The sequence below is a fragment of the Burkholderia sp. PU8-34 genome (genome assembly GCF_053427725.1).
In genome coordinates this window covers 511,967-623,962 of record NZ_JBSAXC010000001.1, presented here as the reverse complement: position 1 = coordinate 623,962, position 111,996 = coordinate 511,967, and the positions used below count along the sequence as shown (strand labels likewise).

The following is a 111,996-nucleotide window of genomic DNA, read 5'->3' as shown; positions in this document are numbered from 1 at the left end:
CCGCCGTGCCATCGGCCCGCGCGCAAAGCAGCGTCACGCTGTACGGTGTCGTCGACGCCGGGATCCTTTACACGAGCAAGTCGGTCAACCCCGCGACCGGCCAGAACGCCGGCCACCAGTTTTCGATGATCACGGGGGGCATGACGCCGTCTCTGTTCGGGTTGAAGGGCGTCGAAGACCTCGGTGGCGGCATGAAGGCAATCTTCGCGCTCGAAAGCGGCATCGACGTCTCGAACGGCGGCTTTGCCGATTCGAACGGCAACCTGTTCGGCCGGCAGGCCTGGGTCGGCATCGACAGTCCGTACGGCACCATGAAAGCCGGCGTGCAGCTCTCGCCGTTCGTGTTGTCGCTGATCTCGACCGACGCGCGCGGCGTGTCGTATTTCGGCAGCGGCGTGCCGATCTACGTCGGCGGCGTGCTGGTCACCGGCATCTTCAACGCGAACGCGATTTCCTATACGAGCCCGACGATCGCAGGCTTCCAGGGCGCCGCGCTGCTGGCACTCGGCGGCACCGCCGGCGATTTCCAGGCCGGACGCCAGTATTCGGCAAGCCTGAGCTACACGTACGGCCCGCTGCTCGTCAGCGCGGCGATGTACAACGGCAACGCCGGCGGCACGGCCGCGTCGACGCCCGTGCCGAGCACGGTGCCGTTCTCGGGGCGCACGATCGGCGCGAGCTACGAGTATCGCGACCTGACCGTGAAAGCCGCGTTCGTCAACTTCAAGATCGCGGGCTCGTTCGACAACCGGGTGTACAGCGGCGGGCTCAGCTACCGGTTCACGCCGGCCGTGAATGCAGACGCCGGCGTCTGGTACACGAGCGACGGCAACGATACGCGCAACCATTCGGTCATGGCCGCCACGGGCGTGACCTACAGCCTGTCGAAGGCGACGCTGCTCTACGGGCAATTCGGTTACGTGAACAACCACGGGAAGATGAATACGGGGTTGTCGACGAACGGGGCGCTTTTTGGCGCCACCGGGTCGACGTTCGGCACCGCGGTCGGGATTCGCCACCTGTTCTGAGGTCAAGCATGGAGGAATCCGAAATGAAGATCGTAATCGGCTTCGGAACACGCCGCGTATTCGTGTTCGGCGGCACGAGCGGCATCAACCTCGGCATCGCGGCTGCGTTCGCGCGGAATGGAGCGTCCATCGGCGTCAAGCCGGCGATCGAGCGCGCGGGCGCGCACGCGGCCGGCCGGCGCTGACGCATGCGCGTGCCGGATACGGGCAATCCATATCCGACGACTACCCGGACGGGTGGGGTGGCGCGCCAGGCGGCCACCTAGACTGATTCCACGACGTACACAAACAGACAGGAGACAACGTGCATCCCCGATTCCTTCCGCTGTCGCACGGTCGACCGACCACGCGATGCGTTCCGATCGACCTTCCCCGCGACGCGCAGACCCGGCCGACGAGCCGGGCCTGAACGGGCCTTTCAACCAGCGAGAGAGTTCATGACCATCTCATCCGATTCCATTCACGACGTGCGGTCGAGTGCAGCGAGCGTCAGGTCCGCACGGCATCGCCTGATCAACATCGACAACGGCGGCACGCTGACCGACATCTGCGTGATGGACGGCGACAGGATCGTCCGCACGAAGACGCTGACGACGCCGCACGATCTGTCGCAGTGCCTGTTCGACGGGCTGCGCAAGGCGTCCGAAGCGGTCTACGGCAAGGAGGATCTGGAGGCACTGCTGCTGTCGACGGCCGCGATACGCTATTCGACGACGCAGGGCACGAACGCGCTCGTCGAGCGCAAGGGGCCGCGGCTCGGGCTCGTGGTGGGCGGCGCGCTGGCAGTCGAGCACGTGCGCGCTGCGGATGGCGCGGCCGGCTTGTTCGACGCCGTGATCGGCGACCGCGCGGTGACGTTGTCCGACGCATCGGCCGAGGCCGACGTCGTGCGCGCGATCGGCGAACTCGCGGCGTCGGGCGCGAACCGGATCGTCGTATCGATCGGCGGCCCGCGTCGCGCGGAAGTCGAGCAGCAACTGAAGCGCAAGCTGCTGCGCAGCTTCCCGCCGCATCTGCTCGGCGCGCTCCCGATCCTGTATGCGCACGAGGTTGCCGACGACGCGAACGACGTGCGCCGTACCTGGACCGCGCTGTTCAACGCGTTCCTGCATCCGGCGATGGAGCGCTTCCTGTACAGCGCCGAACAGAAGCTGCGCGACGCGCGCGCGCAGAGCCCGCTGCTGGTGTTTCGCAACGACGGCCATGCGGGCCGCGTCGCGAAGACGATCGCGCTGAAGACATACAGCTCCGGTCCACGCGGGGGGATGGAGGGCACGCGCGTACTCGCCGCTCATTACGGGCTGAAGCATCTGCTGTCGATGGACATCGGCGGCACGACGACCGACATCGGTGTCGTCGACAAGCGTGGCGTGCGCGCGGACCGCTACGGCAACGTCGAAGGCGTCGCGACGTCGTTCGCGCTGTGCGACGTGGTGAGCGCGGGCGTCGGCGGCAGCTCGATCATCCGTGCCGAAGACGGCCGGATCGCCGTCGGCCCGCAGAGCGTCGGCAGCGCGCCGGGGCCGGCCTGCTTCGGCCTCGGCGGCACGCAGGCGACGATCACCGACGCATTCGCGCTATCGGGGCTGCTCGATCCGGCGTCGTTCTTCGGCGGGAAATTGCAGCTCGACAAGGCGCGCGCGCGTCAGGCAATCAGCGCGCACGTCGCCGATCCGCTGAAGATGGGCGATCGCGAGGCGCTTTCCGCCATGGAAGCGGCATGGGTGAAGAAGGTCGCCGACAGCCTGACCGCGTACACGGCGATCCGCCCCGATACGACGCTGGCAGCGTTCGGCGGCGCGGGCGCGCTCGTCGCATGCCGCGTCGCGGACGCGATCGGCGTGAAGCAAGTGCTGATTCCGGGGCTCGCGGCCGTGTTCTCCGCGTACGGGATCGGCTTCTCCGACGTCGGTCACAGCTTCTCGGCGCCGCTTGCCGATGCGAGCGACAGCGCGCTCGCTGCGGTGATCGACACGTTGCGCACGCAGGCGTCGCGCGCGATGTTCGGCGAGGATGCGGCGATCGACGACTGCCGGCTGATCCTTGCGCTCCAGATTGCATCCGCTGACGGACACACGACCGAACATGCGCTGAACGGCGCGACGTTGCCAAAGGACCTGCCGCCGGGCGCAACGTTGTCCGTCTCGCTGACCGCGATCAAGCCGATGCCGAAGGCGACGCTCGACGGCAGCTTTGGTGAAGGCGGTCATCAGGTCGCGATCACGCGCGGCACGCGTCTCGTTGTCGTCGATGGCCGCGAGGCGGAGCTGCCGCTCTATTGCGTCGGCGATCAGCCGAAGGGTGTCGCCGTGCGCGCGTCTGGGCCGGCCGTGCTCGAGGAGGATTTCTTCACCGGGCGCATCGACGCCGGCTGGCACTTCGAAATCAATGCGGCGGGAGACATTCTGCTCTCCCGTGAAGAGGAGAACGAACAATGAAGGTCATGATTACCGAAACCCTGCGCATCGATCTCGATACCGAGCAGTGGGAATGCCGCCGTTGCGGTCATGCCCACGTCAGCGCACGCGACAACTACAAGCGCGGCCTGCTTGTCCACGACCGCGACCCGAGCGAGATCCACAAGCCGCTGCTCGATCCGGCACTGTACGCGCGCACGTATTCGCCGGATCCGGACTGGTGCCGCATTCTCGAATACTACTGCCCGAACTGCGGCGTGCTCGTCGAGGCCGAGTATCTGCCGCCTGGTCATCCGCCGCTGCACGACATCGAGCTCGACATCGACGCGCTGAAGGCGCAATGGAGCGATCGTCAGGAAATGACGGAGCCCGCGCAGGCCCCCGACCTGGCGCTCGAACGCGTGAAGCTGCAGCGCGCGCTGCATGCGGCCGCGCATCATCGGCATACGGTCGCTGGCGACGCCGGCAAGTCGTCCACTTGAGATACGGGGAGAAGCCAGCATGAAACGTGTATCCGTCGACATTGGCGGCACCTTCACGGATTGCTTCGTCGCCTGGGGCGACCGGTGCGTCGAAGGAAAATCGCTGACCACGCATCACAACCTCGCGGTCGGCTTCAACGATTCGCTCGCCGACGCGTGCCGGCAGATCGAGCTGACGCCGTCGAAGCTGCTGTCGGAAGTCGATTCGGTGCGCTACGCGACGACGCTCGGCACGAACGCGCTGATCGAGCGAAAGGGCCCGCGCGTCGGCCTGCTCGTGACGACCGGCTTCAAGCACACGGTGCCGTTGTCCCGCGCGCGCGGCTACGGCGAAGGCCTGTCCGAGCCGGAGCAGATGGACATTCCGAACGCGGCGCGGCCGGACCCGATCGTGTCGATTCCGCTGATCCGCGAGATTCGCGAGCGGGTCGACTACGCCGGACAGGTGTTCTGGACGCTCGACGAGGACGATGTGCGGCTGCGGATCCGCGAGCTGGTCGACGCCGGCGCGCAGGCGCTCGTCGTGATGTTCACGAACAGCGTCGTGAACCCGGTGCACGAACTGCGTGTGCGCGAGATCTTCCTGGAGGAATACCCGGCGCACATGCTCGGCGCGATTCCGATGCTGCTGTCGCACCAGGTGGTCGGCCGCAAGGGCGAGTACTCGCGCGCAACGTCGTCGATCATCGACGCGTATCTGCACCAGATCATGTATCACGGGCTCGGCACGCTCGAACTGAACCTGCGCCAGCAGGGCTATACGAAGCCGATGCTCGTGAGCCACAACTCGGGCGGGATGGCGCAGCTCAATTCGACCGACGCACTGCAGACCGTTCACTCGGGGCCGGTGTCGGGGATCGCGGCGAGCGAGTATCTGGCGGCGGCCGCCGAGCTCGGCAACGTCGTCGCGACCGACATGGGCGGGACGAGTTTCGACATCGGGATCGTCGTGCAGGGCGGGCAGAAGTTCTACGACTTCAATCCTGTGATCGACCGCTGGCTCGTCAGCGTGCCGATGGTGCATCTCGTCGCGCTCGGCGCGGGCGGCGGCTCGATCGCGCGCTACGAGCGGATGTACAAGACCGTCGAGATCGGCCCGCAGTCGGCCGGCTCCGATCCGGGTCCGGCCTGCTACGACCGCGGCGGCCAGCATCCCACCGTGACGGATGCGGACCTGCTGCTCGGTTATCTGGATCCGAAGAACTACGCGAACGGCCGCATTCCGCTGAATCCGCGACGTGCGAAGCAGGCCATGCAGGACGATCTGTGCGACGAACTCGATCTCGACGTGATCGAGACCGCAAAACTGATCAAGAAGCAGGTCGACGCGTCGATGGCAAACGGCATCGCGACCGAGCTGCGAACGCGCGGCTACGAGCCGAAGGATTTCACGGTGCTCGCGTATGGCGGCAATGGTCCGCTGCATGCGTGCGGGATCGCGTCGGCGCTCGGCATCACGAAGGTGCTGGCTCCGCCGTATTCGTCGACGTTCTCCGCGTGCGGCGCAGGGACGGTGAACCAGATGCACATCCACGAGATGAACACGTGGACCGTGCTGTTCAACCCGAACACGAAGTCGTTCTTCATGGATTTCGACACGTTCAACCAGGGCGTCGATGAACTGGAGCGGCGCGGGCGCGAGGATCTGGAGCGGCAGGGGATGGACCCGTCACGGATCCGGTATCGCCTCGAGCTGGACATGCGCTACGGCAACCAGCGCGTGCAGACGGCCGTCGTCACGCCGATTTCGCGCCTGAAGACGCAGCGCGACGTGCTGACGCTCATGGAGCTGTTCCACAAGAGCTACGGCGAGCGCTTCGGTGAAGGATCGCAGAGCCCGGAGACCGGCGTGCGGATCAACACGCTGCGCGTGTGCGCGTACGTCGAGCAGCCGTCGGTGAAGTTCGCGAAGCTCACGGTCAGCGACAACCCGCTGCCGCCGCCGGAACCGGTCGGCTACCGCGACTGCCATTTCGTCGGGCACGACGGCCCGCTTCGCACCGCGATCTACGACGACCTCGCGCGCGCGGAGCGCACGCAGATCGAAGGGCCGGCCGTCATCACGACGCGCGCGACGACGTTCCTCGTCGAACCGGGATGGATCTATCAGGCGACGGCCCAGGGCGGCGCGTGGTTCCTGCGCAAGTAAGGAGGGAGTGCGAGATGCAAAACGAAATCAATACCGAAGAACGGGCACTGCTCGACAAGTTCATCGCCGACAACACGCTGTTTCTCGGCCCCGATCCGGAGATCATGCGCAATCACAGCATCCTGCCGCGATCGAAAGAAGAGAACGAGGTGCTCGAGCGCGGCATCGATCCGCATCAGGTGCACCACGTGCGCGGGCTGATCAACTCGGCGCTGTCCGAAGCGTTCACGATGGTGAACCAGATGGGCGCCGCGCCGGGCGCGAAGTGGGGCGACCTCGTGACCGCGATCTATACCGCGCAGGGCGACCTGTCGATGATCGCGCCGCACGGGATCATCGCGTTTGCCGCATGCTGCTTCTATCCGATCCGCTTCATCATCAAGAACTGGACGAATGATCCGACGGTCGGCGTGAAGGACGGCGACGGCTTCATTCACAACGACGCGCGCTACGGCGGCATCCACAACACCGACCAGTCGATGATGATGCCGCTCTACTACAAGGGCGAGCTCGTTTGCTGGCTGTCGTCGACGATCCACGAGGGCGAGAACGGCTCGACCGAGCCGGGCGGGCTGCCCGCGAAGGCGGAAAGCAAATATGACGAAGGCATCAAGATGCCGCCGTTCAAGATCGTCGAGAACTTCGAGCTGAAACGCGATCTCGTCACGTTCCTGCAGAACTCGGTGCGCGACCCGCGCCTGCAGCTCGAGGACATGAAGGTCAAGCTGCATGCGGTGCTGCGGCTGCGCGAGCGGATCATCGCGCTTCTCGATCAGTACGGCCGCGATGCGTTGATCGGCACGCTGCGCACGCACCTCGAGGACGTCGAGACGGAAATGCGCCGCCGCATCCGCGAGCTGCCCGACGGCACGACCCGCGTGCTGCAGTTCATGGACTCCAGCCTGCGCGAGAACGCGCTGCAGAAGATCTCGTGCGCGATCACCGTGAAGGGCGACCGCATGATCATGGACTTCCGCGGCTCGGCGCCGCAGTTCCTGAACCGGTCGGTCAACACGAACATCGCGTCGTTCAAGGCCGCGCTCTGCACGGGCCTGTTGCAGAACATCTGGCCGGACCTGCCGCATACGATGGCCGTGCTGTCGCCGATCGAGATCATCACCGACCGCAACTCGATCCTCGATGCGGAAGGCGAGATGCCGCAGGCGATGAGCCTGATGCCGCTGTTCAAGGGATGCGTCGTGTGGACGATTCCGATGAACAAGCTCAGCTACAGCCTGCCGCATCGCTACTCGGCGGTGATCGCGTCGCAGTACGACCAGGCGGCGACGTTCATCTACGGCGGCCTCACGCAGCACGGCGACGTGACGGGCAACTTCTGCGCGGACATCAACGGCAACGGGCAGGGCGCGCGCAGTCATGCGGACGGCGAGCATTCGATTTCGCCCGTGTTCGGCTTCATGTGCGACACCGGCGAGCACGAGATCGCGGAAGAGGATACGCCGATCATCCGCCTCGGCGCACAGCGGCTCGCGAAGGACCGGATCGGCTGGGGCAAGTATCGCGGCGGGATGGGCTACGAGCAGATCGCGACCGCGCGCGGCTCGGGCCTGTGGGGTTTCATGACAGGCTGCGAGGGGTCGAAGTTTCCGTCCGCACAGGGACTGTTCGGCGGCTATTCATGCCCGAGCTATCAGCTGATGAAGATCAAGGGCATCAACATCTTCAAGGTGCTCGAGGACAATCCGAAGGCGGTCGACGCGTTCGACATCGTCGATCTGATGAACAAGCGGCCGATCCCCGGCGGGCAGTACAGCAGCCACGACATGGGCATGACGTTCGAGATTTGCAACGAAGGCGAGATCTACATGATCTGCCAGGGCTCGGGCGGCGGCTATGGCGACGTGCTCGAACGCGATCCGGAACTCGTGATGAAGGACCTGCGTGAAGACCTGATGTCGCCCGAGAACGCCCGCGACATCTACAAGGTGGTCTACGACGAGGAGACGCTCGTCGTCGACGTCGAGGCGACCGCCGATGCGCGCGCGGCCGAGCGGCTCGCCCGGATCGCGCGTGGCAGGCCGTTTGACGCGTTCTGCAACGAATGGGTCACGCCGGAGCCGCCCGCAAAGGTGCCGTACTTCGGAAGCTGGAACGACCGCACCGAAATCTATGCGACGACGCTGGGTCAACGCGTGAAGATGCCGGCCGACCAGATGCAGGGCGCGTACATGCTCGATCCGAAGGACGTGCGCATCGCGGAACTCGAGGCGCGGCTCGCTGAGAAGGAGGTGCAATCATGAGCCGGCTCGATGGGCACCGCGCGGCGGTCACCGGTGCGGCGCGCGGCCCTGCGATCGCGCAGCGGCTCGCCGCCGCAGGCGGGCACGGCGCGTCTTCTTGCGTGACCGGTGCCGACCTCGTGACCGACGGTGGCGGCGCCGCGTATCGAACAGGGAGGCGCCATGCCCCGGGTAACTGAAGCAAACCGTACGCGCCGGCTGCTCTGGCTCAATCACGCCAGCTACAGCGCGCCGTTGCTCGCCGGCGGCAACCCGCCATGGCTCGACAGTGCCGCGTGCGTCGCGTGGGCGCGCCAGGCGCACGGGCTGCTCGGATCGGACGTGCTCACGCTGCCGCTCGCCGACGTCGCAGCGGTCTGGGTCGCGCGCGATGCCAGCCTGAAAGCCGACATGGCTGCGAAAACGAAGCGTGCGCATCTGCCGCTGAAGGCGTGCCTGACGAGCGCGCCGCTGCGCGAACACGCAGCGGCGCTCGCGGCCGCGCTGCGTGCCGCGCTGCCCGACGCGATCTTCACGCTCGTGCTGCCGTCGCCGCGGGACTGGGCCGCTCATGCGCTCGCGCTGGCGGGCGGCTCGTCCGATACCGACGTTGACGAAGACGCAGCCGACGCGGCCGCGTCCTGCATCGCGGATTTTCTGCGGGTGTTCGCGACGGCCGGCGTCGACGCCGTACTGTTGCGCGAATCGCGCGCATGGGACGCGGGCGAGGTGGCGCTGTGGCTCGACCTCCATCAACCGGTGGCGAACGTCGCGCGGCACTACGGCTGGGACTGGGGCATGCAGTTGCCGGCGACGGTCGAGTTCGACGGCGAGCAGGCCCCCGACTTCGCGATTGCGCCATCGGCGTGCGGTCGGGGTCCGACCGGGCTCGTCGTGCCGGAGACTTTCTGGCAAGGTGACGATTTGCCGGCTCCGCAACCGAATACGTTTGACGTTGCGGACATTCCTGCGACCGCGCATCCGGAAGCCGTCCTCGCGCGGCTGGCTCTCTTACGTGAAAGGCAATGAAATGAAACGACCCCCACGCTCACGTCGTTCGCTGCGCCCCGCGGGCGCGGTCAGCCTTCTTGGGCCGGCCCTGCGGAGGCTGACATGGTGAACGAAGGCGAACTGTTGTGGGCGCCGGACGAAACGTTCGTGCGCGGCTCCAATCTCGCGCGCTACCTCGATTGGCTTGCGACCGATCGCGACCTGAAGTTCGCGGACTACGACGCACTGTGGCAATGGTCCGTCCGTGAGCCCGACGCGTTCTGGTCGTCCATCTGGGCGTGGTACGGCGTGCAGTACGACGGCTCGGCGCGGCGCGTGACCAATGGTGCGCCGATGCCGGATACGCGCTGGTTTCCCGACGCACGCGTGAATTATGCGGAGCACGTGCTGCAGCATGCGGCGCACGCGGACGCCGGGCGGCCGGCGTTCCATCACGCGAGCGAAACGCGGCCGCTGCAGTCGATGCCGCTCGTCGATCTCGCGAGCCAGGTGCGGCGTTTCGCGACGCGCCTGCGCGAACTCGGCGTGCAGCCGGGCGATCGCGTCGTTGCATATCTGCCGAACGTGCCCGCGTGCGCGGTTGCGATGCTCGCGGCGACCAGCATCGGCGCGGTATGGTCGTCGGCCGCGATCGACTTCGGCGTGCGCACGGTCGTCGATCGTTTCCGGCAGATTGCGCCGAAGGTGCTGATCGCCGCCGACGGCTATACGTTCGGCGGCAAGGTGTTCGATCGCACGAGCGAAGTGTTCCAGATCGCCCACGCGCTGCCGTCGCTGCAGACGCTTGTCTGGCTGCCGAACCTCGCCGACGGGCTGCCTGCCGACACGTCGTCGCTGGCGTGCGCCGTTCACGCATGGGACGCGCTGCTGTCCGGCCCCGACGTGCCGCCCGACGCGTTTCGCTTCGAGCGCGTGGGCGCCGATCATCCGCTGTGGATCGTGTTTTCGTCGGGGACGACCGGCTTGCCGAAGGCGATCGTGCACAGCCATGTCGGCGTGCTGATCGAGCATCTGAAGCTGATGCATCTGCACATGGATCTGCAGGCCGGCGACGTGATGTTCTTCTACAGCACGACCGGCTGGATGATGTGGAACCTGCTCGTCGCCACGCTGCTGACCGGCGCGTCGGCTGTGCTGTACGACGGCAGCCCGATGCACGGCGGCCCCGAATGTCTGTGGAAGCTGGCCGCCGACACGCGTGCGACCTGTTTCGGCGGCAGTCCGACGTTCGTGCAGATGATGGAAAAGGCCGGCATCGTGCCGGGCCGGCAATTCGACCTGTCGTCGCTCAGAAGCGTGCTGCTGTCAGGTGCGCCGAGCACGCCGGAGACGTTCGCATGGTTCTATCGCTGCGTGAAGCAGGATCTGTGGGTGACGTCGCAATCGGGGGGCACCGAGCTGTGCAGCGGGCTGGTCGGCGCGGTGCCGTCGTTGCCGGTGCATGCGGGCGAGATCCAGGCACGCATGCTCGGCATGGCGGTCGACGTGTGGAACGACGATGGCCGGCCGGTAGTCGACGAGGTCGGCGAGCTGGTCGTCACGCAGCCGGCGCCGTCGATGCCGATCTTCTTCTGGAACGACGCAGGCGGCGCACGCTATCGCGAATCGTATTTCGAATACTTTCCTGGCGTCTGGCGGCACGGCGACTTCATGCGGTTGACGCCGCATGGAGGCTGCTACATCTACGGCCGCTCGGATTCGACGTTGAACCGGTACGGCGTGCGGATCGGCTCGGCCGAAATCTATCGCGTCGTCGAGGAAATCGACGCGATCGCCGACAGCCTGGTCGTGTGCTGCGAGCTGCGCGACGGCGGCTTCTTCATGCCGCTGTTCCTGCGCCTGCGAGACGGCGCGACGCTCGACGACGCGTTGCGCGTACAGGTCGCCGAGCGGCTGCGCACACTGTGCAGTCCGCGCCATGTGCCGGATGTGATGGTTGCGATGGAGCAGATCCCGTATACGCTCACCGGCAAGAAAATGGAGGTGCCCGTGCGCAAGATCCTGATGGGGCGCCCGGTCGAGCAGGCGGCGAGCCGCGACGCGATGGCCAACCCGGCGGCGCTCGATGCGTATGTCGCCTTTGCCGGCACGGTGCAGCGATGATGCCCGCGCAACTGATGCCGCAGACGCCCGCGGTGCCGGACAGCGAGCCGGCGCTGCATGAAGCGTCCGCGTGCCTGCGGCCGTTCTGCTGCAACCCGTTCGCCGCGTTTTCTGCGTTTTCCCGCGTCGGTGGATGGACGCCGCCGCTGCCGGAGGCGAACGTGACGGAGGGCGTGGCCGGTGATGCTTGAAGCGGCCGTGCGATTGAGGCACGATGTGCGATTCGCTCCATTCTTCGAACGATCGTGACCGTCACTCCGAATCCGGCTCGACGCGGGCTGCGTCGTTACGGCGTGGACCTGCGCGAGCACAAGTTCTTTCCGCCGGCCGCGCGCCGCGGCGCCATCGTCAGGCACACGCTGCTCGATAGCGTGACGCGGCTCGGCGTGCCGCACATCGTGATCCTGCAGGCGCCGCTCGGCAGCGGCAAATCCACGCTGTTGCAACAGATCATGGAGACCGGTCGCGCGAAGCGCTGGGCGATGGCGTGGTTCACGTTCGACGAAAGCGACAACGATCCACGCCGTTTCGAGGCGTATTTCATCGCGCTGATCGCGCAGATGGTCGCCGATGCCGGCGTGATCGCGGCCGAGCGGTCGCAAGTGACGAGCGACAACATGCTCGACTGGGTGTTCGGGCAGCTCGCGCACATCCCGGGGCCGATCGGCTTCTGTCTCGACGATTTCCAGTGGATCCACGAGCCCGCGATTCTGCATTTCTTCCGTGACCTGTTCCATGCGCTGCCGGGGCGATGCCGCGTCTACATCGGATCGCGCAACTTGCCCGACGTCGGCGTGAGCGCGCTGCAGGTTGCCGAAGAAGCGCTCGTGCTGCGGATGGAGGACCTGCGCTTCTCGTCGGCCGAATCGGCCGCGTTTCTCGCAGACGCCGACGATGCGATCGACGCGGAAACGGCGGCGTTCGTCCAGGCGCGTACCGAGGGCTGGCCCGCCGGGCTGCAGCTGTTCAAGCTCGCCCTTGCGCGCGACGAAATCCGGCATTCGCTCGACGAGATGCGCGACTGCACGCCGCTCGAGCTCGTCCGGTATCTTTCGGAGAATACGCTGTCACTGCAGCCGCCCGAGGTGCAGACGTTTCTGCTGAAGACATCGCAGTTGCGGCGCCTGAACGGATCGTTGTGCGACGAAGTGACGGGGTTCGCCGATGCGAACCGGCTATTGGAACGGCTCGAACGAGGCGGGCTGTTTCTGGAAGCGCTCGACGGCAGTCCGGGGTGGTATCGGTATCACAGCCTGTTCGCGCGATTCTTGTCCGAGCGATTCGGCCGCGAAGACGCGGAGCACGTACTGGATGTGCATCGGCGGGCCGCGCTCTGGTACGAGCGCCACGGCGTACCGGAAGAGGCGATGTTTCATGCGGTCGAGGCACGCGAATATGCGCTCGCGATCGCGACGCTCGACGACTGGTCGTCGCGGCTCGTCGCAGGTGCCGAGCTCGCGACGGTTGCGTACTGGTTCGATCGCCTGCCGCTGCAGGAGGTGCTCGGCCGTCGGAGCGTCGCGGTGAAGATCGCGTGGGCGCTTGTGTTCCTGCGCCGTGGCGGGCCGACGCACCCGCTGCTGTCGTATCTGGCCGATACGCGTGACGGGCATGGCGCCGACGTCGTGCTCGCGATGGCGGCGCTGTTCAACAACGATCTCCGTGGCGCCGCACGGCTTGCGGATGTGCCTGCGCTGCATCGGCCGGCCCGCGACATCTTCGACGCATTCCAGCTCGGCGCCGCGGCCAATCTGCTCGCGTTCAGCGCGATGGCCGAGGGGGACGACGAAAGGGCTCATCGGCTGCTCGTGCTCGCGAGCAGTCACAACGAACATGCGCAGGCGGCATTCAGTCAGGGATATACGCTCGCGCTGCGCTGCATCCTGCAGGTGATCGACGCGCAGCCGCGGCTCGCGACCGACGCGCCACGCCCAGCGCCGGGCGCGCAGCCCTATGCGGCGCGGCCATACGTGAACCGCGGCATGGCGGCCGCCGCGCTGGCCGCGTCGCGTATCTGGGCATGCTACGAAGCCGATCAGCTTGATACGGCGGAGCGGCTCGCGGCGCAGTTCGAAGCGGATATCGCGCTCGCGGCGGTGCCGGAGTTCATCGCGTTGTCGATGGTGTCGATCGCACGCGTTCACGTTGCGCGCGGACGAATGATTCAGGCACGCGATACGCTCGATGCGCTCGAACGGCTGAGCTTCCAGAGCCGGTGGACCGGCGTGCGCGAGATGATCGCATGGGAGCGGCTCTATCTGGCGGGCCGCAGCGGCGAGACGGCGCGCATCGGTGCGCTGCTGAAGCATGTGTCGGGTGATGCGGTACCCCTGGATTCGACCTGGATTCCGGTGACCGAAATGTTGAGCGGACCGTTGCTCGGACGCATTCGGCTCGCGCTACTGCAGCATCGGCTGGATCGGGCGTCCGAGCTGCTGAAGGCGGCAATGAGCGTCGCAGCGGCGCGGCCGTTGCTGTCGATCAAGCTGCACGTTCTGCACGCACTGGTACAGCATCGGCAAGGGCAAACCAGGCTGGCGCTGCGTACGCTTCAACAGGCACGCGACGCCGCACGGGCGGGCGGTTGTACGCGGGCGTTGCTCGACGAAGGGGCGGAGCTGGCCGCGATGCTCGACCCGTTGCCCGCCAGCGGCGAGGGTCGCCCGGTGGCGCATCCGGCGCCGAGCATGCCGAATCCGGCATGGTCGAACATGCTGTCGCAAAGGGAGCACGAGATTCTGCAACTGCTTTGCAGCGGCGCATCGAATCGCGAGATTTCGGAAAGGCTGTTTCTTTCCGAGAATACGGTGAAGTTTCACCTGAAGAATCTCTACCTGAAGCTGGACGTCAAGAACCGCGCCCAGGCGATTCTCAAGGCGCGGTCGAACCCGCGGTGACGCAGGCATACGCCAGTATTTTTGGCGGAATCACCCAAATGATGCGCAACGTATTCTTGTCAATATCGAGATAATAATTCAGGATTGCTGTGCAACAATTCCGTCGGTTTACGAGGAATGGTTGATATGGATACGCTTCACAACATGCGCGTATTTGCCCGGGTGGTCGACGCCGGCGGTTTTTCCGCGGCGGCACGACAACTCGATGTGAGCACCGCCAGAGTTTCACGCGCGGTTGCCGATCTGGAAGGGCGCCTGGGCACGCGCCTGTTGAATCGAACGACACGGCGCAACACGCTCACCGACGCCGGTGAACGGTATTGGCGCCGTTGCGAGCAGATCCTGGCTTACGTCGCGCAGATGGAGGCCGAGGTGAACGGCGCGCACGCCCGGCCTTCCGGGAAACTGAGGCTGCACTGCATGACCGGCGTGGGGCCGCGGCATGTGGTGCCGTTCCTTTCCCGCTATCGGCAACGCTTTCCGGACGTGGATGTCGATCTGACGTTTTCACAGCGGCGGCCCAACCTGATCGACGAAGGCTTCGATGTGTCGATCGTGCTTGGGGCCAGCCTTCCGGAATCGGGTCTGGTTTCGAAGCGACTCGGCGCGACCTTCAGCATCGTGTGCGCGTCCCGCCGGTACATTGACCAGCATGGCGTTCCCCTTGTGCCGCAGGACCTCGCGCGTCATGCGTGTCTCGGTCTGGTGTCGCCGCATAGGCCGTGCGACGAGTGGGCGTTGACGGGCCCGGATGGCGAGGAGCACGCCGTGCCGGTTCTTCCGGTATTTCGCGCCAATGACGCCGACGCGCTGGCAGTCGGCGTTCGGGACGGAATGGGCGTCGGGCTGCTGCCGCGTCATGCCGCAATGTCCGGGCTGCGTAACGGGGACTTCGTGCGCGTCATGCCACATCATCATGCGCATGACTTGAACCTCTATGCGGTGCATTCGTCACGCCAATCCATGGACCCAAAGGTGCGAACCTGGATCGACTTCCTGAGCCAGGAAGTCCCGCCGATGCTGGAAAGCAACGAGCAAGCGCTCGCGCGGTTTGCCGATTTGTCGCCGAATTGAAAGAAAGAGGAAAGATGCGCACAGGAAACGTCAACGTTCCGCGAACGTCGGTGCTCATGCGCAAGAAGTTCAGGGAATTGGCGGCGAACCCGTCCGAAGTGATCGAACGGACGTATGCGGCGTTGATCCGCATCGAGGGCTACGAAGACCTGTCGTCAACCGCCAGGAAGGACATCATGGATTCGATCGCGCTGTCGGAGCGGTTGTGGATCGAATCGGTGATCACCGGCACGTTTCCGTCGGCCAAGGATCTCGAGGTGTTTCAGGCATTCGGGCGCAGGCGGGTCCATCAGGGCATTCCGCTGCCATCGCTGCTCAGGGCGTTTCGTGTCGGGCTGAAGGAGGTATGGCACAAGTGCGCCGAACTCGCCAACGAACATGATGCGTTGCGCGACGAGCTGATTTTCGTGATTTCGCCGTACCTGATGGACTTTCTCGACGACATGGCTCAGCGGATTTCGCGGGCCTATCTCGACGAGCAGCATCAGCAGGCGCGCTGGCGGGAATCGTTGCGGTATCAGCTTCATGACGTGATCTTCAACCACGCCGGCGATGACGAAGCGTTCCGCAAGACCGCCACGGCGTTGGGCCTCGATCACACCGTCCGCAGGGTCGCGATCGCTATCGGGTCGGCGCGCCTGGATCGCGGCGCGTTGCATTCGGAAGCGGAGGCCGATCGATTCGTGCTCGCCGTGGCGCGGCATCTGAAGGCAAGCCGAGACAGCCTGATCGACGTCTGGCATCGTGATCGCCTGATCGTTTGGGCGCCATGCCATCACGACGAGTCGGTCATCGCGAGCGACAGGCGTGTCACGGACCGAATGTCTGCGTTGCTCGCCGCTCAGCGCTCGATCGCGTCCGTGGGCATCGGCCTGGCAGGCGCGGGCGCGAAAGGCTGGGCAGCGTCAGCAGACGAGGCGATCCGGGCGCTGGATGTCGGCCGAAGCGTGAATGCCGAGCAGCGGATGAATCGCTATTCGGACATCGTGATCGAGGAATGCGTACGCAGTCACGACGGCGCGCTCAACTATCTGCTTTCGCTGATCGACGAACTGTCGAGCGAGCCGGAGATCGTTCTGACGCTGGAGACCTTCTTTGCGAACATGCAGAGGCGGAAGGTCACGGCAGCGGCGCTTGGCATCCATCCGAACACGCTCGATCACCGGCTCGAGCGTGCGGAAAACATCACGGGCGCGAAACTCGACGACGCCGCGTGGATCGCCAGGTTCGAGATCGCGCTGAGGCTGCGTGGCATGCGCGAGTAGCGTGCCTTCGCGTTCAAAAGGCCGGCTGACGCGACGACCGCACGACGCCATGCGCGCGCGTGCTTGCGTCGCGATCATCCAGCCCGCGAATTCGAGAGCGGCCGTTGCCGCCGCTCTCGATGCGTTGACATCGCACAGGGCGCACCCTCCCGCTGCCGGGCAACCTGCCCCGGCGCAAAGGCGGTAACCGCTTCAGTTTCCGTCCCGCCGCAGCGAAAGGAGACCGAGCAACACTTTGTCGCGGCGCGCCGCCAACTGATCGATCGACTGGCCGGCGACTTCGTCCTTGACCCCTGCGATCACTTTCTGGCGAAGTTCGGGCGTGATTTGCGGCGTGCCCAGCACGCTCCACCACGCGGTCATCGGGCCGGTGAACTGGTCGAAGAAGTGCTCGATGCCGCCTTGCCCGCCACCGAGATGGAACAGCATGTTCGGGCCCATGATGCCCCAGCGCAGGCCCGGCCCCCAGCACACCGCGGTATCGGCATCCTTGACGCTGACGACGTCTTCCGCGATCAGATGGACGATCTCGCGCCAGAGCGCCGCCTGCAGGCGATTCGCAACGTGGCCGGGCACTTCCTTGTTGAGCTGGATGGTCTTCTTCCCGAGGCGCGTATAGAACGCGGTCGCCCGCTCGATCGTTTCGCGTGACGTCTTCGCGCCCCCGACGATCTCGACCAGCGGAATCAGATGCGGCGGGTTGAACGGGTGGCCGATCACGCAGCGCTCCGGATGGCGCTCGCAGGCCGACTGGATCTCGCTCATCGTCAGGCCGGACGAGCTCGAGGCGATGATCGCGTCCGGCGCCAGAATGGCGTCGAGATGCTTGTAGAGATCCCTCTTGAAGTCGATCCGCTCGGGCCCGTTCTCCTGCACGAAATCGCTGCCGGTCACGGCTTCATCGAGATTCGCGGTGAACTGCAGTCTCGCGCGCGATGCGCCCGGCGCGAGCCCGAACTGCTCGAGCGTGGGCCAAGCGGCGTCGATGAATGCCCGGAGCTTCGGCTCGGCATCGGGGGCGATGTCCGTTGCGACGGCGTCCAGGCCCTTGGCCAGAAACAGCGCGGCCCAGCTTGCGCCAATGACACCGGTGCCGATGATGGCAACGCGGTTGATATCTTTGCCCATGGCTAAAATCCTTCGAGTGGAGTGGGTCAGACGAACGCGCTGAAACCGGTCACCGCCTTGCCGACGATCAGGTGGTTCATTTCGCGTGTGCCTTCGTACGAATAGAGCGCTTCCGCGTCGGCGAAGAAGCGCGCGACGTTGTAGTCGAGGACGATGCCGTTGCCGCCGAATATTTCACGGGCCCACGCAACGGTCTCGCGCATGCGGCTCGTGCAGAACGCCTTGGCCAGCGACGATTGCTGGTCCTGCAACTTGCCCTGGTCCTGCAATTCGGCAAGCCGCACGACCATGCATTGCGACGCGGTGATATTGCCGAGCATCTTCGCGAGGTGGTCCTGCACCATCTGGAACGACCCGATCGGTTTGCCGAACTGCTCGCGGGTCTGCGCGTAGCGCACCGCATGTTCGTAGGCGCCCATGCTGCAACCGACGGCTTCCCACGCGACGTATTGGCGGGTGAGCCGAAGCACGCGCGCCGTGTCGCGGAACGACTGGTCGCCCTGCAGGCGGTTCTCTTCAGGCACCCGGCAGTTGTCGAGCGTGATCTGGCCGTTCTGCACGACGCGAAGCGCGATCTTGTTCTCGATCTTTTCGACGGAAAAGCCCGGCGTGGTCTTGTTCTCGACGATGAAGCCCTTGACCTGGTTGTCGTCGACGTCACGTGCCCAGATGATCGACAGGTCGCACCACGGCGCATTGCCGATCCACCGCTTCTGGCCGTTGAGTATCCACGTATCGCCTTCGCGCCTGGCGGTCGTCAGCAGGCCGCCGCCGGCGCCCGACCCGACCAGCGGTTCGGTCAGTCCGAAGCAACCGATTTTTTCCAGCCGCGCCATCGGGGGCAACCATTTCTGCTTCTGTTCCTCCGATCCGCCGAGATAGATCGACCCCATGGCCAGCCCGCTATGGACCCCGTAGAAGGTCGAGATCGACGAGTCGACGCGTGCCAGCTCCATCGCGATGAAGCCATCGAGAAGTGTGCTGCCGCCGGGGCAGCCATAACCTTTGAAACCGACGCCGACGATGTTCAGATCCCTGATCCCGGGGATCAGCTCGAACGGGAAAGCATCCGCGGCCCAGAACTTGTTGATCACGGGCGCAACCTGCTCCTCCATGAAGGCGCGCACGCGTTTCAGCACTGCACGTTCGTCTTCACTCAGGAACTCGCGAATCAGGTAGAAGTCGCTGTCGGGGGCCGGAAGCGGGTGGTTGGGCTTCGCGCTGGCAGTCATGATGATTTCCTGGAAAACGTTGATCAGGCGGCGTTCGTGGGCGCGCGCAGATAGTCGTGGACGACTTCCGCGCCCGCGATCGTGAGGTCGGTGAGGAGGTGGACCGCGGACAGCACCTCGAGCACCGGCAGCTTGGCGACCGGCGCGAAACAATGCGGATGCAGTTCCAGCGAGGCGGGGCCGGTCCACGCGCCCTTCACCGTGATGTCGGTCACGTAGTACTTGACCAGTTCGCAGACGCGGGCGGAGCCGTCGACATGCGGCAGGATTTTCAGCAGGAAGCCGGGCGCCTCGAGCGTCTTCCTGACGGCGGCGAGATCCAGCGGCTCGTACTTGTATCCCATGGTCGCGGTCGCGACCCGTACGCCGTTGTAGTCGAGCGTGCCCACCAGCGCGTCGTTGCGGATTTCGAGCTTCGGCTGGGCCAGTACCTTCGGAAAACCGAGCAGTTCGCGGCCGGAAGCGATGCCGGCTTCGCTGTCGAGATACATCGCGTGGGTGAAGCCGCCGGTTTCGCCGTTGAACGATACCGGGACCACCTGGCCCGATTCGGTGTAGGAACCGAGCCCGCTCGAGTCCGGCATCTTGATGAACTCGTATTTGACGATCGGTTCGGTCGGAAGCAGCGGAGCGGGGACCACGCGAGCCAATGCTTCCGGATCGGTGCGGTAGGTAATGATGATGAATTCGCGATCGATGAACCGGAACGGCGGCTTGGGATACGCCGGGCTGCCGATCGGCATCGCATACGCGCGAGCGCGGATTTCGTCTTCAGTCATGAAAGGCTCCGAGTGTGCGGCTGGCGTCAGCCAGCCGGTGGGTTGTCGCGAGAGGAGGCGTTCAGGCCATTGGATGGCGCAACGCGTCAGTTCGCGCTGTCGAAGCGGGCGACCACGCCCGCATCCTGCAGACGGGCGATCTCGGCGTCGTCGAAGCCCATCTCGGTCAGGATTTCCGCGCCGTGTTCGCCGAGCTGCGGTGCCGCGCCAGGCTTCACCTTCCGCTGCCCGGCGATATGAATCGGATTGCTGACCGTTCTCGTGGCGGGCTGGCCCGGCACTTCGAGCGGCACGACGATTCCGTTGAGCTCGAGCTGCGGATCGTGAATGATTTCCTCGGCAACCTGCACGACACCGAAAATCACGCGCTCGGCGGCGAGCGCCTGCTTCCAGAAGGCCAACGGCTGGCTGTCGAACAACGGATCGAGGATCTCCACCAGTGCGGCCGCGTGTTCGGCGCGCAGCCGTTCGTCGGCAAAGCGCGGATCCTCCAGAAGCGCGGGCATCCCGATCGCGCGGACGAACGGCGCCCATTCCTTGCGTTGCGCGGCGACCAGCAGGATCCAGCGCCCGTCGCTCGTCCGGTACGGATTGAGCAGCGCATTCGGCGGGCTCTTGCGGTCGTGCTGCGGGAAGAACTTGCCGCCGTTGAGGCCGCCTTCGACCCATGCCGCTGCCGCCCAGATGCCGTTGGCGATCAGGGAGGTCGTCACGTGGCTGCCTTTGCCGGTCTTCGTGCGCTCGTAGAGCGCCGTGACGATCGCGGCATACAGCGTCGTTGCCGTCGCGTGATCGCCAATGCCCGGAATGGGAAGGGTCGGCGGGCTGCCCGCATCGTGGGTCACTTCCATCAGGCCGGAGCGTGCCCAGTACGCGGTGACGTCGAATCCCGGGGTATCGGCCTCGGGGCCCTGCGCGCCATAGCCGGTGATGTCGGCATAGATCAGCTTCGGATTCAGCGGAGCAAGGTCCTCATAGGTCACGCCCAACGCGGCCCTTACGCGCGGCGGGAAATTGACGACCAGCACATCGGCCCACCGGACGAGACGCGTCAGCACTTCCCGCGCGTCGGGCGACTTGAGGTCGAGCGCGATGCTGCGCTTGTTGCGGTTCGTCAGTTGCCACGCATAGTTTGTGCCGGCAACGGGATTCGGCGGAATGCTCGAGAAGAAGCGATAGACGTCGCCCGTACCCGGCGGCTCGATCTTGATGACGTCCGCGCCGAAGTCGGCGAGTATCGTCGTGGCCGCAGGGCCGGCAATGTAGCTCGCGAGATCGACCACCTTGAGGCCTGAAAACACGTGTGTTCCGTCAGTCATTGCAGTGTTCCGGATTCGATGTGAGGGTTGGGCATTGCGTCGAACGGAATGATCCGAATCGCGCGCCGGTGCAGAGAGGCCGTGACATGTCAGCGGCCCAGGAACTTCGGCGCTCGCTTCTCCAGAAAGGCCGAGGTTCCTTCCTTCTTGTCGTCGGTGGCGGCGCACAGCGCGAAGAGCTTTCCTTCCAGCGCAAGTCCTTCGGGTAAAGCCGCGTTGAGTCCGAGGTTGACGGCGTTGATCGCATAGGCGACGGCCAGCGGCCCGTTCGCGGCAATCTGCGCCAGAATCGCTTCCGCCCGGGCGATCAGGCTGCCGGCCTCGACGACTTCATTCACCAGACCGATCCGATGTGCTTCTTCAGCCGACACCATCTCGCCGGTGAGGATCAGTTGCAGCGCGACCCCCTTGCCGACGACGCGAGGGAGCCGTTGGGTTCCGCCAAAGCCGGGAATCAGCCCGAGCTTGACTTCAGGCTGGCCGAACTTCGCGGCGGGACTCGCCAGGCGGATCGTGCATGCAAGCGCGGTCTCGCATCCCCCGCCCAGCGCCAGGCCGTTCACGGCGGCGATGACCGGCTTGCCGAGATGTTCGACGAGATTGAGCAGGTCCTGGCCGGCACGCGTGCGCCGCTCCGCTTCGATCGGCGTCGCGGTCGCCAGCTCGCTGATGTCGGCGCCGGCGATAAAGGCGCGATTGCCTGCGCCGGTGATGATGACCCCGCGAATCTGAGTGTCGTCCCGCGCATCCTGGAACGCTGCATGCAGTTCCGCGATCGCCTTCTGGTTCAACGCATTCATCACCTCGGGGCGGTTCAGCGTCACATAGGCCGTCGCCTGTCTCTTTTCGTAGAGAATGGTGTCGAAAACGGGGAGTGGCAGAGTGTTTGGCATCGGATCGATTTCTCTAAAGGATGATTCGTGCTGATTCCGCACTAACGGCGCGCGGATGACACGAACGGATGTGTGCCCCGTGGCGGGTGTTGTCGTGCTGCGCACCGACGCACGGCCGCATCAGGCGTCGAGCACCTGAATGTCCTCGACGCAAGCGGCGAGAATCATGAAATTCAGATTGACGGGCTTCGGCCGCAAGCGGGACGGCCGATAGACAAGGTCGCCGACATGTATCGGTTCGTGCGACAACGCGCAGATACCGCGATGCCGGGCTATGCAGACCTTCCAGATCTGCTCGCCGTAGTGGCAGGCAGTCGGGTCCAGCCATGCCACGCTGATCGTCGATATGCTTTGACGTCCTAATATCCTGACCGTCGCGACAGAGGAAAGATCGTCCGGATGTGCCATTCGTCCGACATTCTTGCCGGGCGGCCGGATCTGGTCCGCAACTTGCTCCTTGCCGTCAAGCATGCCCACCATGTGTGACCATATTGGACAGTCCGGTCTGCCGATCTCCATCCTGGCGCCTCCTGTTACCCGTCCGTCGTGCAAGTCAGCGATACCGGGCACAATCGATCTTAAGGTGATGCCGATTTTCAGCCTATGTAGCAACGCACAACGAAGCTAGCTTTTTTTCCAATGCGGAATCGTCCGATGGCCGGATATATGAGGATCATGGGAAGGCTTGCTCAAGCAGGTCAGAACCTGCGCCGTTCGGGAGATCATGAGCAGCCCGAATGTGCCGCGGCCGAACCGTTCATGGCTCAAGCAGCCGCGCAGCCGGGGAGACCGACAGAACAGTCTGTGTTTACTTCACAAAGTACCGACTGGGGACTTCGCCCAGGGCGCCCTTGAACGCCGTCGAAAAGGCGCTCGGGCTGCTGTAGCCAAGTTCCATCGCGACGCGCGTGACGGGTTCGCCGTTGCCCGGTCGGACCACGGCTGCGAGCAGGCAGGCCTGCTGCCGCCATTCGAGGTAGCTGATGCCGGTGTTCGGCACCGTCAGCTCGATCTTCATCGTGCATCAGGTGCCGAGCGCGTCGGACTGGGTGTCGATTGCGTTGATCCTGTCTGCGCTGGCGATCGGCCTGAAGAAGGGGCGTGCGGTCTTCGGTCGGAAGCGTGCGGCTCGCGCGCCGCAACGCAGCGCTGACATCGGCCAGGCTTTGCGGACGACCCGACGAAGCGTCGATTGAAGCGCCTGTCGCCACGCGGCCGTCATTCGAGTGCGCCGCGCAGTTTGATCGCAATGTCGAGCTTCGAGATCCAGCCGGTGTCGTCCAGCCGTGCGCCAAGAATATTCTCGATGCGCTCGAGCCGGTAGTTGAGCGTGTTGGGATGAATGCCCAGCACGCTTGCGGTCGCCTTTCGGCGCTGAAGCTGGTCGAAGTAGGTTCGGAGCGTGTCGAGCAAATCCGGTTCGCCGGCCAGTTGCTCGACCAGGGAAACCAGATAGCTCAACGCGCGTTTCGTTCCGCGGATGCTTTCCTCGACGGCGATTTCGGAATACAGGCGCACCCGGTCCTGATCACTGCGACTCCGGCCGAAGCTGAGCGCACGGCCAGCTTCCTCCGCGGACATCGCCCAGCCTGACGCGCCTTCGCCGGGGAGACCGACGCCGATCGCGTTGATTTCAGGCAGCGTATCCGCGATCGACGCGATCTGCTTGCCCATCTGAAGATCGCTGATGCCCATCAGATCGCCGATCCGGGCGGGTATCCAGATCAGCAGTTGTCCGCGAAACCAGATGTCGAAGAGATCGTCGACAGGCAATTTGAGGCGCCTGGCAGCTGCGGCGACGATCCGGTCGATTTCGCTCTTGAAGGTGGGCGAATTGCTGTCGATCCCGTCGACATCGATGGCCAGCGCGACGCGCGGAGCGGTCACGTCGAGGTGAAGTGCGGCGGCCGTCTTGGAGAACCCGTCGGCATCGTCAGGGAAATTGAAAATGATGCTGTGCAGCTGATAGCGCAGCGATTCTCGCCAGCGGGCCTGTTTGTACTGCTCCTCCAGGTAAGTCTGGGACACCTCTTGCGACAGGATGTCGAAAAATCCCATCAGGTACGGAGAAACGCTGAACAGCAGTTCGTCTCGCAGGGTGTCGCTTTTCTCGTCGAGTTCGATGTACAAACACCATAGTTCGCGAGAGCCCAGCCGAAACGCGCGCAGCAGCGCTTCGAGCGGAACGCCCTGGTAGACGCGGCGGCGCGAATACTCCCGGAAGCGCTCGAGCGCCTCCTCCGACGGCATGCTGCCCGACAACAGCGTGTCGAGCCAAAGCCTGGAAGACAACGCGATCGAATTGCGGATATCCAGCTTCGTGGTCGAATCGAGGTCGGCATACGGCTTGACGTTCACCAATGCCTTGTACACGCGTTCGACGAACACCGCGTGGTTCTGGATCACGCCTGCGGTCCACTGACGCAAGGGGGGGGAGATGTCAGGAATTCGGGTTGTCACGCGCATTTTCTGCTCCGATGGCTCCTCGAGTGGGGGCGCTTCCGGTAGTGCGGCACGATGTGCACGCCGCACAAGGCTTCGGCAACGCCGGTGCTACGTCGCTCGATGTTGCGGCGGCGTCGCATCGGATTCCTTTGCTTCGCCGCGCTCGATCGGCGTCACGCCCAGCCCGCTCTGGACGGCCTCGAATCGGGAGCCGACCTTGAGCTTCTCGAAGATGTTCTTCAAGTGCCATTTGATCGTCTCGGGCGCAACGCGCAATGCACGTCCGATTTCCTTGTTGGACAGGCCATGGGCGATGTGGTTGAGAATCTCGATCTCGCGCGAGCTGAGCAGGTTCCGCGCAGCGCGCGTATCGTCGTCGCTTGCCGGCAGCCGATGCTGATCGAACGCGGCGGCGAGCCTGTCCAGGAAGGTTTGTTGAATCCCCGCCCGGTCGGGCGTATCGCGTGCCCATTTCGTCAGCAGGCGCAGCGCCGGTGTGCCTTCGTCGATGAAACTGCCAATCATGCCGTTCGCCTGTGCGTAACGCAGTGCGTCCTCCAGTGCTTCGAACGCCGCGTCGTGCGCACGTTCCGGCTGAAGCTGATCAAGCTGCTCGAGCGCCAATGCGTGCAGCAGCGACATCCGCGCTTCCAGATATTTCATGCCGGCCCGGGCCAGCGTGTTCTTCAATTCGTCGAGGCGCTCAGCGGCCCGATCTGGCTTGCCTGTCGCGATATCGAGCCGCGCGTTCACCTCGCACCAGCTGGTCCACGTCTCGAGGAAGCTGCCCATCGGCATCGGAACCTGCTCGGGCATCAGCGCTTCCAGTTCATCGGCCGCTTCCTTTGCGCGATCGATCCAGCCACGTTGCAGGCATAACCGGACGATTTCGGCGTCGCACGCGGCATGCATGCGCAGCCAGCGTCGGGAGGCAGCGATTTCGGTTCCCTGTTTCAGGCACAGCAAGGCCGACGCGATATCGTTGTTCCGCGCGTGCAGCCGGGCCGCGATGCGGCAGTAGTTCGACAGCGAGCCAAGCGGACACGTTTCCGCCGTGATGGCCGAGCGGTCGTCGATCAGTTGCCGGGCGCGGGACAAATCGTTCCGCTCGTAGCACACGGCCGCCAGATAACCTGCCGGAACCGCCGCCGCCGCGGAGTTGCGGCCTGCGTTCGCTTCTGCGCGAGCGATGGCCGACTCGAACAGCGCAGCAGCCTCCGTTGCGCGGCCATGCATCAGCATGTTCAGTCCGAACATGCATTCGCTGTAGACGCTCGCGTACACCGATTCGTGATCGTCGGGCGGATCGGCCGCTCTTTCGCGCCCGATCTGCTCGACCTCGTCGAAGCGGCCATCGTGCATCAGGCCGAAGACCTGCGCCGTTTCGCCGATCCGTCTGACCCACGCCGAAACGGGCAGTGGCGACGCCGCGACTTCCCGGCCCAGCTCGAGCGACCGGTAGCTGTCGTCGCGAAAGCCGGAAAGCGCCGCGTCCACGGCAATCACCTCGATCGGCAGCGTCGTGTCCGGTTCGCCTTCCATCGGCGCGCCATCGACGTGACGGCGCGCGAGGCCCGATTTCACTGTCCGCAATACGTCTTCGGCCTCCGACACGCGCATCAGAAAGGCAAGTGACCATGCCTTGGCAAGCAGCAGGCGCGACCTCGACTGCACCAGTTGATGCGGCAGCTTGCCGATCAGGCTCAACAACGCGCTCACGTCGCTGCGATTCATCAACGCCATCGCGCAGTTTTCGACCCAGGTCGCGGCCTGCAGCGTTTCGCCGGCGGCCAATGCATGGCGCACGGCCTCCGGCCATTGCCGCGCGTCGGCGAACCACTGGCTGGCGCGATGGTGGAGTCGCGGCATGTCGTCGGCGAGTTGCCGGGCGGCCCGCCGCCTGAGCGCTTCGGACAGCAGCGCGTGATAGCGGAACCATTGCCGCTCGTCGTCGAGCGCGCGGATAAAGAGGTTGTGGCGCTCCAGCCAGTCGAGCTTGTCCCAACTGCGTGCGCCGGCGCCCATGATCGCGTCGCAGAGCCCCGGGCTCAGTCGATCGAGAATCGATGTCCGCAGCAGAAATTGATAGATGGCCGGCGGAAGGCGGGTCAGCACAGCGTCGTCGAGATAGGCATCGATGCCGAAGCGGTTGCCGGCGAGATCGCGCGCCAGCCGGGTGGTGTCGGTGGTTTCCTTCAGCGACAGGGCTGCGAGCTGCAGGCCTGCTATCCATCCTTCGGTCGCGTCGTTGAGGCGCTCGACGGTGGAGCGGTCGAGCGGCGCCGCGGCCGTGCGCGCGAAGAACGCTTGCGCGTCATCCGCGGAAAAGCGCAGATCGGATTCGTCGATTCGCAGCAGCTGGCCCTGAGCCTGGAACTGCGAAAGCGCCAGCCTGGGCTCGCCGCGCGCGCCGAGCAGCACGTGGAAATTCTCGGGTGCGTAGCGCAACAGCCGGAGCATCGCCGCGCACACCGGGGGCGACGTCAGGCGGTCGAAGTCGTCCAGGATCAGAAAGACCTGCTTGCCGCAGGTCGCGATTTCATTGAGCAGCACGGAGATGACGGTTCTGCCCGGGGTGAGCGGATCCTTGCGCAGCAGCTTTTCGGCTTGCTGCCCGACGCCGCCCGTGCCGTGGCTCAGTGACGCGACGAGGTACGCGCCGAGCTGGTCGGGATCGTCGTCGTCACTGTCCAGGCTGAGCCATGCGACGAGCTGGTGCCGGGTGCGGAGCAGTTCGCACCATTCGGACAACGTCGTGGTTTTGCCGAATCCCGCCGGCGCGATGATCAGCGTGACCGTGTGCTCGGCCGCGGCAGCGAGCTTCTTCAGCAGCGTCCGGCGCGTCACCCGGCCTCGTGGCGGACGCGGCGGGGCCATTTTCGTTCTTATTAACGAGAGATTCCAAAGATTTTCATCAGAATCGATCGGTAAGTTCATTGCAATCTGCCCGGAATTCACCCCGCCATGATAATCGGTGTCACGGTGCGGGTGATGAGGGTTTTCCCACGGGAGGGTGGGGTGCCAGCCTTACCCCCCCGGCGCCCTGCACCCTACCTCCCCGTCGTCGCGCACACACCCATCCTGCCTCCCCGTAGTCTTGCATCAGGTTCATGTCCGGCCGGCCTGCGATCACGCGATTGTCGTGCCGGGAAGGCGTGATGCGTCGGGTCGAGCGTCTGTCAACAGTCTGTCGAGGAGTCAATGGTGTCTACCGCTTCGCTGGTCGGTCAGTCGTCGTCGGCCTATGCGTACCCGCTGCTGATCAAGCAGCTGCTCCATACGCCGCTCGCGGTCAACCCCGAGCAGGAGATCGTTTACCGGGGACAGACGCGGTACGACTACTGGACGCTGCGTCACCGCATCGGGCAGCTGGCCAGCGCGCTGCAGGCGCTGGGCGTGAGGCCGGGCGACACGGTTGCCGTGATGGATTGGGACAGCCATCGCTATCTGGAATGTTATTTCGGTATCCCGATGATGGGCGCGACGCTGATGACGGTCAACGTCAGGCTGTCACCCGAGCAGATCGCGTACACGCTGAACCATTCCGGTGCATCCGTGCTGCTGGTCAACGCAGAGTTTCTTCCCGTGCTCGACAGGATCCGGGGTGAGCTGCGCGATATCGACCGGTTCGTGCTGATCGACGACAGCGGCCTCGCCGACTTGCCCGCGTGCTTCGCAAACGAGTACGAAGCGCAACTGGCGGAGGCGTCGCCGGACTTCGATTTCGCCGATTTCGACGAAAACACGCGGGCCACGACGTTCTACACGACCGGCACCACGGGCGCACCCAAAGGCGTCTGCTTCACGCACCGCCAGATCGTCCTTCACACGCTGGCGACGATGGCCGCGCTCGCGAGTTCGCCGAAGCAAGGCCGCATCGACCGGGACGACGTGTACATGCCGATCACGCCGATGTTTCACGTTCATGCGTGGGGGCTGCCGTACGTCGCCACGCTGCTCGGGATCAAGCAGGTGTATCCCGGCCGCTATGCGCCGGAGATGCTGCTGGACCTGATCCGGCGCGAGCACGTCAGCTTTTCGCACTGCGTGCCGACCATCATGCAGATGTTGCTGACGAGCCCCGCCGGCAAGGACATCGACCTGAGCCGCTGGAAGGTGATCGTCGGCGGCTCGGCGCTGCCGAAGGGGCTCGCCCAGCTCGCACTGGAGCGGGGCATCGACATCTTTGCCGGCTACGGGATGTCCGAGACCTGCCCGGTGCTGACGATCGCGCAGGTCAGGACGTCGATGCTCGACGACGCGTCGCAGTCGCTGGATGTCCGGACCAAGACGGGCTTGCCGATTCCGCTGGTCGACCTGCGCATTGTCGACGCTGGCATGCACGACGTCGCGCACGATGGCAAGACGCCCGGCGAGATCGTCGTGCGCGCACCGTGGCTGACGCAGGGCTATCTCGACAACCCGGAAGCGTCCGAGACGCTGTGGGCGGGCGGGTATCTGCACACGAACGATATCGGGTTCATCGATAGCGACGGGTATCTGCAGGTGACGGACCGCATCAAGGACATGATCAAGTCCGGTGGCGAATGGGTGTCGTCGCTCGAGGTCGAGAGCCTGATTTCCCGTCACCCGGCGGTCAGCGAGGTCGCGGTGATCGGCATCGGGGACGAGAAGTGGGGAGAGCGTCCGCTGGCGCTCGTCGTGCTGAAGGCCGGCGAGGTCGCGGACGCGGACGCGATTAGCGCGCACCTGGCCGAATTCGTCGAACGCGGGCTGATGTCGAAATTCGCGGTTCCCCAATCGATCCTGTTTGTCGAATCGATCGACAAGACCAGCGTCGGAAAAATCGACAAGAAGGCGCTGCGCAGCCGGTACGCGAGCGCGTGACCAGCGCGTGTCAGGCGGCCGTGGTTGTCGCTGCTGCGACAGCCCGCGCCGGTGAACGCGAGGCTGCTTGACACGATGATCCGCAACGCGAAGCCGAGCGTCGCCGCACAGGGCGATATTTGCGCGGCACGCGAGCGAATCCTGACCGTGTTGTTGTTGTGACGTGCAACGGAGTCGCGCGATCGGCGCGCGGCTGTGGGGCTTCTATTGAAAATAACTAATCTGGTTTGGAGGCAGGGAATGAAATCACCATGGCGTCAGGGAGCGCTCGGCTTTTTTGTCGCGGCATCGCTGGGTACGACGTCCGGACTGGCGCACGCTCAGAGCAGTGTCACGTTATATGGCGTACTCGACGCGGCGGTGCTCTACACGAGCAAGTCGCTGAATCTGGCGACAGGAGCGAATGACGGCCACAAGTTCGCGCTGGTCGACGGTTCCGCGTCGGCGTCGCGATTCGGCTTGCGAGGCGTCGAGGATCTGGGCGGCGGGCTGAAGGCGACGTTCGTCCTCGAAAGCGGCATCGACGTGCCGAGCGGCGGGTTCGGCAATTCGAACGGCAACATGTTCGGCCGTCAGGCCTGGATCGGACTGAGCGGCGACTTCGGCACGGTGAAGGCCGGCCTGCAATACTCGCCGTTCGTGCTGGCGCAGATTGCGACCGACGCGCGCGACATCGCGTATTTCGGCAGCGGCGCGGTGCTCTACGTCGACAACCTGCTGGTCACGGGGCTGTTCAACCAGAATGCCGTTTCCTATACGAGCCCGGTCGTTGCGGGCTTTCAGGGCAGCGCGATGTTCGGCTTCGGCGGGAAGGCGGGCGATTTCCAGTCGGGACGGCAATACTCGGCCAGCCTGAAATACCAGGCCGGCGGTTTCCTCGTCACGGCGGCGATGTACAACGGCAACGCGGGCGGCACGGCAGCGACGCCGATCCCCAGCACCGTGCCGTTCACCGGCCGCTCGATCGGCGCGGCGTACAGCATCGGCAATCTGACCGTCAAGGGTTCGTACGCGCTCTTCAAGGTGAGCGGCTCGTTCGACAACCGGGTGTACGGGGGTGGGGCAAGTTATGCGTTTACGCCCGCAGTCGAGGCCGACGCGGGCGCCTGGGTGACGAGCGACGGCAACGATACCGCCAATCATTCGGTGCTGACCGCGGTCGGATTGAGGTATTTCCTGTCGAAGGCGACGACCGTCTACAGCCAGGTCGGACTGGTGCACAACCATGGCCGGATGGACACCGGGCTGGCGATCAACGGCGCGCTGTTCGAGGGGGCCGGCACGACGGTGGGTGCGGTGGTCGGCCTTCGCCATACGTTCTGACGGCGGCGCCGACGCCATCGGCTGGCGGGGCGACGCCCCCGCCAGCGCGCGAATTCGCGGGGGCCGGCCCACGGTCGCGCTCAGGTGCATTGTGACTAATCACAATCGCGATGTTCGATTTCACGATATTCGCGGGATCCGTCCGCACTTACCATCGAAAGCCGGGTCGCGAGATGCGTGTTCGCCGTCCGATGTGTGCTTTCAGCCCGCAGGCTGAACGGGTGTACGGCCCTTGCGGCGGCCCGTCCGAGCCTTCCCTCGTCGTGTTCATTCAATCACCGAATCAACGTTGCGGCATCCCGTCGTGCCGTTTCTTTCCGTTGCCGTGAGTACTTTGCAGATGCGTTCGTCTACCGCCCTGGCTCTCGTTTCGATTGCGGCAAGCCTGTTGCTCGAAGGATGTGCGCCCGCGCCGTCGGTCGCGGTATTCGGCGCGGGTTTTCCGGATTGGCTGTTCTGCATCGTCGGCGGGGTTCTGGGTACCGTGATCGTTCATGTCGCGCTGGGCAAGGCAGGCAAGCGCGGCTTTCTCGCGCCGCTGGCGATCAGCTACCCGGCCCTTTCCGCGTTGCTCGCGATGGCCTTCTGGCTGCTTTTCTTTCCCCACTGATCACGCGTACCGCATATGTCCGACGCTTCCGGCGCATCGCGCAAAAAGTCCCTGCCTGCATGGCTCATCGTGATTGCCGCGCTGGTGTTGCTCGGCGTCGTTGTGTGGCGTCTCGACCAGTCGCCGACGACCGACGACGCGTACGTCTACGCCGACACGATCAACGTCGTGCCGGAAGTCAACGGCAAGATCGTCGAGATGCCGATACGCGACAACCAGCCGGTGAAGCAGGGCGACCTGCTGTTCCGGATCGATCCACGGCCGTACCAGGACGCGCTGAACCAGGCCCGCGCACGGCTGGTGACGCTCGACAAGCAGATCGGGCTCACGCAACGCACGGTCAATGCGCAGCAGTACAACGCCGATTCCGTCAAGGCGGCGGTTGAGCGCTCGCGCGCGCAGGCTGCGCAGGCGGCTGACACGCTGCATCGGATGGAGCCGCTGCTCGCGCCGGGTTATACGTCGGCGGAGGACGTCGACCGGGCCCGCACCGCGCAACGTGCGGCGCAGGCGGAATTGAATGCGGCAATGCTGCAGGCGCAGCAGGCGTCCGCGGCGGTGAGCGGCGTGGATGCGCTGGTCGCGCAGCGTGCGGAAGTCGAGGCTCAGATTGCGATCGCCGAACTGAATCTCGAGTACACCGAGGTGCGCGCGCCGTTCGACGGACGGGTGGCCGCGTTGCGCACGACGGTCGGCCAGTTCGCGTCGGCGCTCAAGCCGGTCTTTACGCTGATCGATACGCGTCATTGGTACGTGATCGCGAATTTCCGCGAAACCGATCTGAAGGGCGTGCGTGCGGGGATGCCGGCCACTGTCTATCTGACGAGTGACACGGGCAAGCGTTTCGGCGGCACGATCGATTCGATCAGCTACGGCGTGCTGCCCGACGATGGCGGCGTGGTGATGGAAGGGTTGCCGCGCGTCGCGCGCAGCATCAACTGGGTGCACGTGTCGCAGCGCTTCCCGGTGAAGATCGCGGTGCGTGACCCGGATCCGGACCTGTTCCGGATCGGCACGTCGGCGGTCGCGACGCTCAGGCGCGACGCGGCCGCGCGCGACACGGCACGGTGAGCGTCGCATGAGCACCGCGCAATCTGCGCCGAGCAGCCTTCAGCGCTTCGCGAGCTTCGTCGGTGGCGAGATCCGCCCGTACCCGGGGCGCATGAACGTGACGCTGCGCTGCGTGCTCGCGAGCGCGCTCATCATCGTCACGTCGATGGCGCTGCAGGTGCCGCTTCTGGCGTTGTCGCTGATCGTCGTGTTCTACGTGACGCAGGCGAATGTCGTCGTGACGCGCCTGATCGGCACGCTGTTCGTCATCGGGTCGACGGTCGCGATCGGCTGCGCGATTCTGGTGCTCAAGTTCACGTACGACTATCCGCTGCTGAGAATTCTGCTGGCCGGCGCGCTGTTCTTCGTCAGCGTCTACCTGATGCGCGTGGCCCGGATCGGCGTCGTATTCTTCATCGTCGGGCTCGTCGTCATCTACGTGCAGACGTTCGTCGATCGGACCGATCAGGCCGAACTGCTGGTGCGCGCGGCGCTGTGGGTCTGGGTCGCGATCAACTACGCGATCGCCGTGACGCTCGTGATCAATACGCTGTTCCTGCCCGCGGAACCCGTGCGTCAGCTCGAAGCCGCGATGTGCGGGCAACTGGCTGCCATCGACGCGAGCCTGGCTGAATTCGGGCAACGTGGATCGGTCGCAAGCGCTCCGGGGGCGCGCGACATCCAGGCCGGGATGCTGACGCTCCAGAAGCTGCTCCGCTTCGCAACGATGCGGGATCCTGCCTATCGCGCGAACCAGGCGTTGCACCTCGCGCGGGTCGCGGCGGTTTCGCGCCTGTACGCCGCGACGGGCCATCTGCCGGCCTCGACCGCTGGATTGACGGCCGATGCGATTCCCGCGCTGCGTGACGCCTGCGGGCGTCTCCAGCACGCGATCAAGACCGGCGCGCCGTTTGTCGCGCCCCGGCTGCTGGTCGACCTGAAGGCCGACGGATTGCCGGGTGCGCTGGCGGAAATGCGCGATGCATTGCTGGCGTTCGCGGATCGATCGGCTGCGCCGCCTTCCGCCGAATCGCCGGCCGAGCAGGCGCGCCAGCTGGTACCCGATGCGTTCAGCAACCCGGTCTATGCGCAGTTCGCGCTGAAGACGCTGATGGCGGCGTTGTTCAGCTACGTCTTCTACATCGCGACCGACTGGCAAGGCATTCATACGATGATGCTGAGCTGCCTGATCGTCGCGCAACCTAGCCTCGGCGCGACGGCCCAGCGCGCGGTCCTCCGCATCGGCGGCGCGCTCGTGGGCAGCGCGCTGGCGCTTGCGATGGTCGTGTGGATCATCCCGCATCTCGACGGGATCGTCGGGCTGTTGCTGATGGCGTTGCCGGTGATCGCGCTGAGCGCGTGGGTCGCCGCGGGCTCGGAACGCATCAGCTACGCCGGCACCCAGATCATGTTTACGTTCGCGCTGGCCGTGCTGGAGCAATTCGGTCCGACCACCAACCTCACCGAGATTCGCGACCGGATGGTGGGCATCCTGCTCGGCGTTGCCGTGTCGGCGGTCGTCCACGCATTCCTGTGGCCGGAGGCCGAAGGCGAAGCGCTGCGTCAGCGCGCGGCCGGACTGGTGCGCCGGGTCGGCGCGCAGCTTCGCTCGGGCGCGACAGGCCCGGTGCCCATTCCGCTCTGGGGCGAGCTGGGCGACAGCGAAGCCATGTCGGCGCGCGTCGCGCTGGAGCCGGGCTGGCAGATGGCGGAAGGGCAGCCGGAAGGCCTGACCTTGCGCATGCAGACCTTGCTGGCCCAGATCCGGGAAGTGCTGCTTGCCATCGATGCGTATGGCGCGGAGCGGCGGTCGCTGAGCCTGCCGATGCCGACCGAGACCGCGGCGACGGCGTTTCAGGCCGGGCTTGCCGCGTCGCTCGACCGCTATGCGCAAGCGTTGGCGGAGCATCCGCTGGCGGTCGATGCGCCGCTGCGCGCGCCGCTCGACGCGTTGTCCGAATGCTGCGCGGCCGACCTGTCAACGCAGCCGACCGATGCGACACGCGCCGCCTACGCGCGATTGCTGACCCGCGCCGGGAACCTGGCAAAGCAGATATCGGCGCTGCCGGCATGGGCGCCGGCGCCCGTCGGTCCCGCATTCACCTCGCGAGCTTCGCAAGCATGACCGTTTCGTTGATCCGATTTTCCTATTCATCGCTGCGCTGTGCCGCCGTCGCCGCGCTGACGTGCGGGATGTGCGCATGCGCGCTGATCCGCCACGACGCCAGGCCGCTGCCGACGATCGATGCCGAACGCATCCGCATTGCCGACGACATTCATCTTGCGAACGACGGCTGGCCGTCGGCGCGCTGGTGGACGCGCTACGACGATCCGCAGCTCGACGCGCTGGTCGAGCGTGCGCTCGCCGACTCGCCGAGCATCGCGATCGCGCGGACGCGCGTGTCGCAGGCCAAGGCCGACGTCGACCTCGTGAAAGCGGGAACCAATCTGCAAGTGACCGCGCTCGGCTCGGTGGACCGCGAGCGGGTGTCGGGCAATGGCTTCCTGAGCGCGTATTCCGGCAATCAGCCGCTATTGGGGGCCTCGGGGCCCTGGTACACGGAAGGCATCGTGGGCCTCGGTGCCAGCCTCGACGTCGATATCTTCGGCAAGCAGCGCGCGCAGGTGGCTGCGGCGCTGGGCGTGCACAATGCGCGCCTGGTCGAGACATCCGCCGTCGAACTGGAAATCGCTGCGGACGTCGCGCAGCTCTACTACGGGATTCAGACGACCTACCGCGCGATCGATCTGCTGGAGCAGTTGCGCGATGTCGCGGCTTTCTCGGTGAACGCGCACGCCGCGCGTGCGGCTCGCGGGCTGGAGCCGCAGACGCAGACGGAGATCGCGCGCGCGCAGCAACTCGCAACGGAGCGGCAGATCGTGGCGGCCCGCGGGCGCATCACGCAGCTGCGCGAATCGCTGCGGGCGCTGATCGGGGCCGGGCATGCGGATCTGGGCGAGATCAGGCCCGTGCCGCTGCCGGCACTGCCGTCTTCGTTGCCGACGACGCTCTCGTACGAGTTGCTGGCGAGACGCCCGGATCTGCAGGCAATGCGCTGGTACGTCGAAGCGTCGTTCGACAAGATCGATGCGGCGAAGGCCGCGTTCTACCCGAGCTTCGACATCAAGGCGTTTTTCGGTGTCAATGCGCTGCATCTGGGCGACCTGTTCACCCATGCAAGCCAGCAGATCAATCTGGTTCCTGGCCTGACCTTGCCGATCTTCGACGGCGGGCGGCTCAACGCGAATCTCGGCGGCGCGCGCACCGCTAGCAACCTGCTGATCCTGCAGTACAACCAGTCGGTGCTGAACGCCGTGCGCGACGTCGCAACGACGGGCAGCCAGCTTCAGGATCTCGATGAAGAGGCGAGGCTGCAGACGGAGAAGGTCCGGGCCGTGACATTTACCCAGGACAGCGCCGATGCGCACTACCGGCAAGGGCTGGCGAGCCGGCTGAGCGCCGTGGAGGCGAAGCAGGCCGTGCTGCTGGAACGGATTGCGCTGCTCGACATCGACGGACGGCGGATCGGCCAGGACATCGCGCTGACCAAGGCGCTTGGCGGCGGATACCGGGCGGATGCGCCGGTAGTCCTGAACCCGCGGTAAGGCCGGCCATGTCCAACGAGCTTTTGCAATTCGGTTGCGGCGACGCGCTGCGCGACGCGGACGGCATGCGCATGATGCTGAGCGTCCAGCTGTCGATCAGGCATGTGCTGAACCAGAGCATGCTGACGACTCTCGGGATTCCGTTCTCGCAGGGCAGTGCGCTCGTCCATCTTGCGCGCGGCGAAGCGGTGTCGTGTCAGGAACTTGCGAGCCTGCTCGGCTGCGGTACGAGCCGCCTGTCACGTCTCGCATGCGACCTCGAGCGTCGAGCGCTGGTCGTCCGGCGTCGGAGCGGCCGGGATGGCCGGGTACTGGATTTGTCGCTCACGCCGGCCGGGCTGGCGATCGCAGAGCGGGTCCCCGCCGTGCTGGCGGAAGCCGAGCGTGTCGTGCTGAGCCGGTTGTCGGCAGAGGAGCGGGTGTTTCTCAAGCGCCTTCTCCACCGGATTCTCGGAGCGATCGACGTGTAACCCGCGACGCGTAGCGCCGACGTGTAGCCCGCGCCGCGTATCTCCGACGCGTAACCCCGGCGTGCAGCTCGTTCATGCATGGATCGCGCGAGTTTGCCTGAGCGCGGGGCGGTCGCTATCGACAAACCGCAATTTTCCGAAACACCTGAATCGAACTTCGTCACGTGTCACAACCCGTTCTGATTGCTTGCCACATGTGCGACACGCTGGTGCGCAAACCGAGACTCGCCGGAAAAACGACCGCCCGCTGCCCGCGCTGCAACGAGGTGCTCTACCGCAGCAGCGCGTCGCAGCTCGAGCGTATCTGTGCGCTGACGCTCGCGGCACTTGTCACGTTCGCGATCGCGCAGGGTTTCCCGATCCTCGAGATGGACGTGAACGGCATGCACGTGCAGACGACACTCGTCGGTGCGCTCGAAGCGTTATGGAACCAGGACATGCGGATCGTCGCCGCGATGGTGTTCTGCTCCACGCTGCTGTTCCCGCTCGTCGAGATGGTGGCGCTCCTCTACGTGACGCTTCCGCTACGCGCAGGTCGCGTGCCGCCAGCCTTCGACGCTGTGCTGCGGGCGATCGGGCGGGTTCGGCCGTGGGGGATGATCGAGGTGTTGACGCTCGGCATTCTCGTCACGATCGTGAAGATGGTGAGCCTCGCGCAGGTGGTGCCCGAGGCGGCGCTGTTCGCGTTTGCCGCGCTCACGCTGATGCTGGCCGGGGTCGTCACGTTCGATCCGCGCGCGCTGTGGGACATCGCGGACGAACTTCGCGGCCACACGGCAGACAAGGCGACAGCCCGATGAGTTCGTCGAATCCGTTGACCGCCGCCCGCGCGGGCATGGCGAGCTGCCGCGCGTGCGGTCATGTGCAGCCGCTCGCGCGGCCGCATGGCGTCGCTGCGCACGCTGCAACGCAATGCTGCGCGCGCTGCGGCGCCGCGTTGCACCCGCGCTTCCCGAACAGCCTCGCGCGCACGTGGGCGTTCCTGATCGCGGCCATGATCCTGTACATCCCGGCCAACCTGTTGCCGATGATGCGCACCGCGTCGATCGTCGGCTCGCAGGAGGACACGATCATGAGTGGCGTCGTCTATTTCTGGGTGTCGGGTGACTGGCCGCTTGCGGTCGTCGTGTTCGTCGCGAGCATCCTCGTGCCGATGCTCAAGCTTTGCGTGCTGCTGATTCTCGTGATCAGCGCGCAGCGGCGTTCCACCTGGCGGCCGATGCAGCGCACGAAGCTCTACCGGATCGTCGAGCGGATCGGCCGCTGGTCGATGCTCGACATCTTCGTCGTGACGCTGACCGTCGCGCTCGTCCACTTCCGTTCGCTCGCCACCATCACCGCCGGCCCCGGCGCGCTCGCATTCGGCTCGGTCGTGGTGCTGACGATGCTCGCGTCGTTGCAGTTCGATCCCCGTCTGATCTGGGATCCTGTCGAAACCTCAGGGAAATACCATGAATAGTCGGCAAGGCCCGCAACACGATTTGAATCCGGGGGCCGGCCATCCGGGGGCCGGCCATCCGGAGGCAGGCCGACCGCCGTCCATACCGGATCCGATGATCACGAAGCGCGCGAGCTGGTTGCCGTCGCTCGTCTGGCTCGTGCCGCTCGTCGCGGCGCTGATCGGCATCGGGCTCGTCGTCAAGTCGGTGCGCGAACGCGGTCCGGAAATCACGATCAGCTTTCGCAGCGCGGATGGGCTCGAACCCGGCAAGACGCAGGTGAAATACAAGGATGTCGAGATCGGGATGGTCAAGACGGTCACGCTCGCGAAGGACCTGTCGCACGTGCTGGTCGACGTCCAGCTCAAGAAGGAAGCAGAGGATTTCGCTGTGAAGGGCTCGCGGTTCTGGGTGGTGCGGCCGCGCGTCGGCGCAAGCGGCGTATCGGGGCTGAGCACGCTGCTTTCGGGCGCGTACATCGGCGTCGATGCGGGAGATTCGAAGGATACCGAACGAAGATTCAGCGGACTCGAAACGCCGCCGGCCGTGACCGGCGACCAGCGCGGCACGCAGTACGCGCTGCGCGGCGATTCGCTCGGCTCCGTCGATATCGGTTCGCCCGTTTACTACCGGCGCGTGCAGGTCGGCCAGGTGGTCGGCTTCTCGCTCGACAAGCTCGGCACGGGCGTCACGTTCACCGTGTTCGTCAACGCGCCGTACGACCAGTATGTCCACACCAATTCGCGCTGGTGGCAGGCGAGCGGCGTCGATCTGCGCCTCGATTCGAGCGGCCTCAAGCTCAACACGCAGTCGCTCGCGACCGTGATTCTCGGCGGCATCGCGTTCCAGGCGCCGCTCGATCAGCCGGCAGGGGACGTTGCGGTGCGTGACACGGTGTTCCAGCTCGGTTCGGACGAAGCGCAGGCGATGCGCGATCCGGACGGCGAGCGTGTGCCTGTCGTGATGCACTTCAACCAGTCGCTGCGCGGGCTCGCGGTCGGCGCACCGGTCGACTTCCGCGGGATCGTGCTCGGCGAAGTCACGAACATCGGCATCGACTACGACGCGAAGGCGAAGAGCTTCACGATGCCGGTGACGATGAACCTTTACCCCGAGCGGCTCGGCAAGGGCTTCCGGAACGCGACCCGGACCAAGGGCGAGACCGAGCGCCGCGAGATTCTGCAGCGGCTCGTCGAGCACGGGCTGCGCGGCCAGTTGCGCACCGGCAACCTGTTGACGAGCCAGCTGTATGTGGCGCTCGACTTCTTCCCGACCGCGCCCGCCGTGAAGCTCGACATCAGCCATGAGGCGGTCGAAGTGCCGACCGTGCCGAACACGCTCGACGAACTGCAGTCGCAGGTTGCCGATATTGCGAAGAAGCTCGACAAGGTACCGTTCGACCAGATCGGTGCGAACCTGAACAGTGCGCTCGGCAACGCCGACAAGCTGTTCAGGCAGCTCGACACGCAGGTGGCGCCCGAGGCCCGCGACACGCTGTCCGCCGCGAAGCAGACCTTCTCGACCGCCGAAGCGGCGCTGCAGCAGGATTCGCCGCTGCAGTCCGACATGCGCGGCGCGCTGAAAGAGCTGACCCACACGCTGCAGTCGCTCAACATGCTCGCCGACTATCTGGAGCGGCACCCCGAATCGCTGCTGCAAGGCAAGACTGGAGACAAGCAATGACCGCACGCCTGCAACGACTGGCCCGCTTGCTCGCGGGCGCCGGCGGGGCTGCTGCCGTGGTGGCGTCGCTGGCCGCCTGTTCGTCGCCGCCCGCGCGGTTTTATACGCTGGATGCGAACGGCTCCGGTTCGTTGCAACCCGGGGTCGCCAATCCGCCGTTCCTGATTCAGGTGCCCGCCGTCGATGTGCCCGAGCAGGTGGCGAAGAACCAGCTTGTCGTGCAGAAGGGCGCGGCGCAGGTCAGCGTGCTCGAGGAAGAGCGCTGGGCGTCGCCACCGGCCGACGAGATTCGGCGCGCGCTGTCGGCTGCGTTGACGCACGAGCTCGATACCATCGATGTCGTGGATTCCGCGTATCCGCCGGGCGTGCCCGTGTACCGCGTCAGCGTGAACGTGCAGCGCTTCGAATCGTGGCCGGGCGAGCGCGCGGTGCTCGACGCCGTCTGGAGCGTGCGCTCGCTTGCCAGCCAGTCGGTGATGACGTGCCGGACCCGCGTCGCTGTATCGGTGAAGCCCGGTTACGACGCGCTCGTGGATGGTCACCGTCAGGCGATCGGGCAGCTTGCCGCGCAAACCGCGACCGCTGTCCGTGCGATGGCTGCGGCGCGTCAGAGCGCGAAGCGGGCGGGGACGGCGACATCCGCGACAAGTTGCCCTGTCGCGATGGCTGTGCCGACGCCGCAGTGACGTCGGGCCGGCACGCGCGAGCGTGTGGCTGAAGCGATATGCGGTGGCACGAATGAGGACGAGCGGAAAGTCCTCTTGAGTTACACGTAACGCGCTTCCTGTCGTCGAGCGTCAGGTTTTAGTGCTCCAGAACGGCGCTCAGCGCAAGCTCGTCGGCGATCTTTTTCAACCTCTTGTCCCGGGTCCAGATCGTCACGCCAGGCTGAAGCTTCGCGGATGCGAGCAACGACGCATCGACGTAGCCGATCCCCCGGCTGAACAACTGCTGTTGCTCAATCAGATAGATGACTTCGTCAGGTGTGGCGATGGGCACGCGAGGCAAATCGTTCAAAGCGCGAAGCACGTTGGTGCGGTCGCGCAAACTGCCTAGAGATATTTCCCCGACTACATATGGATGAAGCCGGACACGGCCATTGAGCAGAAGGTCGACCATAATCGGCTCTGAGTGGTCAATGTGATCGATCCAGACAGAGGTGTCGACGAGGATCATTCAACCTCCTGCCGACGGCGCGGCGCAGCCGTGATGCCCGGTTGACTGCCCCCCAAGGCGGCGAGCCTGCGTGCGGCTTCACGTTCAATAAGCGCTTTCAACGCTTCGCGCACAAGTGCGGACTTCTCGCTCAACCCTGTGTAGTCCTGGGCCCGAGAGACCAATTCATCATCCAAAGCGATTGTGGTTCGCATAACAACCTCCGTGACCAAGGCACAATTATGGCATCGTTTGATGCCTAAATGTGTGCCTTGAAATGGAGGGGGCTGGAAGCCGGCCGTTCATAACCGATCAGACGCTCCCCGTGAACAGCGCACAACTTTAGATCGCCGGGCTCCGAAAGCCCGCTCGGCTATCCGTTCGCCTCCCTCGCCGCCTGCTTGCTCCCGTGAAATTGTCGTGATAGTTTTTCATGAAATTTCGCGAAGGTAATTTCACGGGAGACGCCATGTTCCAGCAGTCGGATCGCCACGTCGCAAGCTATTACGCCGCTACGCATCCGGTGCCGATCGCGCATCGGCCGGCGCTGGACGAGCGCATCGACGTCGACGTGCTGGTCATTGGCGCGGGCTTCAGCGGGCTGCATACGGCGCTGCGCCTGGCGCTCGCCGGCAAGCGGGTCGCGGTGCTCGAGGCGAGCCGGGTCGCATGGGCGGCGTCGGGCCGCAACGGCGGCCAGGCGCTGCTCGGCTGGTCGTGCGACATGCCGCCGATCGAGCATTCGCTCGGCCGCGACGGCGCGCGCGCGCTGTGGGACAGCATGCGCTGGGCCGCGGCTGAAGTGCGCGAACTGCCGGCGCGGCACGGCTTCGACATCGACTACCGGCCGGGCAGCCTGTGGGCGGCCGTGCGGCCGCGCCGCGTCGCGATGCTCGCGCAGGCGCGCGACGAGGCGGCCGAGCGCTGGGGCTACGACCGGCTGCGCGTGATTCCGCACCCTGAGATGCGCGAATGGATCGGCGGCACGCGGTATCTGGCCGCGCTCTACGATCCCGAGGCCGGCCACCTGAATCCGCTGAAGCTCGCGCTCGGACTCGCGCAGACGATCGAGCGCGCCGGCGGCCGCATCTTCGAGCAGAGCCGCGTGCTCGACTACCGCGAGACGGCGGGCGGCTGCGTCGCGCGCACGGCCGGCGGCGAGGTGCGCGCGGACGTGCTGGTGCTCGCGTGCAACGCGTACGTCGACCGGCTCGATCCCGACCTGTCGCGCCGGCTGCTGCCAGTCGGCACCTACCAGGTCGCGACCGCGCCGCTCGACCCCGAGGTCGCGCGTTCGCTGCTGCCACGGAACAGTTGCGTGATCGACAACCAGTTCGTGCCCGACTACTTCCGCCTGAGCCCCGACAACCGGCTGCTGTTCGGCGGCGGCTGCACGTATCTCGGCGGCATCCCGGCGGATATCGCGGCGGCGACACGGCCGCATCTCGAACGCGTGTTTCCGCAGCTGCGCGGCGTGCCGATCGACTATGCGTGGGGCGGGCACATCGACATCAGCATGCGCCGCACGCCGGACGTCGGCCGCCACGGACAGCGCTACTGGCTGCAGGGCTTCTCGGGCCACGGCGTGCTGCCGACGCTCGCGGCCGCACGCGCCGTCGCCGACGCTGTGCTCGGCGACGGCCGGCTGCTCGGGCTGTACCAGCGGATCCGCAACCCGCGCTTTCCGGGCGGCGGCCGGCTCGCCGCGCCACTGGAAGCAATCGGCAAGGCCTGGTACCGTTTGCGCGATACCGTCTGACACGCACACGCTTTCTGGAAAACACCATGAACGAACAGGAAGAGATCGAGAGCCTGGCGATCCTGATCCGCGATCTGCGCAAGCACCGCAAGGTCACGCTGAACGAACTGGCCGACAGGATCGGCCGCTCGGTCGGCTTCCTGTCGCAGGTGGAGCGCGGGTTGTCGCGGCCGACCGTCGCGGACCTGACCGCAATCGGCGAGGCGCTCGGCGTGCCGACCACGTATTTCTACAGCCTGAGCAAGCCGCGCGCGGTGCCGTGGGTCACGCGGCCCGACGAGCGGCGCACCGTGTATTACGCGGCCGGCATCACCGACATGCTCGTGTCGCCGAACATGCGCGCGCGCTTCTCGATCCTCGAAAGCCATCTCGCACCGGGCGCGAGCAGCGGCGAGCGGCCCGTCGACGACAGCGACGAGCAGGGCGGCTTCGTGCTCGAAGGCGAGCTGACGATCTGGCTCGACAATGACGACACACCCGTGACGCTCGGCCCGAACGACGCATTCCAGCTGCCCGCGCACCGGCGCTTCCGCTACGCGAACCTGACCGACGCGCCCACCCGCGTCATCTGGGTGTTTACCTGAGCTGCCGCTGACGCGAAGAAGCGGGAAGGGTTCGCGTCCGCCGCACGTTGTTTGCAGTACTGATCGACAGGATCGCATGGCGAAGCGCGTGCCGTGCGGCCCCGGTTCGCCGCGATGCGGCATCGTCACACTCGAAAAGAAGGATCAAAAATGGCTGACGTCGTTTCCGCGCTGGTCGATGAAGTCCGGGCATTTCGCCAGGCGCACCCCGAGATCCGTTATGTCGACCTGATCTGCCTGGACCTGCCCGGGCATTTCTACGGCAAGCGCTATCCGATTGACGCGCTCGAGAAAGTCGCGTCAGGGTCGCTGCTGAAGCTGCCGCAGAACTGCGTGCTGCTCGGCACGCAAGGTGGCCTCTACAAGATCGGCGACTACTGCTTCAACGACGGCGATCCGGACGCGCCGCGCCGGCTGATTCCCGGCACGCTGAAGCCGGTGCGCTGGGAAAGCCAGCCGCTTGCGCAGATGCTGATCAGCTCCGACGGCACCGATGCGCCGATCGAGTTCGAGCCGCGCGAAGTGCTCGCGCGCGTGCTGCGGCGCTTCGCGCGGCGCGGCATCCGCCCGGTCGTTGCGTTCGAGCTCGAGTTCTACCTGTTCGCCGCGCAGCTCGCCGAGGGCCTGCCGCAATATCCGCGCGACCGCCTGAGCGACGACCGCGACGACCAGCCGAACATGCATATCGAGCGCCTGTCGCGCTTCTCCGACGTGCTGCATGAAATGGTCGAGGCGGCCTGCGAGCAGGGCGTCGATGCGACGGTGATCACCGCCGAGCTCGGGCCCGGCCAGTTCGAGATCAACTTCGGCCACACGGACGACGCGCTGCGCGCGGCGGACTGGTCGGCGCTGTTCTGCCGCAGCACGCGCGGCGTCGCGCTCCGGCACGGCTATCGCGCGAGCTTCATGGGCAAGCCGTACCTGCATGCGCCGGGCAGCGGGATGCACGTGCACGTGAGCCTGTACGACGAAGCGGGGCGCAACCTGCTCGCGGCGGACGGGCAGCGCCCGCTGCGCCATGCGGTCGCCGGCTGTCTCGCGCTGCTGCCGCACTGCATGCCGATGTTCGCGCCGAATCACAACGCGTTCCGGCGCTATGGGTCGATGGTGAACGCGGCGAGCCGTGCGAGCTGGGGATTCGAGGATCGCGACGCGTGCATCCGGATTCCCGAAGCGGACGCGCGCAACCTGCGGATCGAGCATCGCCTCGCGAGTGCGGACGCGAATCCGTATCTCGTGCTGGCCGCGATCCTGACCGGGATGGAATACGGGCTCGACGCGGGACGCGAGCCGATCGCGCCGCTCAACGACGACCGCAGCAGCGGCATCGATTTCCCGAAGGACATGCTTGCGGCGGTTACTGCGATGCAGGATCATCCGGCCGTGCGCGAAGGGCTCGGCAGCGAGTTCGTGATGGTCTACTGCGAGAACAAGCGGCAGGAGCAGCTCGATTTCATGAACGAGATCGGCGCGCGCGAGTATCGGTGGTTTCTGTAAGCGGCGCGCGATTGCCGTTCACGGCTGCAGCGAGACGGCCGACGGCGGCGCAAGCAGGCATCGCTTGCGCCGCGCCGTCATTGGGGCGCGGTGCACGACTCGATCCCGCCCGCGATCGCGGCGGACAGACGCCGGATCGTGTCCGGCTGCGCGAGCCGCTTTTCTTCGTCGGGATTGACGATCACGCCGGCTTCGACGAGCACGGCCGGAACCGGCGCGGTGCGCAGCACGACGAGATCGTCGAAGCGATGGATGCCGAGGCGCTTGTCGATCAGCGGACGGTTCTCGCCGCGGATCGGTTGCGCGTGATAGAGCGACGGTGTCTCGCCTGCCGCGATCAGCTTCCCGGCAATCGCTTGCGCGCAGACGCATGCCCGGCGGCAGGTGGCGCGCGGCGGGGTGAGCGGCGGGAAGTAAGCGGCGTGGAGTAGTGGATTGTGCGTTCGAGTGCGCTCGATTGACGCCTCTCGAAACGTCTCCTACGATTCGTTCCATGCCTTCGGGAAAGACCCGAAGCGTTTCAATCTCTTGAGGGAGCCTCATGAGTACGCAACCCACCAGGCGCTTCGACGCGCTTGTCTTCATCGGTCGTTTCCAGCCTCCGCATCGTGGCCACCTGAACGTGCTGAAGTCGGCGTTGAGCCGGGCCGAGCGCGTCTGCGTGCTGATCGGGTCGACCGGCAAGCCCCGCACCATCAAGGATCCGTTCTCGTTCGACGAGCGCTGTCAGATGCTGGCATCGCTGCTCGACGCGTCCGAGCGCGACCGCGTGACCGTCGCAGCCGTGGAGGATTCGACGTATAACGACGGCGACTGGGTGCGCTGGGTGCAGGACGCCGTTGTGTCCGCGCTGGGCGACGTTGCACAGAAGAAGGTCGGATTGATCGGCCATGAGAAGGGCCCATCGTCGTATTACCTGCGGATGTTCCCGCAATGGGCGCTGGTCGACGTCGACGCGACGGAAGGGATCTCCGCCACCGAAATCCGCGACCAGTATTTCGCGGAACGCACGAACAGCTTCGTGCAGTGGGCCGTGCCCGAACCCGTGTTCGGCTGGCTCGAGCGCTTCCGTGCGCAGCCGGAATTCGCACAGCTGAAAGCTGAGGCCGAGTTCATCGCCGCGTATCGCAACGCGTGGGCCGCTGCGCCGTATCCGGTCACGTTCGTGACCGTCGACGCGGTCGTCGTGCACTCGGGCCACATCCTGCTCGTGCGCCGCCGCAGTGAACCGGGCCGCGGCCTGTGGGCGCTGCCGGGCGGGTTCGTGAACCAGGACGAACGGCTCGATACCGCGTGCATCCGCGAACTGCGCGAGGAAACCGGCCTGAAGCTGCCGGAGCCCGTGTTGCGCGGCTCGCTGAAGGATCGCCAGGTGTTCGACCACCCGACCCGTTCGCTGCGCGGCCGCACGATCACGCATGCATGCCTGTTCAATTTCCCGACCGGCGAGCTGCCGCGCGTGAAAGGCAGCGACGATGCCGACAAGGCGCGCTGGGTGCCGCTGAACGAGTTCGCGCAGATGCGTGGCGTGATGTTCGAGGATCACTTCGACATCGCCCGTCACTTCCTGGGGAAACTCTGATCCGCTGAAATCAGCCGCGTGCCGGCGCGCGCTCGTCCACCGGCGGCGCCATCGCGTGTTCGTCGCGCCGCGCCGCGTCCATCGCCCGCGCCAGCGCATCAAACACCGCCGGCCCCTTGCAGCGCGAAACGTTGAAACGCAGGAACGACGCCGCGCTGTGCGATGCGCTGAACACGTTGCCCGGCGCGAGTACGACACCTTCGTCGAGCGCGTGACGCGCGACCCGCGCGGCATCGAGCCCGTCCGGCAATTCCGCCCACACGAACAGCCCGCCGCGCGGCTCCGTCCAGATCCCGAGCCCGGTGCGCGCGAGCCGCCGGATCGTTTCGCCCATTGCATCGGCGAGCCGCACGCGCAAGCCGTCCATGTGCCGCCGGTACGTGCCGTCGACGAGCAGCCGATGCACGACATTCGCCGTGAGTTGCGCGTTGCCGAACGACGTCGCGAGCTTCAGGTCGACGAGCGGCTCGATCCATTCAGTGCGTGCGGCGATGAAGCCGCAACGCATCGCCGCCGACAGCGTCTTCGAGAAACTGCCGATCGACACCACGCGCGCGAGCCCGTCGAACGCGGCAAGACGCGGCGCGGGCGTGCTTTCGAAGTCCGCGAAGATCTCGTCCTCGACGATCAGCAGGTCGTGCTCCGTCGCGAGCGTGAGCAGCCGGTGCGCGACGGGCGGCGCGAGCGTCGCGCCGGTCGGGTTGTGCAGCGCCGCGTTCGTGATGTAGAGGCGCGGCCGGTGCTCGATCAGTGTCTGTTCGAAGCGGGCCAGATCCGGGCCGTTCGGTGTGTACGGCACGGTGACGATCTCCGCGCGGTGCGCGCGCAGCAGCGCCAGGAAGTTGAAGTAGCACGGATCGTCGAGCACGACGGTGTCGCCGGGCTCCAGCAGCATGCGGCACACGAGATCGAGCGCGTGCGTGCCGCCGTCGGTCAGCACGATCTGCGCGGGGTCCGCCTGCACGCCATGCTGCGCGAGCCGCCATGCGAGCTGCTGGCGCAGCGCGGGCAGGCCGAGCGGGGTCGCGTAGTCGGTGAGCGCGTCGGACGCGTCGCGCGACACGGCGCGCAGCGCGCGGCGCAGGCTGTCGTCGGGTAGCCACGACGACGGCAGCCAGCCGCAACCCGGTTTCGCGGCAGCGGCGCTGGTTTCGAGCGACTGCCGCGACAGCCATAGCGGATCGAGTGCGCGGTCGAGGCGCGGGCCGAGATCCGCGAGCATCAGCGGCGGCGCGTGCCCCGACACGTAGAAGCCCGACCCGCGCCGCGCGACGAGCACGCCTTCGCTCGTGAGCCGTTCGTACGCGTCGACGACGGTCGATTTCGATACGCCGAGCGTGTCGGCCATCATCCGGATCGACGGCACCCGCGCGCCGGGCATCAGCGCGCGGCTCGCGATCCGCGCGCGCAGCGTGTCCATCACGGTTTCCACGCGCGTGCGCGACGGCGCGGGCGGAGCAAGGTCCTGATCGATGCGGTTCATGGCGAGGATCCTGAACTGTACGGATGTTTGTCCAGTACAGTTTGTCGGAATTGTATTGCGCTGTAGCTTACGCGCTTTTGGCCGGCGGCGGATCATCGGGTATCCCCTTTCAATCCGGAAATCCGATGCAAAAGACCACCGACGGATGGCTCAGCGGCTTGCTGGGCGTGATTATCTTCAGCGGCTCGCTGCCCGCGACGCGGGTTGCCGTGCAGGGCCTCGATCCGATGTTCCTGACGTTCGCGCGCGCGACGATCGCCGGCGCGCTCGCGCTGCTCCTGGTCGTCGCGCTGAAGCAGAAGCGGCCGACGCGTGCCGAAGCCGTGTCGCTGGTGGTCGTCGCACTCGGGGTCGTGGTCGGTTTTCCGTTGCTGACGGCGCTGGCGCTCGAGCACGTGACGTCCGCGCACGCGATCGTGTTCGTCGGGCTGCTGCCGCTTGCAACCGCGCTGTTCGGCGTGTGGCGCGGCGGCGAGCGGCCGCGGCTGCCGTTCTGGATCTTCTCGCTCGTCGGCAGCGGCGCGGTTGCCGCGTTCGCGTTGCGCAACGGCGGCGAGGCGTCGCCGGTCGGCGATGCGCTGATGCTCGCTGCGATCGTCGCGTGCGGCCTCGGCTATGCGGAAGGCGCGCGACTGTCACGCCACCTCGGCGGCTGGCAGGTGATTTCATGGGCGCTCGTGCTGTCGTTGCCGGTGATGCTGCCGCTTGCATGGGCCACGGCGCCCGCGTCGTTCGACGGCGTCGACGCCGCCGCCCTTTGGGGGCTCGCTTACGTGTCGCTGTTCAGCATGCTGATCGGCTTCGTGTTCTGGTATCGCGGGCTCGCGCTGGGCGGCATCGCGGGCGTCGGCCAGCTGCAGTTGCTGCAACCGTTCTTCGGCTTCGTGCTGGCTGCGGGGCTGCTGCACGAGACGGTGCCGGCGTCGATGATCGCGGTGACCGCGATCGTCGTCGGGTGTGTGGCGGGGGCGAAGTATTTCTCGCGAGGGATGCCGGTGCGCAGGGCGGGGTGATGCGAGCGGCGCTTGGTCGTCCGGCGTATGGATACGCAAATGGTGACCGTCAGGGCCGAGCCCGACAAACGTGCGCCCGAATACGGCTGCGGATTCAACTGGTCGATGCAACGCATTGATGAAATCGCTCAGCAGATGTATCGATCGGTTGAATCCGCAGTTTATTGCGACGATTCAGGGTGAGGGTGCGCCGAGCGTCGTCTTCAATGCCTCGACCCCTTCGGTGTTGAGCCACGTCTTGAGACGTTCTATCGCAAAATTCGCCTCTACCTTGCTGCCGCTATGAACGAGTTCCGCGCAAACACTTGAAGCGGCAGCTAGGATGCGTGCAGCTTCTGGTACATAGGGCAGATCGTTGTTCGCATCGTGTCGTGACCGTATTACGGTGTAGCGCGTCGCTTCGGCAAGCGTCCAGGCGCTCGTTACAACCTCGAAAACGGACACATTCGTCCCATTCACAAGAGCTGATCGCGTCCGCGAATTCTCGGAATAGCCAAGTGCCTCCATTCGCTCGCAAAAATTCAGCGCGGCCGCAAGAACGTCTCGAATTTGACCCCAATCGGTACTCGGTAGTTTGGACATCGAAAGCTCCATCCAGGAAAATTAGCCGAACGTTTGCGCCCCTGCATCTGCGGATACGTCGAAGCGCTGGCGATATACGGAAGCCGCGACTCGCGATGCGAGGTCGCTCTACAAGCACTAGTTGCTTAAAATTTTTGGATGAGATGGTTTTTAGATAGTGTGCATAGCTTAGTTTATAAATAACTTGTCGGCACTCTCAATGAGCATGCGACGTAGTAGTGAGCCAGACTTGGTTCCCCTAATGAGTCGTCAAGCGAGGAGCTCAACCATGCGAAGCCAGCGGCCCAACCCTCCAGGTAACTCGTTGATCGTTGCTGTATACGCGTCGGCTCGGGCGTTTTTTTTGAGATGGAGTGCATCTCCATCAAAGACCCTGACGAAATTTCTTCACTCTTGAAATGCCACGCCTCCGGGTTGAATCCGGATACGACCTACTGTCCGCAATGTGTGAACAACTGTTGCAATGCCGCGTTTTCTCCGACTCACCCGGGTTATCAGCCAAGCGACGATGGGGATGGCCGAGCCATGTAGTTCGCAACATGGCCTTCGACTTGTGAATTCATCGATCGCGCAGAGCATCTTCAACGTCCGCCCGTCCACAAACCGGTCGTGCACAAAGTCGTAGCTCCAGCCCGAATTTGGTTGCGTTGGAGCGGGCAGGCGTATGTCATTGCCGCGATTTCCTCAGGCAGTGAGCCACTGAGGAATGGTTGCTGCTAGCGCGTAGCGGCGACGGTAGAAACGCAAAAAGCCGCGTAGAAAGCGGCTTGTGCAATGCTGCGTCGTATTGGTGCCCAGGACCATCGCACAGCGCGACGCGATGCGAATGCTGGTCCGGCCGTCACGGAATCAACGAACCTTGCGGTTCGTGAATTCCGTGATGGCGTGTCGTCTTCTGTCAGCGCGACGCGATCTCACGCGACATGCGCTACCCCATACTGCGACGACAGGTACCGCCGGATATCGGCCGGCGCATCGATGAAGCGCATTCCGTTGTGTTCCTTCACCGCAATCGCTTCGTCCTTCGGCGTTTGCGCGGCGCCGAGCACGAGCACCGGCGCCGACTGGTTGTCCTCGCCGATCAGCGCGACGATCGGCTGGCGCGGCCGCGGCGCGTCGATATATTCGACATCGACTGCGTCGCGCAATTGCGGATAGAAGCTCAGCAGGCCTTCGACGGATACGGAGTCGCCGCAGTAGAACGGTCCTTCGGAATCCTTGAAAAATCCCGGGCGCAGGATGAACAGCGTGTCTTTCATGGTTGTCACTCCAGTGGTTGAGGTCGAACGTCGAAAAAAGAGCAGAGGCGACGCGCGCGCCGCCTCGTTGCACGTCAGGCGACTGCTTGCGCGAGCGCGGCGGCGCGCATTCTCGCGAAGCCCGCATCGAGGTCGGCGATCATGTCGTCGGGATGCTCGAGGCCCGCGTGGATCCGCAGCAGCGGCCCCTGCGCCGACCAGCGCGTCGCGGTGCGGTTGCGCGAAGGATTGGACGGAATGATCAGGCTCTCGAAGCCGCCCCAGCTGTAGCCCATGCCGAAGCACGTCATCCCGTCGAGCATCGCGCGCACCGCGTCGTCGGGCTGCGGATGCAGCACCACGCCGAACAGCCCGCACGCGCCCGTGAAATCGCGCTGCCAGATTGCATGGCCGGCATCGCCCGGCCGCGCCGGATAGAGGATCTGCGCGACTTCCGGCTGCTTCGCGAGCCATTCCGTCAGCGCGTGCGCGTTGCGCTGGTGCCGCTCGAGCCGCACCGACAGCGTGCGCAGGCCGCGCAGCGCGAGATAAGCGTCGTCGCCGCTGACGGTCATCCCGAGTTGCCGGTAGAAGCGCGTGACCTTCGGCGCCAGTGCTTCGGTCGTCAGGATCGCGCCCATCAGCACGTCCGAATGCCCGGCGATGTACTTCGTCGCCGCGTGGATCGACACGTCGACGCCATGCGCGAACGAACGGAAATTCAGTGGCGTGCCCCACGTGTTGTCGAGCAGCACGACCGCGCCGTGCCGGTGCGCGACGCGGCTGATCGCCGGAATGTCCTGCACCTCGAAAGTCAGCGAGCCCGGCGATTCGGTGAACACCGCGCGCGTGTTCGGCCGCATCAGCGAAGCGATGTCCGCGCCGATCGCCGGATCGTAGTACGTGGTCTCGATGCCAAGGCGCACAAGCGTTTCATCGCAGAACGAACGGGTCGGATCGTACGCGGAATCGGTCATCAGCAGATGGTCGCCGGGGTTCAGCACCGCGAGCAGCGCGGTCGTGATCGCGCTGAGCCCGCTCGGCGTCAGCAGCGCGGCGTGTGCGCCTTCGAGGCGGGCGAGCGCCTTCTCGAGCGCGCGCGTGGTGGGGCTGCCGTGGCGGCCGTACGCAAGCGGCGTGCCGCGCACGGCGTCGAGCGCATCGGTGCCGTGAAAGAGCAGCGTCGATTGCCGGTAGACGGGCGGGTTCACGGGCGAGCCGGGCTGGCTGTTCGCGCGCCCTTCGTGGGCGAGAACGGTGTCGGTCGAATGCAGGAGAGTCAAGATGTCGTCCTTGAGTCGTCGGTGAATCGGTTTAACGCGGATTCAAAGCGGGTTCAAACAGGTTCGAAGCCGGTTCAAAGCGGCGGCACAAGGCCGCCGCCGGGAGTCAGTGCAGGATCTTGTCGAGGAAGTCGCGTGCGCGGTCGGAGCGCGGCGCGGCAAAGAACGCGTCGCTGGCCGCGTCCTCGACCACCGCGCCCTGGTCCATGAAGATCACGCGGTGCGCGACCTTGCGCGCAAAGCCCATCTCGTGCGTGACGCACACCATCGTCATGCCGTCGCGCGCGAGCTCGACCATCACGTCGAGCACTTCGTTGATCATCTCGGGATCGAGCGCGGAGGTCGGCTCGTCGAACAGCATCGCGACCGGGTTCATCGACAGCGCGCGTGCGATCGCGACGCGCTGCTGTTGCCCGCCGGACAGTTGCCCCGGAAACTTGTGCGCGTGCGCCTTCAGGCCGACGCGGTCGAGCAGCTTCAGACCGTTCTCGGTCGCTTCGTCCTTGCGGCGGCCGAGCACCTTGATCTGCGCGAGCGTCAGGTTCTCGGTGATCGACAGATGCGGAAACAGCTCGAAGTGCTGGAACACCATGCCGACGCGGGCGCGCAATTGCGCGAGCTTCACGGCCGGATCGCCGAGCCGCGTGCCGTCGACGGTGATGCTGCCTTTCTGGAACGGCTCGAGGCCGTTGATCGTCTTGATCAGCGTCGACTTGCCCGAGCCCGACGGCCCGCACACGACGACCACTTCGCCTTTCGAGACGGCCGCGCTGCAATCCGCGAGGACCTGATGCTTGCCGTACCACTTGGACACGTTGTCGAGCGTAATCATGTGTTGTCCTTTATCCATGTCGTGTTGATCGAACGGCATGCGCTCAATGCGCGGACGGCAGCGCGAGGCGGGTCTCGACGCGGCCCTGCAGCCGCGTGAGCAGCGTGCTCAGCACCCAGTAGATCGCGGCGGCCGCGAGATAGAGCGGCAGCGGCTGGAACGTCGCGGCGATCACTTCCTGCGTCGAGCGAAGCAGTTCCGTCACGGTGATTACGGAGACGAGCGACGTGTCCTTGATCAGGCTGATCAGCGTGTTGCCGAGGCTCGGCACCGCAAGGCGCAGCGCCTGCGGGCAGACGACGTAGCGCAGCGTCTGCACGTGCGTGAGGCCGAGGCTGTGCGCGGCGGCCCATTGCCCGCGGCCGATGCCGAGGATCGCGCCGCGCATGCTTTCCGACAGATACGCGGCGGCGTTAAGCGTCAGCGTGAAGATGCCAGCCGTCGTCGGATCGAGCGTGAGGCCGAGATCGGGCAGCCCGTAGTAGACGACGAACATCTGCACGAGCAGCGGCGTGCCGCGCATCACGCTGACGTAGCCCTGTGCGAGGCCGGAGGCGAACCGGTTGCTGCCGATGCGCATGATCGCGATCACGAGCCCGACGACGAGGCCGAGCACCATCGACGCCACCGCGAACTTCAGCGTGAGGACCGCGCCTTTCACCATCACGGGCAGGGTATGAACGACCAGATCGAATGCTTCCATCACGTGTCTCCTGATTGTGTGCCGGACGGGCCGCGCGATCGGGCGCGCGGCCTCGGGGCGGATTGCGTTATTGCGTGACCGGCTTCGACGTGTCCGTGCCGAACCATTGCATCGAGATCTTCTTCAGCGTGCCGTCCTGCTGCAGCGACGCGATCGCGTCGTCGATCGCTTTCGCGAACTTCGGATTACCCTTGCGGAACGGGATGCCCATCTGGTCCTCGCCGCCCGGCAGCACGGAGCCGGGACGCAACGGCAGGTGCGAGTTCTTGATCAGGTAGCTGAGCATCAGGCGATCGTTGACCGCCGCGTCGATACGGCCGGCCGCGAGGTCGCGCAGGTTCTCCGGCGTGCCGGGATACACCTGCAGATCGATCGCGGGCACGGTCTTCACGAGGTCGACGTAGTTGCTGCCCATCGTCACGCCCACCTTCTTGCCCTTCAGCTCGTCGAGCGACTTGAACGCGCGCGTGTCGTTCTGCCGTTGCAGCAGTTGCGCGGACGAATACACGTACGGCTGGCTGAAGTCGAGCGCCTGCTTGCGCGACGGCGTGATCGCGACCTGGTTGACGATCACGTCGAACTTGCCGGCCTGCAGGCCGGCGAGAATCCCGCTCCATTCGGTCGTGACGAATTGCGGCTTCACGCCGAGACGCGCGGCGACGGCCTTCGCGACGTCGACGTCAAAGCCTTCGAGCTGGCCTTCGGCATTGCGATAGTCGAACGGCGGGTACGTGCCTTCGAGCGCGATCTTCAGCACGCCGGCCTGCTTGACGGTGTCGAGCAGGTCCGCCGCGTGCGACGTGGCGGCGGCCATGCAGAGCAGTGCGGCGGCGAATCCTTGCTTGAGCGTCGGGGCGATGCGTTTCATGGTTGTCTCCAGGGTGGTTGTAAAAAATTCAGGTCGAAAAAATCAGGGTGTGCGCGTCCGCGGCGACGGGCTGCGTCGCCGTGGGCGGGGTTCATGCCGCGCGATGCACGGCGCAGGAAACGAAGGCGGCAAGCGGCGGCACGGCCGCACGCCGCTGCGCGTTACGGTGTGCGGTCGCGCGCGGGTGCGGGCCGACGCAGCGGCTGGCGCAGGTGTCGGCGCGTGGCGTCGAAGAGCGGGAAAGCGGTGACGGCAGACAGCGGCGACGCGCGGCGAGCGCGAACCGGGATGCGCGTCGCAAAGCGATCGCGCGCGGCGGACTGCGTGACAGGCCGTGCACCATTCGTGTCGAACGTGTGTCGGTGCGCGGCGAAGAGTTCAAGCATGCTGTTCATGATTGCCCGTGCGGCTTGTGAGTGTTGTAGACCGGATGCATCGTCGATGCGTGTCCGGCGACCACGAATGCTGAACGACTGAGGGCAATCTTAGTTTTGTCAAAAGGGAAAGTGTTTCCAAAAACGCACGGACTTTCTGCGTTGCGTGGAAGATTTTTCTCTCGCGTCTGAGGGTGGCACAAGTGATCTGCTGCGGTTGCACGCGATGCAAAGCATCTGGTGCTACGGGGTGACACGGCTGGTTGCCCGCGATGGCGGCGCGGCATCACGCCGGAAAGCAAAACGGCCAGGCTTGCCATGATCGGCAAGTCTGGCCGCTTCCGGTATCGCGCGAGCGCGCGAACGGGCGAGTGGGCGAGTGGACGTTAAGCGAACGTCTCGAGCGCGAGCAGTTCGTCGATCGTCTGCCGGCGGCGGATCAGCCGCGGCTCGCCGCGATCGACGAGCACTTCCGGCGCGAGCGGCCGGCTGTTGTAGTTCGATGACATCGACGAGCCGTACGCGCCCGCGTCGTGCAGGAACAGCAGGTCGCCGATCTGCGGCTGCGGCAGATGGCGGTGCGTGACCACGCCGCCCGCATCCTGCGTGAACACGTCGCCGGATTCGCACAGCGGCCCCGCAATCGCCATATCGACGCGCGGCCGGCCCTCGGGCGCCGCGCCGTCGTGCGTGTGCACCGTGACGCCGTGATAGCTGCCGTACATCGCCGGGCGCATCAGGTCGTTGAAGCCCGCGTCGATCAGCACGAAGTCGTGCTTCGGGCGGCGGTTCACCGCCTGCACCTCGGTGACGAGCGTGCCCGCTTCGGCGACGAGGAAGCGGCCCGGCTCGATCTCGATGCGCACCGCGTGGCCGAGATGCTGCTCGATCCGCTTGCGCGCGGCGTCCCACTGGCGGAAGTAGTGATCGACGTCGACGCGCGGCTCGTCTTTCCGGTACGGAATCGACAGCCCGCCGCCCGCCGAAATTGCCTCGATGTCGTGGGCGAGCGACGTGACGAGGTCGACCATCGCGTCGCACACCTGCGACAGGTGGCCGTAGTCGACGCCCGAGCCGATATGCATGTGAATGCCGACCAGATCGAGCCCGTACTGGCGCACGATCTCGATCGCGCGCGGCACGTCGCCGATCCAGATCCCGTGCTTGCTCTGCGGGCCGCCGGTGTTGGTCTTGTTGCTGTGGCCGTGGCCGAAGCCGGGGTTGATGCGCAGCCACACGCGATGGCCGGGCGCCGCTTCACCGACGCGCGCGAGCATGTCGAGCGAGCCCGCGTTCACCGTCACACCGTGCTTCAGCACCGTCGCGAGCGTCGGCCGGTCGATCAGGTCCGCGGTGAACACGACGCCTTCCGGAGCGCCGGCCGCCGGGTCGCCGTCTGGCCGGAAGCCCGCCGCGAGGCTGCGCTCGATTTCGCCGAGCGACACCGCGTCGACGAGCGCGCCCTCGTCGCGCATCAGCTTCAGGATGTGGATGTTCGAACACGCTTTCTGCGCGTAGCGGATCACGTCGAACTGGCGCAGTTGCGCGATGCGGTCGCGGATGACGTCGGCGTCGTACACCCACAGCGGGGTGGCGTATTGCTGCGCGAGTGCCGCGAGCTGGCGGGGATCGAGGGACATGATGAACGGATCGGGTCGAAGCAATGGATAGTCGGCATGATGCGCCTGATCGGTCATCCAGTAAAATGCCGGCTTATCGATATTCCATTCATTTAGGATATACATGGCTACGCTGACCCACCGCCACATCGAGGTGTTCCGCGCGCTGATGGTCACGGGCAGCGCGACCCGCGCGGCCGAGATGCTCTATACGTCGCAGCCGACCGTCAGCCGTGAGCTCGCCCGGATGGAGCAGATCGTCGGCTTCGCGCTGTTCGAGCGCGCGCACGGGCGGCTGCGGCCGACGATGGCCGCGCTCACGCTGTTCGACGACGTGCGGCTCGCGTATGTGGGGCTCGAGCGCATCGCGGCGACCGCCGCGCGGCTGCGCGAGTTTCGCGACGGCCAGCTGTCGGTGATCGCGCTGCCCGCGTTCTCGCACGCGATCCTGCCCGGCGCGTGCCGGCGTTTTCATGCGGCGCACGCGGGCGTCAGCGTGTCGGTCGCGACGCAGGAATCGCCGGTGCTCGAGGAGTGGCTCACCGCGCAGCGCTACGACATCGGCCTGACCGAGCACGATGTCGCGCCGGCCGGCACCGTGCTCACGCCGCTCTTCGAGGCCGACGAGGTGTGCGTGCTGCCGGACGGGCATCCGCTGCTGGCGAAGGACGCGCTCGATCTCGAGAATCTCGCGGATCGTCCGTTCGTCAGCCTGTCGCTGAACGATCCGTACCGGATCATGATCGACGAAGCGTTCGCGCAGCTCGGCGCTGCGCCGCGCTCGGTGGTCGAGACGCCGTCGGCCGTGTCGGTGTGCGCATTCGTGCGGCAGGGGCTCGGCGCGGCGATCGTCAATCCGCTGACCGCGCTCGATTTCGTGGGGCGCGACCTGCATATCCGGCCGCTCACGCGTTCGTTTCCGTACCGGGTCAGCGTGATCGTGCCCGAGCACCGGCCGAAGAGCCTGCTCGTCGATGCATTCGCCGATGCGCTGCAGGATGAGGCGAAGGCGATCCGGCGCAAGCTTGCCGCGCACCTCGGCTGACGCGCGGCCCCGTATGATGGTGGCTTCGCCATCGTCAACGGAATCCGCCATGTCATCTTCCGCCGCGCCACCCGAGCAGCCGACCCTGACCGGCCCGCACGTCGAGCTGCTGCCGCTGCAGGCGTCGCACGCTCAGGCGCTGCTCGATGCTGCCGCCGACGGGCAGCTCTGGAACCTCAAGGTCACCGTCGTGCCGGGGCCCGACACGATCGACGCGTATGTCGCCAATGCGTTGCAGGGGCGCGCGACGGGCACCGTGATGCCGTACGTGATCGTCGAGCGCGCGACGGGCCGGATCGTCGGCAGCACGCGCTTCTGGAAAATCGACCGCGCGAATCGCAAGCTCGAGATCGGCCATACGTGGCTGAGCGCATCGGTGCAGCGCTCGCGCGTGAACACGGAAGCGAAATGGCTGATGCTGACCTACGCGTTCGACACGCTGCAATGCGTGCGCGTGCAGTTCACGACCGACGAGCTCAACGAGAAGTCGCGCGAGGCGATCCTGCGGCTGGGCGCGAAGGAGGAGGGGACCGTGCGTCACGAACGGATCATGCCGGACGGGCGCAAGCGCAATTCGGTGCGCTTCAGCATCATCGACGACGAGTGGCCGGACGTGAAGGCGAGGTTGCTGGAGAAGCTGGCGAGGTAAGCGCATCGCGCCGCCGCGTCGCGCGCGATGCGCGACACGGCGGCGAGGCGACGCAGTTACTGCGCCGATGCGAGGTGATGACGCTGCGCGAGCTTCTGCGCTTCCGCGTAATGCGCCTGCAGGATCGGCAGCGACTGGCGTGCGACTTCCTTCAGCTTCGTGTCGCGGCCCGACGCGATTTCAGCCTGGAACACCGAGATTGCCTTCTGTTCGCCGCTCAGCGCGACCTGCTCGATATAGGCCTTGTCGAATTCGGCACCGCGCAGGTTCTTGATGCTGTCGAGCGCTGCGGTGTCCGGATCGTTGTGCGGCACGTCGACGCCACGCGGGCTCGCGGCGCGCATCGCCTGGATGATCTTCTCGTCGTCGGTGGCGATGCGTTGCGCGAACGCCTTGACCTGGCTGTCCGACGTGCGCGAGTCGGCAATTCTTGCCGCGTCGTGCTGCGTCGACACGACTTTTGTACCGTCCGTGATGAAGGCCTGATCAGCCTCGTGGATGCGCGTTTCGCCGGCGGCCGGCTTGGCAGGCTCCATCGGTTGCGCGGTCTGCGCGTTGGCGGTCACGGCGGCCAGCAGAAGGCCGGCGGCAGACAGGGCGAGGCGGGTAGCTTTGGGAAAGCGGCTCATGGAACCTCCTTTCGATCGGGTTCGTTGAGGAAACGGATGACGTGATCCGTCGCTGTGCGAGAGACCGGGCGCAGGCCCGGGCCGGTGGTTCGGCTGCCGCTCTGCCGCGGCGGCAATCGCAGGCGTAACCGGCCCGATCGATTCTAGGAGAGGGGTTGGTGCGCAGGTGATACGACGCTGTCGCTTGTGTAACGTTTGGTAAGACGTTTGGGCGCGCGATGGCGACTGTCATCGTTTGTGCGGCGGGCGTCTGCGCAACCGCACGGCAGTACGAAGCTCGAACGACGCACCACGCGCCACGCGCCACGCAGCACGCAGCACGAGTACGCAGCACTCAGCACTCAGCACTCAGCACTCAGCACTCAGCACTCAGCACTCAGCACTCAGCACTCAGCACTCAGCACTCAGCACTCAGCACTCGGTACTTAGGACTTAAGACGTCGCGCGTGCGGCGCGAGTGCGTCACACGATGCCGGGCAGCGCGTCAATACGCGTCAACAGCGGCCTCGCGCAATGCTTCTGCAACGTGTCGGGCGCGGTGTAGCCCCATGCAACGCCCTGGAACGCGACATTCGCGCGGCGTGCGGCGTCCGCATCGCGAATCTCGTCGCCGACGTACAGCATCTCGTCGCTGCGCAGGCCCGCGTCGCGTGCGAGCGTGCGCAGGCGGCGCGCCTTGCCGAACAGCGAGATGCCGCACGCGAAATGGTCGACGTGACGGCAGGCTTGCGCGCCGAGCCGGTCGCGCACCACCGCTTCGGTGTTGGATGTCGCAACGGCGATCCGTACGCCGCGCGCGGCGAGCGACGAGAAGGTTTCCACGACGCCCGGAAACAAGGTCACTTGCGCGATGCGCTGCTGCATCAGGCGGCGCATGTCGATCGTCACTTGCGGCACCTTCCACATCGGGACGTCGAGTGTGCGGAGGATGTCGCGCGCGGACAGCGTGCGCATCACGGCGAGCATGGTGTCGTCGGCGTCGCGGAAGCCGTGCATGCGCGATGCCTCCGACAGCGCCGCACGAAAGCAGCCGAAGGAATCGGCGAGCGTGCCGTCGAAATCGAACGCGATGAGTCGGTAGGTCATGAGTGTGGTGCCCGTGTGGCCGCGATTGTAATCGCTTCGTCAGCTTGCGTGCCGCCACATCGCGGGGGAGCGCGCGATCCGGCGCGTGCATTTGCAGCATCTGCGCACAGGCCCCAGAATAGCCGCACCAATCGGCAATCAGACCAGCATACGGGCAGCGCGTGGGCATCAACTTCGATCTCACCGACTTGCAGGCATTCCGGGCCGTGGTCGAGCTCGGCAGCTTCCGCAAGGCGGCGGACGCCATTCATATTTCCCAGCCGGCGTTGAGCCGGCGCATCGAGAAGCTCGAGGAGGCGCTCGGTGTGCGGCTGTTCGAGCGTACGACGCGCAGCGTCACGCTGACGACGGTCGGGCGCACGTTCGCGCCGAGCGCCGGGCAGGTGCTCGACGATCTCGACGTCGCGCTGCTCGGCATCCGCGACGTGTCGTCGAGCCGGCTCGGCCACGTGACGATCGCGTGCGTGCCGTCGGTCGCGTATTACTTCCTGCCGAACGTGATCGCGCGCTATCGCGCCCGCTATCCGAAGATCCGCATCAAGCTGATCGACGCGAGCGCGAACGAGGTGCTCGACGCGGTGGTGAGCGGCGAGGCCGATTTCGGCGTCAGCTTCATGGGCAGCCAGGAACCGGGCGTCGAGTTTCGCACGCTGCTGCAGGAACGCTTCGTCGCCGCGTGCCGGCGCGACCATCCGCTCGCCGCGAAAAAGCGCGTGACGTGGAGCGAGCTGTACGAATACGACTACGTGTCGGTCGACAAGACGTCCGGCAACCGGCTGCTGCTCGACCAGGCGCTGGCGGGCGTCGCGCCGCGCACGCCGAGCGTGTGCGAGACGCGGCACGTCACGACGATGCTCGGGCTCGTCGAGGCCGGGCTCGGCGTCGCGGCCGTGCCGTCGATGGCGATGCCGCTGCCCACGCATCCGATCCTGACGAGCGTGCCGCTCGTCGATCCGGTCGTCACGCGGCGCGTCGGCATCGTGCGGCGGCGCGCTCGCGCGCTGACCCCGGCCGCGCAGGAATTCCTCAACGCGGTCGTCGCGGACCGCAAGCCGGCCGCGCCCGCCAGGCGAAAGGCCGGAGGCCGTACGTGACGCTGCCGCGGCCGTTGCGGCTGCTGTATGTGCAGGTGTTGATCGGGATCGGGCTCGGCGTCGCGGTCGGGCATCTGTTCCCGGCGGCCGGCGTCGCGCTGAAGCCGCTCGGCGACGCATTCGTCGCGCTCGTGCGGATGATGGTCGCGCCGGTCGTGTTCTGCACGATCGTGACCGGTATCAACGCGGTCGGCGACGGCGCGCGCGTCGGGCGCACGATCGTCGGCGCGCTCGCGCTGTTCTATGCGCTGACCGCGGCCGCGCTCGGCGCGGGCCTCGCCATCGCGTATGCGGCGCGGCCGGGCGACGGGCTGCATGTCGTCGCGAGCCGGCTCGGCCAGCCCGACGCGTCGGCGCTCGTCGCGCACGCGCAGGAGCCCGTGCGAGGCCTCGCGGCGTTCCTGTTGCGGATCGTTCCCGATACGCTCGTCGGCGCGTTCGCGGCGGGCGAGGTGCTGCCCGTGCTGCTGGTCGGGCTGCTGTTTGGTTTCGCGCTCGCGGCGACGGAAGGGCGTGACGGTGCCGTGCATGCGTTTGTCGAAGGGGTCGCGCGCGTGCTGTTCGGGATCCTCGCGCTCGTGATGCGGCTCGCGCCGCTCGGCGCGTTCGGCGCGATCGCGTTCGCGGTCGGGCGCTTCGGCGTCGAATCGCTCGGCACGCTCGGCAAGCTGATCGTGTCGATGTATCTCGCGTGCGCGCTGTTCGTCGCGTTCGTGCTCGCGCCGCTCGCGCGGCTGCACGGTTTTTCGCTGTGGCGGCTGCTGCGCTATCTGCGCGAGGAACTGCTGATCGTGCTCGCGACGTCGTCGACGGAACCCGTGCTGCCGCGCCTGCTTGTCAAGCTCGAGGCGCTCGGCTGCGACAAGGGCGTGGTCGGGCTCGTGCTGCCGGCCGGCTATTCGTTCAATCTCGACGGCACCGCGATCTACCTGACGCTCGCGACGCTGTTCATCGCGCAGGCGTTCGACGTGCCGCTGTCCGCCGCGCAGCTCGCGACGCTGCTCGCGGTGATGCTGGTCACGTCGAAGGGCGCGGCCGGCGTATCGGGCAGCGGGCTCGTCGCGCTGATCGCGACGCTCGCCGTAGTGCCCGATCTGCCGGTCGCGGGCGTCGCGCTGCTGGTGGGCATCGACCGCTTCATGTCGGAGGCGCGCGCGCTGACGAGCGTGATCAGCAATGCGTGCGCGGTGGTCGTCGTTGCGATCTGGCAGCGGGGCTGCGATCGTGCGCGGCTGCGCGAGGTGCTGGGCGACGGTCGTCGGGCGCGGATCGTCGATTCGCGGTGAGCGGGACGTGCGAGCCGATGCGTGACGGCAAGCGGCCCAGCGATCAGAATCGGCCGGCGCGCTGCCGGGTCGGTATCGCGATCCCGGTTTCCGGTCAGCGCGTGCCGCGAACCGAATCGAGCCCCGTCGCCTGCACGACCGGCTGCGCCTGCGGCGACGCGAGATAGTCGAGCAGCTGCCTGGCCGCTTCCGGATGCTCGGCGCCGACCGGAATGCCGCCCGCGAAGCGCGTGACGGACTGCACCGACTCGGGCACCTTGCCGACGTACGTGACGCCCTGCACGGGCAGCAGCTCGCTGACTTGCTGGAAGCCGATCTCGTAGTCGCCGGTCGCGACGACCGACGCGACCGGGATCTTCGGCACCATCGACGCCTTCGGCCTGACCGCGTCCTCGATGCCGAGCTTCCTGAACATCTGCTTCTCGATGTAGACGCCGCTCGCGCTGTCGGAGTACGCAACCGACTTCGCGCGCAGCAGCGCATCCTTCAGCCCGTCGACAGTGCCGATGTCGGGCTTCGGCGCGCCCGCGCGCACGACCATGCCGATCCGCGAATCGGCGAGCTCGACACGGGACGCCGGGATCACCTTGCCCTCCTGGATCAGCTTGTCGAGCGCGTAGCCGACCATGATCAACACGTCGGCCTTCTCGCCGCGGGCGAGGCGGTTCGGAATCGCTTCCTTCGACTGACCCATCGACGGGCCGGAAATCGTGTCGAGCGTGTCGCCGGTCGCGGCCGTGAACCCGGGGCCGAGCTGCCGGTACGCGGCGGTGAAGCCGCCGGAGATCATCACGCGCAGATCGCCTGCGTGGGCGGGGAGCGCGGCGGAGGCGAGTGTCGCGGCGGCGAGCCAGCTTGCCGCGCGGCGGAGGAGCAGTCGGGCGTGCATTGTGCGGGAGTCCATGAGCGGGAGGGGGCGCGGCACGCACGGGGCGCGCCGCGGGGAATGTGTGTCAGGCGGCACGCAGCGTATCGCGTCGGCGGCCGTACAGCATCACCGTCGCGCCGAACGCACACGCGGCGGCGAAGCCCATCCAGTAGCCTGGCGCGGCCTTGTCGCCGGTCGAATGGATCAGCGCGGTCGAGATCGCGGGCGTGAAGCCGCCGAACACGGCGGTCGCGAGGCTGTACGCGAGCGAGAAGCCGGCGACGCGCACGTCGGCGGGCATCACCTCGGTCAGCGCGGCGACCATCGCGCCGTTGTAGAGGCCGTACATGAACGACAGCCACAGCAGCACGAGCAGCATGTTGACGAAGCTCGGCGCGTGCGCGAGCAGCGACAGCGCGGGATACGCAGTCAGCACGTTCAGCGCGGTCATCGCGAGCAGCACCGGGCGGCGGCCGAAACGGTCCGACAGCGTGCCGCCGATCGGCAGCCACACGAAGTTCGACACGGCGACGCACAGCGTGACGAGCAGGCTATCCGCGGTGCTCAGGTGCAGCACCGTCTTGCCGAACGTCGGGGCGTAGACGGTGATCAGGTAGAAGCTCGTCGTCGTCATCGCGACGAGCAGCATGCCGCCGATCACGACCGCCCAGTTGCGTGCGAGCGTCGCGAACACCTCGCGCATCGCCGGGCGATGGCGCCGTTGCGTGTATTCCTCGGTTTCCTGCAGGTTACGGCGCAGCATGAAGATCATCGGCACGATCAGGCAGCCGACGAGGAACGGCACGCGCCAGCCCCACGCGGCGATCTGCGCGGCGCTCAGCCATTGGTTCAGCGCGAAGCCGAGCGCGGCCGCGACGACGATCGACACCTGCTGGCTCGCCGATTGCCAGCTCGTATAGAAACCCTTCCTGCCGGGCGTCGCCATTTCCGCGAGATAGACGGACACGCCGCCCAGCTCCGCGCCGGCAGAGAAGCCCTGCAGCAGGCGCCCTGCGAGCACGGCTGCCGGCGCGAGCAGGCCGATCGATGCGTAACCGGGCACGAACGCGATCAGGATCGTGCCGCTCGCCATGATCGACAGCGTGACGATCAACCCCTTGCGGCGGCCGACCTCGTCGATATACGCGCCGAGCACGATCGCGCCGAGCGGGCGCATCAGGAAGCCCGCGCCGAACACCGCGAAGGTCATCATCAGCGACGCGAACTCGCTGCTCGACGGAAAGAACACCGACGCGATCTGCGTCGCATAGAAACCGAACAGGAAGAAGTCGAACTGCTCGAGGAAGTTGCCGGCGGTGACGCGGAATACGGCGGCGGCCTTCGAGCCGGCCGGGGTGGCCACGGGGTGTGACATCGGGTTGTCTCCGGATATTTCGTTGGACGACGTCCGGGCGAGCCGGAACGATGCGCACATGTTCGTCCCGATCGGCGGCCGCGATAAGTGCATTTTTCCGAACGATTGATGCGTGGGGGTTATCAATCGGCGCGCGCGGGTCAGCTCGTCCGCCGCGGCGCGGGCGGCGGCGATCCTCGCGAAGAACCCGCCGCGACGGCCGGCATCGCCGCTGCCGCCGTCATCGTCTGCGTGTCGGCCTCGGCGACAAGTTCGACGCGTATCCGGAACAGCTGTCGGGCGGGCAGCAACAGCGCGTCGCGATCGCGCGTGCGCTCGCGATGAAGCCGAGTGCGCTGAGGTGCGACGAGATCACGTCGGCGCTCGATCCCGAACTCGTCGGCGAGGTTCTGGGCGTCGTCGAGCAGCTCGCGCGAGACGACATGACGCTGATCATGGTCACGCACGAGATGCGCTTCGCGCGCGCCGTGAGCGACAAGATCGTGTTCATGCATCAGGGCAGGGTGTGGGAGAGCGGCACGCCGGAGGAGATCTTCGAGCGGCCGGGGACGGTGGAGTTGAATCGGTTCCTGCAGTAGGTGAGTAGGGAGGCGCGAATGAGCGGGTTGATGCGCTTGTGGCCGGGTGCATACCGCGGTATCGTCCCGAGGTCGTTGCCCGAGCCACCCTCCCGGAGAACCCACGTGTCCGCCCCTGCTCCCGCCGCGCTGCGCTTCTCGACCGATCACCGCGACCTCGACTGCGACGCGGTCTACGACTTCCTGCATCGCGACGCGTACTGGTCGAAGGGCATCCCGCGCGACGTGTTCGACCGGTCGATCGCGCATTCGTTGTGCTTCGGCGCATACGTCACGGATAAACAAGTCGGGTTCGCGCGGCTCGTCACCGATTACGCGACGTTCGCGTACCTGTGCGACGTGTTCGTCTTTCCGGACGAACGCGGCAACGGCTACGGCCGCGCGTTGATCGACCATGTGTTCGCGCAGGACATGGTTCAGGGCCTGCGCCGCATCATGCTGGTGACGAGCGACGCGCACGAGTTGTATCGCCCGGTCGGCTTCGAACCGCCGGCCAACCCCGAGCGCTTGATGGAGATCCGCCGCCCGGACATCTATTCGCAACGCTGACGCGCGCGGCGCGACCGCGACGCGGCGCTTACAATACGCGCTCTTTGAATCGCCGAAGGAGCGCATCATGACCGAACAGGAAGCCGAACAACTCGCGACCCACCGCCATTACAAGGGTGGCTTGTACCGCGTGATCGGCGTCGCCCGCCATTCCGAAACGGAAGAATCGCTCGTCGTGTACGAGCATCTTTGGCCGCATGCGCGCGGGCTGTGGGTGCGGCCGGAAACGATGTTCAACGAAACCCTCGAAGACGGCACGCCGCGTTTCCGCAAGCTGCGCGACTGAACGGTTACGCCGGCCGGCCGCTGTTGCCGGCCATACCTGGCCAGCTCCACCTAGCCAGCTCCGCCCGGCTTCTCGCCGGATGAACGTTGCTGCATCGCCAGCGCGAAGAAGCGCCGGATCTCGTCCATCAACTCCGCGCGTGCCGACGCAAAGTCGAACGCGCGCCGGCTTTCCTGCGCGTAGCGCCGCCGCCAGTCGTCCGCCGCATGCCGCGCTTCGCGGGCGCGCAGCGCATCCAGCTCCGGCGTGCGCAGCGCGTGATCGGCGATCAGCGTGACGCCGTCGCGGCTCACTTCCAGCACGCCGCCCGCCACGAGGATGCGGCGATGCTCGCCGGTCGGCGCGTCGACGAGCGTCACGACGCCGGGCCGGATCCGCGTGAGCAGCGGCGCGTGCCGCGGACAGATTCCGAGCTCGCCGCTTTCGCCGGGGACGCTGACGAAGTGGGCGTCGCCGGAGTACAGCACCTGTTCGACGCTGAGGATGTCGAGTTTCATCGAGGTGTCCACGTGGCGCTCCTTCAGACGGCCGCCGCGCCAGCGACGATCTCGCACAGCTCGGTGGTGATCTGCGCCTGCCGGGTCTTCTGGTACAGATGCCGGAGGTCACGCAGCATGCGGTCGGCGTTCTCCGTCGCAGTCTGCATGCTGAACATCCGTGCGCATTGCTCGCATGCGTAGTTCTCGACGACGGCCTGATAGAACATGGCCTCCACATAGCGCAGCAGGAGCGTGTCCACCACCGGCTTCGGCCCCGGTTCGTACAGATAGTCGGACGACACGCCGCCATCGGCCGGCTCGTCGCCGTCGAAGCCCGTGACGGGCAGCACCCTGTCGATCTGCGGCTCGTAGGTCAGCGGGCTCGTCAGCCGGTTGTAGCCGACGTGCACCTCGTCGAGTTCGCCGTTGACGAACGCGGTCAGCGGAACGAGCAACGCACCGAGCAGCGCGTCGAAGTGCGGCTCGCCGGCGAGGCTGCTGGCGCGTGCGGTGATGTTCGCGCCGTAGCGCGACAGCGGCGCGACGCCGCGCGCGCCGATCACGCTCAGCTCGCATGCGACGCCGGCTGCGTCCCATCGCTCGAGCGCGTCGATGCACTGGACGAGCAGCCGCGCATTAAGCGGGCCGCACAGCCCGCGATCCGTGCTGACGACGATCAGGCCGACGCGGCGCACCGGTTGGCCCACCGTTTCGCGCCGCGCCATCAACGCCGACACATGATCGGGCCGGTCGCGGATCACGCGCTCGACCATCGCCTTGATCCTCGCCGCATAGGGCCGGAAATCGCGCGCACGCTTCTGCGCGTTCGCCATCTTGGTGCGCGCCATCATTTCCATCGCCCGCGTGATCTTGCGCGTGGACGACGTACTGGCGATTTTCGAGCGGATCTCGCGAATGTGCATGGCTTTCCGGCAGAGAGGGGCGCCGGGCTGCGCCGGCGCGCGGTTGCGGTGCGACGCACGGGGCGGCGCCGAAAAAACATCGCGGCGGCCGGCCGTCGTGCCGTCATGGCGAAATTGATGCTATCGGGACTTCACCTGAAAAGATTGACGAGAATCAAGCGATCAGACGACATCTCCCGCAAGAATCCATTGCGTGTGCAATGTCCGTCCTTCGTTTGCCGAAAGCGAGCGTTGTCACGCATGCGTCACATTCTGTTGCGCATCCTGATCCCCTGTACACGCGACCGCGGAGGTCTTCCCGATGTCCGAATCCCGTCAGCATCAGAAATACGATGCATTGATTGCACGCTGCCGCACGCTTCGTCCGGTGACAGTCGCGGTAGCGCATCCGTGCGACGACGTGTCGTTGCGCGCGGCCGTCGACGCTGCGCGCGCCGGCATCATCGTCCCCGTGCTGGTCGGCCCGGTCGAGCGCATGACGGCGCTTGCCGCGACGCTCGGCATCGACTTGTCCGGCTACCGGCTGGTCGATGCGCCGCACAGCCACGCGGCGGCAGCGCTCGCCGTCGAGCAGGTGCGCACGGGCAACGCGGACGCGCTGATGAAGGGCAGCCTGCATACCGACGAACTCCTCGCGGAAGTCGTGCGCGCCGACACGGGCATCCGCACCGAGCGGCGTCTGAGCCACGTGTTCATCATGGACGTGCCGACCTATCGCAAGCCGCTGTTCATTACCGACGCGGCGGTCAACATCCATCCGACGCTCGAGCAGAAAGCGGACATCGCGCAGAACGCGATCGATCTTGCACGGGCGCTCGGCGTTGACCGGCCGAAGGTTGCGATCCTGTCGGCGGTCGAGACGGTCAGCTCGAAGCTGCCGTCGACGCTCGACGCGGCGGCGCTCTGCAAGATGGCCGAGCGCGGCCAGATCACGGGCGCGACGCTCGACGGCCCGCTCGCGCTCGACAACGCGATCAGCCCCGAGGCCGCGCGCGTCAAGCATCTCGGCTCGGACGTCGCGGGCGATGCCGACATCCTGCTCGCGCCCGACCTGGAGGCCGGCAACATGCTGGCGAAGGAGTTGACGTTTCTCGCGAACGCCGATGCGGCCGGCATCGTGCTCGGCGCGCGCGTGCCGATCATCCTGACGAGCCGCGCCGACAGCGAACGCACGCGGATGGCGAGCTGCGCGGTTGCGGCGCTCTACGCGCATGCGACGCGTCCGACCGGCGCCCGTGCGAACGCCGCGCAGCCTGTCGGGCAAGCCGTCGCGCAACCCGTCGAGCAACCTGTCGAGCTAGCCGTCGAGCAGCCTGTCGAGCAAGCCGTCGCACAGCCCGTCGTGCAACCGGTCACGCAGTGAGGACGCCACGATGCGACATCCCGTTCTCGTGCTGAATGCCGGCTCGTCGAGCCTCAAATTCGCGGTCTACGACACGCTTGAAGACGGTTCGCTCGATGCGGGCGTCCACGGGCAGGTCGATGGCCTGCACACCACGCCCCATCTCGTCGTCAAGGACGCGCACGGCGTCACGCTGGCCGACCGTCCGGTCGCGCAGCCGGGCCACCACGGCGCGATCGAAGCGCTGCACGCATGGTTCGCGGCGCATGTCGGCCGGGAAGCCGCGTTCGACGGCGTCGGGCATCGGGTCGTGCACGGCGGCGCGCGTTTTTCCGCACCGGTGAGGATCGACGACGACGTGCTCGCGGCGATCGCGGCACTGTCGCCGCTGGCGCCGCTGCACCAGCCGCATCACGTGGAGGCGATCCGCGCGGTCAGCGCGGTCGCGCCGGACCTGCCGCAGGTCGCATGCTTCGATACCGCGTTCCATGCGACGGTCCCGGCGCTCGAGCGCGAGTTCGCGCTGCCGCGCGCGCTGACCGCGCTGGGGATCGTCCGCTACGGGTTTCACGGCCTGTCGTACGAATTCATCACGACGGCGCTCGCCGGGATCGACGCGTCATGGGCGCAGCGGCGCACGATCGTCGCGCATCTCGGCAACGGCGCGAGCCTGTGCGCGCTCCAGCACGGCAAGAGCGTCGCGACGACGATGGGGTTCACGGCGGTCGACGGTCTGCCGATGGGCACGCGCACCGGCTCGCTGGACCCGGGCGCGATCCTGTATCTGCTGCGTCACGAAGGATTGTCGATCGACGACGTCGAGCACCTGATCTACGAGAAGTCCGGCCTGCTCGGCGTGTCGGGCATCTCGAGCGACATGCGCGAACTGCTCGCGAGCGACGCGCCGTCGGCCGCGCATGCGATCGACCTGTTCGCCTATCGTGCCGCGCGCGAACTCGGCGCGCTGGCCGGCGTGCTGGGCGGCCTCGATACGCTCGTCTTCACCGCCGGCATCGGCGAGAACGCACCGCGCGTGCGCGAACGCATCTGTCGCGCGGCCGCGTGGCTCGGCGTGGCGCTCGACGACGCGGCGAACGACGCCAACCGCCCGGTGATCTCGGGCGCCGCGTCGCGCGTGACGGTGCGCGTGATCCGCACCGACGAGAACCTGATGATTGCGCGGCACACGCGCCGCGTGCTGGACCGCGCTGCCGTTCCCACCCTGTAGCCCGCCACCTGAGAGACCCATGAAATCCCGCGAATCCACTGCATCTGCGAAACTCGCTCCCGCATTGCCGATCTTCTGGCCGATGGCCGCCGCCGCGACGATGTTCAAGGTCGGCTCGGAAATGACCGCGCGCAATCTGCGCTTCCTCGCGGAGGAGGAGAAGCTGCATTTCGAGCTGCATCCCGCGCTCGCTACCGAAAACCGGCCGCTGCTCGAACTGCGCACGATGACGTTTCGCGACTATTCGATCGCGCCCGGGAACGGGCATGGGCACGGGCACGGGCACGGGCTGCACGGCCTGCCGACGATCGTCGATGCGCCGTATGCCGGCCATAGCGCGATGATCGCCGATTACCAGCCGGGCCAGAGCCTGATGGAGACGCTGCGCAGCCACGGCGTCACGCGCCTCTTCCTGACCGACTGGCGCTCGGCGACCGAGGACATGAAGGATCTCGAGATCGACCAGTATCTCGCCGAGCTGAACGTGTGCGTGGACGAGCTCGGCGGCCGCGTCAACCTCGTCGGGCTGTGCCAGGGCGGCTGGATGTCGGCGATGTACGCGGCGCGCTTTCCGCACAAGGTCGCCAGCCTCGTGCTCGCCGGTTCGCCGATCGACACGGACGCGGGCGACGGCCCGATCAGGCAGATGGTGCACACGTATCCGACGTCGTTCTACGAGGAGCTCGTCGAGATGGGCGGCGGGCTGATGTGCGGCCGCTTCATGCTGCGCGGCTGGAAGAACATGCATCCCGACCAGCACTATCTGGCCGAGCACGTCGACCTGTACGAACATCTCGACGATCCTGACTACCTGCGCAAACGTGAGGTGTTCGCGAGCTGGTACGAGAGCCCGATCAACCTGCCCGGGCGCTGGTACCTGCAGGCGATCGTGCAGCTCTTCAAGGAGAACCGGCTCGCGAAGGGCACGTTCGTCGCGCTTGGCCGCACGCTCGACCTGAAAGCCGTCACGTGCCCCGTCTACCTGCTCGCCGGCGAGGCCGACGACATCACGACGCCGGAGCAGGTGTTCAACGCGCGCGATCTTGTCGGCACACCGGCGTCGCAGGTGACGAGCCAGCTCGTGCCCGGCGGCCACATCGGGCTGTTCATGGGGTCGCGCACGCTGAAGGATGCGTGGCCGGGGATTGCCGCGTGGATCGCGGCGCAGAAGTAGGCGGCTAAGGAGGGGCGCGCATGAGCGGCATCTCGCTGCAGGGCAGGAAAGGGCTCGTCGTCGGCATCGCCAACGAACAGAGCATCGCATGGGGCTGCGCGCGGGCGTTTCGCGCGGCGGGGGCCGAACTCGCGGTGACGTGGCAGTCGGACAAGACGTGGCCGCACGTCGCGCCGCTGTTCGCGCAGCTCGCCCCGGCGATCAGCATGCCGCTGGACGTCGGCCAGCCCGAGCAGATGGCGGCCGTGTTCGATGCGATCGCCACGCGATGGGGCGCGCTCGACTTCGTGCTGCATTCGGTCGCGTATGCGCCGAAGGCCGATCTGCACGGGCGCGTCGTCGACAGCTCGGCGGAGGGTTTCGCGGTCGCAATGGATACGTCGTGCCACTCGTTCATTCGGATGGCGAAACATGCGGAGCCGCTGATGAAGCACGGCGGAACGCTGATGGCGATGAGCTACCTCGGCGCGGAACAGGTCATCGCGCAATACGGCGTGATGGGGCCCGTGAAGGCTGCGCTGGAGGCGAGCGTACGGTATCTGGCGGTGGAGCTGGGCGGGTCGGGCATTCGCGTTCATGCGATCTCGCCGGGTGCGCTGCCGACCCGTGCGGCGTCGGGCATTCCGAACTTCGACGAGCTGCTCGACGATGCGGCCCGGCGTGCGCCGCTGCGATGCGCGCCGGGCATCGACGATGTCGGCGCGCTCTGCGCGTTTCTCGCGAGCGACGCCGCGCGCGCGATCACGGGCGGCACGCACTATGTCGACGCGGGGATGCACGTGCTCGGCTGATATGACTCCCCGTGTCAATTGGGATCGAGTCCTTATGGCCATCGAGACCGACGTGCAGCGTGCTGTCGTCTTCCATGCTGGCCTCCGCAGTGGAAATCGGCGGGTGTGGCCCTGTCCACACCGTGCGGCTCTGGCAGCGATGCTAACCCGCGTTTGATTCCTCGCGGCAGGCCAGCCCCATCTTGACTAGGGCTGCTTACGCCGGCAACGGGCTCGTGCAGATCGCCGGCGCGCCACGCGGCCTTGCGGGAGCCGGCGCAGCCGACGGAATCACGCGCTGGCCAACGCCGCTGCGAGCACTGCCGGCGCATCCCCGACCGTCACCTCCGGCGTGCCGTGCCATGCCGCGAGTTTCTTCACCGCCTTCGCGACATCGTTCGCGAGCCCAGAGCCGATCCGCACGCCCGGTTCGACATGCACGGCTTTCAGTTCGAACGTGCCGAGTGCGCGATGCGCTTTCGCGTCGACCCGGCCGACCAGCCGTCCGCGATGCAGCACCGGCAGGCAGAAATAGCCGTAGCGCCGCTTGTGCGACGGCGTGTAGCACTCGATCGTGTAGTCGAAGTCGAACAGCGTGGATGCGCGCCGCCGGTCCCACACCACCGGATCGAACGGCGACAGCAGCGTCGTGACGGTCGAGCGCAGCGTGTCCGCCTGCGCGTCGGGCAGCAGCGCATCGAGCGAGCGGTGCACCCAGGCCGGCTCCTTCCAGCCGTCGACGCTGACCGGGATCAGCTCGCCCGCATCAGCGAGCGCGTCCAGCTCCGCGCGATACGAGCGGCGCGGCAGCCGGTAGTAATCGGCGACCCAGTCGGCGCGCACGATGCCGAGCGCGCGGCACGTGTAGTCGAGCAGCGCCGGCAGCACGGCTTCGCGCGGCGGCAGGTCGCGCGCGTCGTCCCAGCCGGGCAGGATCCGTTCGCGCACGTCGTACACGCGCTGGAAATTGCGGCGCTCGGCCACCATCAGGTCGCCGGTCGTAAACAGCACCTCGAGATGGCGCTTCTCGGGCTTCCGGTCCCACCAGCCGTTGCCTTTCACGCCGTCCTCGCGCACGAAATCGGCCGAGCGCATGGGGCCGTTCGCGCGGATCCTCGCGAGCAACTGCTCGATGTCCGCGCGGTGCCGGTCGTGCCAGTCCTCGGCGTATTTCCACCCCATGCCCGACGGGTCGAGCATCTTGTAGCGCATCAGGCCGAACTGCTCGATCGGCAGGAAGCACGCCTCGTGCGACCAGTATTCGAACAGCTGCGCGTCCGCGAGATGCTCGTCGAGCCACTGCGGCGCGAATGCGCCGAGCCGGCTGTACAGCACGAGGTACGGGCTGCGCGCGACGACGTGAATCGTATCGATTTGTAACTGCGCCATCCGGCGGATCGTGTCGAGCACGTCGGCCTTGGTGGCCTTGCGGCGCGGCGGCGTCAGCAGGCCCTGCGCGGCGAGATGCAGCGCGCGGGCGGCGGCGGGCGAGAGCGTGAGCATCGGAATGGAGGCGGCGGGTGTGGGTCGGGCACCACTTTAGCGCGATTGCGGCACGCGCGCTTGGCGTGCGTCGGCGTGCGCTCAACGTGCCATTGCGCGACATCTGACAATCGTTGACAGATGCATTGTTCAAGATTCCATATAGTTCGTTCCAGAGCGCGCGGCAACGTGCGCGCCGATTCCGCTTCCGACGCACGATATGTCCATGGCACGCAGGAAGCGAATCCGGGATTCTCAACCCCCAACACGAGACCCGGAGCCCTGAGCGGACATCCATGCGGCTGAGCACCGGCCCCGTGTGGATGTCCGCTGATTTTTTTCCTTTCCGGCTTTCCCGCTTTCCTGCTTGCACTTCCCGATCAGCGCCTGCCGCGCGCGACCTCGTCGCCGGCATTCGGCGGCAGCCGGCGCGTGATCGGAATCGACGCGAACGAGCACAGCCCGACCACGACGAACGCGGGCCAGAAATCCGACCACATCATCTTCTGGTGCCCCTGCGCCCAGTGCGACACGTGCAGCACGAGCCCCGCGACCGTCACGCCGAGCCCGAGCGACATCTGCTGGACGACGCTGCCGAGGCTCGTCGCACGGCCGGCGTCGCGCGGCGAGATGTCCGCGTAGATCACCGAATTGAGGCTCGTGAACTGCAGCGCGGGGAAGATTCCGCCGACCAGCACGATCAGCCAGATCGCCCACGTCGCCATCCCCGGATGGAATACGCCGTACGCGGCGATCGCGAGACCGGCGAACGCCGCGTTGTACATCAGCACCGTGCGGAAGCCGAAGCGGCGCAGCGTGCGGGTGGCCGTCGAACGGCTCACCGCGCCGCCGAGCGCGGACGCGCAGGTAATGAGCCCCGAATGGAACGCGGTCATCCCGAGGCCTTCCTGCAGCGCGAGCGGCAGCAGGAACGGCACCGCGCCGAGGCCGATGCGGAACAGCGAGCCGCCGACGACGCTCGCGTGATAGGTCGGGATCCGCAGGAAGGTGAGGTCGAGCACCGGCCGCTCCTTGCGGCGCGCGTACGGCACGTAGAGCGCGAGCATCGCGCCGCCCGCGACGCACATCATCAGCGCGTTGCCGCGCGTGGTCAGCGCGCCGTCGATCAGCGTGAGGCCCATCAGCAGCAGCGCGGCGCCGCTCGCGGACAGCAGGAAGCCGAACCAGTCGAGCGGGCCCGGATCCGGCTCGTGCGTGTTCGCGATGTGCTTGCTGGCGAGGTAGATGCCGTACAGGCCGATCGGCACGTTGAGGAAGAAGATCATCCGCCAGTGCAGGTACGTCGTGATGAAGCCGCCGACGAGCGGCCCGAACGTCGGGCCGAACAGCGCGGGAATCGCGAGGTAGTTCATCGCGCGCACGAGATCCGCGCGCGGCACCGCGCGGAAGATGATGATGCGGCCGACCGGCACCATCATCGCGCCGCCGACGCCCTGCACGAAGCGCGCGAACGTCAGCAGGCCGAGTGAATTGGAGGCGGCGCACAGCAGCGAGCCGACGACGAAGATGCCGATCGCGGTGCGAAAGACGGAGCGTGCGCTGAAGCGGTCGGCGAGCCAGCCGCAGATCGGGATGAAGACGCCGAGCCCGACGACGTAGGCGGTGATCGCGATGTTCAGCGTGACGGGGCTGTGCCCGAAGTCGCGCGCCATCGCGGGCAGGGCCGTGACGATGATGTTCCCGTCGACGCTTTCCATGAACAACGCACAGGCAACGATGAGCGGTGCAAGAAAGACGGGCGACATGAGCGGGGCGCGCGTAAAGACGCCATTATGCATGGATTGTTGCCGGCGCGTCACGTGCGGCAACGCTTGTTCCGCATGTTGCAACAGTCGTTCTTTTTGCGTCGTCGCGCAAAAAGACGACTGCCGTCCGCGCGCCACGCGACGTGAAGCCGGCGCGACACAGGCCGCGAAACTTGCATGCCGCGCGCGTTTCGTGCGACAGTCGACCGCCACTTGCGGAACATGACGACGCGCATCGGTCGACGGCCATCGACACGCGCGCACCGCGCGAACGGAGACCTCGTGCCGACCCACTCACCACCGGAAGGAGGGGACACGTCATGACGTCACGTCGTGCCGCATCGACTGCATCGCCACTCGCGCCGCCTTGGCGGCGCATCCGCCGGGCCGCCGCGCTGGCCGTCGCGCATCTTGCCATCGCAGGCTGCGCCGCGCAGGACGACAACGCGAGCCAGGCCAGAAACCCGGCTGCCGAAGCAGCGGCCACGTCCGCCGCGACTCGGGATACGACTCCGGCCGCGACTCCGGCCGCGACTCCGGCCGCGACTCCGGCCGCGACTCCGGCCGCGACTCCGACCACGACTCCGGCCGCGATTCCGGCCGCGACGCCCGCCGCGACGCCCGCCGCGACCGCGCTGCTGCCTCCCCCGAGCCAGCTCTACGGCGACCTGTTCGTCGCGGTGCAGACCGCACAGCGCTATCCCGACCAGAAGACCTTCGTCGACGCGACGCCGGGCACCGATCCGGCGACGATCATGCAGTTGTATCGGCAACAGAAATCGCAGCCGGGCTTTTCGCTGAAGACGTTCGTCGACCGGCACTTCACGCCGCCCGTCGACAAGGGCGTGACGCCGCCGCCGAACCAGACGCTGCGCGCGCACATCGACTGGCTGTGGCCGAAGCTCACGCGCACGAGCGCGACGGTGCCGCCGTACGGTTCGCTGATCCCGCTGCCGAAGCCGTACGTCGTGCCGGGCGGGCGGTTCCGCGAAGGCTACTACTGGGACACGTACTTCACGATGCTCGGCCTGCAGGTGTCGGGCCGCGAGGATCTCGTCGACGACATGCTCGACAACTTCGCCCATCTGATCGATACGGTCGGCCACGTGCCGAACGGCAACCGCACGTATTACGCGAGCCGCTCGCAGCCGCCGTTCTTCGCGTACATGGTCGCGCTCGCCGCGCAAGTCGAAGGCGACAAGGTCTACCAGAAGTACCTGCCGGCGCTGCGCAGCGAATACGCGTACTGGATGCAGGGCGAGAGCACGACGCCGCGTGGCGGCGCGACGCGCCACGTGGTCGCGATGCCCGACGGCGCGATCCTGAACCGCTATTGGGACGCGAGCGATACGCCGCGCGACGAGTCGTATCTCGAGGACGTGCAGACCGCAACCGGCGCGTCCGGCCGGCCCGCGAACGACGTGTGGCGCGACCTGCGCGCGGGCGCCGAAAGCGGCTGGGACTACAGCTCGCGCTGGCTCGGCGACGGCAGCACGCTCGCGACGATCCGCACGACGTCGATCGTGCCGGTCGACCTGAACAGCCTGATGTTCCATCTCGAGACGACGATCCGCAGGGGCTGCACGATCGTGCGAGATACGGCGTGCGTCGCCGATTTCACCGCGCGCGCGCAGCGGCGCGCGGCAGCGATCAACCGCTATTTGTGGAACCGCCGCGGCTACTACGGCGACTACGACTGGCAGCGACGCCAGCCGCGCGATGCGGTCACGGCGGCGGCGCTGTACCCGCTGTTCGCGGGCGTCGCGTGGCCGGAGCGCGCGAAGGCCACCGCCCGCGCGGTGCGCAACACGCTGCTGCAGCCGGGCGGGCTCGCCACGACGACCGCGACGACGGGCCAGCAATGGGATGCGCCGAACGGCTGGGCGCCGCTACAGTGGATCGCGATCGACGGCCTGCGCCGCTATGGCGAGCCCGCGCTTGCGAAGGAGATCGGCACGCGCTTCCTGGCGAGCGTGAAGCACGTGTATGCGACCGAAGGCAAGCTCGTCGAGAAATACGTGGTCGAAGGCGCCGGTGCGGGCGGTGGAGGCGGCGGCGAGTATCCGCTGCAGGACGGTTTCGGCTGGACCAACGGCGTCACGCTGAAGCTGCTCGGGCTGTACGGCGAATGACGGCCGCGGGCTGCCGTTGCGAACAACGGATGGCGATGACGGCCCGGCGGCGAAGCACCGCCGGGCCTTCCCGCATCAGAACGTGATCGTCGTCCGCACGCCGACCACCGTTTCGTCGCCGATGCGCGCACCCGGCGCGTTCGGGTTGGGGATGCCGCCCGACGGACGGAAGAAGTGCTGCAGGTCGGCCTGCAGTTGCCACCACGGCGTGACCTGGTATTGATAGGTTGCCTCGACGACCGTCTCCGCGCTGCGCACCGGATAGCCGGGCGTCGTGTACGTGCCGACGGCGCTGTCGAACGCGCTCGCGTGCGAGCCGATCTTCGCGTAGCCGACCGCGAGGCCCGCGACGTCGTTGTCGCGGCCCGCGAACGGCGCCTTCAGCGTGACGCCCGCGTTGATCGCGAGGTCGACGACGTTGCGGTCGCCGGGCGCGCCCATTACGCGCGCGAACACGCCGACCGAGCGCGGGCTGTCCGCCGCCGGGCGCCACACCATCTGGTCCGCGACCGCGTAGAACCCGTAGTTGCCGCGATGGCTCACCGGCACGCCGTTGCTGGCCGGATTCGCGAGCGACAGGCCGTCCGTGCCGTCGCTCAGGTCGTCGAAGTGCTGCGACTGGTACCAGACGCCGAGCTTGTACGTGCCCGGCAGGCCGGCCGGCTGCGGCGCTTTCGGGTCCGCCGGCGGCGCGTTCAGCGCGTACTGCACTTCGCCGATCACGAGCGCGCCGCTGCGCAGGTTGAAGTTCGTGCCGTGCGCGTTGAGCTGCTGCGGATCGCCGTTCAGGCGGCCCGCCGGGTTGCCGTCGAACACGCCGGCCAGCACCGTCCACGAATCGGACGGCTTCACGCGCAGCCGCACGCCGAGCGACGACAGCGGATACGCGGGGCCGCCCGCGGGCAGGTCGGCAGACGGCAGCACGGGCCAGCCGAACGTCGCGTTCATGAACGACGCCGCGTACTGGCTCACCATGAATTCCTGGTCGAGACTCTGCTGGCCGACCTTCACGTCGACCTTGCCGTCGACGAACGCCTGCTGGTACCACAGCTCCCACAGGCGCGTGGTCGAGTTCGCCTCGATGCCGGTGCCGGTCTGCAGCGTCTGCAGATAGCGCTGCGTGAGGTTGGTGCCGTGGATCTGCAGCCCCGATACGTTGAACGTGCCGCCCGGCAGGCCGATCGCCTTGCTCGTGTCGACGTTCAGGCCGAACTGCGTGAGGCCCTGGTACGCACCGCCGCGCTTCGTGCCGCCCGACGTGTTGTACAGGTACTCGCTGGTTTCCGTCAGGTTCAGCGTGACGCCGTGATCGCCGAGCACGTCGCGCAGGCCGCCCATGTTGCCGAGCAGGTTCGAGCGCTCCCAGAAACCGGTGGGCGCCGGCGCGGCAGCATCGGCGGCCGGCGCTTGCGCTGCGGCGGCAGCATCGCTTGCGCCTGCAGCCGGCTCGGCGGCGGGCGAAGCGGATTGCGCGAACGCGGGCGCGGCGGCAAGCGACAGCAGCAGCGTCGCGTACGCGTGGAGGCGGGGCTTGCGCAGCGTGGTTTCGATTTTTTTCTTCATACGAGTTTCGTCGACGGATTGACTAGTGAGACTAATGAAGCAGACCGGTGATGCGAAGAGGCGAAAGGATCTGCGCGGACGGTATGTGGTAACAGCCCGTCCGCGCGGCGATGCCGGGGATGCCGGCCATGCGTTTACGACAGCCAGCCGCCGACGCGCCAGACCTGCGCGAAACCAAGGCGCGACGCAGCCGCGCACAGCAGCGCAACGAGCGCCACGGCGGCCGCCATGATGCCGAGCACCGCGCAATCGAGCGCACGGGTCGGGATCAGCGCGTGCGCAAGCGTGGCACCGCGCCAGTTGCCGACGGCGTGCGCGAGCGGCGAGAGCACCGAGACGAGCGAGCGGTCGCACGCGACATGGACGTATCGCTTGAGTTTGACCGCGAACGATTGAAAGAACATGACGTTGCCTCCGTCCAGTCCGGCGGCGAAGCCGGACGACGTGATGGACCCCGGGCGCGCGCGGTGCGGCCTGGAATCGGCGTTTGAAACGTGACGGAGCGTGCGACGGACGAACCGGCGATGGCCGGCCCGGAAGGAAGCGCGCTAACCCGACAAATGCGAGCTAGCGGCGAAGGACATGCCTCGGGCTGCTGCTATCTCGCGATGGCTTGGCCGGCCTGGACCGGCGTCGAACTGCAACTAGAGCATGTGTCCACGAAGGGACTCCTGTGTTGAATTGCGGCGGATTGTAGTCGCGTCGTTTGCTGCGGCGCAAGTAAAAATCGCACAAAAGTATGCGGGTGTTGCGCGCTGTGTTGCGCACGTATCTCAACGGCCGGCGGCGGCCGGTTCCGACCCGAACGACCGGTCCGCGGTGTCATCGGCAGCGTTCCGCGAACACACCGGCCGTCGGCCGCGGAAGCCCGCGCTGAAAGGTTCTGGCGCGTATTTGCAAGGGCAAATCTTTCAGTGCCGCAACGCCCGAAAAAATATTCCGTAAATGGGGTTTCAAGGGGTTGACTTTGGTTTCGGGCGGTCCATAGAATCCGCCATCTTCACTCTTGGGGCGAACGCCTTGGACGCTTGCAGTAGTCGACCTTCGAACGAGTTTTCCGCCTGAGCGACCGACGTCCGCGCCTTTCGAACGCCGCCGTTTGTCTCCCAGGCAAACGGTGCGCGCAGCAGTAAATCGCAGTAACTCCCTACGTGCACCTTGATTCGTACCAGAAACGGGTGATGCCATCGCGCATGCGCCGTCTGGTTTCGCCGCCGCCCGGCATGCGGCCGCGTTCGCGCACGCCTTTCCCAGGCCTGCGCACGCGGCGTCCCGCACGCAGGTCGGCGGTCAACCGTGTTCTTCCGGAACACCGAACAGGAGCCGCCGTGAACGACAGTGACAGTTGTCCCTTATGCCGCCAGACCCTTCTAAACCCGGGTCGCAGGGACACTCCGGCCGACTAGCCTGACTCCGCTCAGGCGCCGGACTGGCCCCGCGCCCACGACGCGGCGGGCACGCAATGTGCCGCCGCACGGAGCCAGATCATGAACTTCGGCCTTCTGCTGTCGCAACTCCCGCAAGTGACGGAATCGCGCCGCCACTACGACACGATGCTGTCGCTCGATGCCCGTCCGCGGGTATTCGTCCGCCTGCTGAACCGATTGAAATCGTTCGTCCACTGAAGAAGCGCCGCGCGCGCCTCGGCATGCGCACGCGCAGCCGCCGTCATGCGGCCGTACGTGCCTATTCCAAGGTCACACGCTCGTCAAATAACCATTAGCCGTACGGAACATATCATGTCCACGCCGTCCAACGTTTCTCCACCGATCGCCGTCGAACGCAGCGCCGTGCTCGACGAAGCCCATCTGGGCGACATCCGCGGCGCGTTCGGCACAATCTCGCATCACGACACCGCGCCGCGCGGCAACTGGTGGGCGCGCTTGCGCACGCTGCTCGCGATCATCGGGCCGGGCCTTATCGTGATGGTCGGCGACAACGATGCCGGTGCGTTCGGCACCTACACGCAGGCGGGCCAGAACTACGGCACGACACTGCTGTGGACGCTGCTGCTGCTCGTTCCCGTGCTGTACGTGAACCAGGAAATGGTGCTGCGTCTCGGCGCCGTGACGGGCGTCGGCCACGCGCGCCTGATCTTCGAACGCTTCGGCAAGTTCTGGGGCGCGTTCAGCGTGATCGACCTGTTCCTGCTCAATGCGCTGACGATCGTCACCGAGTTCATCGGCATCACGTTCGTGCTCGAATTCTTCGGGCTGCCGAAGGTCGCGGGCGTGTGCATTGCCGCGGCATTGACGATGGCAGCGGTCAGTACCGGCGATTTCCGGCGCTTCGAACGCTTTGCGGTGGTGCTGTGCGTACTGAGCTTGCTGCTCGTCCCGGTGCTCGTGACGATCCACCCGCCCGTGTCGCAGATGACGCGCGACTTCTTCGTGCCGAACTGGCCCGCGCATTCGAAGCTCTCCGACGTGATGCTGCTCGTGATCGGCATCGTCGGCACGACGGTTGCGCCGTGGCAGCTGTTCTTCCAGCAGAGCTACGTGATCGACAAGCGCATCACGCCGCGCTTCATCAAGTACGAGAAGGTCGACCTGTGGCTCGGGATCGCCGTCGTGCTGATCGGCGCGGTTGCGATGATCGGCTTCAGCGCGGCGCTGTTCGGCGGCCGTCCGGAGTTCGGCAACTTCACGGACGCAGGCGGCATCATCGCGGGCCTCGAGAAGTACGCCGGCCGCACGAGCGCAACGCTGTTCGCGGTCGCGCTGCTCGACGCGTGCATCATCGGCGCGGCGGCGGTGTCGCTGTCGACCGCCTACGCAATCGGCGACGTGTTCAAGATCCGTCACTCGCTGCATCGCAACGTGTCGGACGCGAAGGGCTTCTATCTCGTCTACTTCGGCATCGTCGCGGCCGCGGCGGCGCTGGTGCTGATTCCGGGCAGCCCGCTCGGCCTGCTGACGGAAGCGGTGCAGACGCTCGCGGGCGTGCTGCTGCCGAGCGCGACCGTGTTCCTGCTGCTGCTCTGCAACGACAGGCAGGTGCTCGGGCCCTGGATCAACTCGACGAAGCTCAATGTGTTCACGGGCGCGGTGATCTGGGTGCTCGTGCTGCTGTCGATCATCCTGACCGCATCGGTGATGTATCCGGACATCAGCGGCGAGGCGATCCTCGACGTACTGATCGGCGGCACCGTGTTCGCGATCGTCGGCTACCTCGCGACGGTGCTGATCCGTCGCAACAAGCGCGTGATCGACCCGGGTGTCGACCGCTCGCTGCGCGACACGTGGCGCATGCCGCCGCTCGAGACGCTCGAGCCGCAGGTGATGACGCTGTCTACGCGGATCTGGATGGGCGTGATGCGCGGCTACCTCGTGATCGCGGTCGGTCTCGTGATCGTCAAGGTCGTGCAGATGATGCTGGTCAAGTAAGCGTCAGCAAGGATGCGGCGCCGGACCCGGCACCGCGCGCCGCTTCCCGTGCATGCCGGCCCTCGAGGCCGGCATGCGCGTTTACGGCGTGCCGAAACGCATGCGCCGAGCCCGGAGCGGTTCAGATCAGTTCGAGCTTCGACGTCAGGTAGGTGAGCTGGATCCGGTTCGCGACGCCGAAGCGCTTGCGCAGCTTGCGCAGGTGATAGTCGACGTTGTGCGCGCTGGTGTCGAGGCGCCGCCCGATCTCCTTGTCCGATGCGCCTTCCGCGATCCCGAGCAGCAGTTCCTGTTCGAACGGCGTGAGGCCGTTCACCGCGCGTTCGCGCGATGTCGCGATCAATTGCGGCGACGCAAACTGGTGTACCGACAGCCCGATCGACAGCGCCTGCTCGACCGTCGCCTGCGTGATCCACTCGCGCGTGCGGCGCGGCGCGGTAAAGCTCATGAACGCATGGAGCCGCGTGCCGGGCACCGCCATCGCATACATGATCCCGCTGCACATGCCGTCGTCCTGCATCGTCCGCAGGAAGCCGTCGAGCGCGGCGGGCGCGTCCTGCGACATGCACACGCCGCCGTCGCGCGGCTGGTGCTGCGTGCGCAGCTGCTGCAGGTCCCAGACGATCGGCATGTTGCACGCGCGCGCGCCGAGCGTGCGCGGATCGATGGCGTGATGGCCGTGGCGCACATAGTCGCCGCGATAGGTCGACGGCGTGAACGCTTCGTGAAGATAGAGACTCTCGACGCGCTCGTGCGCGAACTCCAGCGCGAAGTACGCGAACGTCGAGAAGCCCGTCAGGTGCAGCAGGCTCGTGACGATGCGGTTGCGCTCGGCAGTGTTCTGCGCGAGCGCGAGCGTGTCCGCGACGCCGAGCCGCGGCGCATGCGGCTGCGCGAGCTCGCCGCGGTTCACGTCGTCGCACCAGACGACCTGCACCGGGCGCGCGTGCAGCGCATCGGCGCGGCTCGTCACATCGCTCGAAGGCATTGGAACGTTGCGGGCGACTGCTTCCTGGTGCAAGGCAATATCGGACATGAGCCATCCCTCGGAACCGACGCGCATCGCCGCTCGGCGATACGATCGAAGCATTGTTATTGATTGGCGCCGATCGTCATCCTGACGAAACGCGGGGGCATTGTACAAAAAATGCCGGTGTGCGCGTAATATGCCGTAATACTAATTGCGCTGAAAGGGGCATCCGGCAGCGCGAATGCCATTCGAATAACAAACCATAAAGAAGAGACCAAGTCGTGACGGGGCTGCGGCATTCATATATTGGGAAAAGGGCGGGCTCTTCATGACACGTGCTGACGGCACACCACTCGTCGAGTGGTTCTCGCAGGCCGATATCGCGGCCGCTGCCGCTTATTCGGCCGACTATCGCGAGGCGAATCGGGGCGTTAATGCGGACGTTTTTACCTTGATTCAAAATGCGTCAGGTAAATCCGACCTGGCTGCAGTCGATTTTTCGCAATGCCATGCGCATTTGCGGCAAATCGGTTTCAGCACGCTCGGTTATGGCGGCTATGAAATGATCGGGCGGCGCGTCCTGTGTGCGCATCTGCTGCGCGATCTCGCACCACCGACATTCATGCAGCCGTATATCGAAGGGAGGCTCTACGAAAGCGACCCGCGTTTCGCGCAGGTGCGGCAAAGCGGCTTCCCGGTCGCGTGGCGGCTCGACGAGATCGACGCGGCCGCGCAGCGTAGCGGCGATCGCAAGGTGCTTGCGCTCGCAGGCCATCTGCGCGCGCATGCGATGAACAGCGGCGTGATCTTCAGCCTGTCGGCGCCGCGGCTCGAACTGCGGGTGGCGGTGAACCTGACGTCGGAGACGCACGGCACCGACTGGATCGACGATCGCGTGATCGGCGGCGCGCTGTCGGTGAGCCTCGCCGTGCATCGCGTCGCGCTGCCGTTCCTCGAGGCGCGCATCGCGCGCACGCGCGGCTTCGCGCTCGGCGACGAGCAGCAGCAGGTGCTCGAGCGGCTCGTGCACGGGCTGTCCGACCAGGAGATCGCGAGCGCGCTGCGCACGTCGCTGCACAAGGTCGGCCATCACATCCGCTCGCTCGAGAAGCTCTTCAACGTGCAGAACCGCGCGCAGCTCGCGTATCTCGCCGCGCGGCGGCTGTCGTCGTGATGGCCGTGGTTCTGGATGTGAGCCGATCCGCCTAGTGTGCCCGGAGTATCCGGTGTGCCTGGTGTGCCCAGTGTGCCCAGTGTGCCCGGAGCGCCCAACGCACCCAACGCACCCAACGCACCCAATGCGCCGAATGCGCCGAATGCGCCGAATGCGCCGAATGCGCCGAATGCGCCGAATGCGCCGAATGCGCCGAATGCGCCCAATGCGCCCAATGCGCCCAATGCGCCCAATGCGACCAATGCGACCAATGCGACCAATGCGACCAATGCGACCAATGCGACCAATGCGACCAATGCGACCAATGCGACCAATGCGACCAATGCGACCAATGCGACCAATCGATATGGCCCTTTCTTGGAATATGCCGACGTACCGCTTGACGCCAGATTTTTTCGCACTCCGGCGAAATTCACTAATGAATTATTGCTGAATTATTTCTTCGTAATATGGCCCGACCGTCGCGCCGGACGGCGTGCTGCAACGCGCCGCGCTCGACGGGATCGGTCAACGGACGGACAATAACATGTGCGGAATCGACGGCTTTCTGAATAGCGTCGCCTTCGATGAGGAGACAGCGCGCGGCACGCTCGCGCGGATGACGGCAAGCCTCGCGCATCGCGGACCGGACGGGCAGGGCCTCTGGCTCGATCCCGAAGCCGGCATCGCGCTCGGCCACCGGCGGCTCGCGATCGTCGATCTGTCGGTGCACGGCCGGCAGCCGATCGCATCCGCGTGCGGCCGCTACGTCATGGTCTTCAACGGCGAAATCTACAACCACCGCGAGCTGCGCGCGGAGCTCGATCGCACCGGGCGCGCGCCCGCGTGGCGCGGTCACTCGGACAGCGAAGTGCTGGTCGCGGCGATTGCCGCGTGGGGTGTCGAAGCGGCGCTGCGGCGCGCGACCGGCATGTTTGCGATTGCGCTGTGGAACCGCGCGTCGCGCACGCTGACGCTCGCGCGCGACCGGATCGGCGAGAAGCCGCTCTATTACGGCCGGATCGGCGATGCGCTCGTGTTCGCGTCCGAGTTGAAGGCGCTGCGCCACTATCCGGGCTTCGACGGCAGCATCGATCGCGATGCGCTGTGCCTGTACCTGCGGCAGTCGAGCGTGCCCGCGCCGTACACGATCTATCGCGGCATCCGCAAGCTGCCGCCTGGCACTTACATCCAGTTCGAGCATGCGCGCGACATGCCAAGCGTGCGCGCGTACTGGACGCTCGAACAGGCGATCGAGACGGGGCGCGAGCATCCGTTCGACGGCAGCGCGCAGGAAGCCGTCGGCCAGCTCGACACGATCCTGCGCCAGGCGGTCGCGCGGCAGATGGAGGCCGACGTGCCGCTCGGCGCCTTCCTGTCGGGCGGCATCGATTCGTCGGCGATCGTCGCGCTGATGCAGGCGCAGTCCGCGAAGCCGGTCGATACGTTCACGATCGGCTTCCACGAGGCCGGCTATGACGAAGCCGGTTACGCGAAAGCCGTCGCGCGCCATCTCGGCACGCGGCACACCGAACTTTACGTGACCGCCGACCATGCGCTCGCGGTCGTGCCGAAGCTGCCGTCGATCTACGACGAGCCGTTTTCCGACGCGTCGCAGATCCCGACGTTCCTCGTCGCCGAGCTGACGCGCCGGCACGTGAAGGTGAGCCTGTCCGGCGACGGCGGCGACGAGCTGTTCGGCGGGTACACGCGCTATTTCCTGACGCCGCGCCTGTGGCGCAAGCTGCACCGCGTGCCTGGCGCCGTGCGCGCGCGGATTGCCGCCGCGCTGCACGCGCTGCGGCCCGATCACGCCGACCAGCTCGCGGCGATCGCGCAAGGCGCGTGGAGCGGCGCGGAAGCGCGCGAGTCCGGGACGCGCATCGGTGACCGGCTGCACAAGCTCGGCCACGTGATGACCGCCGAAAGCCGCATCGGCCTGTACCGGCTGCTGATGTCGTCGGTGCATCATCCGGAACGCCTCGCGCTCACGGGGCAGGAGCCGCCGACGCCGCTCGATACGGCGTCCGCGTGGCCCGCGCACCTGAGCTTCGCCGAACAGGCGATGGCGATCGACACGCTCACGTACCTGCCGACCGACATCCTCGCGAAAGTCGACCGCGCGGCGATGGCGGTCAGCCTCGAGACGCGGATGCCGTTCCTCGATCATCACGTCGTCGAGTTCGCGTGGCGGCTGCCGGCGTCGGTGCGCTTGCCCGAGGGCGGCCAGTCGAAGGCGCTGCTGCGCCGGCTGCTCGACCGGTACGTGCCGACCGAGCTGATCGACCGGCCGAAGCAGGGGTTCTGCGCGCCCGTCGATCACTGGTTGCGCGGCTCGCTGCGCGACTGGGCGCATGAGTTGCTGCGTCCTGCGCGGCTGCGGGCCGAGGGCTTTTTCGATGCGGGTGCGGTCGATCGCCTGTGGCAGCAGCATCAGGCCGGCCGGCTGAACTGCCAGCATCAGCTGTGGACGGTGCTGATGTTCCAGGCATGGCTGGAGACGCAGCGGGCGAGTAGCGCGGCGGGGGTGGCGCAGGAGCCGTTGTCGCTGGCGTAAAGGCGGGGTGAATGGCGGCGCCGCGTCGCGACGGACCGTCACGCGTAATCGGCCACCATCGACGAGTACGGCGCGGCGCGCATCACCGGTGCCACGTCGTGACGCTCGACGTGCGTCATCGCGGCGCCGAACAACACGAGCCGGTAGCCGACCGCATAGATCGGGATGATCCGAAGGTTCTTGTCCTCGTCGAGACGCAGCTTCGAGCGGATCCGCGAGATGTGCGTGTCGAGCGTGCGCGACGACACGGCGAGTTCGCGGCCCCACACGGCCTCCTGGATTGCCTGGCGCGGCACGATCTTGTTCATGTTGTCGAGCAGGAATTCGACGACGTCGAATTCGCGCGGCGTGACGTCGACTGCCTTGTCGTCGATCTCGATCGTGCGGCGCACGAAGTTGATCTTGATGTTGTCGATGTACAGGTATTTGCAATCCATGGTGGCCCTCGCATGTCCGTGGCAGGAGTTGTTTGCAAGAGGGTTACTGCAAATTCCGGGCCATGCAGGGCGATGGTGGTGGCCGCCGGGGCGCGGATCCGCGCAGGCGTTGAATCTAAAAGAATTTTTAACGTGGCACGTTGTAGCGGGGTCGGATCGACTTTGAAGGAATGTTACGTAGCATCGGCGGGAACGTTACGGGCGTTACGGCTGACGTAACGTGCGGGACAGGTGCCGGGAGATCCGCGGGTGAGGCGGGCGACAACCCTACATGGAACCCTACATCGAACTCTACATGAATTAAAAAAGATCTATATAAATCAATGTATTGTGCCGTATTATCGCGGACATCGAACTCTACATGGAACTCTACACGGCAACATGACGACTGTCGTTTCGTTCGAACCGCTGTTTCCGGAAGATTGCGTGCTCGATCCGCTTCTTGAGCGCGCGGCTGAACTTGTCGACTCATCGCAGCAACTGCTTGCGGTGCGAGGAACGCCATTGGCGACCGCGCTCGTGCCGCAGTTGCGTGCAATGAATTCGTATTACACAAACAAGATCGAAGGTCAACACACCACACCCGCCAGAATTGAGGCCGCCCTTCGGCGCGATTACTCGACCGATGTCAGCGAACGCATGAAACAACGTTTTGCGATCGCGCATATCGCGACGGAATCGGATCTCGAGAAAGAGTGGAACGCCCTTCCTGTGTCGGCGTTGTTCGATCCTGCGCATATTTCGGCCATTCATGAACGTTTTTTTTCTTACGTGCCGGCCGAAGAGCGATTCACAAGCGAAGGTGAGCAGATCGTGCCGGGCGCGCTTCGCACGGCGGACGTGACAGTCGGGCGTCATCTGGCGCCGGAGCCCGAGATGATCGAGCCGCTGCTCGGGGCTTGGGCTACACGATATGCCCGCATTCGGGCCAAAGAATATCAATTGATCGGCATCGCCTGCTCACATCATCGGCTGACCTGGATTCACCCATTCGTGGACGGGAACGGCCGGGTGGCACGCCTGCATTCGCATCTCGGATTGCGCGCCGCCGATTTGACCCATGACCTGTGGTCGCCGCTGCGGGGTTTGGCGCGCGAGCACGAGCAATATTACGCAAGGCTGAGCGACGCAGATCAGACCCGCCGCAATGATCTCGATGGCCGAGGCAATCTCTCCCAGGAGGGGTTGGTGCAGTTTGTCCGGTTTTTCCTCGACTGTTGCCTGGACCAAGTCAGCTTCATGATCCACATGACAGAGTTCGATGGAGTTGCCGACCGCTTGCTGGATCTTCTGCAATACCTGGATTCCAATCCGTGGATGGTCGGCTCGGAGAAATCGGTCATCAAGCCAGAGGCATCGGCGCTGGCCATGGAATTCGTGGCACTGCGGCGAACCGTCACGCGTGCGGAATTTACCCAGATGCTTGGCGTCAGCGAAGTTGTGGCGCGCCGAATTGTGCGTTCGCTGCTCGATTTCGGCTTGCTGAGTTCCTCGTCGCATCGGAGCGATCTTTCGTTCGGATTGCCGCTCAGAAGCCTTCGGTTTTTATTCCCAAGGCTTTGGCCCGAAGTCGACCAGAACTGACGGCGACTTGTCGGCAACGTGCTAGGGTGCCTCGCAGCAGTGGTCGGAACAGGCAAAGGAATAGCTGCCGCAGTGGCAGAGCAAGCGCTCGACCGGGGGTACGGCTTTTCGCGAAAAGCCACGCGAAAATACGCCGGCCGCAAGCGCCGTTCGCCCCCGCGGCCGGCCGATCCACTCATCACACCTTCGCCGCCTCGCCCGAATCGAACGGCAGCGTGTAATGCCGCTTGCCCGTCGCCGCGAAAATCGCGTTCGCGACAGCCGGCCCGACCGGCGCGACGCCGGGCTCGCCGACACCGGTCGGCGCCTCGGCCGACGGCACGATGTGCACCTCGACCTTCGGCATCTCGGCGATCCGCAGCACGTGATAGCCGTCGAAGTTGCGCTGCTCGACCACGCCGTCCTTCAGCGTGATCGCGCCGTGCAGCACCGCGCCGAGCCCGAAGCCCATCCCGCCTTCCATCTGCGCGGCGACGATGTCGGGGTTGATCGCGATCCCGCAGTCGACCGCGCAGACGATGCGATCGACCTTCACGTTACCGTCCGCGCCGACCGACACCTCGGCCACCTGCGCGACATAGCTCTTGAACGCCTCGGCAACCGCGATCCCGCGCCCGCGGCCTTTCGGCAGCGGCTTCGCGGGATCCCAGCCGGCCTTCTCGGCAGCGAGCTCGAGCACCGCGCGCAGGCGCGGCTCCTTCGCGAGCAGGTCGCGGCGGAACAGGTACGGATCCTTGCGCGCAGTGTGCGCGGCCTCGTCGATGAACGCCTCGACCGCATACGCGGTGTGCGAACTGCCGACCACGCGCCACCACAGCACCGGCACACCGGTCTTCGTGGTGGTCAGCTCGACCGACACGTTCGGCACCGCGTACGGCAGGTTCGCCGCGCCCTCGACCGACGTCGCGTCGATGCCGTTCTTGACCATCATCGGCTCGAACGGCGTGCCGCCGAGGATCGACTGGCCGACGATCCGGTGCCGCCAGCCAACCAGCTTGCCGTCTGCGGTCAGCCCCGCGTCGAGCTTGTGGAAGTACATCGGGCGATAGAGGCCGCCCGTGATGTCGTCCTCGCGCGTCCACTGCAGCTTGACCGGCTTGCCGTTCGCGCCGAGCGCCTTCGCGATCGACACGGCCTCGACCACGTAGTCCGACCACACGTTCGCGCGCCGGCCGAAGCTGCCGCCCGCGTACATCGTGTGGATCTTCACCTGCTCGGGCTTCAGGCCCGCAACCTGCGCGGCGTTGCCCTGGTCGACCGTCTGGAACTGGTCGCCGGCCCAGATCTCGCAGCTGTCGGGCGTCAGCCTGACGACCGCGTCGAGCGGCTCCATCGGCGCGTGCGCGAGATACGGGAATTCATACGACGCGCTGATCCGGCGCGCGGCGCCGGCGATCGCCGCGTCCGCGTCGCCGTCCTTGCGGGCCGACACGCCGGGCCTGGCGGCGAGCTGCCGGTATTCGCGCATGATCTCGCCGGAGCTGCGCTTCTCGGCGCCGGTTTCGTCCCATTCGACCTTCAGCGCGTCGCGGCCCTGTTTCGCGGCCCAGAAGCCCGTCGCGACGACCGCGACGCCGCGCGGCACCTGTACGACCGACACGACGCCCGGCACCGCGCTGGCGGCCGTCGCGTCGAACGACTTGACCTTCCCGCCGAAGCGCGGCGGGCGCTGCAAGAGCGCCACCAGCATGCCGGGAAACGACACGTCGAGCGTGAACTGCGCGGTGCCGTCCGACTTCGCCGCTGCGTCGACGCGCGGGATCTTGTGGCCGATCAGCCGGAATTCCGCCGGCTGCTTCAGCGTGACCGTGTCCGGCACTGGCAACGCGGCCGCCTCTGCAACGAGCGCGCCATAGCTCGCCTGCTTGCCGCTCTTCGCGTGTGTGACGAAGCCGTCCTTGGTCGTCAACTCGCCGGCCGGCACTTTCCAGCGCGCCGCGGCGGCCGATACGAGCATCGCGCGGGCCTTGCCGCCGGCTTCGCGCAACTGCTGCCACGAGTTCGCCATCGCCGAGCTGCCGCCCGTGCCCTGCATCGTGCCGAACGCGAGGTTCGCGTAGCGCTTCGCGTCCGCCGGCGCGCTCTCGACGCGCACGCTCGACCAGTCGGCGTCGAGTTCTTCGGCGACGATCGTCGCGATGCCCGTGTACGCGCCCTGGCCCAGCTCGACGTGTTTTGCGATGACGGTGACGATGCCGTCCGGCGTGACGCGCAGGAACGCGTTCGGCGCAAATTCGGCAGCAGGCGCCGCCGCGGCCATCGCGCGGCGGCCCGAGCCGAGCCATTCGAAACCGATCGTGAGGCTGACCGCGGCGGCGCCGGCGGCCTTCAGGAACGTGCGGCGGCCGGGGCGAACCGCGTTCGGGTTATCGAGTCCGGTCGTCACGATCAGGCCTCCAGCGTGGCGGCGGCGTCATGGATCGCCGAGCGGATCCGCGCATAGGTCGCGCAGCGGCAGATGTTGCCGTTCATCGCGGCGTCGATATCGGCGTCGGTCGGCTTCGGGTTCTGCTCCAGCAGCGCGGTTGCGGACATGATCTGTCCGGACTGACAATAACCGCATTGCGGCACCTGCAGCTTGACCCACGCGGCCTGCACGGCCTTGGCGGGCTTGCTCTGCAGGCCTTCGATCGTCGTGACGTGCTTGCCGGCGATGCCGGCGACCGGCAGCACGCACGAGCGCACGGCCTGGCCTTCGAGATGGATCGTGCACGCGCCGCACTGCGCCATTCCGCAGCCGAATTTCGTGCCGGTCAGGCCCGCATGCTCGCGGATCGCCCAGAGGACGGGCATCGACGGATCGACATCGAGCGTGACGTTCTTGCCGTTGAGGACAAACGAGGTGGACATTGACTGTCTCCGTGGGGAAAACCCGGCGCGAAGCCCGGATACGCGGGAGTGTGCGCGAGCCGGCGGGTTTTTCGTCTACCCAATCCTGCAAATTTCTTGAACAATCCTGCAAATCCCCGGCCCGCATCCGGCGGCTTCGCTATGCTCCGGCAGCATGAGGAACCGGGGAACTGGACGAATCGAGGCATCCTGATGGACATGACCGATATTGCCGCGTCGCGCGAATCCGGGCGGCGCGCGCTCGCGACGCTGATCAGCCGCTTTGCGCCGGTCGACGGCTCGCATGCGACGGCGATTCGGGGCCTCGCGTTTCACAAGCATACGCATCCGGTCGATCTCGGCTGCGGCGTGTCGCGGGCCGCGTTCGTGCTCGCCGCGCAGGGCGCGAAGCGCGTGGTGGTCGCCGGTCACGCGTACGAATACGACACGCAGAATTGCCTGATTACGTCGATCGACTTGCCGATCCTGTCGCGGGTCACGAAGGCGTCGCCTGACGCGCCGTATCTGTGCATGTCGTTCATGCTCAATCCGCAGCGGATTGTCGAGCTGGCCGCGGAGATGCGCTTGCCGGAGCCCGGCGCGGGGCCGGAGGGCGAGGGGATCGCGCTTGCCCGGTTGACGCCGCCGCTGCTCGACGTCGCATTGCGGCTCGTGCGGCTGCTCGATACGCCGGCCGACATTCCGGTGATGGCGCCGCTGATCGAGAAGGAGCTGATCTACCGGCTGATGACGAGCGAGCAGGGCACGCGGCTTCGGCACATGGCGGTGGCGGGAAGCCAGACGCACCGGATTTCCCGCGCGATCGAGTGGATCCGCGATCATTTCTCGGAGCCGATGCGGGTAGAGGCGCTCGCGCAGGTCGTGAACATGAGCGTGTCGTCGCTGCATCATCATTTCAAGAACGTGACGACGCTGAGTCCGCTGCAGTATCAGAAGCAGCTGCGGCTGCATGAGGCGCGGCGGCTGTTGCTGGGGCAGGGCGCGGACGTCGGGTCGGTGGCCGCGAGCGTCGGGTACGAAAGCGCTTCGCAGTTCAGCCGCGAGTACAGCCGCCTGTTCGGCGCGCCGCCGTTGCGGGATGTCGTGCAGTTGAGAAGGAAGGAGTTCCACGGATGACGAGCGGGCCGGCGGGCTTCCGTTGGATCGGCGAGCGCGGCAGCCCTTGCGTTGCTCAGTTCGCGGTGGCGTCCGATAAACCATCGAGCGCCCTGATTGCGTGATCCGGCAGCACGAGCGCGCCGGCAGCGAGATTCTCGCGCAGATGGGCGACGGACGACGTGCCGGGAATCACCAGCAGGTTCGGCGAGCGGGCGAGCAGCCAGGCGAGCGCGACCTGCATCGGCGTCGCGCCGACGCGAGCGGCGACATCGGACAGCGTCGCGGACTGCAGCGGCGTGAAGCCGCCCAGCGGAAAGTACGGGACGTAGGCGATACCGTCGCGGGCGAGGTCGTCGATGAGCGCGTCGTCGGTCCGGTGGACGACGTTGTAGTGGTTCTGCACGCAGACGATCTCGCAGATCCGGCGACCTTCCGCGATCTGCGCGGGCGTGACGTTGCTCAACCCGATGTGGCGCACGAGGCCCTGCTGCCGAAGCCGGGCGAGCACCGTGAGCGGCGCCTCGATCGAGCCCTCGGCGGGTCCGTGCGTGTCGAACATGATCCGGAGATTGACGACGTCCAGCGCGTCGAGCCCGAGGTTGCGCAGGTTGTCGTGCACGGCGCGCGTCAGCGCGTCGGGCGAGAAAGCGGGCAGCCATGATCCGTCCTCGCCGCGCCGCGCGCCGATCTTCGTGACGATGACAAGATCTTTGGAGTACGGATGAAGCGCCTCGCGGATCAGCTGGTTGGTGACGTGCGGGCCGTAGAAATCGCTGGTGTCGATGTGATCGACTCCGGACGCGACGGCCTCGCGCAATACCGCGAGCGCTGCGCCGCGATCCTTGGGCGGGCCGAACACGCCGGGCCCCGCGAGCTGCATGGCGCCGTAGCCGAGCCGCTTCACAGTGCGCCCGCCGAGCTTGAAGGTGCCGGACTGCTCGATGCCGGTTTCGATGCTGGACATGATCGATCTCCTCACGATGGATGACCCCAGCTTAAGCGTTGGATCCTCGTGCGATAAGGGCACATAATTCGCACGGGTTGTGCGAAAAGGCGAACAATGCAAGTCGATCTGGCGGATCTGCACGCATTCCTGACGGTTGCGCGGGCGAAGGGGTTTCGCGACGGCGCGCGCATCGCGGGCGTCAGCGCGTCCGGGCTCAGCGAGGCCGTGCGCCGGCTGGAGGCCCGGCTGGGCGTCAGGCTGCTGCATCGCACGACGCGCAGCGTCGTGCCCACCGAAGCCGGCGAGCGCCTGCTCGCGCGTCTCGGCCCTGCATTGAGTGAAGTGGAGGCCGCGCTCGATCTGGTCAACGATTTTCGCGACCGGCCGGCGGGGACGCTCAGGCTCAATGTCCCGGTCAGTGCGGTGCGGCTCGTCTTGCCTGCCATCGTTCCGCCGTTTCTCGATGCGTATCCGGAGATCCGGCTCGAAGTGATCGCGGAGGAGAGCTTCGTCGACGTGCTCGCCGCCGGATGCGACGCGGGCATTCGCTACGAAGAGCGGCTGGAGCAGGACATGATCGCGGTGCCGATCGGCCCGCGCGTGCAGCGGTTTGCAACCGCAGCGGCGCCCGCGTACCTCGATCGCCACGGCCGGCCGGCGCATCCGCGTGAACTGCTCGACCATGCGTGCCTGCTCGGCCGCTTCAGCAGCGGCGCGATGCCGCCGTGGGAATTCGAGCGCGACGGCGAAGTCGTGCGCGTCGATCCCGCCGGGCCGCTGCTGGTGCAGGTCGGCGGCGCCACCGATCTCATCGTCGATGCCGCCATCGCCGGTACGGGCATCGTGCATCTGTTCGAAGACTGGTTGCGTCCGCATCTTGAGCGCGGCGCGCTCGAGCCGATCCTCGAGCCTTGGTGGCGGCCCTTTTCGGGGCCGTTCCTCTACTACTCGGGGCGGCGTCTCGTGCCGCCGGCATTGCGGGCGTTCATCGAGTTCATCAAGGCGGCGTGATCGCGGCGCGTGCGGCGTCGTGGAAGCAGGGCGATCACGGTAACGGCCCGAACGGCTTCAACGTGCGCGCAATGCACTGTCATCAAAAATTCGCTCAAGACCATTCGCCACGCGCCGATAAATCAGAAGTCGAACCGATTCCATCGCGATGCCACGGCTGAGGACCGGGCGTACCGGACTGACTGCATCGCGACACCATCGGATCGATCCAGCACGCGCAATTGATGGACAGGCATCCGAGGGCAACGTGGCAGAGTGCAGCAACTGCGGCAAGACATTCTTCATCGGCGGTCGCTCGCTCGACAGCAAACGCTACTGCAGTGAGACCTGCGCGCAATGGCATCCGGTGCTTGTCGCCGCCGAGCGGCTGCCTGCGATCGGGGTTCATCTTTACGTCGACGACTGCCGATACGGCCCGTGCCCGATCTGCAAGCGTGACGACGCTCCGGTCGACGTGCATGCCGCGCATCGCGCGGTTTCGCTGATCTTCGTGACCCGATGGACTACGCGCCGTCACGTCTGCTGTCGGCGCTGCGGCCGGAAGAAGCAGGCAATCGCGACGCTCACGTCCGCTGTGTGCGGATGGTGGGGACTGCCGTGGGGCGTCGTCGTGACCCCGATCCAGATCGCGCGCAACGTTGCCGGGTTAGTGAGACGCGCGCCGGCGACTGCGACGGAGCATCTCGAGCAGTCGGTGCGCCGCAAGCTGGCCGCACGTCAACTGCGGCGTGCGCGGGACGTGGCCGAGGTCTGATCGAGCGTTGTCGCGCGGTGCAGCAACGTCGGTAAAGTCGCGCGGATTCTTCCGACGCTATCCGAGTGATGAACGAATACGACATGCATGACGGCGCCACACGTGGCAAGGCGCTCGCCGGATATCGTCAGCACTGCTGCGCCGCAGCGAAACCTGCACCCCCGCAACCACCAGGAACCGCGCATCGATCGCCTACACTTGATCGACACATCGAGATCCGCCCCAACGCCACCCTCCGCGAGGCCTGTCATGACCGAAAGCCAGCCATCACGCATGGAATTGCCCGGCCAAGTCGTACTCGTCTTCCAGGGCGGTGGCGCATTGGGCGCCTACCAGCTCGGCGTCTACCAGGCGATGGACGAATCCGGCATCCAGCCCGACTGGGTGATCGGCACGTCGATCGGCGCGATCAATGCGGCGCTGATTGCCGGAAACCCGCCCGAACACCGCACCCGGCGGCTGACCGAGTTCTGGAATCGCGTGACCGAGCGCACCCGCGTGCACGCACCCGCAATCCTGCCAGGCTGGAACAGAACCTTTGCAGAGCTGATGATCATCGGCGGCGGCATCGCCGGCTTCTTCCGGCCCAATCCGGCATCGTGGCTCGGGCCGCTGGCCCGCTTGGGCGTCGATCGCGCGTCGTATTACATGATCGCGCCGCTGCGCGACACGCTCGTCTCGCTCGTCGACTTCGACCTGCTGAATGCGGGCCGGCCACGCGTGACCGTCGGCGCGGTGAACGCGTGCACGGGCGCGATGCGCTATTTCGATTCGCGCGACCAGCGCCTCACCGTCGAGCACATCATGAGTTCGGGCGCGCTGCCGCCCGCGTTCCCGGCGGTGCGGATCGACGGCGAGCCCTATTGGGACGGCGGCGTCTATTCGAATACCCCGGTCGAGGTGGTGCTGGACGACAAGCCGCGCAGGAGCGCGGTCATCTTCTCCGTGCAGATGTGGAATCCGGTCGGCCCCGAGCCGGAAAGCATCTGGCAGGTGTCGGAGCGGCAGAAGGACATCCAGTACGCGAGCCGCACCGACAGTCATATCGCGCGTCAGCAGCAGATCCACCGCCTGCGCCACGTGATCCGCGAACTGGTCAAGCATGTGCCGGAAGCCGAGCGCGCGACGACCGAAGTCCGCGAGCTGGCCGCGTGGGGCTGCCAGACCACGATGCGCCTGATCAAGCTCGCCGCCCCCCGGCTCGACGGGGACAACCAGCTGAAGGACATCGATTTCACGCCGGCAGGCATTGCCGCCCGCCGGCAGGCCGGCTATGACGCGGCGATGCGTGCGATCGCCGCGCGTCCGTGGGACGTGCCGATGGATCCGATCGAAGGGCTGACCGTCTACAGCGCGGACGAGCCCGTATCCGCTGAAAAACCCGCGTGAAGCGGATCCGGAATCCGGTCCGGCAGGCGCTTTGGTCGGCCCGTTGCCGGCGCCGGTTGAATCCGCGGCCGGCTCCGGCCGGCGCGGCGGCGTGCCGGCCGCATCGCGCACCCGCTACCGGCGGTGCGGGATGCACGAACAAAGCTGCTATGCTGGCCGACATGACATCCACTCAGGAGGGCGCGATGGCCGCTAAACAAGTGTCGAAGAAAAAGTACCTGAAGATCCTGAACAAGCGCCTGCGCGCCGAGCCGAATGCCCCGCAAGGTGCGTCGTTCATCTTCTACCCGCCTGGCGCGAAGGCGAAGGACGCGACCGGCGTCGCGTCCAGCGAGCCGGGCAGCAAGCGCGAACTGGCCGTCATGGCCGCGATCCATCGCAAGGCCGCCGAAGAGTTCATCGTGACCGTCAAGGGCACGAAAGTCGGCAACGGCTGACGGCCCGGACGTGCGTCGACGGCGGGCTCGGGGATCGCCCCGTCTGCACGCCATAGCACGGCGAAAGTGACACGCCGGCGGCGCCGCAGGCCGGCCCCCGGTCGACGAAATGGCGCGAATGCCTGAAACGCCGTCTGTTCGGCCGCCCGTGCCGTCATTGGACAGGCGACGTCACCCATGTGAACAACCGGTTTGCGTACCGTGGCCCGGCCATCGACAGCACAGCCGCGACGCCAAAATTCCACAGCAGGATCATGGCCGTCGCGTCGAGCGGATGAAACAGCGATAGCGCGACGGCCGTCAATGCGGACACCGCAAGGCTGCCCGTCATCACGACGGGTGCCGGCGCAAGCCGGGCCACGTGGCGCAGCATGATCAGCAGCGCGAGCGACATCGGGATGCCGGTGAGCCCGAGCGTCGCGAAGCAGCGCGCCGTCTCGCCCGCCGATATGCCGTCCGGACCGATCGTCACCCAGTCTGTCAGGCATCCGTAGCCGATCGTCGACACCCACATCGCGAGGGCGGGCAGCGGCAGCAGCAGCCAGCGCAGCGAGCGTCCGGGCACGCTGGCGACGAACGACGCGATGGCTGCCAGGATGCCCGTCAACGCGGCCGCCGCGACGCCCATCACGAAAACCGGCTGATGCAGCTTCGTGATCAGGCCGGGCCGCACGCCATGCGCGACGCCGGTCAGAACCAGCACCAGCGCCGCAAACAGCAGCCAGCCCGCCGCCCGCGCGACCGGCGCACGCAGCGGGCGCACCGGCCGCGCGTCGGCGACGAGCGATTCGATCAGGTCGGAGGTGGGCCTCATTTGCCGTCTCCCTTCACGAGCAGCTTGCGCAGGCTCTTCAGCCCGCGATGCACTGCAACCTTCAGTGCCGCGACGGTCATGCCGCTCGCCACTGCGGCCTCCTTCAATGACATTTCCTCGAGCTTGAGCATCCGGATCGCGTCGCGCTGTCCGGGCGGCAGGCGCTCGATTGTCTCACGCAGCACGCGTGCATCCGTTGCCTCTTCCATCAGATTCGCTGTGGCGCCGATCAAGGTTTCATGTTCGTCGTCGAGCGGGATTTCCCGCGCGTCGAGGCGCCCTTCGCGGCGCAGCGCGTCGACGATGCGTCGCGTCGCGACCGTCAGCAGCCATGGGCCGAACGGCCGTTCGGGGTCGTACGTGTGGCGCACGGTGTGCACGGTCGCAAGAATGTCCTGAACGACGTCCTCGACGGCGTCGGGATGGACGCCTTGACGGTACGCCAGGCCGCGTAGGTACGGCGTGATGCTCTGCAGCAGGCGGCGGTATGCGTCGCGTTCGCCGAGCTGCGCACAGGCCATCAGCACGGACCAGTCGGGCGAGCCGTCGGGCCGGGTTGCGTCACGCGGGCGGGAGTCCTGCGGTTCCAGGCCTGCCGGCTCAGGCCGGACCAGCCGGATTCGGGTGCCGCGGCGGTTTCGGTGGTCGGTCATGATCGCATTCAGTGAACGAGGCAAGCGGCGCGCAGGATTTTCAGCGTGCCGCGTAACCTTTGGTCGTGCGTGACCGAACTTTCTGACAAGGTCGCAACTTCGCGATCGCAACCCTCGGAGAAGTCACCATGAGCAAATCCGTTTCGACCATTTCGTCGCTGTCCGCCGCAGTCGGCCTGGCGCTCGCAATGCAGGCACTGCCGGCGCAAGCGCAGGGCATGGGCAACCCGCCTCAGGTCGTGAAGGACAACATGGCCAGAATGGCACAGAACCACCTCGAGAAGTGCTATGGCGTCAACGCGGTCGCGAAGAACGACTGCGCCGAAGGCGCGCACTCGTGCGCCGGCCAGGCGACGCAGGCGCGCGACCCGAAGTCGTTCGTGCTGCTGCCGGCAGGAGACTGCAGCAAGATCGCGGGCGGCAAGCTGACGGCGAGCTGAGCGTCGCTGCAGCCATGAGCGTGACCGTCAACCCGACGCGCGCGGCGGCCGGCCCGATTCCCGCACGGGCCGGCGTCGGGCTGCGCTTTCGCCATCATCGGGCCGTGCTCGACGAACGCCCGGCGGTGGCGTGGTTCGAGGTGCATACCGAGAACTACATGGGCGGCGGTTCCGCGCCGCAGGTCCTGGATGCGATCCGCCGCGACTATCCGGTCTCGCTGCACGGCGTGGGCCTGTCGCTCGGCAGCGCCGGCGGGCTGGATCCCGCGCATCTCGCCCGCGTGTGCGACGTGACGGCGCGCGTGCAGCCCGGCCTCGTTTCCGAGCATCTGGCGTGGAGCACGGCAGGCGGCGCGTACCTCGCCGATCTGCTGCCGCTGCCGATGACCGAAGAGGCGCTCGCCGTCGTATGCCGGCACGTCGATCAGGTGCAGACGGCGCTCGGCCGGCAGATTCTCGTCGAAAACCCGTCCACGTACCTTCGCTTCGCGCATTCGACGATTCCGGAATGGGCGTTCCTCGCACAGGTCGCGCAGCGCACGGGGTGCGGGATTCTGTGCGACGTGAACAACATCTACGTGAGCGCATGCAATCACGGCTGGAATCCGCAGATGTACCTCGACGCGCTGCCGCCGGCGGCCGTCGGCGAAATCCATCTTGCCGGCCACAGCGTGCGGCAACTGGAGAACGGGCGCACGTTGCGGATCGACGATCACGGCTCACGTGTCGCGCCGCCGGTCTGGGCCCTTTACGAAGCGGCGTTGCAGCGCTTCGGGCCGGTGCCGACATTGATCGAATGGGACACCGATGTCCCGCCGCTCGACATCCTGATGGAGGAGGCGGCAACCGCAGAAACGATACTGGAGGCGATTCGCAATGACACCGCGCACACCCTCGCTGATTGAGCTGCAACAGGCGATGAGCCGGAGCCTGCTGAGCCATGCGGACGACGACGCGGCAGCCGCCGTGCTCGCGGACGGGCTCGATCCGCGCTCACGCCTGAACATCTACCGGAACACCGCGGCAAGCGTGCTCGTCAATGCGTTGCGGCTGGCGTTTCCCGCCGTGAGGCGTCTCGTCGGCGCCGAATTCTTCGATGGCGCCGCGGGTCTTTTTTGCGCCGCCGCACCGCCGCGCAGTGCGTGGCTCGATGAATACGGCGAGCAGTTTCCCGCTTTCCTCGCGGAGTTGCCGCAAACCGCGTCGGTGCCGTACGTGGCGGATGTCGCGCGACTCGAATGGCAGGTGAATGCGGTGCTGCATGCATCGGACGTTGCGCCGCTCGATCCCGCACGCCTTGCCCGGCTCGACGAGGACGCGTTGCGCGCGCTGCGGCTGCAGCCTCATCCGGCAACGCGGCTGGTTCGCTGCGACTATCCCGCCGATGTCGTCTGGCGCGCCGTGCTCGAACAGGACGACCGGACGCTGCGGACGATCGATCTCGCGGATGGCCCCGTGCATCTGCTCGTGCAGCGCATCGCAGAAGCGATCGATACGCTTCGCTTGAGCGCTGGCGAATGGCGCATCTGCTCGGCGCTTTTTGCGGGCGAAGCGATCGACGCGGCGCTGGCCTGCGCGCCCGAAGCTGACGGGCATGCGCTTGTCGGCGTCTGTCTCGCGCGCGGCTGTTTCATTCACGCGCTGCAGCCGCCGAATCGCTGCGGGGTCGACGGAGGATCGCCATCATGACTCGCTGGTCTCACGTCGGCGACAACGTGTATCTGCGCGCAGTCCGTACGCTGGAGCGCGTTCCGTACTGGCTGCTCGCCATCCCGCTGCGCGTCGCGGTCGCAACCGTGTTCTGGAATTCGGCGATGACCAAGCTCGCCGACTGGAATGCCGCGCTTCAGCTGTTTCGCGAAGAGTACAGGGTGCCGCTGCTGCCGCCGGACGTGGCTGCGCATATCGCCGTGTCGATCGAGCTGAGCATGCCGGTGCTGCTGGTGCTTGGCCTCGGCGTCAGGCCCGCGGCACTGGTGCTGCTCGGCATGACGTCGGTGATCGAGATCTTCGTCTATCCGCAGGCGTGGCCGACGCACATCCAGTGGGCCGCGATGCTGCTCGTGCTGTTGTGCCGGGGTGCCGGATCGTTGTCGCTCGATCACCTGATCAGCCGGGGCTGGCGGAAGGCGGCTGCGCCGGGCGAGGACGCATAGCCGCCAACCGCGACCCCGCTATTTCACGAGCGTCCTCAGGCTGTCGACGATCTCCGGATTGGCCAGCGTCGACACGTCCCCGGTATCCTGGTGGTTCGAAAGCGCCGCGAGTACGCGCCGCATGATCTTGCCTGACCGGGTCTTCGGCATGTCCGGAACGATCAGCACGCGGTGTGGCTTCGCGATCGATCCGATTCGTCCGACCACCGCTTCCGACACCCGCTTCGCGATCTCCGTCGACGCTTCCACGCCCGGTTTCAACGACACATACAGCTCGGGCACCTTGCCCTTGATCTCGTCGGCCACCGGCACGACCGCCGCTTCGACGACATCGGGCACCAGCAGCGCCGCCGACTCGATTTCCTTCGTGCCGAGCCGGTGGCCCGCGACGTTGATCACGTCGTCGATGCGGCCGAGAATCCGGAAGTAGCCGTCCTCCGCATCGACGGCGCCGTCGCCCGCCATGTACGGCCAGTCGCGCCAGTCCTTGCTCTTCGGATCCCGACAGTAGCGGCTGTAGTAGGTCTGCACGAAGCGGTCGGGGGCCTTCCAGATCGTCTGGAACGCGCCGGGCCACGGGTTGCGGATGCAGATGTTGCCGGCCTTGCCGCACCCGGGCGCAAGTTCGTTGCCGTCATCGTCGTAGATTACCGGGTGGATGCCGGGAATCCCCGGGCCGGCGCTCCCCGGTTTCATCTTGTGCAGCGCGGGCACCGTGCTGCACAGGAAGCCGCCCGTTTCCGTCTGCCACCACGTGTCGACGATCACGGCCTCGCTCTTGCCGACGGTCCGGTAATACCACTTCCACACTTCCGGCTCGATCGGTTCGCCGACGGTCGTCATGTGCTTGAAGCGATAGTGGTACTTCGCCGGCTCGTCCGGCCCGGCGCGGCGCAGCGCGCGGATCGCGGTCGGCGACGTGTGGAAGATGTTGACCCCGAGGGTCTCGGCAATGCGCCACGGGCGGCCCGGATCGGGGTAGACCGGCACGCCTTCGTAGACGACCGTCGACGCCGCGAGCGCGAGCGGGCCGTAGACGATATAGGAGTGGCCGGTGATCCAGCCGATGTCGGCCATGCACCAGTACACGTCCTCGGGATGGATGTCCTGGATGTACTTCGAGGTCCACGCGACGTACGACAGGTAGCCGCCGGTCGAGTGCTGGCAGCCCTTCGGGCGCCCGGTCGTGCCGCTCGAATACATCAGGAACAGCGGTGCGTCGGCCGCCATCGGCACGGGTTCGACGCGCTTGCCGCGATGGGCGACGAGGGCTTCGTTGACGATCACGTCGCGCCCCGCGACGAGCGCGGTCGCGCTCGAGTACCGGTCAGGGTAGCGCTGCCAGATCAGCACGTTCTCGACCTGGTGCCCGTTGGCGGTCGCTTCGGCAACCGCGATGTCGGCCTTTTCCTTGTGGTCGAGCAGCTTGCCGCCGCGGTAATACGCATCCATCGTGATCAGCAGGCGGCTCTCCGAATCGAGGATGCGGTCGGCGCAGGCCGCGCCGCTGAAGCCGCTGAACACCTGCGAGTGGATCACGCCGAGCCGCGCGCACGCGAGCATCGTGATCGGCAGCTCGGCCACCATCGGCATGTGCAGCGTCACGCGATCGCCGGCCTTCAGGCCGAAGCCGTCGCGCAGCAGCGCCGCGAACTCGTTGACGCGCACGAACAGCTCCTGGTACGTGACATGCTGCGTCGCCTCGGATTCGAGTTCGGGCACGAAATGGATGGCGGTCTTGTTGCGGTACTTCGGCAGATGGCGATCCACGCAGTTGTAGCACGCGTTCAGCGTGCCGCCGACGAACCAGCGCCAGAACGGCGGATGGCTCGCGTCGAACGTCTTCTCCCAATACTTGTGCCAGTCGAGCAGGTCCGCGAATTCCTTGAAGCACTCGGGGAACCTGTCGAGCGAGAAGCGCGCGAACACGTCGGGGTCGGTCAGGTTGGCCTGGCCGATGAACGACGCAGGCGGCAGGAAGTAATCTTCCTCGGGCCAGTGGACGGCGATTTGCGCCTCGGAAACATCGACCGCGTGATGTTCGGCAGTGGCGCGGTGCGATGACTTGTCTCGTGACATGGCAACACCTCCTTGCTCCCGGGTACCCGGAGCACGAAGCGTGGACGCTGGCCGTGGCTGCGCGTGTGTTGTCCGTCTTTCACGGGTCGAGGCACCAGGTGCGACAGTGTGAGTGATCTACATAACGAATCAAATGGCAGGCGGCGTCAGCCGGCGCGCGCGAACGCGCACCGGCTGCGCCGCGCCGAGCGGTCAGGCCGCTCGCGGATGACCTTGTGTCCAGTCGTGGGTCGGAAGCACGGTGTGACCGAATGCTTCGTTGATCACGATCGCCGCGGACGCGTAGAACGCCAGCACCGCGGTAACCAGCCCCGTATATCCGCCGATCTGCGTGGCCAGGCTCGACCCTGTCCATGCGCCGATCGCCAGCATCAGGAACGTGATCCACAACGAAAGGAACACCAGCTGGATGGAGGTGCTCGTGTGCAGCGAGCCGATCCACATGTAGAACGTGAAGACGCCCCACACCATCAGATACCAGCCGACGAAGGACTCCGGCACCTTGGCGCCCAGGAATGCGACGAACAGCGCAAACGACCACCAGAACGCGCCGTAACTGAGGAACGCGACCGTGCCGAGCGTATTGCCGCGCGGAAATTCCATCACGCCCGCGATCATCTGCGCGGTGCCGCCGAACGCGAACGCCAGCGCCAGCACGAGCCCGAGGGCATCCGCACTGTACCAGCCGGCGTTCACCATGCTGAGCATCCACGTCGTGAATGCGAACCCGGCCAGTCCGAGCGGCGCCGGGTTGGATAGCTTACTGTTCATAAACCGCCTCCGTGGTGGTTGGCCTCGTGACATATCCGGAGACGATGCGAATCCCTCGGTCGCCGCCGAACGCGACCGTGCGGTGTTTGCTGCCGATGGCTGCTGGCTCAGAAAATGGGCTTGACCCTCCTGAAGGCGCGGCCAACTGCCAGCCTGCGCGGTTCAACTTAAGTGTAGGCTGAGTTGCGCGAAGCGCAGAGTCGGATGTCGTTGATTTTTATGAAGAATATCGGCCCGATTCGAAGTGTTTCGTTGCCGTTTCAACGAATTTGCGCGTCCGCGCGATGCCACCATCCGCCACCCAGCGCCTGAAACAGCGCAACGGCGTCCGCATATCGCGCGACCCTGGCCTGGACTTCGCCGATGCGCGCCTGCTGGTAGGTGCGTTGCGCGTCGAGCAGCGCGAGGTGGCTGATCCGGCCGATGCGGAACTGGCGCTGCGACGCGGCAAGGCTGTCGGCGGCAGCCTGTTCGGCGGCCACGGCGGCGTTGAGCGCGTTCGCGTCCGACTGCAGCGCGCGCAGCGCGTCGGCGACGTTCTGGAACGCGGCGATCACCGTGCTGCGGTATTGCGCGGCCGCCTCGTCGTAGGCGGCGAGCGCCGCCTGCCGACGGTGCAGCAGCGTGCCGCCCTCGAACAGCGGCTGAACGAGCCCCGCACCGAGGTTCCAGATCGCCGTTCCCGGTCCGAACAGCGTGTTGGCCGTTTCGCTGCCATACGCGGCGCTGAGCGTCAGTTGCGGCAGCATGTTCGCCGTCGCGACGCCGATTTCGGCGCTCGCCGCGTGCAGCAGCGCTTGCGCCGCGCGAATGTCGGGACGCTGCTCGACGAGCTGCGACGGCAGGCTGACGGGCAGCGTGTCGGGCAACTGCAGCGCGTCGAGATCAAAGGTTTCCGTCGGCGCGTCGCCCGGGAAGCGCCCGAGATAGGCGGCGAGCTGGTTCCGCGTCTGCGCAAGCTGCTTCTGCAGCGGCGGCAAGCCGGCGCGGGCCTGGGCCAGCGCGGCTGCCTGCGCCAGCACGGCCGTGTCGGCCGCGGTGCCGATCGCGAACTCGCGTTGCAGCCCGGCGAGCTGCGCCGTCTCGATGTCGACGATTTCCTGCGTCGCGGCGATCTGCGCGCGCAACGACGCGTCCTGCATTGCCGCCAGCACGACGTTCGAGATCAGCGTCAGGTAGCTGGCCTCGAGTTCGAAGCGCTGGTATTCGGACTGCGCGGCCAGTGCTTCGATTCGCCGGCGCGTGCCGCCCCAGATGTCGAGCAGGTACGTGACGTTGACGGACGCCGTCTTCAGTGTGAAGACCGGGATCGTGCTGCTCGTGCCGAACGACGAGCCCGCAATCCGCTCGCGCGTGATCGACGCGCCGGCGCTCACCGTCGGAAAGAGCGCGCCTTCGCCCGCCAGGCGTTCTTCGTTTGCGACACGCAGCGCGGCCTGCGCGGCCTGCAGGCTCGGGTTGGCCGCTAGCGCGCGTTCGATGAGCGCGTCGAGCGCGGGCGAGCGGAACAGCGTCCACCAGTCGCCGGGCGTGTCGAGCCCTTCCACGAAGTGCTGCGCTTCGCCGCCGTGGATAGCGGTCGACGCGGTGTGCTCCGGCAGCGGCTCGCGCGCATAGCCGCTGGCTTGAGGCGGCGCCGGCCGCTCGAAGTCGGGCCCGACCGCGCACGCGTCGAGCAGTGCGGCCGCGAGCGCGATCCACGCGATGCCGTTGACGCATCCTCGCCACGTGCGATGCGGGCGATTGCGACGGGCCGTCATGACGCGCCGCTCCCGGCGGCGGGTGGGGCCGCTTGCGGCGGCCCGGCCGGCATGGGCCGGACCACCGTCCCCGGGCCGAGCTTCAGCAGATTGCCGACGACGATCGTTTCCCCTTTGGCCACGCCGCTGCGCACCGCGACGAGCGGCGCATAGTCGGCGCCCAGCGTGACGTAGCGCTGCTCGAGCCGGTTGCCGGGGCCGACGACGTACACGTACTGGCCGAGCTGGTTCGAGCCGACGGCCACCTGCGGCACCAGCAGCGTGCCGGGCTGGTCGGCGACATGCAGGCGGACGTGGATGAACTGCCCGGGCAGCAGCGTATGGGCGGGATTGTCGATCGTCGCGCGCGCGGTGATGGTGCCGGTGCCGCGCACGATGCTGTTGTCGAGCAGGGCCAGCCTGCCGTGGTACTGCGGCGCGCGGGCCGCGCCGACGGTGACGTCCGCCGGAATCGCGCCGCCGGACTGCCGTGCCTGGATGTCGGGCAGATCGGAATCCGGCGGATTGAAGGTCGCGTAGATCGGGTCGAGCTGCACGAGCGTGTTCAACTGCGTGCCCGCGTTGCTGATGAGCGCGCCTTCATGGACGAGGCTCAGGCCGAGTCGCCCGGCGAACGGTGCGCGGATCGTCGTGAAGCCGAGATTGAGCTGCGCGGCTTCGATTTGCGCGTGGTCCGCCGCCACGGCCGCGCGGTCCTGACGCTCGGTGCTCGCCGATTGCTGCAGCGTATCGGTCGACACGTCGCCGGTTTCGCTCAGCACCGCGTTGCGGTGATGGCTCGCGCTCGCGTAGTCGAGTGCCGCCGCATCCTTGTCGGCCTGCGCCTTCGCCGCGTCGAGCGTCGCCTGATAGCTGCGCGGGTCGATCTGGTACAGCAGTGCGCCGGCGGGCACGTCGGCGCCGTCCGACGCCGCCTGCTTCAGCAGATAGCCCGTCACCTGCGCCTGCAGCGTGACGGTGCGGATCGCATCGGTGGTGCCGACATACTCGAGATAGACCGGCACCGTCCGCACGACGACCGGCGTCACGGGCACCTCGAGTGCGGCGGCGGGGCGGGACGGCGGCGGGTCGCCGGCTGCGCGATGCGTGCCATGCGGGCCAAGCATTGCATGCGGAACGAGCAGTGCCACGCACAGCGCGACGGCAACCGCGCCGGCGGCGGCAAGCAGCGCGAATCGGCTGATCTTCGTCATGGCCGCGCGCTCCCGTCATTCCGCGGGCGGCGGCTGGCCGCGATGCGAATGCGCGTGTCCGAGCCGTTCGCGCATCGCTTCGCGCAGCCGTTCGATCACCGCATAGAAGATCGGCACGAACCCCAGCGAAAGCAGCGTGGCCGCGAGCATGCCGCCGACCACCGTGGTGCCGATCGATTGCCGGCTCGCGGCGCCGGCGCCTGTGGCGACCATCAGCGGAATCGCGCCGAAGATGAATGCGAAGGCCGTCATCAGGATCGGACGCAGCCGCAGGCGCGCCGCCTCGGTCACCGCGTCGACGATCTCGAGCCCGGCTTCGCGGCGGCGCTTCGCGAACTCGACGATCAGGATCGCGTTTTTCGCGGCGAGTCCGATCAGCAGCACGAAGCCGATCTGCGCATAGATGTCGACCTGCATCCGGCGCAGCCACAGCAGCCCGAGCGCGCCGAACAGCGCGAGCGGCACCGTGAGGATGATCGTGAACGGCAGCGACCAGCTTTCGTATTGCGCGGCGAGGAACAGGAACACGAACACGATCGCGAGCGCGAACACGAGGCCCGCGACCGAGCCGGCCTTCAGCTCCTGGTACGTGATGCCGGTCCAGTCGATGCCGAAATCGGCGGGCAGCACGCGGGCGGCGCGCGTCATCGCGGCGATCGCCTGGCCCGAGCTGTAGCCGGGCGCCGCGCTGCCGGTGATCTCGGCGGCGCCGTACACGTTGTAGCGCGGGACGGTTTCGGGGCCGACCATCCGCCGCAGCTGCCCGAGGGTCGAGAGCGGCACCATGCCGCCGTCGGCATTGCGCACGTAGAGGCGCGACAGGTCGTTCCTGCTGCCGCGCGCGCGGCTGTCCGCCTGCACGACCACTTCGAAATTGCGGCCGAACAGCGTGACGTTGTTGACGAACAGCGAGCCGAGGTAGATCTGCATCGTCCGGAACACGTCGTCGACGTTCAGGCCCAGCAGCTTCGCCTTGTCGCGGTCGAGACGGAAATCGAATTGCGGCGTCGACGTGTTGAAGCTCGTCAGCAGCGTGCGCGCGTCGAGCTCGGGCTGTCGGCGCGCCTCGGCGAGAAACGCGCGCGTCGCGTCGTCGAGCGCGACGCTGCCGCGGCCCGTCAGGTCCTCGATCTCGAAGTCGAAGCCGCCGAAGGTGCCCAGTCCGGAAATCGTCGGCGGGTTCAGCGCGAGCGAGACCGCTTCGGGAATCCGCGCGAGCTTCGGCTGCACGGCTGCGATCAGGTTCGCGACGCTCTGCTTGTCGCCGCGCTCGTCCCATGGTTTCAGGATCACGAACTGGGCGGCGCTGTTCGATGCGGTGGCGCGCGTGACGAAATTGAGGCCGCTGATCGACAGCACGCTGGCGACGCCCGGCGTCGCGCGGAGGATCGCGCGCGTTTTGTCGATGACGGCTTCGGTGCGTTGCAGCGACGCGCCGTTCGGCAACTGCGTGATCACGTAGAAATAGCCGGGATCCTCGACGGGCAGAAACGCGTGAGGGATCGTCGAATAGAGCAGCCAGGTGACGCCGAGGCCGCCCGCGAACAGCGCCAGCGCGACCCAGCGCGCGCCGATCAGCCGGCGCACCGAGCCGGCGTAGCGCTGCCGCGCCCAGTCGAAGCCGCGGTTGAACGCGCGGAACAGCACGAAGCGGCGCTTCTCCTCATGACGCAGCAGCACCGCGCAGAGGGCAGGGCTCAACGTCAGCGAATTGAATGCGGACAGCATCACCGAAATCGCGATCGTCAGCGCGAACTGGTTGTACAGGCGGCCCGTGATGCCCGGCAGGAACGCGATCGGCACGAACACGGCGCCGAGCACGGCCGACGTCGCGACGATCGGCCCCGTCACTTCGCGCATCGCCTGCTTGGCGGCCGCCATCGGCGCGAGCCCGCTCTGAAGCTGCCGCTCGACGTTCTCGACGACGACGATCGCATCGTCGACGACCAGGCCGATCGCCAGCACCATCCCGAGCAGGCTGACCGTGTTCAGCGAGAAATGGAGCACCAGCATGATTGCCAGCGTGCCGACGAGGGCCACCGGAATCGCGATCATCGGAATCACCGTGGTGCGCCAGCTCTGCAGGAACAGGTACACGACGCCGAGCACGAGCAGCAGCGCGATGCCGAGCGTCTTCATCACTTCGGTCATCGACGCAGAGACGAACATCGTCGTGTCGTACGTGATGCCCCACGCCATCCCTTTCGGGAAGCGCCGCGCGAGCGCCTGCATCGTTGCCTTCACGCGCGTGTCGAGGTCCAGCGCATTTGCAGTCGGCAACTGGAACACGGCGAGCAGCACGGCCGGGTAGTCGTTCACGGACGCGCTCGACGTGTATTGCTGCGCGCCCAGGTCGGTGCGCGCGACGTCGCGCAGGTGCACGGTCGCCGCGTTCGCGGTGCCGGCGCGCAGCACGATGTCGCCGAACTGCCGCGCATTCGCGAGCTGTCCCTGCGTGTTGATCTGATACTGGAAGGTCGTGCCGGGCGGCGACGGCGCTTCGCCGAACTTGCCGGCCGCGACCTGCACGTTCTGGTCGAGGATCGCGTTCTGAACATCGGTCGCGGTCATGCCGAGCGCGGCGAGCTTGTCCGGGTCGAGCCAGATCCGCATCGAATAGCGGCGCTCGCCGAAGATCGTCACGTCGCTGACGCCGGGCAGGCGCTTGAGCGCGTCGACCACCTGCAGATACGCGAAATTGCTGAGCGTGACCGGATCGATCGAGCGATCGGGCGAATAGAGGTTCACGGCCAGGATGAAGTTCGGGTTCTGCTTCTGGATCGTGATGCCGGTTTGCGTGACGATGCCGGGCAGCTGCGCGGTTGCCTGCGACACGCGGTTCTGCACGTCGACGGCGCCGATGTTGATGTCGTAGCCGACGTCGAACGTGACCGTGATCGTCGAGCTGCCGTCGTTCGCGCTGACCGACGAAATGTAGCTCATCCCTTCGACGCCGTTGATCTGCGTTTCGAGCGGCGTGGTCACGGTGTCGGCCACGACTTGCGCGCTCGCGCCCGTATAGGTCGACTTGACGAGCACCTGCGGCGGCGTGATTTGCGGGAAGCGTTCGACAGGCAGGTTGAACCACGCAATGAGCCCCGCGAGCACCATGATGATGGCGATCGACGACGCGAAGACCGGGCGCTCGATGAAGAAGTCGACCATTGACCGCGCCCCCGTGAGTCGGGTAGGTTGGGCGTTGCGTGGGGCGGGAGTCGGGCGTGAAAGCGACAGCTCTCGTCGACGGATTTGTATGGGGCGCAAGTCAGCGCTGATGCGCCGGCTCACGTCGACATTGGAAACGCAACGGTATAGTTTCCACCGCGTAACCCGAATGTCAATAGGATCGATCGGAATGCCAACTGTCCCGGTTCCTAAGACGAAAGCGGGCGGCCGCCCGACGCTGCGGGAGTCGGAACTCCGCGTGCAACGCGTGCTCGATGTAGCCAGGCGGCAATTCCTGGGCGCGGGCTACCGGGAGACGAGCCTGGACGGCATCGCGCGCGAGGCCGGCGTCGCGAAGAAAACCCTGTACAGCCGGTTCGGCAGCAAGGCCGGCCTGTTCGCGACGATCCTCGATACGCTGCGCCGCGCATGGGTTGCGGAACTGCAGGGCCTCGTGCTCGAAGCCGATCGCCCCGAAGCCGTGCTCGAGACGGTTGCGCTGCACCTGCTGGAAGTGGGCACGCGGCCGGACATGATCGAGTGGTACCGGCTGCTGCTGCTCGACGCGCAGCGCGTTCCCGAACTGATTCGCGGCTATTACGGCAAAGGAGGCGGCCTGAGCGGAATGGAGCCGCTTGCCGATTACCTTCGCGCGGCAGTCGACGCAGGCGGGCTGACGATCGACGATGTGACGCTCGCTACCGAGCAGTTCGTCTATCTGGTGCTGGGCGGCATTCGGACCCGGATGCTGCTAGGCGCCGCGCGGCGCCCGAATGCCGCTGCGCGCACCCGTATCGCCCGGCAGGCCGTGCGCATTTTTCTCGCGGGGTGCGCGACGTAGGCGGGGTGGCTGCGAATGGTGCGGCCGCTCACGCCGGCCATTCAAGCCGGCCGTCCGAACCCCGACTCGACCCACCGGTCGGCACTGGCCTTGTTCAGCTTGAACCCCGCCTGCACCTTCGCTTCCCCGAGCAGTTCCCCGAACCGGTCGAACGCCTTGAGTTCCGCGTAAGGCTCGAACTCGTCCGGCACGATATCGAGCGTGACCGACACCTCGTCGTCGCCGGCCCACACCGTCACTTCCTTGTGCAGCATCGCGCGCCGCTGCTGCTCGTGCCGCATCAGCACCTCGGTCGCGGTCTTCACGAGGGTCCGGAATGCGTTCGCATCCATCGGCTTCGGATTCTTCTTGTCACGGCCCATCGTCCAGGGGCCGACCAGCGCCGGCTCGGCTTCGCCATCCTTGACCATCTCGACGGCCCAGCCGTCGTCGTCTTCGTTCTTGATGATCCGCGCGGTCCAGCCGTTGTCGTGCCAGAGCGTGTCTTCGTGGATCGTGGTGTCGTCGGCCTGGAGTGCGGAATCGGTCATGAATCGGTCGGAAAAACGGGTAATGGCGGGCGAGGGCCGGCGAGGGTGCGCGCCGCAGGTCAGCGGCGCGTCGCCCGGAAACGGCATTCGAAGGTCGCAATTTTACCCGCAGCCCCGCCCGCCGGGTCGCGCCGGCCATCACGTTGGCCGGACGGCCAGCCGCCCGGCCCGCCCGGCAGGGTTTTCATCAGGACCTGATGCCGCCGGCCGGGTCCATCATCATGAGTGACCGTTCCGGCGCCCGGCGCCGCATCCATCCGCACGGAGGCCAGCGTGCCGCCCAACCCCGCTCCGTCGACCGCCTTCGTCTTCGCCGGCGGTGGCAGCCTGGGCGCGGTCGAGGTCGGCATGCTCCGTGAACTGGTCGCGAGCGGCGAGCGGCCCGATTGCGTGATCGGCGCGTCGGCGGGCGCGATCAACGCCGCCTATTTCGCCGGCCGTCCCGATGCCGACGGCGTCGCGATGCTCGCCGCGCTCTGGAGCCGGATCCGGCGGCAGGACATCATGCCGCTGTCGATGCGCAGCCTGTTTGCGATGATCCTGCGCAACCGGCCGCATCTGGTCGAAGCCGATGCGCTGCGCCTGCTGCTGGAAAGGCACCTGCCGTACCGCCGGATCGAGGAGGCCGCGCTGCCGCTCCACATCGTCGCGACCG

General features: G+C 66.5%; 103 protein-coding genes and 3 pseudogenes (2 of these 106 only partly in view). 61 read left to right on the top strand and 45 right to left on the bottom strand.

Annotated features, from left to right (window positions below):
- The 13 genes from ACV22Z_RS02825 to ACV22Z_RS02765 form a co-directional block, all read left to right on the top strand.
- Positions 1 to 1,028: the 3' portion of a porin gene (locus tag ACV22Z_RS02825; RefSeq protein WP_448074792.1), read on the top strand. The gene continues 58 nt to the left of window position 1, outside the view; only the last 1,028 of its 1,086 coding nucleotides appear in the window; its start codon lies beyond the left edge, outside the window; its stop codon occupies positions 1,026 to 1,028.
- Positions 1,029 to 1,051: 23 nt separating this feature from the next.
- Entirely contained in the window at positions 1,052 to 1,213 is a 162-nt protein-coding gene (locus ACV22Z_RS02820; protein ID WP_448074791.1) for a hypothetical protein, read from the top strand.
- 252 nt (positions 1,214 to 1,465) lie between these two features.
- The gene (locus tag ACV22Z_RS02815) at positions 1,466 to 3,466 is read left to right on the top strand and encodes a hydantoinase/oxoprolinase family protein (protein ID WP_448074790.1); all 2,001 of its coding nucleotides are present in this window, start codon (positions 1,466 to 1,468) and stop codon (positions 3,464 to 3,466) included.
- Positions 3,463 to 3,927 carry an acetone carboxylase subunit gamma gene (locus tag ACV22Z_RS02810; RefSeq protein ID WP_448074789.1) on the top strand — a complete coding sequence of 155 codons (465 nt, stop codon included), beginning with the start codon at positions 3,463 to 3,465 and terminating at the stop codon, positions 3,925 to 3,927. Before ACV22Z_RS02815 ends, ACV22Z_RS02810 begins: the two co-directional genes overlap by 4 nt.
- 19 nt (positions 3,928 to 3,946) lie before the next feature.
- Positions 3,947 to 6,076 (top strand): hydantoinase/oxoprolinase family protein, encoded by a 2,130-nt coding sequence (locus ACV22Z_RS02805; protein ID WP_448074788.1) that lies wholly within the window; start codon positions 3,947 to 3,949, stop codon positions 6,074 to 6,076.
- Between the two features lie 14 nt (positions 6,077 to 6,090).
- Positions 6,091 to 8,337, top strand: coding sequence for a hydantoinase B/oxoprolinase family protein (locus ACV22Z_RS02800; protein ID WP_448074787.1), 2,247 nt, complete (start codon positions 6,091 to 6,093; stop codon positions 8,335 to 8,337).
- Positions 8,334 to 8,516: a hypothetical protein gene (locus ACV22Z_RS02795; protein WP_448074786.1), complete on the top strand. Its 183-nt coding sequence runs from the start codon at positions 8,334 to 8,336 to the stop codon at positions 8,514 to 8,516. The genes ACV22Z_RS02800 and ACV22Z_RS02795 overlap by 4 nt, the downstream gene beginning before the upstream one ends.
- Positions 8,500 to 9,345, top strand: a complete 846-nt coding sequence (locus tag ACV22Z_RS02790; protein WP_448074785.1) for a hypothetical protein — start codon at positions 8,500 to 8,502, stop codon at positions 9,343 to 9,345. The genes ACV22Z_RS02795 and ACV22Z_RS02790 overlap by 17 nt, the downstream gene beginning before the upstream one ends.
- A gap of 84 nt (positions 9,346 to 9,429) precedes the next feature.
- Positions 9,430 to 11,430, top strand: coding sequence for an acetoacetate--CoA ligase (locus ACV22Z_RS02785; protein WP_448074784.1), 2,001 nt, complete (start codon positions 9,430 to 9,432; stop codon positions 11,428 to 11,430).
- Entirely contained in the window at positions 11,427 to 11,621 is a 195-nt protein-coding gene (locus ACV22Z_RS02780) for a hypothetical protein (RefSeq protein ID WP_448074783.1), read from the top strand. Before ACV22Z_RS02785 ends, ACV22Z_RS02780 begins: the two co-directional genes overlap by 4 nt.
- A gap of 54 nt (positions 11,622 to 11,675) precedes the next feature.
- Positions 11,676 to 14,327: a LuxR C-terminal-related transcriptional regulator gene (locus ACV22Z_RS02775; RefSeq protein ID WP_448074782.1), complete on the top strand. Its 2,652-nt coding sequence runs from the start codon at positions 11,676 to 11,678 to the stop codon at positions 14,325 to 14,327.
- 126 nt (positions 14,328 to 14,453) lie between these two features.
- Positions 14,454 to 15,401, top strand: coding sequence for a LysR family transcriptional regulator (locus ACV22Z_RS02770; protein ID WP_448074781.1), 948 nt, complete (start codon positions 14,454 to 14,456; stop codon positions 15,399 to 15,401).
- A 425-nt stretch (positions 15,402 to 15,826) separates the two neighbouring features.
- Complete coding sequence (locus ACV22Z_RS02765; protein WP_448075148.1) at positions 15,827 to 16,666, top strand: PucR family transcriptional regulator; 840 nt, start codon at positions 15,827 to 15,829, stop codon at positions 16,664 to 16,666.
- Between the two features lie 192 nt (positions 16,667 to 16,858).
- Here the strand turns inward: ACV22Z_RS02765 and ACV22Z_RS02760 are convergent, their stop codons facing one another.
- The 7 genes from ACV22Z_RS02760 to ACV22Z_RS02730 form a co-directional block, all read right to left on the bottom strand.
- A complete protein-coding gene (locus ACV22Z_RS02760) occupies positions 16,859 to 17,794 on the bottom strand; it encodes a 3-hydroxyacyl-CoA dehydrogenase NAD-binding domain-containing protein (protein WP_448074780.1) in 936 nt (311 codons plus the stop codon).
- Between the two features lie 26 nt (positions 17,795 to 17,820).
- Positions 17,821 to 19,026, bottom strand: a complete 1,206-nt coding sequence (locus ACV22Z_RS02755; protein ID WP_448075147.1) for an acyl-CoA dehydrogenase family protein — start codon at positions 19,024 to 19,026, stop codon at positions 17,821 to 17,823.
- A 23-nt stretch (positions 19,027 to 19,049) separates the two neighbouring features.
- Positions 19,050 to 19,805 carry an acetoacetate decarboxylase gene (locus tag ACV22Z_RS02750; RefSeq protein WP_448074779.1) on the bottom strand — a complete coding sequence of 252 codons (756 nt, stop codon included), beginning with the start codon at positions 19,803 to 19,805 and terminating at the stop codon, positions 19,050 to 19,052.
- A gap of 86 nt (positions 19,806 to 19,891) precedes the next feature.
- Positions 19,892 to 21,124 (bottom strand): CaiB/BaiF CoA transferase family protein, encoded by a 1,233-nt coding sequence (locus tag ACV22Z_RS02745; RefSeq protein ID WP_448074778.1) that lies wholly within the window; start codon positions 21,122 to 21,124, stop codon positions 19,892 to 19,894.
- A gap of 89 nt (positions 21,125 to 21,213) precedes the next feature.
- Positions 21,214 to 22,017, bottom strand: coding sequence for an enoyl-CoA hydratase/isomerase family protein (locus tag ACV22Z_RS02740; RefSeq protein WP_448074777.1), 804 nt, complete (start codon positions 22,015 to 22,017; stop codon positions 21,214 to 21,216).
- Positions 22,018 to 22,137: 120 nt separating this feature from the next.
- Entirely contained in the window at positions 22,138 to 22,536 is a 399-nt protein-coding gene (locus ACV22Z_RS02735) for a DUF3331 domain-containing protein (RefSeq protein WP_448074776.1), read from the bottom strand.
- Positions 22,537 to 22,825: 289 nt separating this feature from the next.
- Positions 22,826 to 23,035: a helix-turn-helix domain-containing protein gene (locus tag ACV22Z_RS02730; protein ID WP_448074775.1), complete on the bottom strand. Its 210-nt coding sequence runs from the start codon at positions 23,033 to 23,035 to the stop codon at positions 22,826 to 22,828.
- On the opposite strand from ACV22Z_RS02730, the gene ACV22Z_RS02725 reads away from it, so the two are divergent.
- Complete coding sequence (locus ACV22Z_RS02725) at positions 23,001 to 23,213, top strand: hypothetical protein (protein WP_448074774.1); 213 nt, start codon at positions 23,001 to 23,003, stop codon at positions 23,211 to 23,213. The two genes, ACV22Z_RS02730 and ACV22Z_RS02725, sit on opposite strands and share 35 nt — an antisense overlap.
- 22 nt (positions 23,214 to 23,235) lie before the next feature.
- Here ACV22Z_RS02725 and ACV22Z_RS02720 read toward each other — a convergent pair whose 3' ends face one another.
- Together ACV22Z_RS02720 and ACV22Z_RS02715 are read right to left on the bottom strand one after the other, a co-directional pair.
- Positions 23,236 to 24,483: a PucR family transcriptional regulator gene (locus tag ACV22Z_RS02720; RefSeq protein WP_448074773.1), complete on the bottom strand. Its 1,248-nt coding sequence runs from the start codon at positions 24,481 to 24,483 to the stop codon at positions 23,236 to 23,238.
- Between the two features lie 87 nt (positions 24,484 to 24,570).
- Positions 24,571 to 27,399 (bottom strand): LuxR C-terminal-related transcriptional regulator, encoded by a 2,829-nt coding sequence (locus ACV22Z_RS02715; protein WP_448074772.1) that lies wholly within the window; start codon positions 27,397 to 27,399, stop codon positions 24,571 to 24,573.
- 264 nt (positions 27,400 to 27,663) lie between these two features.
- Here ACV22Z_RS02715 and ACV22Z_RS02710 point away from each other — a divergent pair, with 264 nt between their 5' ends.
- The 12 genes from ACV22Z_RS02710 to ACV22Z_RS02655 all read left to right on the top strand — a co-directional run bounded on the left by ACV22Z_RS02710 (position 27,664) and on the right by ACV22Z_RS02655 (position 40,177).
- Complete coding sequence (locus ACV22Z_RS02710) at positions 27,664 to 29,310, top strand: fatty acid--CoA ligase (RefSeq protein ID WP_448074771.1); 1,647 nt, start codon at positions 27,664 to 27,666, stop codon at positions 29,308 to 29,310.
- Between the two features lie 24 nt (positions 29,311 to 29,334).
- The gene (locus ACV22Z_RS02705) at positions 29,335 to 29,472 is read left to right on the top strand and encodes a hypothetical protein (protein ID WP_448074770.1); all 138 of its coding nucleotides are present in this window, start codon (positions 29,335 to 29,337) and stop codon (positions 29,470 to 29,472) included.
- 78 nt (positions 29,473 to 29,550) lie between these two features.
- The gene (locus ACV22Z_RS02700) at positions 29,551 to 30,633 is read left to right on the top strand and encodes a porin (protein ID WP_448074769.1); all 1,083 of its coding nucleotides are present in this window, start codon (positions 29,551 to 29,553) and stop codon (positions 30,631 to 30,633) included.
- Between the two features lie 289 nt (positions 30,634 to 30,922).
- Positions 30,923 to 31,243, top strand: a complete 321-nt coding sequence (locus ACV22Z_RS02695) for a YtcA family lipoprotein (protein WP_448074768.1) — start codon at positions 30,923 to 30,925, stop codon at positions 31,241 to 31,243.
- A gap of 15 nt (positions 31,244 to 31,258) precedes the next feature.
- Positions 31,259 to 32,314 (top strand): multidrug transporter subunit MdtN, encoded by a 1,056-nt coding sequence (mdtN, locus tag ACV22Z_RS02690; RefSeq protein WP_448074767.1) that lies wholly within the window; start codon positions 31,259 to 31,261, stop codon positions 32,312 to 32,314.
- A gap of 7 nt (positions 32,315 to 32,321) precedes the next feature.
- Positions 32,322 to 34,418, top strand: coding sequence for an FUSC family protein (locus ACV22Z_RS02685; protein WP_448074766.1), 2,097 nt, complete (start codon positions 32,322 to 32,324; stop codon positions 34,416 to 34,418).
- Positions 34,415 to 35,899 carry an MdtP family multidrug efflux transporter outer membrane subunit gene (locus ACV22Z_RS02680; RefSeq protein ID WP_448074765.1) on the top strand — a complete coding sequence of 495 codons (1,485 nt, stop codon included), beginning with the start codon at positions 34,415 to 34,417 and terminating at the stop codon, positions 35,897 to 35,899. Before ACV22Z_RS02685 ends, ACV22Z_RS02680 begins: the two co-directional genes overlap by 4 nt.
- Before the next feature lie 8 nt (positions 35,900 to 35,907).
- Positions 35,908 to 36,369, top strand: a complete 462-nt coding sequence (locus tag ACV22Z_RS02675; RefSeq protein WP_448074764.1) for a MarR family winged helix-turn-helix transcriptional regulator — start codon at positions 35,908 to 35,910, stop codon at positions 36,367 to 36,369.
- A 194-nt stretch (positions 36,370 to 36,563) separates the two neighbouring features.
- Positions 36,564 to 37,169 (top strand): paraquat-inducible protein A, encoded by a 606-nt coding sequence (locus tag ACV22Z_RS02670; RefSeq protein ID WP_448075146.1) that lies wholly within the window; start codon positions 36,564 to 36,566, stop codon positions 37,167 to 37,169.
- Complete coding sequence (locus tag ACV22Z_RS02665) at positions 37,166 to 37,828, top strand: paraquat-inducible protein A (protein WP_448074763.1); 663 nt, start codon at positions 37,166 to 37,168, stop codon at positions 37,826 to 37,828. The genes ACV22Z_RS02670 and ACV22Z_RS02665 overlap by 4 nt, the downstream gene beginning before the upstream one ends.
- Positions 37,821 to 39,491, top strand: coding sequence for a PqiB family protein (locus ACV22Z_RS02660; protein WP_448074762.1), 1,671 nt, complete (start codon positions 37,821 to 37,823; stop codon positions 39,489 to 39,491). The genes ACV22Z_RS02665 and ACV22Z_RS02660 overlap by 8 nt, the downstream gene beginning before the upstream one ends.
- Positions 39,488 to 40,177: a PqiC family protein gene (locus tag ACV22Z_RS02655; RefSeq protein WP_448074761.1), complete on the top strand. Its 690-nt coding sequence runs from the start codon at positions 39,488 to 39,490 to the stop codon at positions 40,175 to 40,177. Before ACV22Z_RS02660 ends, ACV22Z_RS02655 begins: the two co-directional genes overlap by 4 nt.
- A 118-nt stretch (positions 40,178 to 40,295) precedes the next feature.
- Here ACV22Z_RS02655 and ACV22Z_RS02650 read toward each other — a convergent pair whose 3' ends face one another.
- A complete protein-coding gene (locus ACV22Z_RS02650) occupies positions 40,296 to 40,667 on the bottom strand; it encodes a type II toxin-antitoxin system VapC family toxin (protein WP_448074760.1) in 372 nt (123 codons plus the stop codon).
- Entirely contained in the window at positions 40,664 to 40,861 is a 198-nt protein-coding gene (locus ACV22Z_RS02645) for a type II toxin-antitoxin system VapB family antitoxin (RefSeq protein WP_448074759.1), read from the bottom strand. Before ACV22Z_RS02645 ends, ACV22Z_RS02650 begins: the two co-directional genes overlap by 4 nt.
- A 254-nt stretch (positions 40,862 to 41,115) precedes the next feature.
- Here ACV22Z_RS02645 and ACV22Z_RS02640 point away from each other — a divergent pair, with 254 nt between their 5' ends.
- The 3 genes from ACV22Z_RS02640 (at position 41,116) to ACV22Z_RS02630 (ending at position 44,486) form a co-directional block, all read left to right on the top strand.
- Positions 41,116 to 42,405, top strand: coding sequence for an NAD(P)/FAD-dependent oxidoreductase (locus ACV22Z_RS02640; protein ID WP_448074758.1), 1,290 nt, complete (start codon positions 41,116 to 41,118; stop codon positions 42,403 to 42,405).
- Positions 42,406 to 42,431: 26 nt separating this feature from the next.
- Positions 42,432 to 42,989 carry a helix-turn-helix domain-containing protein gene (locus ACV22Z_RS02635; protein ID WP_448074757.1) on the top strand — a complete coding sequence of 186 codons (558 nt, stop codon included), beginning with the start codon at positions 42,432 to 42,434 and terminating at the stop codon, positions 42,987 to 42,989.
- Positions 42,990 to 43,139: 150 nt separating this feature from the next.
- Entirely contained in the window at positions 43,140 to 44,486 is a 1,347-nt protein-coding gene (locus ACV22Z_RS02630) for a glutamine synthetase family protein (RefSeq protein WP_448074756.1), read from the top strand.
- A gap of 77 nt (positions 44,487 to 44,563) precedes the next feature.
- On the opposite strand, the pseudogene ACV22Z_RS02625 reads toward ACV22Z_RS02630, so the two are convergent.
- A pseudogene (locus tag ACV22Z_RS02625) lies at positions 44,564 to 44,851 on the bottom strand (N-acetylmuramoyl-L-alanine amidase family protein); the annotation flags it as partial.
- Positions 44,852 to 45,027: 176 nt separating this feature from the next.
- Between ACV22Z_RS02625 and ACV22Z_RS02620 the strand changes: the two are divergent.
- Entirely contained in the window at positions 45,028 to 46,068 is a 1,041-nt protein-coding gene (locus ACV22Z_RS02620; RefSeq protein ID WP_448074755.1) for a bifunctional nicotinamide-nucleotide adenylyltransferase/Nudix hydroxylase, read from the top strand.
- A gap of 10 nt (positions 46,069 to 46,078) precedes the next feature.
- On the opposite strand, the gene ACV22Z_RS02615 is transcribed toward ACV22Z_RS02620, so the two are convergent.
- On the bottom strand, positions 46,079 to 47,551 hold the full coding sequence (locus ACV22Z_RS02615; RefSeq protein WP_448074754.1) for an aminotransferase-like domain-containing protein: 1,473 nt from the start codon (positions 47,549 to 47,551) through the stop codon (positions 46,079 to 46,081).
- A 125-nt stretch (positions 47,552 to 47,676) separates the two neighbouring features.
- Between ACV22Z_RS02615 and ACV22Z_RS02610 the strand changes: the two genes are divergently transcribed.
- Positions 47,677 to 48,564: a DMT family transporter gene (locus tag ACV22Z_RS02610; protein WP_448074753.1), complete on the top strand. Its 888-nt coding sequence runs from the start codon at positions 47,677 to 47,679 to the stop codon at positions 48,562 to 48,564.
- A gap of 39 nt (positions 48,565 to 48,603) precedes the next feature.
- Complete coding sequence (locus ACV22Z_RS02605) at positions 48,604 to 48,747, top strand: hypothetical protein (RefSeq protein WP_448074752.1); 144 nt, start codon at positions 48,604 to 48,606, stop codon at positions 48,745 to 48,747.
- Here the strand turns inward: ACV22Z_RS02605 and ACV22Z_RS02600 are convergent.
- From ACV22Z_RS02600 to lysA, 8 genes and pseudogenes are all read right to left on the bottom strand, one after another.
- Positions 48,739 to 49,146, bottom strand: coding sequence for a hypothetical protein (locus ACV22Z_RS02600; RefSeq protein ID WP_448074751.1), 408 nt, complete (start codon positions 49,144 to 49,146; stop codon positions 48,739 to 48,741). The two genes, ACV22Z_RS02605 and ACV22Z_RS02600, sit on opposite strands and share 9 nt — an antisense overlap.
- 516 nt (positions 49,147 to 49,662) lie before the next feature.
- A pseudogene (locus tag ACV22Z_RS02595) lies at positions 49,663 to 49,821 on the bottom strand (IS3-like element ISBcen23 family transposase); the annotation flags it as partial.
- Between the two features lie 239 nt (positions 49,822 to 50,060).
- On the bottom strand, positions 50,061 to 50,405 hold the full coding sequence (locus ACV22Z_RS02590; protein ID WP_448074750.1) for a DUF3088 domain-containing protein: 345 nt from the start codon (positions 50,403 to 50,405) through the stop codon (positions 50,061 to 50,063).
- A 74-nt stretch (positions 50,406 to 50,479) separates the two neighbouring features.
- A complete protein-coding gene (gene metC / locus ACV22Z_RS02585) occupies positions 50,480 to 51,667 on the bottom strand; it encodes a cystathionine beta-lyase (protein ID WP_448074749.1) in 1,188 nt (395 codons plus the stop codon).
- Positions 51,668 to 51,773: 106 nt separating this feature from the next.
- Positions 51,774 to 52,499, bottom strand: coding sequence for an amino acid ABC transporter ATP-binding protein (locus ACV22Z_RS02580; protein ID WP_448074748.1), 726 nt, complete (start codon positions 52,497 to 52,499; stop codon positions 51,774 to 51,776).
- A gap of 43 nt (positions 52,500 to 52,542) precedes the next feature.
- A complete protein-coding gene (locus ACV22Z_RS02575; protein WP_448074747.1) occupies positions 52,543 to 53,202 on the bottom strand; it encodes an amino acid ABC transporter permease in 660 nt (219 codons plus the stop codon).
- Between the two features lie 67 nt (positions 53,203 to 53,269).
- A complete protein-coding gene (locus tag ACV22Z_RS02570; RefSeq protein WP_448074746.1) occupies positions 53,270 to 54,070 on the bottom strand; it encodes a transporter substrate-binding domain-containing protein in 801 nt (266 codons plus the stop codon).
- A gap of 760 nt (positions 54,071 to 54,830) precedes the next feature.
- Complete coding sequence (lysA, locus tag ACV22Z_RS02565) at positions 54,831 to 56,084, bottom strand: diaminopimelate decarboxylase (RefSeq protein ID WP_448074745.1); 1,254 nt, start codon at positions 56,082 to 56,084, stop codon at positions 54,831 to 54,833.
- A 103-nt stretch (positions 56,085 to 56,187) separates the two neighbouring features.
- Between lysA and ACV22Z_RS02560 the strand changes: the two genes are divergently transcribed.
- Positions 56,188 to 57,108: a LysR family transcriptional regulator gene (locus tag ACV22Z_RS02560; RefSeq protein ID WP_448074744.1), complete on the top strand. Its 921-nt coding sequence runs from the start codon at positions 56,188 to 56,190 to the stop codon at positions 57,106 to 57,108.
- A 49-nt stretch (positions 57,109 to 57,157) separates the two neighbouring features.
- Positions 57,158 to 57,757: a GNAT family N-acetyltransferase gene (locus ACV22Z_RS02555; protein ID WP_448074743.1), complete on the top strand. Its 600-nt coding sequence runs from the start codon at positions 57,158 to 57,160 to the stop codon at positions 57,755 to 57,757.
- Positions 57,758 to 57,813: 56 nt separating this feature from the next.
- Here the strand turns inward: ACV22Z_RS02555 and ACV22Z_RS02550 are convergent, their stop codons facing one another.
- Together ACV22Z_RS02550 and ACV22Z_RS02545 are read right to left on the bottom strand one after the other, a co-directional pair.
- Entirely contained in the window at positions 57,814 to 58,386 is a 573-nt protein-coding gene (locus ACV22Z_RS02550; RefSeq protein ID WP_448074742.1) for a DUF4142 domain-containing protein, read from the bottom strand.
- 462 nt (positions 58,387 to 58,848) lie between these two features.
- Complete coding sequence (locus ACV22Z_RS02545; protein WP_448074741.1) at positions 58,849 to 59,472, bottom strand: HAD hydrolase-like protein; 624 nt, start codon at positions 59,470 to 59,472, stop codon at positions 58,849 to 58,851.
- Between the two features lie 161 nt (positions 59,473 to 59,633).
- Here ACV22Z_RS02545 and ACV22Z_RS02540 point away from each other — a divergent pair, with 161 nt between their 5' ends.
- Entirely contained in the window at positions 59,634 to 60,566 is a 933-nt protein-coding gene (locus tag ACV22Z_RS02540; protein WP_448074740.1) for a LysR substrate-binding domain-containing protein, read from the top strand.
- The gene (gene dctA / locus ACV22Z_RS02535; RefSeq protein WP_448074739.1) at positions 60,563 to 61,852 is read left to right on the top strand and encodes a C4-dicarboxylate transporter DctA; all 1,290 of its coding nucleotides are present in this window, start codon (positions 60,563 to 60,565) and stop codon (positions 61,850 to 61,852) included. The genes ACV22Z_RS02540 and dctA overlap by 4 nt, the downstream gene beginning before the upstream one ends.
- A 94-nt stretch (positions 61,853 to 61,946) precedes the next feature.
- Here dctA and ACV22Z_RS02530 read toward each other — a convergent pair whose 3' ends face one another.
- Together ACV22Z_RS02530 and tcuC are read right to left on the bottom strand one after the other, a co-directional pair.
- Positions 61,947 to 62,741, bottom strand: coding sequence for a substrate-binding domain-containing protein (locus tag ACV22Z_RS02530; RefSeq protein ID WP_448074738.1), 795 nt, complete (start codon positions 62,739 to 62,741; stop codon positions 61,947 to 61,949).
- A 64-nt stretch (positions 62,742 to 62,805) separates the two neighbouring features.
- On the bottom strand, positions 62,806 to 64,095 hold the full coding sequence (gene tcuC / locus ACV22Z_RS02525; RefSeq protein WP_448074737.1) for a tricarballylate/proton symporter TcuC: 1,290 nt from the start codon (positions 64,093 to 64,095) through the stop codon (positions 62,806 to 62,808).
- A gap of 230 nt (positions 64,096 to 64,325) precedes the next feature.
- Here tcuC and ACV22Z_RS02520 point away from each other — a divergent pair.
- The 3 genes and pseudogenes from ACV22Z_RS02520 to ACV22Z_RS02510 all read left to right on the top strand — a co-directional run.
- A pseudogene (locus ACV22Z_RS02520) lies at positions 64,326 to 64,673 on the top strand (ATP-binding cassette domain-containing protein); the annotation flags it as partial.
- A 105-nt stretch (positions 64,674 to 64,778) separates the two neighbouring features.
- On the top strand, positions 64,779 to 65,222 hold the full coding sequence (locus ACV22Z_RS02515; RefSeq protein ID WP_448074736.1) for a GNAT family N-acetyltransferase: 444 nt from the start codon (positions 64,779 to 64,781) through the stop codon (positions 65,220 to 65,222).
- 67 nt (positions 65,223 to 65,289) lie between these two features.
- The gene (locus ACV22Z_RS02510; protein WP_448074735.1) at positions 65,290 to 65,508 is read left to right on the top strand and encodes a DUF1653 domain-containing protein; all 219 of its coding nucleotides are present in this window, start codon (positions 65,290 to 65,292) and stop codon (positions 65,506 to 65,508) included.
- 50 nt (positions 65,509 to 65,558) lie between these two features.
- Here ACV22Z_RS02510 and atpC read toward each other — a convergent pair whose 3' ends face one another.
- Entirely contained in the window at positions 65,559 to 66,017 is a 459-nt protein-coding gene (gene atpC / locus ACV22Z_RS02505; protein WP_448074734.1) for an ATP synthase F1 subunit epsilon, read from the bottom strand.
- Positions 66,018 to 66,028: 11 nt separating this feature from the next.
- Positions 66,029 to 66,910, bottom strand: coding sequence for an ATP synthase F1 subunit gamma (atpG, locus tag ACV22Z_RS02500; RefSeq protein WP_448074733.1), 882 nt, complete (start codon positions 66,908 to 66,910; stop codon positions 66,029 to 66,031).
- Positions 66,911 to 67,211: 301 nt separating this feature from the next.
- On the opposite strand from atpG, the gene ACV22Z_RS02495 reads away from it, so the two are divergent.
- From ACV22Z_RS02495 to fabI, 4 genes are all read left to right on the top strand, one after another.
- Positions 67,212 to 68,273, top strand: coding sequence for a phosphate acetyltransferase (locus ACV22Z_RS02495; RefSeq protein WP_448074732.1), 1,062 nt, complete (start codon positions 67,212 to 67,214; stop codon positions 68,271 to 68,273).
- A gap of 10 nt (positions 68,274 to 68,283) precedes the next feature.
- Positions 68,284 to 69,480: an acetate/propionate family kinase gene (locus ACV22Z_RS02490; RefSeq protein ID WP_448074731.1), complete on the top strand. Its 1,197-nt coding sequence runs from the start codon at positions 68,284 to 68,286 to the stop codon at positions 69,478 to 69,480.
- Between the two features lie 82 nt (positions 69,481 to 69,562).
- Positions 69,563 to 70,654, top strand: coding sequence for an alpha/beta fold hydrolase (locus tag ACV22Z_RS02485; protein ID WP_448075145.1), 1,092 nt, complete (start codon positions 69,563 to 69,565; stop codon positions 70,652 to 70,654).
- Between the two features lie 20 nt (positions 70,655 to 70,674).
- On the top strand, positions 70,675 to 71,445 hold the full coding sequence (gene fabI / locus ACV22Z_RS02480; RefSeq protein WP_448074730.1) for an enoyl-ACP reductase FabI: 771 nt from the start codon (positions 70,675 to 70,677) through the stop codon (positions 71,443 to 71,445).
- Positions 71,446 to 71,715: 270 nt separating this feature from the next.
- On the opposite strand, the gene ACV22Z_RS02475 is transcribed toward fabI, so the two are convergent.
- Together ACV22Z_RS02475 and ACV22Z_RS02470 are read right to left on the bottom strand one after the other, a co-directional pair.
- The gene (locus ACV22Z_RS02475; protein WP_448074729.1) at positions 71,716 to 72,927 is read right to left on the bottom strand and encodes a winged helix-turn-helix domain-containing protein; all 1,212 of its coding nucleotides are present in this window, start codon (positions 72,925 to 72,927) and stop codon (positions 71,716 to 71,718) included.
- A gap of 359 nt (positions 72,928 to 73,286) precedes the next feature.
- Positions 73,287 to 74,672, bottom strand: a complete 1,386-nt coding sequence (locus ACV22Z_RS02470; RefSeq protein ID WP_448074728.1) for an MFS transporter — start codon at positions 74,670 to 74,672, stop codon at positions 73,287 to 73,289.
- 320 nt (positions 74,673 to 74,992) lie between these two features.
- Here ACV22Z_RS02470 and treA point away from each other — a divergent pair, with 320 nt between their 5' ends.
- Complete coding sequence (gene treA / locus ACV22Z_RS02465; RefSeq protein WP_448074727.1) at positions 74,993 to 76,804, top strand: alpha,alpha-trehalase TreA; 1,812 nt, start codon at positions 74,993 to 74,995, stop codon at positions 76,802 to 76,804.
- Between the two features lie 75 nt (positions 76,805 to 76,879).
- Here treA and ACV22Z_RS02460 read toward each other — a convergent pair whose 3' ends face one another.
- A complete protein-coding gene (locus ACV22Z_RS02460; protein ID WP_448074726.1) occupies positions 76,880 to 78,367 on the bottom strand; it encodes a carbohydrate porin in 1,488 nt (495 codons plus the stop codon).
- A gap of 134 nt (positions 78,368 to 78,501) precedes the next feature.
- On the bottom strand, positions 78,502 to 78,771 hold the full coding sequence (locus ACV22Z_RS02455; RefSeq protein ID WP_448074725.1) for a hypothetical protein: 270 nt from the start codon (positions 78,769 to 78,771) through the stop codon (positions 78,502 to 78,504).
- Between the two features lie 1,083 nt (positions 78,772 to 79,854).
- Here ACV22Z_RS02455 and ACV22Z_RS02450 point away from each other — a divergent pair.
- Entirely contained in the window at positions 79,855 to 79,992 is a 138-nt protein-coding gene (locus ACV22Z_RS02450; RefSeq protein WP_448074724.1) for a hypothetical protein, read from the top strand.
- Between the two features lie 114 nt (positions 79,993 to 80,106).
- On the top strand, positions 80,107 to 81,753 hold the full coding sequence (locus ACV22Z_RS02445) for an NRAMP family divalent metal transporter (protein WP_448074723.1): 1,647 nt from the start codon (positions 80,107 to 80,109) through the stop codon (positions 81,751 to 81,753).
- Positions 81,754 to 81,874: 121 nt separating this feature from the next.
- Here ACV22Z_RS02445 and ACV22Z_RS02440 read toward each other — a convergent pair whose 3' ends face one another.
- The gene (locus ACV22Z_RS02440) at positions 81,875 to 82,789 is read right to left on the bottom strand and encodes a helix-turn-helix transcriptional regulator (RefSeq protein ID WP_448074722.1); all 915 of its coding nucleotides are present in this window, start codon (positions 82,787 to 82,789) and stop codon (positions 81,875 to 81,877) included.
- A 262-nt stretch (positions 82,790 to 83,051) separates the two neighbouring features.
- On the opposite strand from ACV22Z_RS02440, the gene ACV22Z_RS02435 reads away from it, so the two are divergent.
- From ACV22Z_RS02435 to asnB, 3 genes are read left to right on the top strand one after another with little or no spacing between them, the layout of a single operon-like run.
- Positions 83,052 to 83,897, top strand: a complete 846-nt coding sequence (locus ACV22Z_RS02435; protein WP_448074721.1) for a helix-turn-helix transcriptional regulator — start codon at positions 83,052 to 83,054, stop codon at positions 83,895 to 83,897.
- A 54-nt stretch (positions 83,898 to 83,951) separates the two neighbouring features.
- Complete coding sequence (locus tag ACV22Z_RS02430) at positions 83,952 to 84,422, top strand: hypothetical protein (RefSeq protein ID WP_448074720.1); 471 nt, start codon at positions 83,952 to 83,954, stop codon at positions 84,420 to 84,422.
- A gap of 1 nt (position 84,423) precedes the next feature.
- Entirely contained in the window at positions 84,424 to 86,433 is a 2,010-nt protein-coding gene (asnB, locus tag ACV22Z_RS02425) for an asparagine synthase (glutamine-hydrolyzing) (protein ID WP_448074719.1), read from the top strand.
- A 38-nt stretch (positions 86,434 to 86,471) separates the two neighbouring features.
- Here the strand turns inward: asnB and ACV22Z_RS02420 are convergent, their stop codons facing one another.
- Entirely contained in the window at positions 86,472 to 86,870 is a 399-nt protein-coding gene (locus ACV22Z_RS02420) for a winged helix-turn-helix domain-containing protein (RefSeq protein ID WP_448074718.1), read from the bottom strand.
- A gap of 381 nt (positions 86,871 to 87,251) precedes the next feature.
- On the opposite strand from ACV22Z_RS02420, the gene ACV22Z_RS02415 reads away from it, so the two are divergent.
- Positions 87,252 to 88,454, top strand: a complete 1,203-nt coding sequence (locus tag ACV22Z_RS02415; protein WP_448074717.1) for a Fic family protein — start codon at positions 87,252 to 87,254, stop codon at positions 88,452 to 88,454.
- A gap of 178 nt (positions 88,455 to 88,632) precedes the next feature.
- Here the strand turns inward: ACV22Z_RS02415 and ACV22Z_RS02410 are convergent, their stop codons facing one another.
- Both ACV22Z_RS02410 and ACV22Z_RS02405 read right to left on the bottom strand, forming a co-directional pair.
- On the bottom strand, positions 88,633 to 90,840 hold the full coding sequence (locus tag ACV22Z_RS02410; RefSeq protein ID WP_448074716.1) for a molybdopterin cofactor-binding domain-containing protein: 2,208 nt from the start codon (positions 90,838 to 90,840) through the stop codon (positions 88,633 to 88,635).
- A 2-nt stretch (positions 90,841 to 90,842) separates the two neighbouring features.
- On the bottom strand, positions 90,843 to 91,304 hold the full coding sequence (locus tag ACV22Z_RS02405; RefSeq protein ID WP_448074715.1) for a (2Fe-2S)-binding protein: 462 nt from the start codon (positions 91,302 to 91,304) through the stop codon (positions 90,843 to 90,845).
- A 192-nt stretch (positions 91,305 to 91,496) separates the two neighbouring features.
- On the opposite strand from ACV22Z_RS02405, the gene ACV22Z_RS02400 reads away from it, so the two are divergent.
- Entirely contained in the window at positions 91,497 to 92,420 is a 924-nt protein-coding gene (locus ACV22Z_RS02400) for an AraC family transcriptional regulator N-terminal domain-containing protein (RefSeq protein WP_448074714.1), read from the top strand.
- A 55-nt stretch (positions 92,421 to 92,475) separates the two neighbouring features.
- Here ACV22Z_RS02400 and ACV22Z_RS02395 read toward each other — a convergent pair whose 3' ends face one another.
- Positions 92,476 to 93,366 (bottom strand): aldo/keto reductase family oxidoreductase, encoded by an 891-nt coding sequence (locus tag ACV22Z_RS02395; RefSeq protein ID WP_448074713.1) that lies wholly within the window; start codon positions 93,364 to 93,366, stop codon positions 92,476 to 92,478.
- A 96-nt stretch (positions 93,367 to 93,462) separates the two neighbouring features.
- On the opposite strand from ACV22Z_RS02395, the gene ACV22Z_RS02390 reads away from it, so the two are divergent.
- From ACV22Z_RS02390 to ACV22Z_RS02375, 4 genes are all read left to right on the top strand, one after another.
- Positions 93,463 to 94,359 (top strand): LysR family transcriptional regulator, encoded by an 897-nt coding sequence (locus ACV22Z_RS02390; protein ID WP_448074712.1) that lies wholly within the window; start codon positions 93,463 to 93,465, stop codon positions 94,357 to 94,359.
- A 247-nt stretch (positions 94,360 to 94,606) separates the two neighbouring features.
- Positions 94,607 to 95,113, top strand: a complete 507-nt coding sequence (locus tag ACV22Z_RS02385; protein WP_448074711.1) for a hypothetical protein — start codon at positions 94,607 to 94,609, stop codon at positions 95,111 to 95,113.
- 249 nt (positions 95,114 to 95,362) lie between these two features.
- A complete protein-coding gene (locus ACV22Z_RS02380; RefSeq protein WP_448074710.1) occupies positions 95,363 to 96,502 on the top strand; it encodes a patatin-like phospholipase family protein in 1,140 nt (379 codons plus the stop codon).
- Positions 96,503 to 96,687: 185 nt separating this feature from the next.
- Positions 96,688 to 96,939: a hypothetical protein gene (locus tag ACV22Z_RS02375; protein WP_448074709.1), complete on the top strand. Its 252-nt coding sequence runs from the start codon at positions 96,688 to 96,690 to the stop codon at positions 96,937 to 96,939.
- A 154-nt stretch (positions 96,940 to 97,093) separates the two neighbouring features.
- Here the strand turns inward: ACV22Z_RS02375 and ACV22Z_RS02370 are convergent, their stop codons facing one another.
- Together ACV22Z_RS02370 and ACV22Z_RS02365 are read right to left on the bottom strand one after the other, a co-directional pair.
- On the bottom strand, positions 97,094 to 97,753 hold the full coding sequence (locus tag ACV22Z_RS02370) for an NrsF family protein (protein ID WP_448074708.1): 660 nt from the start codon (positions 97,751 to 97,753) through the stop codon (positions 97,094 to 97,096).
- On the bottom strand, positions 97,750 to 98,406 hold the full coding sequence (locus ACV22Z_RS02365; RefSeq protein ID WP_448074707.1) for a sigma-70 family RNA polymerase sigma factor: 657 nt from the start codon (positions 98,404 to 98,406) through the stop codon (positions 97,750 to 97,752). Before ACV22Z_RS02365 ends, ACV22Z_RS02370 begins: the two co-directional genes overlap by 4 nt.
- A gap of 128 nt (positions 98,407 to 98,534) precedes the next feature.
- Here ACV22Z_RS02365 and ACV22Z_RS02360 point away from each other — a divergent pair, with 128 nt between their 5' ends.
- The 4 genes from ACV22Z_RS02360 to ACV22Z_RS02345 are packed head-to-tail and all read left to right on the top strand — an operon-like array spanning position 98,535 to position 101,002.
- On the top strand, positions 98,535 to 98,846 hold the full coding sequence (locus tag ACV22Z_RS02360; protein WP_448074706.1) for a BufA1 family periplasmic bufferin-type metallophore: 312 nt from the start codon (positions 98,535 to 98,537) through the stop codon (positions 98,844 to 98,846).
- Between the two features lie 14 nt (positions 98,847 to 98,860).
- Positions 98,861 to 99,751, top strand: coding sequence for an MNIO family bufferin maturase (gene bufB / locus ACV22Z_RS02355; RefSeq protein WP_448074705.1), 891 nt, complete (start codon positions 98,861 to 98,863; stop codon positions 99,749 to 99,751).
- On the top strand, positions 99,723 to 100,535 hold the full coding sequence (locus ACV22Z_RS02350; RefSeq protein WP_448074704.1) for an HvfC/BufC family peptide modification chaperone: 813 nt from the start codon (positions 99,723 to 99,725) through the stop codon (positions 100,533 to 100,535). Before bufB ends, ACV22Z_RS02350 begins: the two co-directional genes overlap by 29 nt.
- Complete coding sequence (locus ACV22Z_RS02345) at positions 100,532 to 101,002, top strand: DoxX family protein (protein WP_448074703.1); 471 nt, start codon at positions 100,532 to 100,534, stop codon at positions 101,000 to 101,002. Before ACV22Z_RS02350 ends, ACV22Z_RS02345 begins: the two co-directional genes overlap by 4 nt.
- An 18-nt stretch (positions 101,003 to 101,020) precedes the next feature.
- On the opposite strand, the gene acs is transcribed toward ACV22Z_RS02345, so the two are convergent.
- From acs to ACV22Z_RS02320, 5 genes are all read right to left on the bottom strand, one after another.
- Positions 101,021 to 103,081 carry an acetate--CoA ligase gene (gene acs / locus ACV22Z_RS02340; protein WP_448074702.1) on the bottom strand — a complete coding sequence of 687 codons (2,061 nt, stop codon included), beginning with the start codon at positions 103,079 to 103,081 and terminating at the stop codon, positions 101,021 to 101,023.
- Positions 103,082 to 103,273: 192 nt separating this feature from the next.
- Positions 103,274 to 103,885, bottom strand: coding sequence for an acetate uptake transporter (locus ACV22Z_RS02335; protein ID WP_448074701.1), 612 nt, complete (start codon positions 103,883 to 103,885; stop codon positions 103,274 to 103,276).
- A 227-nt stretch (positions 103,886 to 104,112) separates the two neighbouring features.
- Positions 104,113 to 105,612: an efflux transporter outer membrane subunit gene (locus tag ACV22Z_RS02330; RefSeq protein ID WP_448074700.1), complete on the bottom strand. Its 1,500-nt coding sequence runs from the start codon at positions 105,610 to 105,612 to the stop codon at positions 104,113 to 104,115.
- The gene (locus ACV22Z_RS02325; protein ID WP_448074699.1) at positions 105,609 to 106,805 is read right to left on the bottom strand and encodes an efflux RND transporter periplasmic adaptor subunit; all 1,197 of its coding nucleotides are present in this window, start codon (positions 106,803 to 106,805) and stop codon (positions 105,609 to 105,611) included. Before ACV22Z_RS02325 ends, ACV22Z_RS02330 begins: the two co-directional genes overlap by 4 nt.
- 15 nt (positions 106,806 to 106,820) lie before the next feature.
- Positions 106,821 to 109,970, bottom strand: coding sequence for an efflux RND transporter permease subunit (locus ACV22Z_RS02320; protein WP_448074698.1), 3,150 nt, complete (start codon positions 109,968 to 109,970; stop codon positions 106,821 to 106,823).
- 190 nt (positions 109,971 to 110,160) lie between these two features.
- Here ACV22Z_RS02320 and ACV22Z_RS02315 point away from each other — a divergent pair, with 190 nt between their 5' ends.
- Positions 110,161 to 110,811: a TetR/AcrR family transcriptional regulator gene (locus tag ACV22Z_RS02315; protein WP_448074697.1), complete on the top strand. Its 651-nt coding sequence runs from the start codon at positions 110,161 to 110,163 to the stop codon at positions 110,809 to 110,811.
- Between the two features lie 41 nt (positions 110,812 to 110,852).
- On the opposite strand, the gene ACV22Z_RS02310 is transcribed toward ACV22Z_RS02315, so the two are convergent.
- Positions 110,853 to 111,341 carry a hypothetical protein gene (locus tag ACV22Z_RS02310; RefSeq protein ID WP_448074696.1) on the bottom strand — a complete coding sequence of 163 codons (489 nt, stop codon included), beginning with the start codon at positions 111,339 to 111,341 and terminating at the stop codon, positions 110,853 to 110,855.
- Between the two features lie 59 nt (positions 111,342 to 111,400).
- Positions 111,401 to 111,691 (bottom strand): hypothetical protein, encoded by a 291-nt coding sequence (locus ACV22Z_RS02305; protein WP_448074695.1) that lies wholly within the window; start codon positions 111,689 to 111,691, stop codon positions 111,401 to 111,403.
- Between ACV22Z_RS02305 and ACV22Z_RS02300 the strand changes: the two genes are divergently transcribed.
- Positions 111,690 to 111,996: the start of a patatin-like phospholipase family protein gene (locus ACV22Z_RS02300; protein ID WP_448074694.1), read on the top strand. The gene runs 497 nt beyond the window's last position; the window shows 307 of its 804 coding nt (coding positions 1-307); its start codon is at positions 111,690 to 111,692; the stop codon falls past the right edge of the window. The genes ACV22Z_RS02305 and ACV22Z_RS02300 overlap by 2 nt on opposite strands.

What these genes read in the sequence shown, in the direction of transcription:
- ACV22Z_RS02820 (WP_448074791.1), top strand. Translation starts at nt 1,052, where the DNA reads ATGAAGATCGTAATCGGCTTCGGAACACGCCGCGTATTCGTGTTCGGC.
- ACV22Z_RS02815 (WP_448074790.1), top strand. Translation starts at nt 1,466, where the DNA reads ATGACCATCTCATCCGATTCCATTCACGACGTGCGGTCGAGTGCAGCG.
- ACV22Z_RS02810 (WP_448074789.1), top strand. Translation starts at nt 3,463, where the DNA reads ATGAAGGTCATGATTACCGAAACCCTGCGCATCGATCTCGATACCGAG.
- ACV22Z_RS02805 (WP_448074788.1), top strand. Translation starts at nt 3,947, where the DNA reads ATGAAACGTGTATCCGTCGACATTGGCGGCACCTTCACGGATTGCTTC.
- ACV22Z_RS02800 (WP_448074787.1), top strand. Translation starts at nt 6,091, where the DNA reads ATGCAAAACGAAATCAATACCGAAGAACGGGCACTGCTCGACAAGTTC.
- ACV22Z_RS02795 (WP_448074786.1), top strand. Translation starts at nt 8,334, where the DNA reads ATGAGCCGGCTCGATGGGCACCGCGCGGCGGTCACCGGTGCGGCGCGC.
- ACV22Z_RS02790 (WP_448074785.1), top strand. Translation starts at nt 8,500, where the DNA reads ATGCCCCGGGTAACTGAAGCAAACCGTACGCGCCGGCTGCTCTGGCTC.
- ACV22Z_RS02785 (WP_448074784.1), top strand. Translation starts at nt 9,430, where the DNA reads ATGGTGAACGAAGGCGAACTGTTGTGGGCGCCGGACGAAACGTTCGTG.
- ACV22Z_RS02780 (WP_448074783.1), top strand. Translation starts at nt 11,427, where the DNA reads ATGATGCCCGCGCAACTGATGCCGCAGACGCCCGCGGTGCCGGACAGC.
- ACV22Z_RS02770 (WP_448074781.1), top strand. Translation starts at nt 14,454, where the DNA reads ATGGATACGCTTCACAACATGCGCGTATTTGCCCGGGTGGTCGACGCC.
- ACV22Z_RS02765 (WP_448075148.1), top strand. Translation starts at nt 15,827, where the DNA reads ATGGACTTTCTCGACGACATGGCTCAGCGGATTTCGCGGGCCTATCTC.
- ACV22Z_RS02760 (WP_448074780.1), bottom strand. Translation starts at nt 17,794, where the DNA reads ATGGGCAAAGATATCAACCGCGTTGCCATCATCGGCACCGGTGTCATT.
- ACV22Z_RS02755 (WP_448075147.1), bottom strand. Translation starts at nt 19,026, where the DNA reads ATGACTGCCAGCGCGAAGCCCAACCACCCGCTTCCGGCCCCCGACAGC.
- ACV22Z_RS02750 (WP_448074779.1), bottom strand. Translation starts at nt 19,805, where the DNA reads ATGACTGAAGACGAAATCCGCGCTCGCGCGTATGCGATGCCGATCGGC.
- ACV22Z_RS02745 (WP_448074778.1), bottom strand. Translation starts at nt 21,124, where the DNA reads ATGACTGACGGAACACACGTGTTTTCAGGCCTCAAGGTGGTCGATCTC.
- ACV22Z_RS02740 (WP_448074777.1), bottom strand. Translation starts at nt 22,017, where the DNA reads ATGCCAAACACTCTGCCACTCCCCGTTTTCGACACCATTCTCTACGAA.
- ACV22Z_RS02735 (WP_448074776.1), bottom strand. Translation starts at nt 22,536, where the DNA reads ATGGAGATCGGCAGACCGGACTGTCCAATATGGTCACACATGGTGGGC.
- ACV22Z_RS02725 (WP_448074774.1), top strand. Translation starts at nt 23,001, where the DNA reads ATGCCGGTGTTCGGCACCGTCAGCTCGATCTTCATCGTGCATCAGGTG.
- ACV22Z_RS02730 (WP_448074775.1), bottom strand. Translation starts at nt 23,035, where the DNA reads ATGAAGATCGAGCTGACGGTGCCGAACACCGGCATCAGCTACCTCGAA.
- ACV22Z_RS02720 (WP_448074773.1), bottom strand. Translation starts at nt 24,483, where the DNA reads ATGCGCGTGACAACCCGAATTCCTGACATCTCCCCCCCCTTGCGTCAG.
- ACV22Z_RS02715 (WP_448074772.1), bottom strand. Translation starts at nt 27,399, where the DNA reads ATGAACTTACCGATCGATTCTGATGAAAATCTTTGGAATCTCTCGTTA.
- ACV22Z_RS02710 (WP_448074771.1), top strand. Translation starts at nt 27,664, where the DNA reads ATGGTGTCTACCGCTTCGCTGGTCGGTCAGTCGTCGTCGGCCTATGCG.
- ACV22Z_RS02700 (WP_448074769.1), top strand. Translation starts at nt 29,551, where the DNA reads ATGAAATCACCATGGCGTCAGGGAGCGCTCGGCTTTTTTGTCGCGGCA.
- mdtN (WP_448074767.1), top strand. Translation starts at nt 31,259, where the DNA reads ATGTCCGACGCTTCCGGCGCATCGCGCAAAAAGTCCCTGCCTGCATGG.
- ACV22Z_RS02685 (WP_448074766.1), top strand. Translation starts at nt 32,322, where the DNA reads ATGAGCACCGCGCAATCTGCGCCGAGCAGCCTTCAGCGCTTCGCGAGC.
- ACV22Z_RS02680 (WP_448074765.1), top strand. Translation starts at nt 34,415, where the DNA reads ATGACCGTTTCGTTGATCCGATTTTCCTATTCATCGCTGCGCTGTGCC.
- ACV22Z_RS02675 (WP_448074764.1), top strand. Translation starts at nt 35,908, where the DNA reads ATGTCCAACGAGCTTTTGCAATTCGGTTGCGGCGACGCGCTGCGCGAC.
- ACV22Z_RS02670 (WP_448075146.1), top strand. Translation starts at nt 36,564, where the DNA reads ATGTGCGACACGCTGGTGCGCAAACCGAGACTCGCCGGAAAAACGACC.
- ACV22Z_RS02665 (WP_448074763.1), top strand. Translation starts at nt 37,166, where the DNA reads ATGAGTTCGTCGAATCCGTTGACCGCCGCCCGCGCGGGCATGGCGAGC.
- ACV22Z_RS02660 (WP_448074762.1), top strand. Translation starts at nt 37,821, where the DNA reads ATGAATAGTCGGCAAGGCCCGCAACACGATTTGAATCCGGGGGCCGGC.
- ACV22Z_RS02655 (WP_448074761.1), top strand. Translation starts at nt 39,488, where the DNA reads ATGACCGCACGCCTGCAACGACTGGCCCGCTTGCTCGCGGGCGCCGGC.
- ACV22Z_RS02650 (WP_448074760.1), bottom strand. Translation starts at nt 40,667, where the DNA reads ATGATCCTCGTCGACACCTCTGTCTGGATCGATCACATTGACCACTCA.
- ACV22Z_RS02645 (WP_448074759.1), bottom strand. Translation starts at nt 40,861, where the DNA reads ATGCGAACCACAATCGCTTTGGATGATGAATTGGTCTCTCGGGCCCAG.
- ACV22Z_RS02640 (WP_448074758.1), top strand. Translation starts at nt 41,116, where the DNA reads ATGTTCCAGCAGTCGGATCGCCACGTCGCAAGCTATTACGCCGCTACG.
- ACV22Z_RS02635 (WP_448074757.1), top strand. Translation starts at nt 42,432, where the DNA reads ATGAACGAACAGGAAGAGATCGAGAGCCTGGCGATCCTGATCCGCGAT.
- ACV22Z_RS02630 (WP_448074756.1), top strand. Translation starts at nt 43,140, where the DNA reads ATGGCTGACGTCGTTTCCGCGCTGGTCGATGAAGTCCGGGCATTTCGC.
- ACV22Z_RS02620 (WP_448074755.1), top strand. Translation starts at nt 45,028, where the DNA reads ATGAGTACGCAACCCACCAGGCGCTTCGACGCGCTTGTCTTCATCGGT.
- ACV22Z_RS02615 (WP_448074754.1), bottom strand. Translation starts at nt 47,551, where the DNA reads ATGAACCGCATCGATCAGGACCTTGCTCCGCCCGCGCCGTCGCGCACG.
- ACV22Z_RS02610 (WP_448074753.1), top strand. Translation starts at nt 47,677, where the DNA reads ATGCAAAAGACCACCGACGGATGGCTCAGCGGCTTGCTGGGCGTGATT.
- ACV22Z_RS02605 (WP_448074752.1), top strand. Translation starts at nt 48,604, where the DNA reads ATGGTGACCGTCAGGGCCGAGCCCGACAAACGTGCGCCCGAATACGGC.
- ACV22Z_RS02600 (WP_448074751.1), bottom strand. Translation starts at nt 49,146, where the DNA reads ATGTCCAAACTACCGAGTACCGATTGGGGTCAAATTCGAGACGTTCTT.
- ACV22Z_RS02590 (WP_448074750.1), bottom strand. Translation starts at nt 50,405, where the DNA reads ATGAAAGACACGCTGTTCATCCTGCGCCCGGGATTTTTCAAGGATTCC.
- ACV22Z_RS02580 (WP_448074748.1), bottom strand. Translation starts at nt 52,499, where the DNA reads ATGATTACGCTCGACAACGTGTCCAAGTGGTACGGCAAGCATCAGGTC.
- ACV22Z_RS02575 (WP_448074747.1), bottom strand. Translation starts at nt 53,202, where the DNA reads ATGGAAGCATTCGATCTGGTCGTTCATACCCTGCCCGTGATGGTGAAA.
- ACV22Z_RS02570 (WP_448074746.1), bottom strand. Translation starts at nt 54,070, where the DNA reads ATGAAACGCATCGCCCCGACGCTCAAGCAAGGATTCGCCGCCGCACTG.
- lysA (WP_448074745.1), bottom strand. Translation starts at nt 56,084, where the DNA reads ATGTCCCTCGATCCCCGCCAGCTCGCGGCACTCGCGCAGCAATACGCC.
- ACV22Z_RS02560 (WP_448074744.1), top strand. Translation starts at nt 56,188, where the DNA reads ATGGCTACGCTGACCCACCGCCACATCGAGGTGTTCCGCGCGCTGATG.
- ACV22Z_RS02555 (WP_448074743.1), top strand. Translation starts at nt 57,158, where the DNA reads ATGTCATCTTCCGCCGCGCCACCCGAGCAGCCGACCCTGACCGGCCCG.
- ACV22Z_RS02550 (WP_448074742.1), bottom strand. Translation starts at nt 58,386, where the DNA reads ATGAGCCGCTTTCCCAAAGCTACCCGCCTCGCCCTGTCTGCCGCCGGC.
- ACV22Z_RS02545 (WP_448074741.1), bottom strand. Translation starts at nt 59,472, where the DNA reads ATGACCTACCGACTCATCGCGTTCGATTTCGACGGCACGCTCGCCGAT.
- ACV22Z_RS02530 (WP_448074738.1), bottom strand. Translation starts at nt 62,741, where the DNA reads ATGCACGCCCGACTGCTCCTCCGCCGCGCGGCAAGCTGGCTCGCCGCC.
- tcuC (WP_448074737.1), bottom strand. Translation starts at nt 64,095, where the DNA reads ATGTCACACCCCGTGGCCACCCCGGCCGGCTCGAAGGCCGCCGCCGTA.
- ACV22Z_RS02510 (WP_448074735.1), top strand. Translation starts at nt 65,290, where the DNA reads ATGACCGAACAGGAAGCCGAACAACTCGCGACCCACCGCCATTACAAG.
- atpG (WP_448074733.1), bottom strand. Translation starts at nt 66,910, where the DNA reads ATGCACATTCGCGAGATCCGCTCGAAAATCGCCAGTACGTCGTCCACG.
- ACV22Z_RS02495 (WP_448074732.1), top strand. Translation starts at nt 67,212, where the DNA reads ATGTCCGAATCCCGTCAGCATCAGAAATACGATGCATTGATTGCACGC.
- ACV22Z_RS02490 (WP_448074731.1), top strand. Translation starts at nt 68,284, where the DNA reads ATGCGACATCCCGTTCTCGTGCTGAATGCCGGCTCGTCGAGCCTCAAA.
- ACV22Z_RS02485 (WP_448075145.1), top strand. Translation starts at nt 69,563, where the DNA reads ATGGCCGCCGCCGCGACGATGTTCAAGGTCGGCTCGGAAATGACCGCG.
- fabI (WP_448074730.1), top strand. Translation starts at nt 70,675, where the DNA reads ATGAGCGGCATCTCGCTGCAGGGCAGGAAAGGGCTCGTCGTCGGCATC.
- ACV22Z_RS02475 (WP_448074729.1), bottom strand. Translation starts at nt 72,927, where the DNA reads ATGCTCACGCTCTCGCCCGCCGCCGCCCGCGCGCTGCATCTCGCCGCG.
- ACV22Z_RS02470 (WP_448074728.1), bottom strand. Translation starts at nt 74,672, where the DNA reads ATGTCGCCCGTCTTTCTTGCACCGCTCATCGTTGCCTGTGCGTTGTTC.
- treA (WP_448074727.1), top strand. Translation starts at nt 74,993, where the DNA reads ATGACGTCACGTCGTGCCGCATCGACTGCATCGCCACTCGCGCCGCCT.
- ACV22Z_RS02460 (WP_448074726.1), bottom strand. Translation starts at nt 78,367, where the DNA reads ATGAAGAAAAAAATCGAAACCACGCTGCGCAAGCCCCGCCTCCACGCG.
- ACV22Z_RS02455 (WP_448074725.1), bottom strand. Translation starts at nt 78,771, where the DNA reads ATGTTCTTTCAATCGTTCGCGGTCAAACTCAAGCGATACGTCCATGTC.
- ACV22Z_RS02450 (WP_448074724.1), top strand. Translation starts at nt 79,855, where the DNA reads ATGAACTTCGGCCTTCTGCTGTCGCAACTCCCGCAAGTGACGGAATCG.
- ACV22Z_RS02445 (WP_448074723.1), top strand. Translation starts at nt 80,107, where the DNA reads ATGTCCACGCCGTCCAACGTTTCTCCACCGATCGCCGTCGAACGCAGC.
- ACV22Z_RS02440 (WP_448074722.1), bottom strand. Translation starts at nt 82,789, where the DNA reads ATGTCCGATATTGCCTTGCACCAGGAAGCAGTCGCCCGCAACGTTCCA.
- ACV22Z_RS02435 (WP_448074721.1), top strand. Translation starts at nt 83,052, where the DNA reads ATGACACGTGCTGACGGCACACCACTCGTCGAGTGGTTCTCGCAGGCC.
- asnB (WP_448074719.1), top strand. Translation starts at nt 84,424, where the DNA reads ATGTGCGGAATCGACGGCTTTCTGAATAGCGTCGCCTTCGATGAGGAG.
- ACV22Z_RS02420 (WP_448074718.1), bottom strand. Translation starts at nt 86,870, where the DNA reads ATGGATTGCAAATACCTGTACATCGACAACATCAAGATCAACTTCGTG.
- ACV22Z_RS02415 (WP_448074717.1), top strand. Translation starts at nt 87,252, where the DNA reads ATGACGACTGTCGTTTCGTTCGAACCGCTGTTTCCGGAAGATTGCGTG.
- ACV22Z_RS02405 (WP_448074715.1), bottom strand. Translation starts at nt 91,304, where the DNA reads ATGTCCACCTCGTTTGTCCTCAACGGCAAGAACGTCACGCTCGATGTC.
- ACV22Z_RS02400 (WP_448074714.1), top strand. Translation starts at nt 91,497, where the DNA reads ATGGACATGACCGATATTGCCGCGTCGCGCGAATCCGGGCGGCGCGCG.
- ACV22Z_RS02395 (WP_448074713.1), bottom strand. Translation starts at nt 93,366, where the DNA reads ATGTCCAGCATCGAAACCGGCATCGAGCAGTCCGGCACCTTCAAGCTC.
- ACV22Z_RS02390 (WP_448074712.1), top strand. Translation starts at nt 93,463, where the DNA reads ATGCAAGTCGATCTGGCGGATCTGCACGCATTCCTGACGGTTGCGCGG.
- ACV22Z_RS02380 (WP_448074710.1), top strand. Translation starts at nt 95,363, where the DNA reads ATGACCGAAAGCCAGCCATCACGCATGGAATTGCCCGGCCAAGTCGTA.
- ACV22Z_RS02375 (WP_448074709.1), top strand. Translation starts at nt 96,688, where the DNA reads ATGGCCGCTAAACAAGTGTCGAAGAAAAAGTACCTGAAGATCCTGAAC.
- ACV22Z_RS02370 (WP_448074708.1), bottom strand. Translation starts at nt 97,753, where the DNA reads ATGAGGCCCACCTCCGACCTGATCGAATCGCTCGTCGCCGACGCGCGG.
- ACV22Z_RS02365 (WP_448074707.1), bottom strand. Translation starts at nt 98,406, where the DNA reads ATGACCGACCACCGAAACCGCCGCGGCACCCGAATCCGGCTGGTCCGG.
- ACV22Z_RS02360 (WP_448074706.1), top strand. Translation starts at nt 98,535, where the DNA reads ATGAGCAAATCCGTTTCGACCATTTCGTCGCTGTCCGCCGCAGTCGGC.
- bufB (WP_448074705.1), top strand. Translation starts at nt 98,861, where the DNA reads ATGAGCGTGACCGTCAACCCGACGCGCGCGGCGGCCGGCCCGATTCCC.
- ACV22Z_RS02350 (WP_448074704.1), top strand. Translation starts at nt 99,723, where the DNA reads ATGACACCGCGCACACCCTCGCTGATTGAGCTGCAACAGGCGATGAGC.
- ACV22Z_RS02345 (WP_448074703.1), top strand. Translation starts at nt 100,532, where the DNA reads ATGACTCGCTGGTCTCACGTCGGCGACAACGTGTATCTGCGCGCAGTC.
- acs (WP_448074702.1), bottom strand. Translation starts at nt 103,081, where the DNA reads ATGTCACGAGACAAGTCATCGCACCGCGCCACTGCCGAACATCACGCG.
- ACV22Z_RS02335 (WP_448074701.1), bottom strand. Translation starts at nt 103,885, where the DNA reads ATGTCACGAGGCCAACCACCACGGAGGCGGTTTATGAACAGTAAGCTA.
- ACV22Z_RS02330 (WP_448074700.1), bottom strand. Translation starts at nt 105,612, where the DNA reads ATGACGGCCCGTCGCAATCGCCCGCATCGCACGTGGCGAGGATGCGTC.
- ACV22Z_RS02325 (WP_448074699.1), bottom strand. Translation starts at nt 106,805, where the DNA reads ATGACGAAGATCAGCCGATTCGCGCTGCTTGCCGCCGCCGGCGCGGTT.
- ACV22Z_RS02320 (WP_448074698.1), bottom strand. Translation starts at nt 109,970, where the DNA reads ATGGTCGACTTCTTCATCGAGCGCCCGGTCTTCGCGTCGTCGATCGCC.
- ACV22Z_RS02315 (WP_448074697.1), top strand. Translation starts at nt 110,161, where the DNA reads ATGCCAACTGTCCCGGTTCCTAAGACGAAAGCGGGCGGCCGCCCGACG.
- ACV22Z_RS02310 (WP_448074696.1), bottom strand. Translation starts at nt 111,341, where the DNA reads ATGACCGATTCCGCACTCCAGGCCGACGACACCACGATCCACGAAGAC.
- ACV22Z_RS02305 (WP_448074695.1), bottom strand. Translation starts at nt 111,691, where the DNA reads ATGCCGACCTCGACCGCGCCCAGGCTGCCACCGCCGGCGAAGACGAAG.